The sequence below is a fragment of the Luteimicrobium subarcticum genome (genome assembly GCF_002798015.1).
Taxonomy (GTDB): Bacteria; Actinomycetota; Actinomycetes; order Actinomycetales; family Cellulomonadaceae; genus Luteimicrobium; species Luteimicrobium subarcticum.
The window spans coordinates 911,800-1,004,268 of sequence record NZ_PGTZ01000006.1; the positions used below are offsets into that span (position 1 = coordinate 911,800).

The window sequence follows — 92,469 nt, forward strand, 5'->3', positions numbered from 1 at the left end:
GTGAGGTCCAGCACCGGCGCGGGCTCCGCGACGGGGCGCGGGCGCGCCCGGTGGCGCAGGAAGGCCAGGTCGGGGCGCGGCGGCGCCGTCGTCGGGTCGAGGACGGTCGCGGGCGCGCTCACAGCGGCAGCCCGTACTGCTCGGCGACGCCCACGATGCCGGACGAGTACCCCTGCCCGACGACCTTGAACTTCCAGTCGTCGCGGTGCCGGTAGACCTCGCCGAGCACCACGGCCGTCTCGTGCTGGAACGCCGGCGCGAGGTTCTCGGACGCGACGACCTGCGTGCTGCTCGACGCGTCGAGCAGGCGCACCCGGCACTCGCGGAGCTGCCCGAGGGTGCGCCGGCGCGGGCTGCCCTCGTTGACGTAGAGGACGACGACGACGCGCGCCACCGCGGCGGGCACGGCCGCGAGGTCGACCTCGATCTGCTCGGCGTCGTCGCCCAGCGCGGACTCGACCTCGGCGACCGACAGGTCGGTCGACACGGCCTGGTTGAAGAAGACGAAGTCGTCGGGCGACGTGGCCCGACCGTCGGCGTCGCACAGGATCGCGGCGAGCACGAGGTTCTCGACGAGCGCGTCGTCCGCCCCGGCGTCCCAGGACACGCCGAGGGCGAGCCGTGCGAGGTCGGGGAGCTCCTTCGTGAGCGCGATGTTCGCGCCACGCACCATGCCGGTCACAGGTCGCTCCCGGTGAACTTCGTCCGGAGGAACGCGCCCTGGATCTCAAGGGCGCGCAGGTCGTCGTCGCGCAGCGCGGCGAGCGTCTCGGTGAGGCTGACGCGCAGCGCCGCGACCTGCTCGTGGATCTGGCGGACGAGGGCCGCGGCGTCGTGGCCCCCGGTGGCGGCGTCCGCCCGACGCGCCGCCAGGTAGGTCCGGAACGTCGTCGGCAGGTAGTCGCGCAGGATGGCGTCGAGCGCGACCCGCCCGTGGATGTCGATGCCGCCGCCCACCGGGTCCGACTCGACGTCCGCGTGCCGCAGCACGTCGTCCGCCATGTCGAGGATCTGGCGTGCGACGACGACGACTTCACCGGGCGCCTCGCCCGCCGCGGCGTTCACCTCGCGCACGTCCGCGTCGAGGCGTCGGCGCAGGCCGGCGACGCTGTCGGGCGCGATCGTGGCGATCCCGAGACCTGTGCCGGGCGTCCCGTCGGAGGCAGTGTCGTCCCCGGCGAGGATGCGGGACAGCCAACGGGGCATTGCGGCTCAGGCTTCGTTCGGGGGGAGCTCAGGCGTCGAGCGAGCGCTGCGCCCGCTCGACGTACGGCTTGGCGCGCTCGATCTGCTGCTCGAGCTGGCCGATGGTCGCGGCCATCGAGTCGGTCGCCTGGGCGCGGAACGTGTCGATCGCGTCCATCGTGGCGAACACGTTCTCGAACGCGGCCTGCAGCTTGCCGAGCTCGATGGTCGACTCGGCGGCCTGCTGCTGGATCGCGGCGCCCTGCTGGCGCAGCTGCAGCGACGTCGACTCGATGAGGCTGCTCGTGGTCGAGTTGAGCGCGTTGACCTGGTCGAGCACGAGCTTCTGCTGGCCGAGCGCCTGCGACACGATGACCGCGGTGCGCAGGGCGGCGATCGTCGTGGTCTGGGCGCGGTCGACACCGCGGATCAGCTCGAGGTTGTTCTTGCGGACGAGGTCCATCGCGAGGTAGCCCTGCACCGACACGGCCGCCTGCGTCATGACGTCCTGGTGGCGCTGGCGCACGGCGAACAGGACGTCGGACTTGAGCGCGTCGGCGCCCTCCTGGTCGCCCGCGGCCTCGGTCTGCGCAATCTTGTCGACCACGGCGGCGTCGAGCGCCTCGAGGTCGACCTTGACCTCGCCGAGCCGGTTCATGGTCTCCCACATCCGGTTGCGCTCGACCTCGATGGCCGCGTTGTCCTTGCGGAGCTCGTCCTGGCCGGACGCCAGCGCGCGGATGATCGCGTCGATGTGCGACTGCGCCGACTTGTACTTCGCGAAGTACTTGTCGATCGCCTTGCCGCCCGGGAGGAACTTGAGGATCTTCTTCGCGCCCGTGAGGTCGGCCCGGTTCGGGTCGAGGTCCGTGACGGTGAGGCGCAGGTCGACGAGCGTCTTGCCGACCTTGCCCTGCGGGCTCGCGTCGGACCCCTGCGCGGCCGGCCGGTCGAGCATGCGGCTCGAGCCCTGCGCCGACTGGCGGATCTCCTTGTCGCCCATCGCCCCGATGGACGTGACCTTCTGCGAGAACGCCGGCGACTTCGGGTCGAGGGCGGAGAGCTCGGAGACGAACGTCGAGGCCTTCTTCTCGGCCTCGGTCTGCTGCTGGGCCGCGACCGCGGTGTTGGCTGCCGCGATGGTCGCGACGGCCTGCTCCGGGGTGACCAGCGGGGTGGCCGTCGGCGGCTCGAGCAGGAGGGCCGGGGCGGCGTCGCTCGTCTGAGTCATGCGGAAGGTCCCCCTGGGTTCGGCAGGTCGTCCGGCGGGTCGTCGACCCGCCGCTGCGAAGGATTGGACGAAGGAAATGCGACCGCAACGTATCAGTCGCGATCAGGGAATAACAACGGTGCAGTTCATGACCGTCGCCCGGCCGCCGCGGCGCCCCTGCGCGGGCGGCGGCGGGGCGGCGGCCGGGCGTGGCCCGAGCGTCAGGACAGGGTGGCGAGAGCGAGCGCGACGAGCTCGTGCGCGGTCCTCCCGCGCCCCGGCGCGCCGATCGCGGTGAACGCCCAGCCGGCCGCGGTGCGCGACACGCGCGCCATGACGAGCGCGGTGTGCGGGCCGGAGCCCGTGAGCGTGTAGCGGGCCAGCTCGGCGTCGCGCGCCGCGCTGTCCACGACGCGCACGTACGCGTTGTCGATCTCGGCGAACGACTCCCCGCTGTACGAGTTCACGGTGAACACGATGTGCTCGACCGACGCGTGGACGGCACCGAGGTCGACGAGGATCGACTCGTCGTCCCCGTCGCCGGCGCCCGTGAGGTTGTCGCCCGTGTGCTGCAGCGAGCCGTCCTTCGAGCGGAGCTGGCCGAAGTACACGATGTCGACGACCTTGCCGGCGCTGACGAGCAGCGCCGACGCGTCGAGGTCGATGTCCCGCTCCGTGCGACGGACGCGACCGAACAGGCCACGCGTCTCGACGACCTTCGCGTCCCACCCGAGCGCCATGCGCACCCGCGTGAGGTCGGTGCCGCGGTCCGGCTTGGACAGGTCGATGGTCTGGCCCTTGGCCAGCGTGACAGGCATGTCGTCGCTGCTCAGGCGGCCTGGAGGCCGTACTCGGCGATGACGCCCGCGAGGCCCGACGTGAAGCCCTGGCCGATGGCCCGGAACTTCCACTCGCCGCCGTGGCGGTACACCTCTCCGAACACGAGCGCGGTCTCGGTCGAGGCGTCCTCACCGAGGTCGAACGTCACGACCTTCTCGCGGTTGTCGGCGTCGTCGCCGTCGTACACGCGGATGTACGCGTCCGACACCTGGCCGAACGACTGCCGGCGCCGGTCGGCGTCGTAGATGCTGGCCACGATGACCACGCGGGAGACGCGCGGGTCGAGCGCCGACAGGTCGACCGTGATCGTCTCGTCGTCGTCGTTGCCCGTGCCGCCGGAGCGCTCGTCACCCTGGTGCACGACCGCGCCCGTCGGGTCCTGCAGGTTGCCGTAGAAGACGAAGTGCTCGTCCGACAGCGCCCGGCCGCGCTCGTCGACGAGGATCGCCGACGCGTCGAGGTCGAACTCGGCGCCGTCCGTGACCCGCGGCTTCCACCCCAGGCCCACGACCGCGTGGGTCATCCCCGGCGCGACCTTCTCGAGCGAGATGTTGCCGCCCTTGGCGAGCGCGATGGCCATGTGAGTCCTCCGGTGGTGCGTGCGCGAGGGCGTCCTGGGTGCGGGCGCCCGAGGCAACCTAGCAAGCCGGGACATGACCCGACAACGACCGTTCCCTGGGGAGGGGGTGATTTCTCAGCAGGCGGCCAGCCGTTCCCACGCCCCCCATCCCGACGCACCCGGCACCTCGCCCTGCGTCCACCAGCGTGCCCGGTACAGCGCGCCGCCGGACGAGACCGTCGCGCCGCCCGTGTACACCGCGGTGGCTGACCACGCGGCCGCGGTGCAGGCCGTGGACGACGGGGTGGACGTCGGCGTCGGGGTGGCAGTCGGCGTCGACCCGGCGACCGGCAGCACCGGGACGCCGGGCGTCACGAGCCCGTCTCCTCCGACGACGGTGTTGTCGGCGTAGACCGTCGTCGGACAGGTCGCGGCGTCGTCGCCGGACACGTCGATCGCGTAGCGACCCGTGCCCTGCGCCCCGGTCAGGTCGGCGCTGTTGCCCTGGAACACCGTGCCGCAGCCCCACCCGGCGACCTGCGTGTGTGTCTGGAACCCGGCATGGGTGGTGCGGGACCCCCGGTTCCCGACGACGAGCGTCCCGTTGCCCTTCACGTCGACCCACGAGTCGTCGTAGTTGGCGCCCGTGAGCCCGGTGCCGTCGAACGTGTTGCCCGCGATCACCGCCCCGGTCGTGCCTTCCTTGATGTCGACACCCTCGGCGCGCACGAGCGGCCCGATCACGTTGTCGCGGATCGTGGCACGGTCCGAACGGTCCGTGAGGGTGTTCGCCGTCCCGACGTACACGCCCTCGCCCATGCCGCGGCCGTCCTGGCCGGTGTCTGTGATCGTGGAGCGCTGCACCGTGCCGTCGCTGCTCGACGTGCGGAAGTGGATGCCCTCCATCGTGAGGTCGTGGACGAGGACGTCATCGACCGTCACATGGTCGGACGAGTCGATCATCACGCCCTTCTGCCCGTGCTCGACCGTGATGCCGCGCACCGTCCACCAGTCCGCGTCGGTGAGCTGGAGGACGTTCCCGCCGCCGCTGCTCGTCCGCAGCACGGCGCCCCGTCCGCCGACGAGGACGACGGGGGCGGCCGCGGTGCCCGGCCGTCCGCTGACCTTCCAGCTCCCGACGTACGTGCCGTCGGCGAGCCGGATCGTCCGGCCGGGCGTCGCGGCTGCCAACGCCGTCCTGAGCTGGGCGGCGGTCGCGACGTCGACCGTGTCGCCGGGCGGGGTGACAGCGGGCGGGCTGGTCGCCGCGGTCGCGGGGACGGTGTGGCTCCACGGCACGACGGTCCGCGAGGGCGGCGGCGTGGTCAACGCCCGTACGGGGTCACCGCACCGTCGGGCTCCGTGTGGACGGTCCGTGCGCCGCGTCGCAGGCTTCTGGTATCCCTGGGGTTCCGCGGGAGCAGCGGCTCGACGAGAGCGTCCTGGCCACTCCCGCACGCACAGACGACGCAGGGAGACCCGTGAGCCAGCCGCCGACCCCACCGACGCCGCCCGACCCCACCGAGCCGGCCGACGGCGCCCACCCCCCCGCCGACGAGATCGACGAGGACACCACGCCGCGCCACCGGATCCCCCAGCCCCCGACCGCGGGTGCCTCGGCGCCGGAACCTGCAGCGGCGCCCGGTGCGGCCGCCGCGGAGCCGCGGTGGGCCCCTGCTCCCGCGCCCGGCTTCGTCCACCCGGTCCCGCCGGGCCCGGCCCCCGTGCCGGCCCAGGCCCAGGCCCCCGCCCCGGCGCCCGCCGGCGCGCCCGCCGGGGCGCCGACCGTGCTCACCGGTGGGCAGGTCGGGAGAGCTGCCGCCCGCGCCGGCGTGGGCTACGGCGTGCTGATCGTCGCGTCGTTCCTGCTGTGCCTGCTGACCCTGCTGGTCTCGGCACTGAGCGGGCACGACTCGTCGTCGTCCGCCACGACGTGGTCGTCGACGGCGGAGGACGCCTCAGGCGGCCTGTCGATCCTCACCCTGCCGTTCGTGCTCGCGGGCGCGGCGCTGCTCGGCCCCCTGCACCTCTCCGGTGGGAGCGACCTGGCGGGGACGGATGTGACCCTCTTCCTCGTACCCCTCGGGCTGACGGCGGCCCTGGTCGTCGCGATCTTGGCCTGCTCGCTGCTGCTGCCCACGCGGCCGACGTCGGTCCGCGCCGCGTGGCTGGCCGCGCTCGCGACGGGCGCCACGCTCGCGGTGGGAGCCGGCGTGCTGACCGCGATCTTCCACGTCTCCGTCTCGGACTCCGACGGCTTCGGGCGGCTCGCCGCCGACCCGCTGCTCGCGGGACTCGGCGCCCTGCTCCTGGGGACCGTCGCAGCAGCTCTCGGCGAGGCGGTCGTCCGGGAGGGACGCGGTGTGCGCGTCGACCTGCGTCGCCTCGGCATCCCGCTGCCCGCGGCGCTCTCGCGGGCCGTGGTCGCAGCGGTGGTCGGGTACGGCGTCGCCCTGGTCCTGGTCGTGCTCGGCTTCTTCGTGTGGTTGGCCGTCAGTGACGACGGCGGCCTCGGTGCCGCCGTCCTCGCGACGGCCTACCTCGGGCTCAGCATCGGCGCGCTCGGGCTCGGCGTCGGAGGGTTCGGCGGGGTGACCGCGGGCGGCGAGGCGTCGATCGGGGCGTCGGGTGGCGACACGACCCTCACGCTGTTCACGAGCGGCTCGCCGGCCGCGCTGTGGCTGCTCCTGCTCGCCGTGGTGATCGGGACCTTCCTCACCGCAGCAGCTCTCGCGCGCGGCGGTGCGTCGCAGCGCCGCTGGCAGGACGCGTGGGCGACTCCGACCGTCCTGGCGGTCGCGACGCTCGCCGCCCTCCTGCTCACCGGCGTCACCTTCTCGGCGCACGTGTCCGCCGGCGACCTGGGCCAAGCGTCCGGGTCGGGGCACGCGCGGCTCGCGGCCTGGACCTTCCTGGTCGCGGCGCTGTGGGGCGGCCTCGCCGAGGTCCTGGCACGCACGGTCGTGGGCGCGCTCGTGCCGGCGTCCACGGCAGCGGCGCGCACGACGACGCCCACCGGCCCGGTCCACGCCGGCGCGGGTGTCCCCGTCACCGGGGCGGCGGCGGAGTGGACGGCCGGCTCCGTCCCGCCCGGTCCCGGCCAGGCTGGACCGGGCGGGCCGGTCCCGGGGGCGGGGAACCCGCGCGGCGGGATGTCGCGCGGCGCAGCGCTCGCCGTGCTCGGCGGCCTCGGTGGGCTCGTCGTGCTGGTCGTCGTCGCCGCGGTCGGCTGGCACGTCCTCAACGCGTCGCACGGGCCGGAGAAGCAGGTCGAGGCGTACCTCGGCGCCCTGTCGGACGGCAAGCCGTCGAAGGCCTTCGAGATCGCCGACCCGGCCGTTCCCGATGCTCAGCGGGCGCTGCTCACCGACGACGTCTACGGCGACGTGGCAGGCCGTCCGAGCGACGTGAAGGTCACCGAGGTCGAGGTCGACGGTGACCGCGCGGTCGTGACCGCGCGGTACGACCTCGCGGGCGACAAGGCCACGGACACCTACACGCTCCACAAGGACGGGCACGAGGACGGGGTGTTCGACCACTGGGTCATGGACCCGCCGGAGCTTCCCGAGGTCCCCCTGGGGTCGCTGCCCGAGGGGACGACGTCGCTCGTGGTCACGGGCCACGAGGTCGAGGTGGACGCCTCGACGGACGAGCTCGCCGCGCTCCCCGGCACCTGGACCGTCGCCCTGCCCGACCAGGGTCCCTACCTCGAGTCGAGCACGGCGACGTACCGGGTCGGGGGCGAGTCGCAGTGGACGTCGTCGACCTACCAGCCGCTCGAGTACAAGGTCACGGACGCGGCGCTCCAGGAGGCGACCAAGCAGTCGAAGGACGCCCTCACGGCGTGCCTGGCGACGAAGGACCCCGAGCCGGACGACTGCGCGATCAAGGACTACTACCTGTGGGACGACGACGCCGTCGACATGCGCTGGACGCTCGACACGGCGCCCACGTTCACGGCGAAGGACGAGGGGTACGACGACATGATCCGCGTGGAGGTCTCGGACGGGAAGGCGACGTTCTCCTACACCCTGCCGAAGAGCGCGTCGCACTACCGCGACAAGACCGAGCACCACGCCGACGACGTCGAGGTCGACTACGCCGAGTACTACCAGGTCAAGGACGGCAAGGTCGTCCTGGACGACAGGTACTGACCCGCTCCTGACGGCGGGAAGGTCTCACCCGCCAGATCGGTTGTCCCGGGCGACGGCGCCGCGGCCCGGGACAACCGACCGCGGCACGACCGTCCCGGAAGGAGCAGCACGATGACCACACTCGACCTGGGACCGCTCGTCCTCGGTGGCAACGCGTTCGGCTGGACGGCCGACCGTGACGCGAGCTTCCGCGTGCTCGACGCGTTCGTCGACGCGGGCGGCCGCTCGATCGACACCGCGGACGTCTACCCGGCGTGGGTGCCCGGGAACTCGGGGGGTGAGTCGGAGACGATCATCGGCGAGTGGTTCACGTCCCGCGGCCGCCGCGACGACGTCGTGGTCGCCACGAAGGTGTTCTCGCTCGCGACGCGTCCCGGACTGTCGCCCGCCAACGTCCGCGCCGCGGCCGACGACTCGCTCCGCCGCCTGCAGACCGACCGGATCGACCTGTACTACGCGCACCGCGACGACCCGGACGTCTCCCAGGAGGACTACCTGGCGGCGTTCGACGCGCTGGTCCGCGAGGGCAAGGTCCGCGAGGTCGGGGCGTCGAACTTCACGGCCGACCGGCTGCGTTCCGCCGCCGCGGTCGCGGCCTCCGCAGGCCTCACCCCGATCACCGTCGCCCAGGACCGCTGGTCGCTCGTCGAGCGCGACATCGAGGACGACCTCGTGCCGACCCTGCGCGACCTCAGGATCGTCGAGGTGCCGTACACGCCGCTCGCGAGCGGGTTCCTCACCGGCAAGTACCGGCCGGGCGGCGACGCGGTCGAGTCGGAGCGCGCGGGCCGCGCGTCGTCGTACCTCGAGCGTCCTGACGCGGTCGCCCTGCTGGGCGTGCTCGACGACGTCGCCGCCGCGCACGGCGTGTCCGTGCCGGCCGTGGCGCTCGCGTGGGTGCGGCAGCAGGACGTCGTCGCCGCGCCGACCGCGAGCGCCCGGAACCCGGAGCAGCTCGAGGCGCTCGTCGAGTCGTTCACGCTCGAGCTGTCCGACGAGGACGTGGCGCGACTGTCCTCGACGACCGCGGGCTGACGGTCAGGCGACGCCGAAGTCGTGCCGCGGCGCCCGGCGCAGGGAGAACCACATCCGGGCCTTGAGCTTGTTGGCGCGCGTGAGCGTGCTGAACGGGACGGGCGTGCGTCCGGCGTCGCGGACGGCCTGGTCCAGGTAGTCGCGCAGGAGCCACACGTCGGACGGGTCGGACGCGGGCGTGACGTCGAGGGTCGCGGCGACCTGCGCGGGGGCCAGGTGCAGGTCGGTCGCGACCTCGTCGAGCGTGAGCCCGGTGAGGTCGTAGCTCGCGCGCAGCTCGGTGGCGGTGCGCGCGGTCTCGGTACTGGTGAGCATGTCTCGCTCCTCGAGGGTCGGGGTGTGCTCAGGCCGGGGTGCCGGTCGAGCGGCTCGGGACGGCGTCGAGCGCTGCGAGCGCGGCGTCGTCCAGGTGGACGTCCCCGACGGCCGTGTTCGCCTCGAGATGGTCGAGCGACGCGGTGCCGGGGATGAGCAGGGTGCGGGGGTCGTGGTGGAGGAGCCACGCGAGCGCGACCTGCGAGGGCGACGCCCCGACGCGCTGGGCGACGTCGTGGACCACGGGCTCGTCCGTGACCTTCGGCAGCCCGGGGAAGGCGCCACCGATCGGGAAGAACGTTCCCGGCCAGACCGGGCGCCTGCTCGACATCGTCCTCGACGGGCTGCGGCGACGCTGAACCGGACGGCGGCGTCAGGCGGCGTGCGCGAGCACCGCTCCGACGGCCTGCGCGACCGCGGGCTGCACGATCTGCCCGTCGACCACGTTCAGCCCCTTCGCGAGCGCGGGGTCGGCCGCGGTGGCGTCCCGCCACCCGGACCCGGCGAGCGCGAGCGCGTACGGGAGGGTCGCGTTCGTCAGCGCCGGGGTCGCGGTCGCCGCAGCGGCGCCCGGCATGTTGGCGACGCAGTAGAAGAGCGACCGTTCGACGACGAAGGTCGGGTCGGCGTGGGTCGTCGGGCGCGTGTCCTCGAAGCAGCCGCCCTGGTCGACGGCGATGTCGACGAGCACGCTGCCCGGCCTCATGCGGGCGACGAGGTCGTGGGTCACGAGGCGCGGCGCCCGGGCGCCGGGCACGAGGACGGCGCCCACCACGAGGTCGGCCCCGAGCACCGCCCGCTCGATCTCGTAGGCGCTCGACGCCACCGTCGTCACCGCGCCCCGGAACATCGCGTCGATCTCGCGCAGGCGCGGCAGCGACAGGTCCAGCACCGTCGTCCGGGCGCCCAGCGCGACGGCCTGCCGCGCGGCCTCGAGCCCGGCCGTCCCGCCCCCGATCACCACGACGTCCGCGGGCCGCACGCCGGGGACGCCCCCCAGCAGCGTCCCCGAGCCTCCCTGGGACCCCAGCAGGTGGTAGGCGCCGGCGACGACGGACATGCGGCCGGCGACCTCGCTCATGGGCGCGAGCAGCGGGAGCGACCCGTCGGCGAGCTGGACGGTCTCGTAGGCGATCGCGGTGGTCCCCGCGTCGACGAGCGCCTGGGTGAGGGCCGGGTCGGCGGCGAGGTGCAGGTAGGTGAACAGGGTGAGGTCGCGGCGCAGGCGCCCGTACTCGGACGCGACGGGCTCCTTGACCTTGAGGACCAGCTCGGCGGCCCAGGCGTCGTCGACCGTCCCGGTCCGGGCGCCGACCGCGGTGTAGGCGTCGTCGGGCAGGCCGCTGCCCTCACCGGCACCGCTCTGGACGGTCACGGTGTGCCCGGCGCGTACCAGCTCGAGCGCACCCGCCGGCGTGAGGGCGACGCGGGACTCGTTGTTCTTGACCTCTGCGGGGACACCGACGTGCATGGCCTGCTCCACTTCGTGCGTGGTGTTCGCGGTCGCGGCTCGGCCTCGTGAGCGTCTGCCGCGCGTCTCGCAGCATCGCGTGACGCAGACCACACTACGAAGAAGGTTGTTTCAGGACGGTTACGCCACGCACAATCTTCGGCAACACTTCGAAGGGACGCAGAAGATGCCGCAGCCGGAGCTCACGGGCGCGCCAGACACGAGGAAGATTCGCCTGGACGAGCTCGACGAGAAGATCCTCTGGGAGCTCGCGCGCGACGCCGACACGACCAACGCGGCGCTCGCCGAACGCCTGCACGTCTCTCCCTCGACGACCCACGCCCGCGTCCGGGCGCTGCGCGCTGCCGGCGTCCTGGGCACCGCGCACGCCGACGTCGACTACCGGGCCGTCGGGCTGCCGCTCCAGGCGATCGTCGCGGTCCGGCTGCGCGCCCAGGCGCGCACGGTCATCAAGTCATTCGCCGCCAAGATGGCGCGCCACCCGAACGTGCTCGACGTCTTCTTCGTCGGCGGGCAGGACGACTTCCTCGTGCGTGTGGTCACGACGTCACCCGAGCAGCTGCGCGACTTCGTCGCCGGGCCGCTGTCGAGCGACCCCGTCGTCGCGTCGACCGAGACGCAGATCGTGTTCGACCACCTGCGGGGCCTGGCCCACTGGGGTGGCGACGACGGCGCGGCCGACGGGTTCGACGAGCTGCGCGGCCCGATCGCCTGAGCCGCCCTCAGGCCCCCTCAGCCATCGCCGCGACCAGGGCGTCGGCTGCCTGCTGCGCCGAGAGCTCGTCCCGCTGCTCCGCGTCGAGCGAGTTGATCTCGAGGGTCACGACGGCCCCGCCCGACGCGTCGTAGTACTGCGCGATGTATTCGCCGTTGTCCGGGTTGGTCGGGTAGGTGCGAGCGAGCACCGACACGGAGACCTGGCCCGACGTCTCGTGCGTGACCGTGTTGTCCTGCTGGGACGTGGAGGTCTGCGCGTCGAACGTCGCCATGAGCTGCCGGCCGGTCGCGTCGTCGGCAACCCTCATGAGCTGGAGGCTCCCGGCGTACTCGTCCTCGTCCCACAGCTCGCACAGGTACCGGTACTGGTCGGTCGCCGAGCGGTCCGCCCCGAACCCGCCGAAGCCCTGGTCCGTGAACCTGCCCCGCTCGCCGAGGATCTCCGGGGGCTCGTCGCCGAGCAGGCACGTCCCCGAGCCCAGCACCGGGATCGCACCGCCGAACCCCGCGGACTCGGGCCACCCGGCGCCTGTGTCCGCGATCCACGCCGCGGGCACGCCGGTGACGGCGGCCAGGTCCGGCGCCGCGTCGTCGTCGCCCGAGCACCCGCCGAGGGTTGCGGCGAGCGACACGACACAGGGAACGAGGAACAGCAGGCGGCGGCGCATGCCGGCGACCCTAGACGAGACCGTCGATCCCGGCCGGGACGTCCACCGCCGGCCCCGGGCGCTCGCCGGACGCTGACGTCAGAACAGGGGCCACGGAACGGCGGGCATGTCGCCCTCGGGGCCGGGGAACCGGCCCGCGCGCAGCAGGCGGTCGCAGCGGACCGCGAGCGCCGCACGCTCGTCCGGGGCCAGCAGCCCGGTCAGCCGCTCGCCGAGCCCGTCCGCCCCCGCCGAGGCGAGACCGGCACGGACTCGCTCGACGCCCGCAGCCTCGTCGTCCGTGAGCGGCTCGCCGAGCCAGCCCCACAGGACGGTCCGCAGCTTCGCCTCGACGTGGAACGTCACGCCGTGGTCGACGCCGAACCGGTGGCCGTCCGGCATCGGCAGGACGTGCCCGCCCTTGCGGTCGGCGTTGTTGAGGACGACGTCGAGGACCGCCATGCGGCGCAGCGCGGCGGTGTCCTCGTGGACGACGGCGACAGGCGCGTCGTCGGCGTCCGTGCCCTCGAGCACCACGCGCCACCCCGGGCGCCCGGCGTCGGCGGACGGGACCACGTCGACCGGGTCCTGGGCGGGGTCGGGCTCCTGCCAGAGCTGCACCATCCCCGGACCGTGCGGGCCGTCGCGGAGCCAGGTGCGCGGCACGATCCCCCAGCCCGTCGCCTCGGACACCGCGAACGCGGCGACCTCGCGCTGCGCGAGCGTGCCGTCGGGGAAGTCCCACAGCGGCCTCTCGCCGCGCACGGGCTTGTAGACGACCCGGACACCGTCGATCTCGCCGAGGAACGTCGCGTTCGACGCGACGCGCAGACGGCCCAGCAGCGTCAGGTCGCCGTCCGGAAGCGAGTCAGGTGCGTCGTCGGGCGCTGCGCCAGGCAGGGCGTCGGTCACGCGTCGCCGTCGGGCACGTCGGCGGGCAGGTCGCACACGTGGCCTTCGGGGTCGACGGGCCGCCCGCACGTCGGGCACGTCGGACGCCCCGACTGCACGACGCGGCGGGTGCGCTGCGCGAACGCGCGCGCCGTCCCGACCGGCATCCGCACCTGCAGCATCTCGGACGGCTCGGGCTCGTCCGGGTCGGACGGGTCTTCCCCCACGGGGAACGCCTCGACGACGACCTGCGACGTGCGGGGGTCCCAGCCGAGCCGGATCGCGCCCGTGCGGAAGTCCTCCTCGACGGGCTGGTCCAGCGGGTCGTCGTCGACGAGCTCCGGCGGGACCTCCGTCGGGATGGCCGGGCCGTCCTCCTGCGACATGAGCTCGTCGAGGAGCTGGTCGATCGTGTCCGCGAGCACCGCCGACTGCTCCTTCTCGAGCCCGACGCTCGCCGTGCGGGTGCCCTCACGGACCTGCAGGTAGAAGGTGCGCTCGCCCGGGCGGCCCACCGTCCCCACCACGAAGCGGTCCGGCCAGGAGAACTCGTGCGCGAGCGTCGGCATGGTCACCAGTCTAAGGATCGGGGTGGCACGTCGGCAGGGGTCGGGTGACTCTCAGGCGTGTCCCGCGCCGCCGCCGACCGGCGCGTCGCCCGCGGGGACATCGTCCGACGTCGGACCGGGCGCGGCCGGCGCAGCCAACCAGGACAGGTCGCCGCCGTCGGTGCTCGTCGCGACCACCTCCGGGCGGTGCGGCCCGTACCGGACGATCGACACCGACGCCGGGCCGACCGCGATGCGCTGGAACAGGTCGAGGTGCATGCCCAGGGCGTCCGCGAGCACCGCCTTGATGATGTCGCCGTGCGCGACGGCCACCCACACCGCCGCGTGGCCGTGCTGCTCCCGGACGGTCGCGTCGTGCGCCCGCACCGCCATGACCGACCGCGCCTGCATCGCCGCCATCGACTCCCCGTCCGGGAACGTCACGGCCGACGGCTGCGCCTGCACCGTCGACCACAGCGGCTCGCCTGCGAGGTCCTTCAGCGGCCGGCCCTGCCAGGCGCCGTAGTCGCACTCCGTGATCCCGGGCTCGACGAGCATCTCCAGGGGCGGCTCGCCCGGGCTCCCCAGCTGCCGGTCGAGGATCGCGCGCGCCGTCTCCTCGCACCGCTGCAGGGGGCTCGTCACGACCGCCGCGAGCGGCACGGCCGCCAACCGTTCGGCCGTCCGCGCGGCCTGGTCGCGGCCGACGTCGTCGAGCCCGACCCCCGGGGTGCGGCCGGCGAGGACACCCGTCGCGTTCGCAGTCGTGCGGCCGTGGCGGACGAGCAGGACGGTGGGCATGCCCCGAGCCTGCCACGCGCGACCCGTGGCGCGCGCACGGACATGTCACCGCGTCCCGGTAGCCTCCGCCTGTCGCCGCGACGAACGAGATGAGGACGCATGGCACCGGTGCCTGACACGACCGCGACGCTCGAGGACGAGCAGCGGTTCTTCGACCACGCGCGCGAGGTCCGCGAGAAGGCGCGCGCCCAGCTCGCACAGGCCGTCTCTGCCGCAGCCGACAACAAGGCGCGCGCGAGCCTCAAGAAGGCCGCCGCGTCGGACGAGACGCACGGCTCGCCGCAGGACCCTGCCGCGTTCCTGCGCATCGACACGAAGGACGGCGAGTGCTTCTACGTCGGCAACGCCGGCGTCCGCGACGAGACGAGCACCCCGCTCGTGTACTCCTGGAAGGCCCGGTACATCGCGCAGCTGCGCGCCGCGACGCACACCGCACCCGGTGACGTCGTCCGCAACCGGACCTACACGACCGAGCCGGTGAACCGGGTGCTGCGGTTCGACGACGTCGTGCTCGCCGACCTGGCCGAGCGGGTCGCCGCGCTCGACGACCCGCAGCTCGCCGTCATCGAGGACGACGCGCTCCTGCTCGACGCGCTCGACCGTGAGCGCTCGCCCGACATGCGGCAGATCGTCCAGACGATCCAGGCGGCGCAGAGCGAGATCGTGGGCGCCGAGGCCGCACAGCTCCTCGTCGTCCAGGGTGGCCCCGGGACGGGCAAGACGGCCGTGGCGCTGCACCGCGCGTCGTCGCTGCTGTTCAACGAGCAGATCGACGCCGACCAGCTGCTCGTCGTCGGCCCGAACCCGACGTTCACCCGGTACATCGCGAGCGTGCTGCCCGAGCTGGGCGACCGGCATGTCCGGCAGACCGACGTCACCCGGATGCTCGACGTGACCGTCACCGCGACCGCGCACGACGACCCCGCTGCCGCGCGCCTCAAGGGCGACGCCCGCATGGTCGGACTGCTCGCCAAGGGGCTGCGCGACCGCGTCCGCACGCTCGACGACGCCCTCTCGTTCTCGGTCCGCACCATGCCGTGGCGGGTGCGCATCGCGCCCGACGACGTCGCCGAGATCGCCGCCCGGTACGTCGGCTCGCCCTACGCGATCGGGCGCGTGCGGTTCCGTGAGGCGCTCACGGCCGCCCTCGCGTCCGCGGTGAAGAAGCAGGCGCAGGACGACGGCGACCGCGTCCCCGGGGACACCGCGACCCTCCTGCACCCGTCCGAGCTCGAGAACGCCGTCGAGCGTGTCTGGCCGCAGCTCTCGTCGCAGGCGTACCTGCGCGACCTGTTCGGCTCGCTCGAACGCCTCGTCGCGGCCGCCGAGGGCGCGTCGATCAGCGCCGACGAGCTCCAGCTGCTGCGCCGGCCCGCCGCTGCCCGGCTCGCCGACCAGTCCTGGTCGCGCGAGGACCTGGTGCTGCTCGACCATGTCAACGCCGCGATCAACGGCGACCTGCCCGGGTACCAGCACGTCGTCGTCGACGAGGCGCAGGACCTCTCCCCCATGCAGCTGCTGTCGATCCGGCGCCGGTCGGTCGACGGCGCCATGACCGTGGTCGGCGACATCGCGCAGTCCACCGGGCTGTGGGCGCGCGACACGTGGGACGACGTCGTCGACGTGCTGCGGTCCGCCCTGCCCGTGCGGCTCGTCGAGCTCGAGTACGGGTACCGGGTGCCGCGGTCCGTCATGGCGCTCGCCGCCCGCCTGCTGCCGGTGGCCGCGCCCGGTCTGCACGTGCCCACCGTGGTGCGCGACGTCGAGCCCGGGCCGCAGCTCGTCCCGGTGCCGACCGGTGCGGCGTCTCTCGCCGCGACCGTACGGACGGCGGTGACGCACCACTCGGCACGCGGACGGTTCGTCGGTCTCGTGTGCCCCGACGGCCGCCGGGCCGAGGTCGTCGCGGCGCTCGACGCCGACGACATCCAGTGGCACGACGCCGACTCCGGCAGCCTCGACAAGGCCATCAACGTCGTCAGCCCGGTCGGTGCGAAGGGGCTGGAGTTCGACGCCGTCGTGGTCGTGGACCCGCAGGCGATCGTCGACGCCGGGCCGCGCGGCGAGCGGATGCTGTACATCGCGCTGACCCGGACCACGAAATTCCTCGACGTCGTGCATCCCGAGGGCGCGCTGCCCACACTGCTCGGCGGGACGCGGGCGCCGGTCGACCCGCCGGCGCCCGTCGCGCCGGTCGCGCCGGTCGTCGAGCCCGTCCGGCCCGTGCCGGACCCGGCGGTCGTGGCACCGGACTCGGCGGTCGTCTCACCGGACCCTGCCGTGGCTCCGGGCCCCGCAGGTCTGGCTCTCACCGCGATGCAGCGCAAGATGATCGACCTCGTGGTCGACGAGCTCGAGGCGCCGACGCTGGAGGTCCTCTCGTCCAGCTTCCTGCCGCGGGAGCTGTGGCCGGTGGTGCTGGAGGGCGTGGCCGAGCGCCTGCGGGAGTTGTAGCGCGACCCCGTCACGCCCGCCTGGTCACACGCGCTCGGCTGCGAACGCCAGGTCGACCATGGTGCGGATCTGCTCGATGCTCCGCGACGCATCACCGAGCGCGCGCTTGAGGTCGGCGTGGACGCGCTCCGCGCGCGCCACCTCGTGGTGGTCGTCCAGGGCGGTCGCCCACGCCGGCACGTCGTCCAGCGCCGCCGCGCGCACGGGCGCGGTCTCCGGGCCGAGCACGGCGAGCCAGTCCGCGAACCGGCGGACCCTCGACGCCCAGTCGGCGGCGACATACACGTCGTACACCGCACGCGGCAGCACCCGTCCGTCGCCCCGGTCGGGCACGGGACCCGGCTCGTCTGCCTGCGCGCCGGCCGGGAGCAGGATGCCCTCGGCGGACGCCCGGTCGAACGCCTCGCGCAACCGCCGGCTGCGGTGCGCCACGGACCGGTCACGGGCGTCGTCGTGCGAGCGCCCGAGGACGTCCGGCGCCCCCGTGTCCCGCAGCAGGCGCGCGTACAGCCACCGGCAGTCGTCGCAGAGGAAGACCACGCGCGGAACGTGGACGCGCCACGTCTCGGTCAGGCAGGCGGAGCACAGGTCGCCGGACAGGTGGACACCGGCGCGCATCCCGGCGATACCCCGCCGCGGGGACGGACCGGGCGTGCTGTACCAGGTGCCGGACTCGGTGATGAAGATGCTGGGCATAGCAGTGCTCCCTTCGCTCTTCCCGCCACCGGTCGGTGGCGGGCCGGTCTTCCTCCTGGGGCACCGTGCGCGAGGGGCGCGGTTGCCGGACCAGCACGCGGAGGGCGTGTCGCTGATCGCTCGTGACCTGGGGAGATGTCTACCAGACACCGCCGACACGCGCGCGCCGCCCGGGTTCACGCGCTCCCTCGGCGGCGGCGCGCTCCCCCTGGGTGAAGGTCACGACCTCGTCCCGGGCCGCCGCAGGGGCGGCGCCGGCAGCCACGGCACCGCGCAGATCGTGCAGCGCACGGGACGTCGCGGCGTACGCCACGTCGACGTTCGCGGTGTCGTACGTCAGCGACCGCTCCGCCGCCACGCCCAGCGACGCGCCGACCTCGATCGCGTCCTGGTTGGCCCCCATGTAGAGGAACGTCCACCCGAACGTCGTCTCGCGCTCAGCGACGAGGCCCTTGATCGCCGGGTGTGTGAACTCCTTCGACGCGTTCTCCAGGCCGTCCGTCATGATGCCGACGACGACCGTCGCCGGCCGCTGCTCCTCCGGCAGCTGGGCGATCCGCAGGGCCGTCGTCTGCACGAGACGGCCGATCGAGTCGAGCAGAGCCGTCATGCCGCGGGGCTGGAGGTCGAGCGGCGGCACCTCGCGCAGGTCGAGGTCCGTGTAGATCTCCTCGTAGGTGTCGTCGAACTGCGCGAGCGTCACCGTGCAGCGCCCGGGCGTCTCGCGCTGCTCCGCGAGGAAGAGGTCGAAGCCCTTCTCGGTCGCGGCCTTAATCGCCTGCATCGAGCCGGAGCGGTCGAGCAGCATCGCGAGGTGGGTGAGGTTCGTGTCGGCCATGGTGATGCCTCTCAGGTCGTCGGTGGTCGTGGTGTGCTGGCGGGTGTCCCGTACGGCGGTGATCCGCGCGCCAGGTGCGTCGCGTTCGCTGCCGGGCTCAGCCCTGACGGCGTCGGAAGCGGAGCGGCACGACGTCCGGGCCGGTGCCGGGAGCCGGGTCGGGCGGCGGGGTGCCGCGCTCTCGGTCGTAGCGCGCCCGGGTCACGCCCTCTGCGGAGACGCGACCGTCGGGGCCGGAGTACGCGGCGAGGGCGGCCGTCCGTGCCAGACGCGGGGGCACCGTGTTCGGCGCCACCCCGGCGTCCAGGGCCACGGACCGCATCGACGCACCGTCGAGCAAGGACTCCGCCATCGCCTCGTCGAGTGCCGCGTCGACGAGTCCACGGGCCTCGGCGAGCTGCTCGACCGCTTCGCCGCGGGGAGCCGCCGCGGCCGCCTCGAGTGCGTCACGTGCCGCACGGAGCCGGGGGCGGTCGAAGGAGGGGCTCATGGGCCGAGTCTATGTGCCGTAATTGCACATACGCAAGAGATGCACGGAGATCGACGTGCCCGGGCCCACCCGTTCGGACCGAGCGAGAGCGGACCTGTGGACAGCGGCGATCGGCCGTATCCGCGGCGCTAGCGTGCGTGGCCGGGGGTGGTGACATGAGGGCAGAGCAGCCCGCACAGAGAGAGACGCGCAGGGCCTTGGACCCGGCGACCGCGGCCGGTGATGTGCGGTGAGTCGTCCGTCTGACTGGTCGCCGGTGGGTCTGGACATCGATCCGACGCCGGGTGATCCGGTGCTGGTGCTGGCGGGTGGGCGGGACTACCTGGATGTCGCGTCGGCTATTGATGATGCTGCGTCGGCGTTGGACCGGTTGTCGATGGACGGGACGGTGTCGGCGGCCGTGGATGCGGTGATGGACCGCAAGGACGACGTCATCTCCGACATCCGCAAGGCCCACGGCCGCTACGAGGCCGCAGGGAACGCCTTGGTCACGTATGCGGGGGTGCTCGACCGGGTCCAAGCGGACACCCTTGCGGCACTGAACAAGGCCATCGACGCGTTGGACGAGTCGGCGGACGCGACCGGGACGAAGTCACGCTGGCAGCAGTTCGCGGACGACGCGACCGATCCGCACGAGAAGACCGTCTACCAGCACAAGGCTGATGCGGCGGGTGACCAGGTCACTGCGGCCCATGGTGTGGTGAACGCCGCGAAGGGTGACATCGACACCGCGGTGTCGGACCGGGACCGGGCTGCGGACAACGCCATCTCCCAGATCACCGACATCGCGGCACACGATGACCTGAACGACTCGTGGTGGGACGACTGGGGGTCGAAGGTCGTCGCCGCGATCGCGGACATCGCCGACGTCATCTCGACGATCGCGGGGATCCTGGCGATCGTGGTCGCGTTCATCCCCGTCGTGGGCACCGCCCTCGCCGGGGTCTTGCTCGTGGTCGCGGCGGTCGCGGCGATAGTCAGCGCTCTAGCGAACATCGCCCTCGCGGCGACCGGGGAACGGTCCTGGCTCGATGCCGGGATCGCGATCGCCGGCGCCGCCCTGTCCGTCATCGGGCTGGGTGCCGCAGCGAAGGCCGCGACCGGGATCTCCAAGGTCGCCCTGAAGACCGGGGCACGGGAATCACTCGCCGGGTTGAAGGGACTGGGCAAGGGCGGGATCAAGAACTCCCTCGATGGCTTCGGGAGGAAGGCCGCGTGCAAGATCGGGTTCGGGACCTGCTTCACCGCCGGCACCCTCGTCCGCACCCCCGACGGCGACAAACCGATCGAGACCCTGCGCCCCGGAGACAAGGTCTACACCCACGACCCCGCAGCCGGCGTCGACGTCATCGAGACCATCGAAGAGACCTTCGTCCGCACCACCACGACGCTCTACCACCTCACCATCGTCGGGCACCGCGTCACGACCACCGACGAACACCCCTTCATGGTCGCCGGCCTCGGCTGGATCCACGCCCGAGACCTCGCCGCCGGCGACCTTCTCGTCACCGCCGACGACTCAGAGGCGGACACGGTCCGCCTTGACGCTGTTGAGATCGAGCACGTCGACGACGAGCCCGGCGTCACGGTCTACAACATCCACGTCCGCACTCACCACACTTACTATGTGAGCGCGGGCGACCACTGCGTGCTCGTGCACAACAGCACCTGCGGACCGTTCGCCAACTCGATGCCCCACAGCCTGGAGCGCGAGCTCGCCCTCGCGGACCGGCTCGGAGTTGTCCCGATCGCTCCGGGCAGCGGTGCATTCGACGACGCCATCAGCGAAGGCACCGTCAAGTGGGCAGTCAGGGAGGACAAGAGCCTGGTGATCATTCCCAAGCACGTCCATGGCCAAGAGATCTCCCACTCGACCCTCACCCGGGGTGGACCGGTCCTCGCCGCAGGCGAGGCGGACATCGCAGGCACGGCGGCCGACGGCTACCTCGGCCTGGAGATCAACTACCACAGCGGGCACTTCCTGCCGTCGGAGACGAGCCTCGATCTCGGCAGGTCCGCATTCTCAGCCGCGGGGGTCTCCTTCTCGTGACCGACATCCGCACGCTGGAGGCGCTCGGCCTCACCGACCTCGTCACGGCACTCTCGACGGACGCGCTGGCGGCGGCCGTGCCCCGCCCGGAGGAGTGGTGGAGCGTGGTCGAGCTGGTCACGGCGCGCATGGAGGACGAGTTCCCAGGTCTGCCGACAGGCTCCCGTGCCGCGGCAGCCCAGGCGTTCGACAGCGTCCTCGATGCGGCGGTCGCGGGCGGCGCGATCGACGGACAGGAACGGTTGGTCCGACGCCTCAACCTGACGCTCGCGCTCCTGCGCCGGATCCCGCCCGAGCCCGGATCAGCGCTCGTCGACCCTGACGAGGCCGTCCGGACCGTCCTCGACGCGCTCCCGATGCGTGCCGAGGAGGCCTCGGACCTCGCGTCCCGGTGGCGCACGCTCGACGTCCAGCAGATCCGGGCGTTGCGCCGCCTGAAGAACGTCCTCTCCCCCGGGCTGGCGATCGCCGGCCTGGCGTCGGCGAACGAGGCGCGTCGCCGCCTGGAGGCGTGGGCCGACGTCCTGCCGGCCCTGCCGTGAGACCGGACGCCACGCGAGGGGACATCACCGCCGACGAGACGGGCACGCGGAGCGCGTGTCGCTGGTCGCCCGTGACCTGGGCAGATGTCGGCCAGGGCGCCGACACGCGCGACGCGGCGACGCTCGCCTCCGGTGTCACGCGGCAAGGGCGAGCTCGTGGCGCGGGTTGACGAGGACGCGGTGGACGAGGTGGTCGTTCCAGTACAGGCCCGAGAGCTCGACGTACTGGCTGCGTCCGCGGAGGGTCACGCCCGCCCCGGCGGGTGCGAAGCCACCCGTCGGGACCTGGTCGGCGCGCGGAGTCTGAGCGCTGCCCCACTGACGACGCTTGTACTCCTCGAGAAAGCTCTCGACCATCGACACAGATGACTCCCAGGAGTGGGCGCTGCGTGGCAGCACCAGGATGAGCAGAACCGTGGACCATACGACGGCATCGGCCCGAGCGCAAACCAGGACTGTGGCGTGCCCCGAGGCCCCCCGTTCCTACAGCGACGAGTAGTACTCGCGCATGATGCCCGCCATGAGCCGCCTGCGCGCAGCAAGGAAAGAGTGGTAGTCGGCTGCCGAGGCTGTCCGGATCAAGGCAGGCACCGCGTTCTGCACCAGGCTCACGGTGACGCTGTCCTCGTCGACGATCTCGCCGAGCACGCGCACGCCCGAAGTTACCTGCTCGTCGACGATCGCCATGTAGTCCGCCGGCGCCTTGTTGCCGATCCCGATGTTGATCGCGGTCTCGGCGAGCACGTAGTTCGCCACCTGGTTCTGCTCCGAGCGGTCCGTCACGCCGTTCTTCGAGAGGTAGTCCTTCGGGAAGACGTGGTGGATGTCGCCCTGCCCGTCGAGCATGTGGCTCACCGTGATGTGCTCGGAGAGGAAACCCTTGGCGTTCGCCATGACCTGAGCCGCAAGGAACGTCCTGAAGAAGGGGCTTCGCGTGCTCGACGTCTGGAGAGCGTCGGGGAGCCCAACCTCCCAAAACGCGGACGACAGCTGGCTCTCCTCGAGGACTCGGAGGTAGTCGACAGCCCCCGTCTCCCGGATCCGCCGCATGTCCTGCTCGAAGGTCGTCTCGAAGCTCCCCGAGTGCCGCCCCGTCAGCATCGACATGACGAACCACCGGCGGACCACCCGCTGGATCTCCCCGAACGTGAGCTCCTTCTCCCGTCTCAGCCTGAGGAAGAGCGCGTAGGTGAAGTTCAACGCGTTCTTCGACGTGATCAGCGAACGGGTCCGGAAGCCCGCGGACTGGATGATCATCAGGAACTGCGTGAAGTTGTACTCGTTCGTGAAGTCGTCGAGCCCCTTCTCCAGACGCTCGAACGACCTCACCGCGAGCGACTCGTCGAACTTGCGGGTCTCGAAGTCTCGGCCCGACAGATAACTGACGACCGCGTCAATGCGACCGCGCCCGAACTCATGCAGCCCGACCACCCGGATGACGTCTCGATAATCCGGGTCGTAGAGGTCGCTGGTATCATTCTTGAGCCAAGATATCTGCTTGAAGTATGGCGTCTCCGCAAAGGCGGGGTCGTTGTCGCGGATGGTCTCGTAGAAGTGCGGCGCGACGGCCAGGTGGCAGAAGTAGTCGATGTACTTGCGCAGGTCGGCGCCAAAGTCCCCGAACGAGGCGATCTTGCTCATCGCGAAGTCCGCCGAGTTCAGCACGACGCCCTTCGAGTTGATCCGGATGAAGATCTCCGTGACGGTCTCGATGTCGAGCGCGGCGTCGAGGTTGATGATCCCGACCTGCTTGTTCTGGACGTCGGCGAGCCGCGACAGGGCCGTGATGACCTGATCGCGATCCGCACCCGGGTTCGCGTCGACATATGCGGCCGGGACGCTGAAAGCAGCAGTGGGTTCCATCATCACTGAGATGTCGTGGATCCATGCGGGGTCGTTCTTCATCACCGGGGTGAAGGTCTCGAACCGCTCTTCCTGGGGGTTGAAGGCGATCCGGATCCGGACCTTCTTGTAGTCCTTGTTCACGACCTCGTGTCCGGCGAGCGCCGCGGTCAGGGCCGTGACCCGCTGCTGTCCGTCGATCAGGATCTGCTTGTTCCCGGAGCTCGTCCCGTCTTTCAGCCGTACGTCGCTGGTCTGCCACGTGATGAGGTACCCCACCGGGTAGCCACGGTAGAGCGAGTCGACGAGATCACGGACCTTCGTGGTGTTCCACACGAACGGCCTTTGAATCTCGGGGATCGCGACTTGTCCGCTACGGACCCAACTCAGGATCGTGCCGACTGCCTGCTGGTGAACGGTGTACTTTTCCACGTCGTCCTTGCCCCTCACGGCTCACCCTGCGACCGCCACGGTCACCCACGCACAGCGGGCCGCCCCTGAGCATGCCCAAGGCACCAATATCGGGTCAAGTTTCGTAAACAATTTCACCCGCTGGGTGGACGATGCGAACTTGTGCGGTCCTGCTGGCACCTGTTGAGCTCCTCCCGTGGACTCTGCACTCGAAGCCGCCCTGCGTCGCCGCATCATCGACTGGGTCATGGATCGCGCGGACGCCAACGGGGGCTTCCTGCGTCGCGAGGAGCTGCTGAGCTTCCGTATCGACGGCGAGAAGCTGCCGATCATCGACTACTCGCGGGGCATCCGGAACCCGGCGTCGTTCGGCTCGACCCTGTCGATCGTCTCGACGCCACACGGCCCGTACGACGACGCTGAGTCCGAGGACGGTCTCCTCCACTACTCGTACCGCGACGGCGATCCGTGGTCCGGCGACAACAGGAAGCTCCGCAATGCCCTGACGACGCGCATGCCGCTCATCCTGTTCCGCAAGGAGGTCGCGAACATCTACACACCGGTCGCCCCGGTCTACGTCGTCGACGACTACCCGGAGGTCAGGCAGTTCGTCATCGCACTCGACGAGTCGTTCACCTTCATCCCGGAGCCCGGTCACCTCACCGTGCCGCAGAAGGAGTACGCCCTGCGGCTCAGCAAGCAGCGCCTCCACCAGCCGATCTTCCGCACCCGCGTCCTGCGCGCCTACGCGATCCAGTGCGCGGTCTGCCAGCTCAAGCACGGCTCGCTGCTCGACGCGGCGCACATCCTGCCCGACTCCGACGAGCGCGGGATCCCCGCCGTCACCAACGGGCTCGCCCTCTGCAAGATCCACCACGCCGCCTACGACCAGAACATGATGGGCATTACCCCCGACCACCGCGTCGAGATCGCCCTCGATCTTCTCGCCGAGATCGACGGGCCCATGCTCAAGCACGGCCTCCAGGAGATGCACGGTCGGACGATCAATGTCCCGCGCCGTCGTGACGACCAGCCCAGCGCCGACCACCTCGCCGAGCGCTACGCCCAGTTCGCCGCCGCCCGAGGCTGACCACACGTATGGGAAATGGGCGCTCACCACCCCTCGGAGCGCACGCCCTCGGCAACGGATTTCACCCACCCGGCACCTCGGCCGTGTGGAAGCCTTCTGGGGACCGCCAAGGAGGCACTGTGACCGTCTCGCCTGCACTTCTCGACGCCACCCGCATGCTCCAGATGGAGCCACGCGGACCGCGTTGGCGGAGCATCACGTACTGCGTCGTCGACGCCGTCTGGTCGATCGGCATCAACTACGACCGCCATGTCGTTCCGGCCGTGCGCCGGGTCGCCTCGAATGCAGGCGACAGCGACCCACTCGTCCTGCCGGGCGTCGCGGCGCCGGACCCGTTCCCTCTCGACGCCTTCCTGGCCGCGTACCCCACCACGGATGCACTCGTCTCTCAGACCACGCGTCATCGAACGTCGTCGCGCGGCGGCATTCTCAAGGCCGACGCAGCGCTGCGGTTCGCTGGCGTACTCGTTGACAGCGGAATCACCACCCTGAAAGACACAGTCCCGGCACTCGACGACCCCGAACGCGTCGACGCGATCTCCGCGCGCCTGCGGGCCATCCCCGGAGACGGCGTCCGCACGGGCTACTTCTGGATGACCGCGGGCGACGACCAGACGGTCAAGCCCGACCGCATGATCCTGAGCTTCCTCTCCCGCTACGGCGGGCCAGACGATGTCGCCGGCGCCCGCGTCGCGCTCGCCGAGCTCGCGACCGCACTCAGCACCCCGGAGCACCCCGTCACGCCGTGGATGGTCGACCACGCGATCTGGAACGCCGAGCGCAGGCGCCGTCGATGACCCAAGGGCACGTCTTCGTCGTCCGCGGCCGCCTGGAAGCGATGGACTGCGAAGCGGTCGTCATCCCCACGGACCGCGGGTTCTCCGTCCGCGACTCGTGGCGGGCCGCCGCCGGCCTCGCCGCCCCCGCCGACTGGCCGCCGCAGCGTCCGGAGCACTGGGGATCGGATGACGTCGCGCTCCCCGCACGCGGCACGACGCCGGGTGGTGGCAGGGGTCGTCCGCGTCCGGACGTGTGGTTCGCCGACGTCGTCGTCGCGAACCCCGCCGATCTCGAGCAGCGCACCCGGACGATCCTCGCGCAGGTGTTCGCGGCCTACGCGGACTGGGGCCACGTCCGGGCGGCGACGGACCGCCACGTCCCCCTCGTCGCCCTGCCGGTGATCGGTGTCGACGGCGGAGGGCACGACACGCGTCGCGGCGAGGCGGTGGCCGCGGTCGTCCGCGGTGCGACGCGCGCCGCCGCGGACCACGGCCAGGACGTGGTGCTCGTCGCCGCGTCGCCCGCGGACTACTCCGCGCTGCAGCGCGCCCGCGAGGTCCTGGGCGTCCCGACCCACCTCACCGTCGGCGACCAGCACGAGGGCGACCACCACCATGACCCGCTCGTCGCCGCGAAGGAGCTGGGCGCCCTGGCCGCCGCCGGCGAGCTCGCGCTGTTCCTCGGCGCGGGCGCGTCCGTCGGCGCCGGTCTGCCCACCTGGGACGGGCTGCTCGCCGCCCTCGCCGCCAGCCCGGCAGCGCGCGCGCAGCTGCGAGACGTCCCCCCGGAGAGCATGGCGAACCTCGGTCCGCTCGAGCGGGCGGAGCTGCTCCAGGTCGCACTCGGAAGTTCGGACCCGGAGGTCGACAGCCAGACGGTCCTCGGGCACGAGGTCGCGGCGATCATCGCGGCAGCACGCGCGCGGCCGAGCCTGACGCACGCGCTCCTCGCGTCGCTGGGAGTCCGGGAGGCCGCCACCACGAACTACGACCGCCTCTACGAAGAGGCGGTCACGGCGGCGGACGGCGGCGCGAGCAAGGACGTCCACGACCACGTCTCCGTCCTGCCGTGGGACCGCGTCGTCGGTGGCCGGCCGTGGGTCGTCAAGATGCACGGCGACGTCGAGCACGCCGGCTCGATCGTCCTGTCGCGCAGCGCGTTCGTGCACTACGACTCCCGCTGGCGCCCCATCGGCGGCCTCGTGCAGGGCCTCATGCTGACGCGGCACCTGCTCGTCGTCGGCGCCTCGCTCACCGACGACAACCTGCTCCGCCTCGCCCACGAGGTCACGCACCTCACGACGAGCCTGCAGCCCGGCGTCGACCCGGCGCGTCACCACCGCGAGGTCGGGACCGTCCTGACGTTGCAGCCGGACGCCGCGTTCGAGCGCGTCTGGAGGGACCGGTTCGAGGTCCTCGCCATGGGCGACGACCCGCGGACCCCGATCAGCGACGCCGCCCGGAGCCTCGCGATCTTCCTCGACGCGGTGGCCCGGTTCGCGGCACCCACGCCCGCGCACCTGCTCGACCCCCGGTACACGGCCGACCACCAGGACGAGCGCGACGCCGCCCGCACCCTGCGCCGGGGTGCCGGACGCGCCAGGCGCCTCGCCGACCGTCACGCACCCGGCTGGGGGCACGTCGCCGACGCGCTCGAGGACCTGGGGGCGACCGGCGACCACGCGACGCACAGCGACCCGGTGACGACGCCACCCCCACCGTCGGCCCGCTGAGCGCCGACCTCACGGACCCCCGAGCACCACCCGCTCGATCCGGTCGAGGGCGAACATGCGTTCCGCCTCACGCAGGTGACACCAGCCGACGAGGAGGTGCTCGACCTGCGTCACCTCCGACACGACCCGCTCGGTCACCCGACCCGACTGCCCGCGGTACCGGATCCGCACCGCGCCGCCCTTCGCGACGGCCTGCGCGAGCTCGCGGACCTCGGGGTCTGTCAGACGCTTCGCGTGCCGCGCGAGCCGGGCCACGATCTCGTCGTCCGTCAGCTCTCCCGCCGGCGGGAGACCCGCCACGAGCCGCGCCGCGAGCGCCGTCGGCGACTCGGGCGGCGCCGCCCGCCACTCCGGCCGACCGTCCGGCATCTCGATCCCCGCCTGCTCGGCCCACTCCCGGAGGGCGGCCAACCGGTCCTCCGCTGCGGTGTCACCGACCGCCTCGCCGACGGGCTCGCCGCCCGGAGCCGCCACCACCGCATCCGACCCCGGGCCCGACCCCAGGCCAGACACCCCCGGCCGCGCCGGCACCCGCACGACCCCGTCGGCGTCGACCTCGGCGGGCAGGTGCCCGACGGCCCGGAGCCGTTCGAGCACCCGGCCCACGTCGGCCTGCGCGACGGCGACGGTCGGCGCGACGAGCCGCAGCCCGAGCGTCCGCGTCCCGACCTCGGCGACGACCTCGGCGAGCAGCGCCTCGTCCTCGCAGACGACGACGGCCTGGGCGGGACGCACCCGCAGGTGCCCGTGGCGGCGGGCCACGTCGTCCACGAGGTAGCGGACGGGCTGCGGCAGGTCCTTGCCGGCGAGGTCCCGGAGACGCTCGGTGACCTCCGCCCCCGTGTACCCGGCGTCGAGCGCGTCCCGGACCGTGACCGCGGACAGGCGCCACACCGACGCCGCCCCGTGCGTCTCGCGGCGGCCGACCGCATCGAGGAAGTCGGTGACCCCGGCGCTGGGCGAGCCCGCGACGACGACGGTGAGGTCCGACCCGACGGCGACGGTGTCCGTGCGCGCAGGCAGCATGTCGACGAGCGGGTCGGCGAGGTCCTCGACGCGGACGAGCGCCCGGCCCAGCCGGGTGACCCGTCCGAGCGCGACGGCACCCCAGCGCTCGGCCTCGTCCCACGACGCGCGCGCGGCCTCGCCGTTGACGCCGAGCGGGAACCACCACCGCAGGTTGCGGACGAGCTCGTCCGCGTCGACCACGCCGTGACCGTCGGGCAGGTCGGCTCCCCGCCCGAGGACGAGGTCGCGCGCGACGAGCACCGAGGGGTCGTAGCCCACGCCGACCGCGACGGCCTTGCCGTGCTCGTCCCGCTCGTCGCTCAGGACGGCCGGGGTCCTCGTCCACGCGTCCAGGAGCTCGGCGACGCGGTCCACAGGGTCGCCGGCGCGCCACCGGTCGAGGTCGGCGGTCGGGGTCACGATCCCGCCGTCGTCCGCCTCGAAGAACCCGCACGCCAGGCCGATGCCGAGCCCGAACCGCACGTCGGACGCCGCGATCCCGGTCGACTTCGCGAGCCGCGCGACCTCCCGGGCCCCGACGCCCCCGGACTTCAGGAGCTTGAGCCGGTGCCGCCCGACGGCCTCGAGGGTCGCGGTCACCGCGGACACGGTGCTCGTCAGCGCCGCAGCGGCTGCGGACTCCGACTGGCGGACGTCCACGGGCGCCGCCGCCAGGTACGGCTCGTCGGCCGGGAACGCGGCCCTCGCGTCGTGCGGGAGCAGCGCGTACCGGACCTCGGCGGGCATCACGGCCGTCGCCATCGTGGTCCGGAACGCGATCCCCGCCTCGAGGGCCCACTGCGCGGCGCGGTAGTGCGCCCCGAGCGGCGGCCCGGTGAGCTCGTCGGCGAGCATCCCCGCCTCCCACGAGCCCCGGACGACCCGCGCGGCGAGGGGCACGCGCGCCGTGACCGTCCGGTCGGTCGCGACGATCTTCTCGAGCGTGGCGATGACGTCCGTCGGGGCGTCCGCGAGCGCCCGCCGCACGTTCTCGGGCTGGGCGAGATGGTCGACCACGACCTCCACGAGGTCGTCCTTGCGGGTGGGCACCTCGCCCCCGTACCGCCGGACGACCTTGCTCAGCTCGCGCGCCGGCACGTCGCCGAGGGCCTCCCGGGCCGACGCCCCGAGCCCGAGGGGCGAGACGAGCACCGCCCGGACACCCGGGTTGGCGGCGATCCCGCCCTCACGGGGCGTGGGGACCACGAGCACCGCCCCGGTCGCGACCGCGAGAGCGCGTTGGAAGCCCGGCGCGTCGAGCGACGTCCCGAGGAGGTCGGTCACCCGGTCGAGGTCCGCGGCGGCGCCGAGCGCGGCGACGGTCTCGACGAGGGCGAGGGTCGCCGCGTCGGACTCCACGAGCGCGCCGGTCACGACGTCCGGGTGCTGGAGGCGGGCCGCGAGGTCCGCGAGGTCCCGGACCGGCGGGGACGTGAGGCACGAGCGGCTCCGAGCGAGGACGCGGGCGAGGTCGGCGGCGTCGAGGCCGGCCAGGAACGCGAGGACGTCGTCGGTCATGCGCCCATCATCCCGGCCGTCTCACCCCTGAGCGTCCGCCCCCGCCGCAGACCGGGTCACGTGGTCCCACAGCAGACCCCGCCCCCGGGTGCTCGGCAGGGCGGCGCGGACGGCGCGGGCCGCGTCTCCCCGCGGCACCCCGAGCCGCGCCGCATATGCGATCGCGACCACCGGCGTCCGCTGCTCCGCGGCGACGCAGTGCAGCATCACCCGGCGTCCCTCCGCCCGCAGCGCGGCGACGACGTCCGCGGTGTCGTGCAGCACGAAGTCCAGGTTCGGGTTGTCGCCGGGCCGCTCGGAGTCCATGAGCCAGACCTCGACGTGGTCCTCGGGGCGCACGCCGGCGGCGGGGACCTGCGCCGTCCCCCGCCGGCACAGCGTCACGACGGCGTCGCAGCCGTGGTCGACGGTCGCGACCGTGCCGAGCACGACGCCCTCGTCCGCGGGGTGCGGCACCCCGCGCCGGACGGGCACCCACGGGTAGTCGACGCGCTCCCCCGCGGGCCACCCGACGCTGTCCGGCACGCCGCCGCGCGCCGTGAGGATCCCGAGCCCGACGAGGTCGCGGGCGCGCATCCCCGGCCACCCGTGCACGACGCGTCGCCACGCCGCAGGGACCGCGCTGGCACCCCAGTACGCCCCGAGCAGCCCGCCCGCGATGGCGGCGACGGTGTCGGTGTCCCCGCCGATCCGGACGGCGGCGTGCAGCGCGTCCTGCAGGTGCCGGCAGGCGAAGCTGCCGGACGCGGGGTCGTCCTGCGGGACGGGTGTCGTCGCGATGGCGTGCCACGCGGCCTGCAGCGCGGTGACGGTGAAGCCGTTGCCGCGCAGGTCGGGGGCGGTGTCGGGACGCTCCGCGTCGTCGATCCAGGCCGCCCAGCGCTCGCGTCGCTCGGCGGGGAGCAGGTCGAGGCCCGCCCGGACGTCGAGGCGACGCGCGGTGACAGCGACCCGGACGGCCTCCGACCACAGGACGCACGAGTCGCCCGCCAGTGGGTCAGCGTGGGTCAGCTCCGCGACGGCTCGGGCCGCCTCGACGGTCGCCACCCGGTCGTCGAGCGCGGTGAGCCCGACGACGGACGTCCGCATGAGCGCACCGTTGCCCGCGGTGCGACCGGTCCGTGCGTGGTGCGCCGCGGACGCGGTGGCCAGGCGCTGCGACGGCGTCCCGTCCAGGCGGGCGGCCGCCCGCAGGACGGCGCTGGTCTGGATGCCGACGTCCGACGCGCCGCCTCGCAGCCAGCCCTCGAACGCCGCCGCGACCTCGTCGAGCGCGTCCGGGGTGCGCAGGTCGGCGCCCGTCGCTGCGACGCGGGCGATGCAGAGGGCCATCTGCGTGTCGTCCGACCACTCGCCCGGGGCGTAGGGGCCGAGGCCGCCGCCGCGCATCTCGGCCTCGACGCTCGGGGCGGGCGGGGTGCCGAACTCGTACGGGACGCCCAGGGCGTCGCCGCACGCCTGGCCGAGCAGGACGCCAGCGGCGCGGTCGGTGGTGGCTGGGTTCATGCGGACCTCCGGAACTCGGAACCGTTTTGATGTCGAGTTGACGATAACCGATGTCGTCAGGATGACGCAAACTGCGGATCTCTCGTGCCGGGCCAGCCGACGACCTGCCACACTGACGCGATGTCCGCCCGCGAGCTCGTCGTCCTCGGAACCGCCAGCATGGTTCCCACCCGGGACCGCAACCACAACGGGTACCTCCTGCGCTGGGACGACGCCGGGATCCTGTTCGACCCCGGCGAGGGAACCCAGCGGCAGATGACCCGCGCGGGTGTCGCCGCGTCGTCGATCACCCGCATCGCCCTCACCCACCTCCACGGCGACCACTCCCTCGGGCTGCCCGGCGTGGTGCAGCGCCTCAGTCTCGACCAGGTGCCGCACGTCGTGCCCGTGAGCTTCCCCGCGTCCGGTGAACCGTGGATCGAACGCCTGGTCGACGCGACGGTGTACCACCGTGCGGTCAGCCTCGACCTGCAACCCCTCACCAGCGACGGACCCGTGCCCGGCGGGCCTGGCCCCGGCGCGAGGACCTCGCTGACGCTCACCGCCCGGCGGCTCGACCACACCGTCGACGCCTACGGGTACCGCGTCGACGAGCCCGACGGGCGACGCGTCCTGCCCGAGCGGCTCGCGGCGTTCGGCGTCGCCGGCCCGCGCGTGGGGCGGCTCGTCGCCGACGGGTCGCTCGTCCTGGACGACGGGCGGACCGTGCGCGCCGACGACGTCGCCGCACCCCGCCGCGGACAGTCGATGGCGTTCGTCATGGACACCCGCGTCTGCGACGCCGCGTACGCGCTCGCAGACGGCGTGGACCTCCTCGTCATCGAGTCCACGTTCCTCGAGCGGGACGCCGACGCGGCCGAGCACTACGGGCACCTCACCGCCCGGCGGGCCGCGACCATCGCCGCAGAGTCAGGGGTGCGCAGCCTCGTCCTGACGCACTTCTCGCAGCGGTACCCCGACGCGGAGGAATACGAACGCGAGGCCCGCGAGGTGTTCGACGGCACGCTGACCGTCGCGAGCGACCTCGACCGGGTGCCGGTGCCGCCGCGGGCGTGAGGCGCCGGTGCCCCCGGGGTCCTGGCATCCGGGCATCGGGGCGATAGGACCGTTTGTCCACAGATTGAGTCACAGGGTGTGGACGATGTGTCGGTTTCGGTAGGTTTCCCTCACGACATCGACGTCAGGGGGACCGATGACCGCACCCACCGCGCCCGCGCGTGACTCACGACGACCGACGACCGTCCGCGCGACGAGATCCGGCGCAGCGCTCGTCGCCGCGGCGGCCCTGCTGCTCGGCGGGTGCACAACGGGCGACGACGCCCACGCCGAGAAACCGTGGCCCACCGTCGCGGGCGAGACCCACGCAGCACCGCCGGAGACACCGACCCCGACCAGCCGACCGACGTCGGGCGCCACCCCGAAAGCCGCGCCCGCGCCGCGCTCGACCGGGTCGATCGACGACGTCGTGCCGAAGCCCGCACGTCCGGTGGCGATGGACCGCACCGACGCGGCAGGCGCACGCGCGGCGGCGGTCTACTTCACCGAGCTCTACCCCTACACGATGGGAACTCTCGACCTCACCGAGTTCGATCGCATGTGCAACTACGAGATGAGCAACTTCTGTCGGGACGTGCGCGATGAAGCGAAGCGGTTCAGCGCGGAGGAAACCATCTACCGCGGAGGTGCGATATCCGTCCGCGTTGTGGCGGTCCATCCGCGCGACGAACTCACACACGCGTTTGCCGTCGACATCGTGACGTCGCAGGCGCCCGCCCGGGTCACGAAGCGCACAGGTCGCAGCCAAGTCGTCAATGCCGAGCCGAAGGTCAACGCACGAGTTGTCCTCCTCCATGAACGCGGGGGGTGGACGGTCGTGGGACTAGGCACGCCGAGCGGAAAGTCATGACACCCACGTTCTCGCCACGGCTCAGGAGCATTGCGGTCATTGCCGGGCTGACCCTTGCCGTGTCGACGCTTCCAACCGACGGAACCCCGACGAGCTTTGGTGGACATGCGGACGGTAATGACGTCGATGTCGTCGGGACGTCCGGCAGCGACTCGTCCGACTCCGTCGCCGATCCTCACGACACCAAGAAGCCCGCTCTCCCCGCGACCACCGAATACCGACGCCTCTCGTCGTCGTGGTGCGCCAGCAGCACCAATCCCGCCGTCGTCGCCGTCTGCAAAGTCTGGTTCCTCGTCGCCACCGAGACCACCGACTGCGCCGCCGCCACACTGCTCTTCGTCCGCCACCGCGAGATCGACCCCGACGGCACCCCCGGACCCTGGTCCGAGTACGAACCCGCCGAGACCCAACCCACCTGCACGGTCACCATCGACGACATCGACCACGCCCTCACCCGCGACTTCGCCACCGTCCACCTCGCCCCCCCCCCCCTGACCGTCCAACCCGCCACCCCCGACGTCCTGATCAACGTCCCCGTCATCGTCCACACCACCGCCACCCCACAGACCCTCACCACCACCGTCCTCGACACCCCCGTCGACATCGAAGCCACCCCCACCCGCTACACCTGGAACTTCCACGACGGCCCCACCCGCACCACCACCACCCCCGGCCACCCCTACCCCACCAGCGACATCCAGCACACCTACGCGAGCCCCGGACCCACCACCATCACCCTGACCACCACCTGGACCGTCCGCTTCCGCGTCCACGGCCAGACCACCTGGCACGACGCCACGGGCACCGCCACCACCACCAGCCCCACCCACCACCTCACCGTCGTCACCCGCACCACCCACCTCGTCGAAGACCCCCTCGACCCCTGAGCGCGCGCGTCCGCGACGGCCGCCCACGTGACGGACGCCGCTGACCTGCGGTGTCGTGAGGCGCGACCGGGACGGATCGTGGCTTCCGCGGTGGGCGACGGGTACTGTCGCGACCTCAGGGAACACCGAGGGAGGCCACGGGTGACCGTCACGGAAGGTGCCACGGACGAGGTCGTGCTGCCCCCCGGTGCGACGCAACCGGACCTGTTCGACGTCCTCGCGGAGGACGGCGTGGACCCCGGGTCGCTGGCTGCGGTGTATCCGGCCGTCCCGCCACCCCCGCCCCCCGCGGACGGTGAGACGGAGTCCCGTGGTGGCGACGTCGACCACCACGGGATCGCACGGTTCCTCGGCAGCGAGGCGTTCGCGACGCTGTCGAGCCGGGACCGGTCGTCCATACCGTTGTCCGACCCGACGCTCCTGCTCGAGGTCCGGCTGCCTGAGGCAGGCCATGTGTTCACGGTGGCGTCCGTGGTCGAGCGGGAGATCCGGCGGCTGGCGGCGGCGGTCGCGGAGTGCCGCCGACCGACCGACGACATGCTGGCGGAGGCGCTCGCGGACGGCCGCCCGGTCCCGCCCGGTCCGGGGGGCATGCGGATCGTGCGTGCGACGGGGTCGGACGCGGCGCTGACCGTGGTCCTGGAGCCGTTCGACCCCGCGCAGAGCCCGCTGTCCCGGTGGCCGCGACTCGGTCTGGCGCTCGCTGCGGCCGCTGTCGCGGACCTCGGTTTCGCCGTCGCGGACAGCGCGGGCACCGTGTTCTCGGTGGACCTCGCGCGCGCCCGGTCCCGGGTCGTCGCGGGCGGGCTGCCCGACCGGGCCGTCACCATGGTCCTCACGGGCCGCCAGGGCACCAGGACGCGCCAGGTCACGGTCGTCACGACGGGCGAGCCCCGCCCGCGCGTCACCGCCGCGTGAGCATCGCAGCACCGCGCTGAGCAGCACCGCCGTCTGAGCATCACCGCCCCCCCCCGCCGACCGGACGCTGATCCACCGCGGCGACGGGGCGGGCGCGGCGGCGGGGCAGGGTGGCGGGTTTTCACCCGCTCCTCCCTGTGAGCGGCCGTTGACGCGACTGTGATGCCTCGGGACGATGGGTGACGGTCCGATGTGACGTACGTCACGGATCATGCTGACGCGACCCAAGGCCGCCAGGGGCCCTGCTCGTCGCCGCCGCGCGTCACGACGGACGCGCCACCCGCACCGCTCCACCCCGGAGACCGCTCCCCTCGGAGACCCCATGCGTACGTCACGAAAGCTCGCGGCGCTCGGCGCCCTCGGCCTGCTCCTCACCTCCGCCCCCGCCGTCGCCGACGCCCACGGCAGCCACACCCCCACCCCCGACCCCGTCGTCCGGTCCGACCAGCTCGCCGCGCCGTTCAACCTCGACCTGTCGTTCGGCAAGGTCTGGTTCGCCGACGGCGGCATGAACATGGTCGGGAGCCTCGGTGCCGGGGGCGCCCCGGTGCCGCTCGCGACCGACCAGCCCGGCGCGTCCGGCATCGCCCTCTCCCCCGACGGCCGGTACCTCGCGTTCACCACGACGGTCTCGAACGAGGAGACGTTCGAGAACACGGAGTCGGGCCTCAACATCTGGGGTCCGCTCGGGTCACGCGTGTACGCGGACACCCACGCGTACGAGGCCGCGAACAACCCCGACCAGGTCAACGACTACGGCGTGGACAACCCCAGCCCGTGCGTGTCCGACGCGCTCGCGGCCCTCGGCGGCCCGGCGTCGTACACGGGCCAGGTCGACTCCCACTCCTACTCCGTCGCGGCCTACGGTCGCAGCTGGGTCGTCGCGGACGCCGGCGCGAACACCCTGTGGAAGGTCACGTCGTCGGGCGACATCAGCACGCTGGCCGTCCTGCCGCCGCAGCCGACGACGATCACCGCCGACCAGGCCGCCGCGCTCGGGCTGCCCGACTGCGTCGTCGGCGTCACCTACGCGTTCGAGCCCGTCCCCACGGACGTCGAGGTCGGGCGCGACGGGATGCTCTACGTGACCACGCTCCCGGGCGGCCCCGAGGGACCGGAGCTCGGTGCGCGCGGCGCGGTGTGGAAGGTCGACCCGCGCTCCGGCCACGCCACGCGGATCGCGTCCGGGTTCCTCGGCGCGACCAACCTGGCGATCGGCAGCCGCGGCGAGATCTACGTCGCCGAGCTGTTCGGCGGCAAGGTCTCCGTGGTGCAGCACGGCAAGGTCTCGACGTACGTCGACCTGCCGGGCGTCGTCGCGATCGAGACCCGCTCCGACGGGTCCGTCTGGGCCGCCACGCTGGCGAACGACGACCCGGCCGCCCCGGGCACGATCGTCCAGCTCAGCAAGGGCCACGCGTCCTGGCGAGGGTGGTTCCACCACCGTCGCTGACCGTCACAGGGCGTCGGGGAGGACGTCCGCCCGCGCGAGCCGCCGGCGGACGGCCTCCCCGCCCACCTCCTCGACGAGCGCCCGCGGCCCCACGACGACGAGCAGCGACCGTGCCCGCGACATGCCCGTGTAGAGCATGCGGCGAGCCAGCGCCGTGTCGCGGAACCCGTTGACCGCCAGCACGACCGCCGGCCGCTCCAGGCCCTTGAACCCGAGGACGTGCCCGTAGAACACGTCCTCCTCGGCGAAGAACCGGTCCCAGTAGGCGGCGTGCCCCACCGCCGCGACGTCCGTGACCTGCGCCGGGTGCCGCGACCCCGTCGTCAGCAGCGCGACGCGGCCCGCGCCCCACCCCTCGTCGAGCAGCACCTCGACGACGTCGTCGGCCGCGCCGACCGCGTCCTGCGCCGGCACGTCGAGGACGCGTACCGGCGGCCCGTCGAGGCCGCGCGGGCGCAGGCGCTCGTCTGCGAGCGCCCCGAAGGTCTGCGCGATCTGCTTGGTGGAGCGCAGGTTCTCGTCCAGGACGAAGGGCGGCAGGTCGATGGGGACGACCCCGTCGCGCGGGAAGACCCGCTGCCCCTCGTCCATGAAGACGAAGAGGCCACCGTGGTCGGGGTCGCGCAGGCAGCGCAGCAGGCTGGGCCACCACAGGTCGCCGAAGTCCTGGGCCTCGTCGACCACGACGGTGTCGAACAGCTCGGCGTGGGGCTGCTCGGCGGCGAGCCGGCCGAGCTCTCGCGGGAGGGTCGTCTCCCAGTGGTCGGGGTCGTCGTCGGCGCCGGGTGCGGCGCCCCACCGGACGGGCAGGTCGTGGAACAGACCGACGTAGGCGGGCCGGTCCCGGGCGGGCCAGGTCGCGGTGACGCGCTCGAGGTAGCGCCCGAGGCCGCGGGAGTAGCAGAGCAGGGCGACGCGTTCGCCCGCGCGGGCACGGCGTCGTGCCTGCTCCAGCGCGACCCATGTCTTGCCGCTGCCGGCACCGCCGACGACGCGGAACCTCGGGAAGTTCCGCAGGACGTCGACGAGGCGCGCCTGGTCACGCGTCAGCTGGTCGACGCGGGACTCGTGCCGGGCTGCGGCGAGGAGGGACTCGACCTGGCTGGGCAGCTCGCACTCGAGCGTGGCGACGATCGCGTCGACGGCGGCGGCGTCCAGGTCGCCCCACCCGGACCCGTGGGCGGTGAGCGCCGTGCGGACACGGTGCGCGACCCCGAGCCCCGTCTCGAGGTCGGCACGGTCGACGAGGAGGCCACGGGGCAGGTCCACCGCGTCCCAGGCAGCCGGCGCGAAGACGTGCGGCAGCGCGACGAGGTGGGCGAAGCGGGCGCCCGACCCGGGTGCGCCGCGTCGGGCCAGGAGCGTCTGGAGGGCGTGGCGGGCGCCCTGGACCTGCCCGACGGGGTCGATCCGGTGCCGGGTCTCGCCGCTGCCCTGCCACCAGGCCCCACCGGACCGGGTGACGTGACCGCCCTTGACCTCGACGGCCGCGACACCGAAGCCGGGCCACAGCACGAGCCCGTCGATCTCGTGCTCGTGCGCGTCCAGCACGAGCCGCAGCCCCCAGAACAGGACGGCGTCGTCGGGGAGCTGGTCGGCGAGCGCGCGCCATACGGCGTGCTCGGCGCCGCCGTCGTCCGGGAAGTGCGGCGACGGCGGGTAGAGGCGAGGCATGTGCCCGGTGTACACGGTTCGTCGGGTGAACGGAACAGTCTCCGGGTGGACGACCGGCGACTTCACCCGCGGGCCGCGTCGGGCGGCGTCGTGGCCGCCCCGCGATGCCGACGGTTGTCCACACGCCCGGGCACAGGTGTGCACATCCACAGGCGTCGTCGGGCGAGCCGGACCGACCGGCACGTGTCGGTCCGCGCTGCTACGTTGCCGACGACCGATCGACCGAGCGATCCGGTTGACGACCTGCGAGGACGAGGGGGCGGCATGGCATCCGGCGCGGCATCCGACGCGGCATCCGGCGGGCGCGGCCTGCGAGCCCACACCTCCGAGCGCGCGGACGTGCTCGTCGACACGCTCGCGGAGCTCCTCGCCACCGACCCGCCGGCCGACCCCTTCGCACCCGAGGTCGTGGCCGTCCCCACGCGAGGCGTCGAACGGTGGGTCGCGCAACGGCTGTCGCACCGGCTGGGCGCCCTGGGCGCCCCCTCCGCCGCCGGGGACGGCAACGGGGACGGCGCCCCGGACGGCACGGTCGCCGAGTCCGGGGTGTGCGCCAACGTGGCGTTCGCGTCGCCCGCGCGCCTGGTGCACCGCGCGGTCGCGGCCGCGTCGGGCATCGACCCGGACGACGACCCCTGGCAGCCCGAACGCTTGGCGTGGCACGTCCTCGACGTGGTCGACCGGGCGGTCGGCGAGCGGGAACCGTGGGCGGCGCCCCTCACCCGGTACCTCGTGGACCCGCCGGGGAGCGGGCCCGACGACGGGGTGCGCGCCGGACGGCGCATGCGGCTCGCACAGGCGGTCGCCGGCCGCTTCTCCTCCTACGCGTCGCAGCGACCCTCCCTGACGGTCGGATGGGCCGCCGGGCGCGACGACGACGGGTGCGGCGTGCCGCTGCCCGACGACCTCGTCTGGCAGGCGCACCTGTGGCGCGCGGTCCGCGCCCGCCTCGACGTCCCCGACCCGGCCGGACGTCTCGCCGTGGCGACCCGCGCACTGCGGGACGACCCGGCGCTCGCCGACCTCCCGCAGCGGCTCTCCGTGTTCGGCCCGACGCGCCTGCCGGAGGCCCACCTCGACGTGCTCGACGCTCTGGCCGCGCACCGCGACGTGCACCTGTGGCTACCGCACCCGTCGGACGCCCTGTGGCAGCGCACGTCCCGCTGGGCGACCACGGCCCCGGCCGGCGCGGCGCACGCCCCGCGGCGCGCCGACGTCCCCGACCTCGCGTCGGCACCCCTCCTGGGCTCCCTCGCGCAGGACGCGACCGAGCTCGGCCTGCGGCTCGCGGCTCGCGGCGCCGAGGTGCTCCACCACCCGGCACCCCCGCCGCCCCCCACTGTGCTCGGGCTGCTCCAGTCGGCCCTGCGCGCCGACTCCCGGGGCGCCGTCGGCTCCACGGGCGACCGCGCAGCCGGCGCCGCGGCGGACCGGTCCGTCCAGGTGCACGCGTGCCACGGCCGGTCCCGCCAGGTCGAGGTGCTGCGGGAGGCCGTCGTCGGGCTGCTGGCCGACGACCCGAGCCTCGAGCCGCGCGACGTCGTCGTGCTGTGCCCCGACGTCGAGGCGTTCGCCCCGCTCGTCGTCGCGACGTTCGGCGCCCCGGGGGACGTGGACGGGGTCGACGGCCCCGCGTCCGGCAGCGGTGGGCGCGGCGGTGGAGGGCGTCCCCCGCACCCCGGTCGCACGCTGCGCGTCCGGGTGGCCGACCGGTCCCCCGCGCGCACCAACCCGCTGCTGCGGGTCGTCGCCGACGTGCTCGAGCTCGCCGGCTCGCGCGTCACGGCGTCGGCGGTCGTCGACCTCGCCGGGCTCGAGGCGGTGCGCCGCCGGTTCGGCTTCGACGACACCGACCTCGAACGCCTGCGTGCGTGGGCGCTGCGGTCCGGCGTCCGGTGGGGCGAGGACGCGACCCGGCGCGCACGGTTCGGGCTCGGTGCCGTGGGCCAGGGCACGTGGGAGGCCGCGATCGACCGTCTGCTCCTCGGTGTCGCGATGGCCGACGAGGACGACCGGTTCCTCGGGGCGACCCTCCCGCTCGACGACGTCGGCAGCACCGACGTCGAGCTCGCGGGTCGGTTCGCGGAGCTCGTCGACCGGTTGACCGGTGTCCTGGACGCGCTGCGCGGCGAGCACCCCGCGCACGCCTGGTTCGACACGCTCGACACGCTCCTCACCCTGCTCGGCGACGTCGCCGCGCCGGCCCAGTGGCAGCGCGTCGAAGCGCGCGCGGTGCTCGCGGACGCGCGCGCGTCCGCCACCGGTGCGTCGGGCGCTTCAGGGGCGCCGGGGACCGACGATGGCGCCGCAGGATCCCGGCTGCGGCTGCCCGACGTGGTGGCGCTGCTCGCCCCCCGGCTCGCCGGCCGGCCCACCCGCGCCGGATTCCGCACGGGCGCCGTGACGGTGTGCTCGCTCGAGCCCATGCGGGCCGTGCCGCACCGCGTCGTGTGCCTGCTCGGCATGGATGACGCCGCCTTCCCGCGGGTCACCACGACCCACGGCGACGACGTGCTGGCCCGCGACCCCCTCGTCGGCGAGCGCGACCGCAGGGCCGAGGACCGCCAGCTCTTCCTCGACGCGGTCATGAGCGCGTCCGACCACCTCGTGGTGGTCCACTCGGGTGCGGACGAACGGACCGGGCGACCGATGCCCCCCGCGGTACCTGTCGGCGAGCTGCTCGACGCGATCGACGAGGCGGTCGACCTGCACGGTCCGGACGGCACCCCGACCACGGCCCGCGCGTCGCTCGTCGTGCACCACCCGCTCCAGGCCGTCGACGAGCGCAACTTCACGCGCGACGCCCTCGGACGCCCCGGCCCGTTCAGCTTCGACGTCGTCGAACGGGACGCGGCGCTCGTCGCGCGGCGTCCGCGGGCGGGCCACGCCGTGCTCCTCGACGCCCCGCTGCCCGACCCGGTGACCGGGGACGAGCGAACCACCGTCGAGCTCGACACCCTCGTGGCCGTGCTCGAGCACCCGACGCGCACGTTCGTCCGGCGGCGGCTCGGTGCGACGCTGCCGCGCGACGCCGAGGACCTCGACGACCGCATCCCGCTGGTCCTCGCCCCGCTCGACGCCTGGGCGTCGGGCGAGCGCCTGCTCGCGGCCGCGCTCGGCAGGTCGGACCTGCAGCGCGCGTTCGCGGCCGAGCGGCGCCGCGGCACCATGCCGCCAGGGCGGCTCGGCGGCGCCGCCCTCGACGAGGTCGCCGCGCGCGCCGACGCCGTCGCCACGGCGGCGCGCCCGTCCCTGGACGGTGACGCGTCGGCCGTCGACGTGACCGTCACCCTGCCGGCGGGTCGCGTCCTGGCCGGGACGGTGCCCGGGGTGCGCGGACGCACCGTGACGCGCGCGACCTACTCCCGCCTCGCCCCCAAGCACCGGCTGCGCGCCTGGGTCCACGTGCTCGCCCTCGCCGCGTCCGAGCGCGACGCTCCGGCCGGCGCGTGGCGTGCCGTGACGGTCGGCCGCGGGCCCGGTCGACGTCCGACGGCCTCGGTGCGCACCCTCGCCGCACCCGAGCACGGCCAGGCGGAGCGCCTGCTCGCCGCGCTCGTCGCCGTCCACGACGCCGCGCTGCGCGAACCGCTCCCGCTCCCGGTCGACCCCGCGGAGACGTACGCACGGGAGCGGGCCGGGCACGCCGCTCCCGAGATCGCGCTCGACGCCGCGCAGCGCACCCTCGCGGACGCGTTCGACGAGGACGAGTACGACGCGCTCGCCTGGGGCGCCGGCTTCGACCTCGCCCGGATCGCCGGCGTCCCGACGGATCTCGAACGCGCAGCATGCCCCGGCGAGCCGACCCGGTTCGGCACGCTCGCACGGCTCGTCTGGGACCCGCTGCTCGCCCACGAGGACGGAGGCGCCGCATGACGGCACCCGCCGGCACCACGGCCGTGTTCGACGTCTGCGGGCCGCTGCCCACCGGGACCACGGTCCTCGAGGCGAGCGCCGGCACGGGCAAGACGTTCACCATCGCGGCGCTCGTGACGCGGTACGTCGCCGAGGGCGTGGCACGCCTGCCGCAGCTCCTCGTGGTGACGTTCGGGCGCAACGCCACGAGCGAGCTGCGGGACCGGGTGCGCGAGCGCCTCGTGACCACCGAGCGCGCCCTGCGCGACCCGGCGGCTGCGAGCCACCCGGACGAGCTCGTCCGGCACCTCGCCGCGACCGACGCGACCGACCTCGCCGCCCGCCGGTCACGCCTGACGCGCGCGCTCGCCGAGGTCGACGCCGCGACGATCACGACGACGCACGGGTTCTGCCAGCAGATGCTGTCGGCCCTCGGCACGGCGACGTCGGGCGGCGTCGCCGAACCCGGCACGCCGCTCCTGCCGGACGTCGCCGACCTCGAGGCGGAGGTCGTCGACGACCTCTACCTCGCGAAGTACGCGCCCAGCACCGCCGCGACGCTCGACGTGAGCACCGCGCGGACGGTCGCCCGTCAGGCCGTGAGCGACCACGCCGCGCGGCTCGCGCCCGAGGACGCGGAGCCCGGCACACCGGCCGCGGACCGGTTCGGGCTGGCCCGTGCGGTGCGCCGCGAGCTGGACCGGCGCAAGCGCCTCGCCCACGTCGTCGACTACGACGACCTCCTCGTCCTGCTGCGCGACGCGCTCGCCCACCCGGAGTCGGGCGACGCGGCCGCGGCCCGCGTGCGGGAGCGGTTCGACGTCGTGCTCGTCGACGAGTTCCAGGACACCGACCCGGTGCAGTGGGAGGTGCTCGAGCGGGCGTTCCACGGGCACCGCACGCTCGTGCTCGTCGGCGACCCGAAGCAGGCCATCTACGCGTTCCGCGGCGCGGACGTGCACACGTACCTGCGCGCCACGCGCGTCGCGACGCACGCCACGCTGGGCACGAGCTGGCGGACCGACGAGCCCGTCCTCGCGGGCCTGGGTCACCTGTTCGGCGGGGCGGCGCTCGGCGACCCGGCGATCGTCGTGCACCCGGTCGCCGCAGCGCACCACGAGCGGCGGCTCGAGGGCGGGCCACCCGTGGTGGTCCGCCGTGTCACGCGTGCCGCGGCGGGCGCGACCGGATCGAGGGCGCCCATCGTCGGTCGCGTCCGCGCGCTCGTCGTCGACGACGTGGTGACACAGGTGGTGCGGTCGCTGACGGGCTCCCGGCTGCGGCACGGCGACGGCACGAGACCGGTCGAGCCCGGGGACGTCGCGGTGCTCGTGCGCAGCAACAAGCAGGCCGTCGACGTCCAGGGCGCGCTCACGACGGCGGGCGTGCCGGCGGTCGTCTCGGGACTGTCGAGCGTGTTCGGGTCGCCCGCCGCGCGCGACTGGCTCGCCCTGCTGGGCGCGCTGGCGAGCACCGGCGAGCCCGGCAAGGCGGGCGCCGCGGCGCTCACCCCGTTCGTCGGATGGGACGCCCGCCGGCTCGCCCTGGCCGACGACCCCGAGCGCGAGGACCTGGCCGACACCCTGCGCGCCTGGTCGCGCGTCCTTGCCGACCGGGGAGTGGCGGCGCTCCTCGACGCGACGACGTCCGCCGGGCTGCACGAGCGGCTGCTGCGCCGCACCGACGGCGAGCGCCTGCTCACCGACGTCCGCCACGTCGGCGAGGTCCTCCACGCGACCGCACGCGACGAAGGCATCGGCGGTGCCGCGCTCGTCGAGTGGCTGCGCGCCCGCATCGACGACGCCGAGACCGACTACACGGACGAGCGCTCGCGCCGCCTCGAGACGGACGCGGCCGCGGTGCAGGTCGTCACGGTGCACGCGGCGAAGGGGCTCGAGTACCCCGTCGTGATGGTCCCGTTCCAGTGGGACCGGTGGCTGCCGCGCTCCCCCGAGGTGCTGCACCACCACGACGCGTCGGGCGAGCGGCGTCTCCACGTCGGCGGCCCGGGCAGCCCCGGCTACGACGACGCCCTGGCCCGGCACCGCGCGGAGGAGCTCGGCGAGGACCTCCGCCTCGCCTACGTCGCCCTGACCCGGGCCAGCAGCCAGGTGTTCGTCTGGTGGGCGCCGAGCACCGTGACCGGCGCGGGAGCCGTCGGACGCCTGGTGCTGGGCGAGCGGGACGTCGACGGCCGACCCGCGCCGAACGCGCCCGTGCCGTCCGACGACGTCGCCGGGGACCGTTTCGACGCCTTCGCCGCGACGAGCGGCGGCACCGTCGCGCACGAGCCGGTCTCCGCGTGGCCGGTGCCCGCGACCTGGGTCCGTCCGCCGGGTGCGCACGCCGAGCTCGCCGTCGCGCGGTTCGGGCGCACCGTCGACACCACCTGGCGGCGCACCTCCTACTCGGGACTCACGGCGCACGCGCACGACGCAGGACCAGCCGGCCCCGCCTCACCGCTGCGCGCCGGCGTCGCCGACGAGCCCGAGACGCCGGGCGTCCAGGACGAGCCCGACGGGCCGCTCGACGCGGTCGCGGCGGGGTCCGTCGTCGCGTCCTCGCCCGACCACGACCAGGACCACGACCACGACCACGACCACGACCACGACGGGCTCCGCAGCGTGCCGTCGCCGCTCGACGACCTCCCGGGCGGCACCGCGTTCGGCACGCTCGTGCACGCCGTCCTCGAGCACACCGACACGCACTCGGACGACCTCGAGGCGGAGGTCCGGGCCCGGTGCGAGGCCACCGGCCTGGCCCCCGCGCTCGGCATCCAGCCGGCACGCCTCGCGTCCGCGCTCCTGCCGTCGCTGCACACGCCGTGCGGACCGCTGCTGGGTGGCCGCACGCTCGCCCAGCTGCCCGCCGCGGACCGGCTCGCCGAGCTCGAGTTCGAGCTGCCGCTCGCGGGCGGCGACCGGCACGACGCGGCACGACGCGACCCCACGCTGCGCGCGATCGCCGACCTCCTGCGCGTGCACCTCGCGCCCGACGACCCGTTCGCGTCCTACGCCGACCAGCTCACCGAGCTCGGCGATGACGCCTTCCGCGGCTACCTCACCGGGAGCATCGACGCCGTCCTGCGGGTACCCGGTCCGGCCGGTCACCGGTACGTCGTCGTGGACTACAAGACGAACAGGCTCGCGCCACCCGGCGAACCGCTCACCGCCTGGCACTACCGCCCCGACGCGCTCGTGCGCGCCATGGGCGACTCGCACTACCCGCTCCAGCTCCTCCTGTATACGGTGGCGCTGCACCGCTACCTGCGCTGGCGCCTCGCCGGGTACGACCCCGACGGGCACCTCGGTGGCGGCGCGTACCTGTTCGTCCGTGGCATGTGCGGGCCCGACACCCCGGTCGTCCCCGCGCCCGGGCGCGCCCACGGCAGCCCGGACCCGTGGCCCTGCGGCGTGCTGTCCTGGCGGCCGCCGACCTCGCTCGTCGTCGCGCTGTCCGCGCTGCTCGACGGCGCGCCACCCGAAGGGACCGTGCCCCGATGACCGAGACGCTCCCCCGCGCCGCAGCGAGCACTCCCCCGCTGGACGCCGTGCCCGACGGCGACCCGACCGTCCCGTGGCGCGCCGGGCCGCTGCTGGGTGCGTTCGCCCGCGCGGGCGTGCTCACGGCCGCGGACGTGCGGACCGCCGAACGTCTCGGCCGTCTGACCGGCGAGCCCGACGAGACCGTCCACCTGGCTGCGGCGCTCGCCGTGCGCGCCCTGCGGGCCGGATCGGTGTGCTTCGACCTGCGGACCGCGCCGGACCTCGTCGCGGAGGACATCGCGGGTGAAGACGTCGCGGTCGAGACCGAGGCCGCCGCACCGTCGGACCGCCCGAGCGTGGCGGCTCTCCCGTGGCCCGAGCCCGCAGCCTGGCACCGTGCGCTCGCCGCCAGCCCGGCGGTGTCGCTCGGGGCGGAAGGCCCAACGGACCGTCCCGTCCGGCTCGTCGACGGCCTCGTCTACCTCGACCGGTACTGGCGGGACGAGCAGGCGGTGCGCAGCGCCGTCACCGCGCGGCTCGCGTCCGCGCTGCCCGTCGACGAGCCCTCTCTCGCGGACGCCCTCGCGCGCTGCTTCCCGCCGACGGCCGACGGCGCGCAGGTCGACGCCGCGGCGACCGCGGCGCGGTCCCGGCTCACCGTGCTCACCGGTGGACCCGGGACGGGCAAGACGACGACCGTCGCGCGGCTCGTGGCCACGCTCCAGCAGCTCGCGGCCACCTCTCGTCCACCGGTCGAACCCGGCGCGTCCGACCCGGCCGTTCCGCTCCGGGTCGCGTTCTGCGCCCCCACGGGCAAGGCAGCGTCCCGGCTCCAGGAGTCCGTCGACACGCAGCTGCAGGAGCTCGGCGACAACCTTCCCCTCGGACCGGTGCACGCCACGACGATCCACGCGCTGCTCCGGACCGTCCCCGGCAGCACCACGCGGTTCCGGCACGACCGGGCCAACCGGCTCCCCCACGACGTGGTGGTCGTCGACGAGGCGTCGATGGTGTCGCTCCCGCTGCTGGCACGCGTCCTGGACGCGCTGCGCCCCGACGCCCGGCTGGTGCTCGTCGGCGACCGGCACCAGCTCGCGTCCGTCGAGGTCGGGGCGGTCCTCGGCGACCTCGTCGCGTGGCTCGGACCGCGGGCCGGCTGCGTCGTCGAGCTGACCGTGCGGCACCGGTTCGGCGAAGAGCTCGGCGCGCTCGCCGACGCGATCAACGCGGGTGACGGCCCGGCCGCCCTCGCGCTGCTGCGCGCCGGGGGTGAGCACGTCGAGCTCCTCGAGTCGGACGACGACCTGGTGGACGTCGACGCGCTCGGTCCGGTGCGTGCCGACGTCGAACGCGCGGGCGCGGCCACGGTGTCCGCGGCGCGCGCCGGCGACGCCGAGGGAGCGTTGCGTGCCCTCGGCGCGCACCGCCTGCTCGTCGCGCACCGGCGCGGTCCGGCGGGGGTCGCGCGCTGGGCGGCGCTGGCCGAGGGCTGGGTCGCAGAGGCGACGGGACCGCACGACCGCTCCGCCTGGCCCGTCGGTCGACCCCTGCTCGTCACGACGAACGACCGCACCACCCGTCTCTCCAACGGCGACACCGGCGTGGTGGTCGCGCAGGGCGACGGGGTGACGGTCGCGTTCGGCGACCCGCAGTCCGTGCACCTCGTGCCGCCGCACCGGCTCCCGGTGACGGACCCCGTGTACGCGATGACGGTCCACCGCGCGCAGGGCAGCCAGTTCGACCACGTGACCGTGGTGCTGCCGCCCGCGACGTCCCCCCTGCTGACCCGCGAGCTCCTCTACACCGCGGTCACGCGCGCGAAGGACCTCGTCCGCGTCGTCGGGACCGCCGAGGCGGTGCTCGCCGCCGTGGCACGACCGGTCCGGCGCGCGAGCGGCCTGGCAGGGTCGAGACGACCGGGCGGCGCGTGACGGTGTCGCCAGTGCCCCCCGGTGCCGCCCGACGACAGGGGTATCGTGCGTCCCGCCGTCGCACCGACGGCGCGCCCGCAGGACGGAACCGATGACCAGCACCCCCGAGCCGCCCCTCCCGACCCCACCCTTCGGGCCGCCCGCGGCGCCACTCCCGGCGGCACCGTCAGCCCCCTCGGCGCACGCGCCCGGCTGGTTCCCCGACCCAGCCGTCCCCGGCCAGGTCCGGTGGTTCGACGGGGCACGGTGGACACCGCACACCGCGCCGGCGCGCACCGCGCCGTCACCGCGCGCGACGGTGCGGCGGTCGACGACGGTCGCGTGGGTGCTGGGTGCCGCCGTCGTCGCGTTCCTGGTCGGCGGCGGTCTCGGTGCGCTGGTCGTCCTCGCCGCCACGAGCGACGACGCCGGCGCCGTGTCCGCGGGAGCGGGCACGAACCCGTCGCCGGACACGTCGCCGGACGACGGCTGGGTGACGTCGGGGCCCGACGGCGACTCGACATGCGCCGACCTGCGCCACGAGGCGCTCACGAACCCGTCGTACTACTGGCAGTCGACCTCGGACCGTCCGTCGGACATCACGCGCACCACGAAGCTCCTGGACCGGCAGGACACCGCCGACACCCCGGCGTCGGGCAAGACGCTCGTGCTCGTGTGCCGGTTCGAGGCGACGTACACGAACGGGCGCCACGGCGACCTGTTCGGCGTGGTCGACCTCGAGCCGGACGACTACGTGTACCTGACCTTCTCGGACAGGTCTCCGCTGAGGTCGACCTGAGCGGTCTACCCGGACGTCCCCGCCGACGGGCAGAGCGCGGCGACGGCGCAGCGGCCGCACGCGGGCTTGCGCGCCGCGCACACGCGGCGGCCCTCGAAGATCAGGCGGTGCGACATCATCGTCCAGTCCTTGCGCGGGATGAGGGCGGCGATGTCGGCCTCGATCTTCACGGGGTCGTCCTGGGTGGTCCACCCGAGGCGTGTCGAGACCCGCTTGACGTGCGTGTCGACGGTGATGCCGGGGACGCCGAACGCGTTCCCGAGGACGACGTTCGCCGTCTTGCGACCGACCCCGGGCAGCGTGACGAGGTCGGCGAGCCGCCCCGGCACGTCGCCGTCGAAGCGCTCCACGAGCGCCTGCCCGAGCCCGAGCAGGGACGTCGCCTTGGCCCGGAAGAACCCGAGCGGACGCAGGAGGGTCTCGAGCTCGTCGCGGTCGGCGGCGGCGTACCCGGCCGCGTCGGGGTAGCGCGAGAACAGGGTCGGGGTGACCTGGTTGACGCGCACGTCCGTCGTCTGGGCCGAGAGCACCGTGGCGACGAGCAGCTCGAGCGGGTTCGTGAAGTCGAGCTCGCAGCGGGCGTCGGGGAAGGCCTCGGCGAGCAGCCGGTCGACCTTGCGCGCCCGGCGCACGAGCGCGGTGTGCGAGACCGCCGGCGCGGCGGGACGGAGGGCGGGGGCTTGCGCGGTGGACCGTGGCACGTCGCCAGCCTAGGGAGGGCCACCGACGTGTGTCCGTCGGTTGCCCCTGGCAAGCCGTTTCAGCAATTTCCTGTACTATCCCGCTGCCGACGCGGCGACCCACAGGGGGTCATGCGTCAGAATCGAGTCACCAGCATGGTCCGCACGTCGCTCACCGTCACCGCCCTCACCGGGGCCCTCGTCCTCGCGGGCGCAGCAGCTCCCGCCCTCGCCGCAGGCACGACCGACCCCTCGGGTCCGTCCACCGCGCGCATCGCGGCGCTCGCCGCGACGGCCGGCGACGCCTCGACCACCGCCTCCACGGTCAAGGCCACGGTCACGGCCCTCCCCGACGTCACCGTCGTGCGCGACGGCAGCGTCCGCGTCAACGTGACCATCACGCTCTCGCGTGCGCTCCAGACCGGCGAGGTCGCCGCGCTCGCCTACGGCCCCGCGTCGGCGGAGGAGCCGAACATCCTCGCGGTCAGCGGCACCGGCACCACCCTGAAGGCGGCCTTCCTCGTCCGTGACACCGCGGCGAGTGGCACCTGGGTCGTCGACGCGATGGGCGTCGGCGGCGCCCCGAACTACCCCACGCTCTTCGAGAGCTACCGCACGTTCCACGTCAAGCGCCCCACCGTCATCAGCCTGCACTCGAACCACGGCACCGCCCACGTCGGCGGCAGCGTCGCCTTCACGGGCCAGCTCAACCGCCTCCTGCCGACGGGCAGCAGCACGGCGTACAGCGGCTTCGCGGGTCAGATCGTGCGGATCTACGCCGACCCGGTCGGCTCCGCGCCCAAGAAGGTCGTCGCGACGGCTCGCACCACCTCGACGGGCGCGTTCTCGCGCACCCTGACGCTCGACGCGACCGCGACCTACACCGCGACCTACGGCGGCGTCGTCGGACCGGCTGCGGCGTACGCGCCGAAGACGAGCTCGTCGCTCGTCGTGCACGTGGTGCGCTGACCCCGCGCCACCCGCTCTGCAGCACCCGCAGCAGACCGCTCGCCGCTACCGCTCCCGTCGCGGCGTGGCGGCCACGAGCAGCAGCCCGCCGAGGATCGACGCGTTCTTCGCGAGCTGCAGCTTCTGCATCTGGCGCACCGACTCGTCCTCGTGCTCCCAGTAGCGGTGCCCGGCGAGCGTCGTCGGCACGAGGCTCGCCGCGAGGGCGAGCGCCGAGAGGCGCGGGAAGATGCCGAGGCCCATGGTGACGCCGGCGACGACCTTGAGCGCCCCGTCGGCCTTGACGACCTGCACGGGCTCGACCTCCGCGGGGATCTGGTCGAGGACGGGGTCGAGCACCGACCCGGCGGCCGGCGCCTTGCCGGCGGGGTTCTGGAACGCGTCCAACCCGCCGACCACGAAGATCGAGGCGAGCAGGGGACGGGCGACGACGGGGACGAGGGACCTGAGGCTCATCGGGCTTCTCCGCGGTGATCGGTGGGTCGGGACCGGTGCAGCCTCTCGCGCCACGCGAGCCCCCGCACCCGGACGCACGGGCGGACGCCGCGGACGCGTCGCGCGGACGTCCGGCCCCGGTTGCGGCGCGTGCTCGCGGCGGCGACGTCGGGAATGCGGCAGACTGTGACCTGCGGCACGGCTGCGCCCACGGGCCCGCACGCCGCACGCCGGCGTCTCGACCCCCTGCCGCCGGCCCGACGACGAAGGACTGGACGGCGTGGACGACGAGGTTGTTCTCAAGGCACCGCTCTTCGCGACCATGGAGCCTGACGAGACCCGCAAGCTCTTCGAGTCGATGGCCAAGGTGTCGCTGACGCGCGGCGAGGTGCTCTTCCACGAGGGAGAGCCGGGCGACCGCTTGTACGTGATCGCGCGCGGCAAGATCAAGCTCGGCCGGCGTGCCCCCGACGGCCGGGAGAACCTGCTCTCCGTCCTCGGCCCGGGCGAGATGTTCGGCGAGCTGTCGCTGTTCGACCCGGGGCCGCGCACGGCCACGGCGAGCGCCGTGTCGGACGCCCTGCTGTTCGAGCTGCACAACAAGCAGCTCGTCGAGTGGGTGGGCGAGCACCCCGTCGTCTCGACGCACCTGCTCCGCGCGCTCGCGCAGCGCCTGCGCCGCACCAACGACACCCTCGCCGACCTCGTCTTCTCGGACGTCCCAGGGCGTGTCGCCAAGGCCCTGCTCGACCTCGCGCACCGCTTCGGCGAGCAGACGGCGGACGGCGTGCGGGTCGCTCACGACCTCACGCAGGAGGAGCTCGCGCAGCTCGTCGGCGCGTCCCGCGAGACGGTGAACAAGGCGCTCGCCGACTTCACGTCGCGCGGGTGGGTGCGCCGCGAGGGTCGCGCGGTCGTCCTGCTGGACATGGACCGCCTGGAGCGCCGCGCCCGCTGAACCCGTCCGGGCCCCGCTGGGCCGGTAGTCCCGCCGGGCCGGTACGGGCGTCGGGCCGCTGCGGCGAGGACGTCAGCCCTCGGCGACCTCGGCGAGCATCTCGACCTCGACGGGGGCGTCGAGCGGCAGCGACGCGACGCCGACGGCGCTGCGCGCGTGGATCCCGGCCTCGTCGAAGATCGCGCCGATGGCGAGGCTCGCACCGTTCAGCACGAGCGGCTGCCCGGTGAACGACGGGTCTGACGCGACGTAGCCGCCGATGCGCACGATCCGCACGCCGTCGAGCGTCCCGACGACCTGACGCACCGCGGCGAGCGCGTTGAGCACGCACACGCGCGCGAGCTCGGCCGCGTCGGCGGGGGCGACCAGCCCAGGCCCCTCGCCGACCTTGCCGGTCACGGCGAGCTTCCCGTCGACGAACGGCAGCTGCCCCGACACGTGCACGAGGTTTCCGCTGCGGACCGCGGGCACGTACGCCGCGACGGGCGCCGCGACCTCCGGGAGCGTGACGCCGAGCTCGGCGAGCCGCGCCTCGACGCCCACGGTCACTCCCCCGTCGGGCGCTTGAGGTAGGCGACGAGGCCGTTGCCGTCGGGCCCGGTCACGACCTGGACGAGCTCCCAGCCGTCCGCGCCCCACTGGTCGAGGACCGCCTTGGTGTTGTGGATGATCAGGGGGATGGTCGCGTACTCCCACGTGGTTGCCATGGGGTGAGCGTAGCGTCGCGGGACGCACACACAATTCGCACACGCGCGTCGCGCTCCCGCCCAGGGTTCGGACAGGCTGCTCCCGTAGCCTGGGACCATGCCCCACCCTGCTTCTGCGCGCCCCCGTTCCCGAGGACACCAGGTCAACGGTTTCCAGCTGATCGCACTCCTCCTGGCGTTCGTCCTCGTGGCGGCGGTCGGCGGTGTGCTCGCAGCGGGCCTGTTCATCCCCGCGGCCGGCGCGGCGAAGGCGGTGACGGACACGAGCGCGAGGGTGTTCGACGACCTGCCGACCGAGCTCCGGGTCGGCACGCTGCCGCAGGCCTCGGTCGTGTACGCGAACGACGGCAAGACCGTCATCGCCCGGTTCTACGACGAGAACCGCACGGTCGTCCCTCTGAGCAAGGTCTCGAAGGCGATGCAGGAGGCGATGGTCGCCGTCGAGGACAAGCGCTTCTACGAGCACGGCGGCATCGACATCACCGGCACGGTCCGCGCGCTCGTGAACAACGCGAGCGGCAAGGAGACGCAGGGTGCGTCGACGCTGACGCAGCAGTACGTCAAGAACATCCTCATCGAGAACGCGCTCGCGAAGGGCGACCCGGAGGCCGTCCAGGCCGCCCGGGCGCAGACGGCGGAGCGCAAGCTGCGTGAGGCGAAGCTCGCGATCTCGCTCGAGCAGAAGATGACGAAGAACCAGATCCTTGCGGGCTACCTCAACATCGCGCAGTTCGGCTCGCGCGTCTACGGGGTCGAGTCGGCCGCGCAGTACTACTTCTCGACGTCGGCGGCGAAGCTGACGCCGCTCCAGGCGGCGACCATCGCGGGCATCACGCAGGCGCCGAACCAGTTCGACCCGACGCTGAACCCGCAGGACTCGCAGCGCAAGCGCAACGTGGTGCTCAACGACCTGTACTCCCAGAACATCATCACGAAGGCGCAGTACGACAAGTACCGGACCACCCCGATCCAGAAGACCCTCAAGGTGAACAAGGCCGCAGTGGCCAACGGGTGCGGCGCCGGCAAGGACACCTCGCTGTTCTGCGACTACATCACCACCGTCATCAAGAACAACGACGACGAGGCCTTCTCGTCGTGGGGCAAGACGGCGACCGACCGCATGGTCTCCTTCATGCGCGGCGGCTACAAGGTCGTGACGACCCTCGACCTGAGCGATCAGCACGAGGCGCAGAAGCAGATCTCGCGCGGTGTGCCCGTCAACGGCAAGAAGACGCTGTCGCACACGACCACGAAGCAGGGTGCCCGCGTGGCCGTCCAGCTCGAGGCGGCGATCACCTCGGTGGAGCCCGGCACGGGCGAGATCCGCGCGATGGCGCAGAACGCGCCGTTCGACGGCGCAGAGACGTCGTCGATCAAGGGCGCGACGTCGATCAACTACACGGCCGACTACGCCCACGGCGGGTCCAACGGGTTCCAGGCGGGCTCGAGCTTCAAGCCGTACGTCCTCGCGGACTGGCTCAAGACCGGCCACTCGCTGTACCAGGAGGTGAACGGCAACCGGTCCAACTTCACCTTCAACGACTTCCACTCGACCTGCGCCAACTCGTTCACGCGGTCCAACAACCCGTGGCCCGTGGGCAACTCCGAGGGCGCGGCGCCCGGGATGGTCAGGGTCGACCACGCGACGGCCGACTCGATCAACCGTGCCTACGCGTCGATGGCCACGCAGCTCGACCTCTGCGACGTGGGCAAGACGGCCGTGTCGGTCGGGTGGCGGGCGTCCTCGGGCAGCACCGACGCCACGGACATCCAGATCACCCCCGCGATGATCCTCGGGACGCAGCAGACGTCCCCGCTCAGCCAGGCGGCCGCCTACGCGACCTTCGCCTCGGGCGGGACGCACTGCGACCCCGTCGCGATCACGTCGATCACGGACCCCAAGGGCAAGGACGTCGCCGTCCCCAGCGCGAACTGCGACTCGAGCGCCCTCGACTCGGGCGTCGCCCAGACCGTGAACTACGCGCTCGAGAAGGTGCTCCAGCCCGGCGGGACCGCCCCGGGCCACGGGCTATCCGGCCGTGTCTCCGCCGGCAAGACGGGTACGACCAACGGCTCGGCCCAGACGTGGTTCATCGGCTACACCCCCCAGCTGTCGACCGCCGTGTGGGTCGGGAACGCGCAGAACGACGTCTACCTGCAGCACATCGAGGTCGCCGGTTCGAAGGTGCTCGAGGGCGAGCAGGAGTGGCTCTACGGCGGCACCCTGGCCGCGCCGATCTGGCAGACCTACATGGACAAGGCCCTGTCGGGCCAGCCCGCCGAGGCGTTCGGCGCCCCGGACTACTCCCAGGTCAACGCGCCCGTGGCGCCCAAGCCGTCGACCTCCGACAACGGCACCGCGCAGGGCGGCGGCGACCAGGGTTCCACCGGTAACGGCGGCGGCACCGACAACAGCGGCGGCGGCAAGGGCAACGGCGGCGGGGACAGCTCCGGTGGCGGCAAGGGCAACGACGGCGGACGCGGCAACGGCGGCAACAACGACAACTCCGGCGGCGACAACTGAGCGCGGGGCGCGCCCTCGCCGCGACGTTCGCGGCGGGGGTCGCGGTCGGGGCTGCCGGTCTCGCGTACGCGCACTGGGAGGCGTCGCAGTACCGTCTGCGGCGTGAGACCGTCCCCGTGCTCGCCCCCGGGCAGCCGGACCTCACGATCCTGCACCTGTCGGACCTGCACCTGACGCCCGCCCAGCGCGACAAGGTCGAGTGGGTCCGGTCGCTGGCGGACCTGGAGCCCGACCTCGTCGTCGACACGGGCGACAACATGGCGCACCTGCGTGCCCTGCCGCCCCTGCTGGAGGCGCTCGGCCCGCTGACCCGGTTCCCGGGCGCGTTCGTCATGGGCTCGAACGACTACTTCTCGCCGCGGATGAAGAACCCCGCGCGCTACCTGACGAAGGACTCGCGCGGCCCGGACGGCCCGCGCATCGGACGTCCGCGCGACCTCCCCGCCGACGACCTCGCCCGCGAGCTGACGCGGGCCGGCTGGGTCGACCTCGACAACCGCCGCGACACGATCACGCTGCCGGACGGACGTCTCGTGGAGCTGGTCGGCGTGGACGACCCGCATCTCGAGCTGGACCGCTTCCCGGAGCGGGTCACGGAACCCGACCCGACGAGCGTCCTGCGCCTGGGGGTCGCGCACGCGCCCTACCGTCGCGTCCTGGACGACATGTACGACGACGGGGCCGAGCTGATCCTGGCCGGGCACACGCACGGCGGCCAGCTCTGCGTCCCGGGTCTCGGCGCGCTCGTCACGAACTGCGACCTCGACCGCGCCCGCGCGAAGGGCGTGCACGGCTGGCCCGGCGCGCGCCCGGACACCCCGGAGGGTGCGGGGTCGACGTGGCTCGAGGTGTGCGGCGGCCTGGGGACGAACCCGTACACGCCGTTCCGGTTCGCGTGCCGTCCGGAGGCGGTCCTCCTCACCCTCACCGCCCGCTGACCCGCGTCCGCCGTCAGGTGCGGGCGGGCAGGACGTCCGTCACGTGCGCGGCGAGGTGCGCACCGACGTCGAGCGACCGGTCGTACATCCACCGGATCTGCAGCCCGTCCCACAGCGCGACGAGCCAGGCGGCCTCGTCCGCGGGGTCGCGGTGCGGCGGCAGGTCGCCGTCGGCGCGCGCCGCCTCGAACACGGCGGTGAACGACGCGACGGTGCGGCGGTACCGGCGCTCGAAGTAGGCGTGCGCGGGGTGGTCGGGCGTCACGGCCTCGCACGACAGCACGGCGTACACCTCGACGAGCCCGGGCTCGTCGAGGGCGTTGGCCCGCGCCCCGTCGGGGAGCGACTCGAGCAGCTCGCGCGCGCCGCTCGCGGCTGCCAGCCCGACCCGGTCGACGATCTGCGCGTCGCGCGCCACGAGGACCGCCCGCAGCAGGTCCTCCTTGGTCGCGTAGTGGTGGAACAGGGTCGACTTGGACACGCCGACGCGCTCGGCGACGTCCCGCATGCTCGTGTCCCCGTACCCCTCGGCCGCGAACAGCCGCGTCGCGTCGGCGAGGATCTGCGCCCGCCGTTCGCGGCCCTTCGCGTACCCCTCGACGGGCACGTCGTCGTCCGCGGCGAGCTCGAGTGCGGGGAACGGCGCGTGGCCCGCGAGCCCAGAGGGCGTGGAACCTCCGGCTGAGGACGGACCCGCACCCGTCCCCGGCAGCGCGCCCGCGCCGACGGGGTCGGCGAGCAGGCGCTCGTGCCGCGCGAGGGCCGGCACGACCTGCACCCGGTCGGGCAGGTAGAGCTCGAGCACCTGCAGGCCGTCCCACGCGGCGGCGACGCGCAGCGCCTCGTCGGACGCGTCGCGGCCGGCGTCGACGGTGCCGCGCGCCTGCGCGGCGCGGATCAGCGGGACGGACAGCGTCGCGAGGTCGTCGTAACGCTGCTTCATGCGCTCGTGCGCGGGGTGCGACCGCGCGGCCGCCTCACCCGCGAGCGCCGAGAACAGTGCGAGGTAGCCGGGTGTCTCGGCGTTGTGGCGCGCGATGTCGGCGAACCACAGGCCGTCCGTCGGACGCCCGTGCGTGGTGCGGTTCTCGTCCTCGAAGCGCCCGACGACGGCGAGCAGGATCTCGTCCTTGGACGCGAAGTGGCGGCGGAGGGCGGGGTGCGTGAGCCCGGCGGCGGACGCGATGTCGCGCAGGGAGGTGGCGCGGTAGCCGGGGTCGACGAAGAGCTGCTGGGCGGCGTCGAGGATCTCGCCCCGGGTGCGCGCACCTCGCGCGCTGCGGGGTGCTGCCGTCGTCGTCGCCGTCATGCTGTGATGTTACCAAGAGGTCGGGTTATAGTTTCCAGTCGGTCGGCTTTCTGTTGTACGGTCGCTCCACGACGCCGCGTCGACGACGACGAGCCCGGCGATCAGGACGAAGGAACGACCCCATGACGACGTTGTCTCCCGACACCCGGCCGAACCCGCCGGAGGTCATCTCGAACCCGGCCGCAGCCAGCCCGACCGGCACGGCGCTGCCGGACGGCCAGGCCCCCCGCCGCGCGCCGCGCGGCTACGCCCCGTCGCTCGCGGGCGCCAACTTCGGCGTCTACCTCGCCCTGCTCACACCCGTGCTCGTGTCGATGGCGTTCAAGGTCCAGCACCTCACCTCGACCGACTCCGAGGCGACGAGCTCGCTCGGGATCGTGCTGGGCGTCGGCGCGCTCTTCGCGCTCGTCGCCAACCCGCTCGTCGGACGCCTCTCCGACCGCACGACGTCCCGCTGGGGCATGCGCCGCCCCTGGATCCTCGGCGGCGCGCTCGTCGGGCTCGGGGCGTTCGCCCTCATCGGCGCCGCGAGCTCGGTGTGGATCGTGCTCGTCGGGTGGTGCCTCGCGCAGACGGCCATGAACGCCCTGCTCGCCGCCGCCAACGCGACGCTGCCCGACCAGGTCCCGGCCGCCTCGCGCGGCAAGGTGTCCGGGATCATCGGCATCACCACGCCCGTCGGCATCCTCGCCGGCAGCTTCCTCATGAACTTCGTCTCGGGCGACTTCCTGCGGTTCGTCGTGCCGTCCCTCATCGCGACCGTCCTCGCCGTGGTGTTCGCGCTGCGCCTCAAGGACCGGGTGCTCACCGAGAAGCCCGCCCAGCGGTTCACCGTCGGCCAGTTCTTCGGCTCGTTCGTGTTCGACCCGCGCAAGCACCCCGACTTCGGCTGGACCTGGCTGACGAAGTTCCTCATCTTCTTCGGGTACGCCGGCGTCGCGACCTACCTGCCGTACTACCTCCAGGACGACTTCGGGCTCAGCGAGGACAAGGCGATCTCGACGATCCTCGTCGCGAACGTCGCGTCCATGGCCGGGATGATGATCTCGAGCCCGCTCGGCGGCATCCTGTCCGACCGGATCGGCAAGCGCCGCCCGTTCGTCGCCGCCGCGGGCGTCGTCATGGTGGTCGGGCTCGTGATCCTCGCGTTCGCGCCCAACATCGGGACGCTCGTGCTCGCCGAGGCGGTCATCGGGTTCGGCGCCGGGTCGTTCCTGTCGGTCGACCTCGCGCTCGCCACCGAGGTGCTGCCCAACCCGGACGACACCGCCAAGGACCTCGGCGTCCTCAACATCGCGAACGCCCTGCCCCAGTCGATCGCACCGGCGATCGCGCCCGCCCTGCTCGCCGTCGGCAACGCGATCGGGCTCGGCGGCTACACCTTCTGGTACCTCACGGGCGCGGTCGTCGCGCTCGCCGGTGCCGTGCTCGTCTACCGCATCAAGGGAGTGCAGTGATCATGACCGACACGATCGACACGCAGACCGACACCACGGCCGGGTCCCCCGCAGGGACCCCGGCAGCGAGCCCCGAGGAGCGACCCTGGCTCGACCCCAGGCTGCCCGTCGCCGAGCGCGTCGAGCTCCTGCTCGGCGAGATGACGCTCGAGGAGAAGGCCGGACTGTTCTTCCACACGATGATGACGATGAGCCCCGACGGCGAGCTCGCGGACGCGAACCCGCAGTTCGGTCTCCCGTCGACGCACGAGTACGTCGTCGAGAAGCACATGAACCACTTCAACCTGCTGAGCGTCGCCCCCGACGGGCGCACCATGGCGCAGTGGCACAACCGGATCCAGGAGCTCGCGGCGTCGACCCGCCTCGGCATCCCGGTGACGATCTCGACGGACCCCCGCCACTCGTTCACCGACAACCCGGGTGCGGCGCTGATGGCCGGCCCGTTCTCGAAGTGGCCCGAGCCCCTCGGTCTCGCCGCGACGCGTGACGCCGCGATCGTGGAGCAGTTCGGCGACGTGGCCCGCCGTGAGTACACCGCCGTCGGCATCCGCGTGGCGCTGCACCCGCAGGTCGACCTGGCGACCGAGCCGCGCTGGTCGCGCGCGCTCCAGACGTTCGGCGAGGACGCGGACCTGACGGGCGAGCTCGGCGCCGCGTACGTGCGCGGCTTCCAGGGCACGACCGACGGCGGGACGTTCGGCCCCGGCTCGGTGTCGACCATGGTCAAGCACTTCCCCGGCGGCGGCCCCCAGAAGGACGGCGAGGACCCCCACTTCGCGTACGGCCGCGAACAGGTCTACCCGGGCGGGAGGTTCGACCTGCACCTCGAGCCGTTCAAGGCCGTGTTCGCGGCCGGCGCCCGCCAGGTGATGCCGTACTACGGCATGCCCGTGGGCACCGAGCATGAGGAGGTCGGCTTCGGCTTCAACCGGTCCGTCCTGACCGGCATCCTGCGCGAGCAGCTCGGCTTCGACGGGATCGTCTGCACCGACTGGGGTCTCGTGTCGGACGCCGAGATCTTCGGCACGCCGTTCCCTGCACGCGCATGGGGCGTCGAGCACCTCACCCCCGAGGAGCGGGTCGTGAAGATCCTCGACGCGGGCGCCGACCAGCTCGGCGGCGAGTCGTGCGTGGACCTGCTGATCGGGCTCGTGCGCGACGGACGCGTCACCGAGGACCGTCTCGACGTGTCCGCCCGCCGCCTGCTCCGCGAGAAGTTCGAGCTCGGCCTCTTCGAAGACCCGTACGTCGACGTCGAGGCGGCGGCCGCCGTCGTCGGGGCGCCCGAGCTCGTCGCCGCGGGCGAGGCGGCACAGCGCGCGTCGCTCACCCTGCTCACGCACGCGGGCGGCGTCCTGCCGTTCGCACCCACGACGAAGCTGTACGTCGAGGGGGTCGACGCCGAGGTCGCCGGACGCTACGGCACCGTCGTCGCGACGCCCGCGGAGGCCGACCTCGCCGTCCTGCGGCTCCACGCACCCTACGAGGACCGCGGCTCCGTGTTCGAGAACTTCTTCCACGCGGGCTCGCTCGAGTTCCCGGACGACGTCCTCGACCACGTCCGCGAGGTCGCCGCGGCCGTACCGACCGTCGCCGACGTGTTCCTCGACCGTCCGGCGATCCTCGCGCCGCTCGCCGAGACCGCCGCTGCGGTCGTGGCGAACTGGGGTGCGAGCTCGGGCGCGCTGCTCGACGTCCTGAGCGGCGCCGTCCCCGTGCAGGGCAGGCTGCCCTTCGACGTGCCGCGCTCGACCGCCGCCGTCGAGGCGTCGCGCCCCGACGTGCCCTTCGACACCGAGGACCCGCTGTTCCGGTTCGGGCACGGCCTGTCGCTCTGACGTCCCGCTCGTGCGGGACGACCGCCGGCCGGTCGTCCCGCACCGCGCGAGGGCAGCGCGGCGGGCCTACCCTGCGAGGCACGTCACGCGACCCGCGTGACCACGCACGACGTGTGCGACCTCGACACGAAGGAGTCGCCGTGGGGCCGTCCCCGGCACGACGCGTCCTCGTGACCGGCGCCGCGGGCGTCGTCGGTCGCGGGGTGCTGCGACGTCTGGCTCACCTCGGGGTGCCCGTGACGGCGCTGGTCCGGGACGACCCCGGAGACCTCGCGACCGGTCATGGTCCCGGTGCCGAGCGGACAACGGTCGACCGTGTCGTCGTCGGGCTGGCGCACGACCCTGCATCTGTGCGCAGCGCCCTCCACGGTGTCGACGCCGTCGTCCATCTCGCGGCGCTCGCTTCCCCTGAGGAGGGCACGCCGCACGACGTGTTCACGAACAACACCGCGGCGACCTTCACCGTGCTGGAGGAGTCCGGTGCCGCCGGGGTGAGCACGGTCGCCGTGGCCGGCAGCATCAACGCGCTCGGGCTGCGCTTCGCGCCCGGCCCGGTGGCACCGCCGTACCTCCCGGTCGACGCGGAGAGCCCTACGCTGGCCGCTGACCCGTACGCGATGTCGAAGTGGTCCGACGAGGCGACCGCCCGCGCGATGCACCGACGGCACGGGACGACCGTCACGGTGGTGCGCCTGCCGATGGTCGGTGGCCTCGGCGACGTCGCCGGTCTCGACGACCGGCTCGCGGTCTTCCTGCGCGAGCCGGCGCACGACCCGGGTGCGGTGGCTCGCGACCTGTGGTCCTACCTCGAGACCCGCGACGCCGCACGCGCCCTCGTCCTCGCCCTCACGCCGCGCGAGCCCGGCGCCCACGTGCTGTTCGCCGCTGCACCGACGACGTCCGTGCCGTACCGGACTGCGGACCTCGTCGCGCGGTGGTGGGCAGGGGTCGAGGTCCGTCGCCCGCTCCCCGGGCGGACGGTACCGATCGACCTCGGCCCGGCACGCACGGTGCTCGGCTTCGCAGCGCGTCACGTCGTCGACCTGCCGGAGCTCCCGCTGCCGCAGACGGACGCTCGTCGGTCCTGACCCGCGCGACCAGGCGGTTGCCCCGCGCCCAGCAGATGTCCGCGCACGTTCTGACGTCGTTTCGGGGCGATAACCCCCTGTTCGGCACGAGGGCGGGGAACGGATTTCGTCGCACGGCCCTGTGTCGGCTATTCTGATCAGGCTCCTCGGGGTGTGGCGCAGCTTGGTAGCGCGCCTCGTTCGGGACGAGGAGGTCGCAGGTTCAAATCCTGTCACCCCGACCAGTCGAAGGCCCGGAACCGTCACGGTTCCGGGCCTTCGTCATTCCCCCGGCCCTCCCGCCGCCCTCCCGCACGCCCGGCCTGGTGACGGGACGCGTCGGACGCCACCGGACAAGCCGGGCACGGCGTCCGACCCCGTCTGTTGAACGTGAGTCAACAGTGGTGCGGACCACACATCAACGCGTTCTATCCTGGCGCGCAGCACCACCCGGACTGGACGATCAAGGGAGATCCGATCCATGACCACCGTCGACCGCTCGACCACCGTCGAGCCCGCCACCGAGACCGCCGCGCCCGTGTCGTCGTACCCCCACCTGGACCGCGCGATCACCGAGCTCGCCGCCGGCGTCGCGGCCTGGGCCGACCGCCCCCTCGCGTCACGCGCCGAGCTGCTCCGCGCGACGCACGAGACGATGCGCGCCCAGGCGACGCGCTGGGCCACCACGGCCCGCGACATCAAGGGGCTCGACGCGTCGTCCCCGCTCGTCGGCGAGGAGTGGATCTCGGGCCCGTACGCCGCGCTCGCCGGGCTCGGCGCGACCGCGAAGACGGTCGCCGCGCTCGCCGAGGGGCGCTCGCCGCTCGACGGCGTCCGGACGGGCACCGCGCCCGGCGGTCGGGTCACCGTCCCCGTGCTGCCGCGGGACGCGCACGAGGCGCTGCTGCTCCACGGCTTCCGCGCCGAGGTCTGGCTGCGTCCCGGCGTGAGCGTCGCCGACGCGACGCGCACGGCCGGCCTCGGTCAGCTCACGCCGCGCGAGACGGGCGGCGTCGGGCTCGTGCTCGGCGCCGGCAACATCACCTCGATCCCGCCGCTCGACGTGCTCTACGAGGTCGTCGCCCACAACCGGTCCGTCCTGCTCAAGCTCAACCCGGTCATGGCGCCCATGCTCAGCGTGTACCTCGCGGCGCTCGAGCCGCTCGTGTCGGCCGGCATGCTGCGGGTCGTCCAGGGCGGGGCCGCCGAGGGCGCGTACCTCACGCAGCACCCCGGCATCAGCCACGTGCACATCACGGGCAGCGTCCGCACGCACGACGCGATCGTGTGGGGCACCGGCCCGGACGCCGACGCCCGCCGCGCCGCAGGGACGCCGCTGCTCGACAAGCCCATCACGAGCGAGCTCGGCGGCGTCTCGCCGATCATCGTCGTGCCCGGGCGGTGGACGTCGCACGACCTGCGCTTCCAGGCCGAGCACGTCGCGACGCAGCGCCTCCACAACGGCGGCTACAACTGCATCGCGGGCCAGCTCGTCGTCCTGAGCAGCGACTGGGAGCAGAAGGACGACTTCCTGCGCGAGCTGCGCAGCGCCCTCGAGCGCGCGCCGCGCCGCGCCGCCTGGTACCCGGGCAGCGACGACCGCGTCGCGAGCGCGCAGGACGCCTACCCCGGCTGCGAGCGCCTCGCCGACGGCACCCGCCTGCTCGTCCCGGTCACCCCGGACGACGCGTCCACGCTCGAGACCACGGAGTACTTCTCCCCCGTGCTCGGGGTGCTCGAGCTGCCCGGCACCGGGCAGGCGTTCCTCGACGCCGCCGTCGAGACCGCCAACCGTGACCTGCTCGGCACGCTGGGCGCGAACGTCCTCGTCGACCCGGCCGAGAAGAAGCGGCTCGGCGACGGGTTCCGGGACGCGGTCGCGCGGCTCGAGTACGGCACCGTCGCGATCAACGCGTGGACCGGCGTCGGATTCCTCACGGCCTCGGCGACCTGGGGCGCGTTCCCCGGCCACACGCTGGACGACGTCCAGTCGGGCATCGGCGTCGTGCACAACGCGATGCTGCTCGACGGTGCGGAGCGGACCGTCGTGACCGGGCCGTTCCGGCCCTTCCCCCGCTCCGTGCGACACGGCGAGGTGGCCCTGTTCCCGAAGCCGCCGTGGTTCGTCACCGCGCGGTCGGCGCAGACCACCGGGCGGCGCCTCACCGCGTTCGCGGGCGACCCGTCGTGGGCGAAGATGCCCGCGATCTTCGCGTCCGCGTTCCGCGCCTGACCCTTCGCACCCCCGCAGCAGCAAGGAGACACCATGAGCACCATGCAGCACGGGCAGCACGGGCAGCACGGCCCGTCACGTGACGCCGGCACCTTCGACGTCGTCGTGGTCGGCGGCGGCTCGGCCGGGGCGGTCGTCGCCGCCCGGCTCAGCGAGGACCCGGGCCGGCGCGTCCTGCTCCTCGAGGCCGGAGGGGACGACAAGGCCCAGGAGATCCACATCCCGGCCGCATTCTCGAAGCTGTTCAAGAGCGGGCTCGACTGGAACTACGAGACGACGCCCCAGCCCGAGCTCGCTGGGCGGACCGTGTACTGGCCGCGGGGCAAGGTGCTCGGCGGGTCGTCGTCGATCAACGCGATGATGTGGGTGCGCGGGTTCGCGGCCGACTACGACCGCTGGGCCGAGCTCGCCGGGCCCGACTGGTCCTACGAGGCGCTGCTGCCCACGTTCCGCCAGGTCGAGGACGTCCAGGACGCCACCGACCCGGAGCACGGCACGGGCGGCGCGATCCGCGTCGAGGCGCAGCGCGACCCGCGCCCGCAGACGGCGGCGTTCCTCGAGGCCGCGACCCAGGCCGGGTACGACGTCGTGCCCGCGAACTCGCGGCAGCCCGACGGCTTCAGCCAGACGATGGTGAGCGAGACCCGCGGTGCCCGGCACTCGACCGTCGACGGGTACCTGCGGCCCGCGAAGGACCGACCGAACCTCACCGTCCGGACGGGCAGCCACGCGACCCGCGTCCTGTTCGACGGCACGCGGGCCACGGGCGTCGAGTACGTGCGCGGCGGCGAGACGCAGCACGTCACCGCCCGGCACGAGGTCGTCCTGAGCGGTGGCGCGGTCAACACGCCGCAGCTGCTCATGCTGTCCGGCATCGGGCCGGCCGCGCACCTGCGCGAGCACGGCATCGACGTCCTGGTCGACGCCCCCGAGGTCGGCGCGAACCTGCGCGACCACCTCATGTCGCTGTTCGTCGTCGAGTCCGGCGCCGGCACCCTCAAGACCGCCGAGACGATCCCCCAGCTCGCGAGGTACCTGCTGCAGCGGCGCGGGATGCTCACCTCGAACGTCGGCGAGGCGTACGGGTTCGTGCGGTCGCGCGACGACCTCGCCCTGCCCGACGTCGAGATCATCTTCGCGCCCGTCGCGTACGTCGACGAGGGCCTGTCAGGGATCCCGTCGCACGCCGTGAGCCTCGGCCCGATCCTCGTGCAGCCGCGGAGCACCGGGACGGTCCGGCTCGCGTCGTCCGACCCGCTGGCCAAGCCAGTCGTCGACCCTCGGTACCTGTCCGACCCGGACGGCGTCGACCGGGCCGCGCTGCTCTCCGGCCTCGCGATCACCGAGCGGATCCTGCGCTCCCCCGCGCTCGCCGCGATCACGCACGACCGCTACCTGCGGCCCGCGCGCGGTGAGGACATGACGCCTGAGCAGCGCGCGGGGGCCTCGCTCGCGACGACCTCGCACACGCTGTACCACCCGACGAGCACGGTCCGCATGGGCCTCGACCCTGCCGCGCCCGTCGACCCCGAGCTGCGGGTCCGCGGGGTCCGAGGGCTGCGCGTCGCCGACGCGTCCGTCATGCCCGAGATCATCCGCGGGCACACGAACGCGCCGTCCATCGTCATCGGGGAGCGAGCCGCCGCGCTGGTCGCCGCGTCCGCGCGAGCCGGGGCCGCCGTCGCGGACGTCTGACACGGAGGCATCCGAATGACGGCAGACGGCAGACGGCCAGCGTCCGCGCCCCCGGATCATCGGTGTCCGTTCTGCGGACATCGGTGATCTTGGCGCGATATGGAACCTACGGTGACTTGCGTCCGAAATGTTACTTCTCTGGAGGAAGAGTGAACCTCTCCATCTGCCGTGGTCGCGACCTGACGCGTCGCACCAGCCTCATGCTTGCAGTCCTCATGCTGCTGACCCTCGCGGTGACCGTGCTGCCGCAGGGCTCCGCGCAGGCCGCCGGGTGGCCGAAGTGCAACACCGAACGCGGGGTCTCCGGCGGAAGCTATTGGTACTGGTACTACCCCATCACGACGACCACGAGCAACGAGCTCTGCAGCATGGCCCAGGGCCAGGCCGACAACTTCGGCTCCGGGAACAGCCCGGTCTACTCGCTGCAGCTCGCGCTCAAGCGCTGCTACCACCAGTCGATCGACGCCGACGGGGTCTTCGGCCCCGCCACGCGGAACGCACTCATCGCGGCGCAGGGCGTGGCCAAGGTGACCCAGGACGGCGTCTGGGGACCCAACACGCGCAACGCCATGAAGTGGCCCGAGTACTGGGGCGACACCTACGACCACTGCATCAAGTGGAATAACTGACAACGTCGGCGTCGGGCGGCGCGTCGCTGCGCCAACCGACGCCGGCCGCTCTCCGGAGGCTCCGGCGCTTACGCGTCGTCGGCCGTCCGGTGACGGTGGTCGACCCGGCCGCCGTGCTGCTCGTCGTAGTCGTCGACGCGCGAGTGCCGGCGCCCGTACAGGAAGTAGATGGCGAACCCGATCACCATCCACACGAGGAACCGCAGCCACGTCTCGACCGGCAGGTTGAGCATCAGGTAGAGGCACGCGAGGACGGACAGGATCGGCAGCACCGGCACCCACGGCACCCGGAACGGGCGCTCGAGGTCGGGGCGCGTGCGCCGCAGGACGATCACGCCGATCGACACGACGACGAACGCGAACAGCGTCCCGATGTTCACCAGCTCGGCGAGCGCGTCGAGCGGGATGAACGCGGCGAGGATCGCGACGACGACGCCGACGGTGATGGTGATCCGGTACGGCGTCTTGAAGGTCGGGTGGACCTTGGCGAAGCCCTTCGGCAGCAGGTTGTCGCGCGACATCGCGAACAGCACGCGCGACTGCCCCAGCATGAGGATCATGACGACGGTCGTCAGGCCTGCGAGGGCGCCGATCGTGATGATCGTGGCCGCCCAGTTCGCGCCGACGGACTTGAACGCCTCGGCGAGCGGCGCGTCGGGGTCGAGGTCGCTGTACTTCTGCATGCCGGTCACGACGAGCGAGACCGCCACGTAGAGGACGGTGCAGATGATCAGCGAGCCGATGATGCCGCGCGGGACGTCCCGCTGCGGCTTCTTGGTCTCCTCGGCGGCGGTCGCGACGACGTCGAACCCGATGAACGCGAAGAAGACGATCGCGGCCGCGGTGAAGATCCCCAGGATCCCGAAGTTGGACGGCTCGTGCCCCGTGAGCACCGCGAGCAGGGTCTGCTGCAACCCGCTCGTCTCGGGGGCGGGCTGCGACGGCGGCACGAACGGGTGGTAGTTGGCCGCCTTGATGAAGAACAGGCCCGCCGCGATGACGAACAGCACGACAGCCACCTTGATGGTGACGATGACCGAGTTCACGCGCGCCGACAGCTTGATCCCGACCGCGAGGACGACCGTGAGGATCACGACGATGAGCAGGGCCGGCAGGTTCATGAACGCGTCGTCCCCGCCGTCGATCGACGTCGGCAGGTGCCACCCGATCGTGTCGAGCAGGCTCGCGAAGTACTGCGACCAGCCGACCGACACCACCGCCCCGCCGAGCGCCAGCTCCAGCAGGAGGTCCCAGCCGATGATCCACGCGACGATCTCGCCCAGGGTGGCGTACGCGAACGTGTAGGCACTGCCTGCCACGGGCACGGTCGACGCGAGCTCGGCGTAGCAGAGCGCCGCGAGACCGCACACGACGCCGGCGAACACGAACGAGATCGCGACGGCCGGGCCGGCGTGCTCCTTGGCCGCGAGGCCCGTGAGCACGAAGATTCCGGTGCCGATGATGACGCCGACGCCGAAGATCGTGAGGTCCCACGCCGACAGGCTGCGGGAGAGGCGGTGCTCCGAGCTCTCGGAGTCGTCGATGGACTGCTCGACGGACTTGGTGCGGAAGATGTCCACGGTGCTGCTCCCCTCGTCGGGTGAGGTGCTCGTCTCACCATCACCCCAGGTGAGAGCACCGGCAACCGGTCGCACCCCCTCCCGCCGCGGGCCCGTCCGTTGCTAGCGTGTGCCCGGCGGTGCGACGACACCGAGATCTCGCCCCAGGAGGAACGGTGGACCGCACGCAGCGGCGCCTGACGGTCGCGCTGAGCGCCGGGGCGCTCGTGATCGCCGTCGTCGGCTGGCAGTGGGTGGGCCGCACGCCCGCCGTGGCCGCCGGGACGTGGAGCTGGGCGCGCCAGGACGCCCCCGCGTCCTGCAGCGGGTCCGGTGTCGGGGCCACCGGCGCTTCCCTGATCGCCGTCGAGCCGCTCACGCCGTCGTCGGGCGCGGTCGCCGAGGTCCCCGTGGTGAACCACGACCGGTTCCCCGTCACGGTCGGGGTCGCTCCCGTCGACCACGTGTTCCGCCTCGCGCTCGCCGAGTCCCTGGTGCCAGAAGGACCCGGGCTCGACTTCACCGCGGGCTCGCCCTGGCTCACGCGGTCCGCGGACGAGGTCACGGTGCCCCCGGGGCGCGCGGCCGTCGTGCAGGTGTGGGTCGACCCGCAGGGCGACGTGACCCTCGACCCCGGCACCTCGCAGGTGCTGCGGGCCGTGACCGTCACGACACGGCTGCTGGGGGTCCGGACGACGCACGAGGTGCCGCTCGGCTCGGTCGTGGTCGTCCACGGCGCCGACGACACGCTGTCCGACGCCGCGGTGTGCGCGGCCGCGTCCTGACCGCGCGCTGGCCGGGCGGGAAGCACGGGCGGGAAGCACGGGCGCGGTGTGCGAACCGGCCTGGGCGCCGCACCGCTAGGGTGTCGCCGTGAAGATCCTGTTCGCCGTGATCCCGGCGGTCATCGCGCTGTTCCTCCTGTGGTCGATCGTCGGTGCCGTCCGCGAGATCTCAGGGATCCGTTCGTTGGAGCGGTCCGGGCAGCGGACCCCCGGCCGCGTCGTCGCGAGCCACTCCCAGACCACGACGAGCGGCACCGGCGACGACCGCCGCGTGTCCACGCGGCTGGTCGAGACGATCGAGTTCCCCACGGTCGACGGCCGCCGGATCCGCGGCGTCCCCACGTGGTCGGACGTCGGCATGCTCGACCGGTCCGACCAGGACGTCCAGGTCAGCTACGACCCCGAGCGACCGGACCGGTTCATCGCGCCGAAGGGCGCCCGGATGGGCACGGGCTCCGCGGTGACCCGCATCGTCGTCTGCGTGCTGTTCCTCGTGTTCGTCGCGATCTTCTTCCGCGTGGCGCAGGGCATGCTGTCCGACCCGCTCTTCGGCGGCTCGCCGTTCGACAGCTCGTCCTTCTGACGACGCGTCCGACCCCTGCCCGGGTGCGCTAGGCCCGCGCGGGGACGTCCCGGCGCGCCGGCCCGTCGTACGCGGACAGCGGCCGGATGAGCGCGTTGGCCGCGTGCTGCTCCATGACGTGCGCCGTCCAGCCGACGACACGCGACGCCACGAACAGCGGCGTGAACGTCGGGGTGTCGAACCCCATGACGTGGTACGCAGGCCCGGTCGGGTAGTCGAGGTTCGGCAGGATGCCCTTGCGCTCGGTCATGGCGTCCTCGAGCGCGGCGTAGAGCGCCGCGAGGTCGTCGCGTCCGGTGTGCGCGAGCAGCTCGTCCAGCGCGGACTTCATCGTGGGGACGCGCGAGTCGCCGTGCTTGTACACGCGGTGCCCGAAGCCCATGATCTTGCGCTTCGTGGCGAGGGCGTCGTCGAGCCACACCGCGGCCCGGTCGGCCGCCCCGATCTCGTCGAACGTCGCCATGACGGCCTCGTTCGCGCCGCCGTGCAGCGGGCCCTTGAGCGCGCCGACCGCGGCGGTCACCGCGGAGTGCAGGTCGGACAGGGTCGAGGCGACCACCCGGGCGGTGAACGTCGACGCGTTGAACGAGTGCTCCGCGTACAGGACCATCGACACCTCGAACGCCCGCAGCACGACGGGGTCGGGCAGCTCGCCGAACGTCAGCCAGAGGAAGTGCTCCGCATACCCGAGGTCGTCGCGAGGAGCGACCTCGTCCTGGCCGCGCCGGCGCCGCTGGTCGAGCGCCACGACCGCGGGCAGCACGGCCCAGAGCCGGACGGCCTTCGCCTGCTCGGCCTGGGGCGAGAGGTCCTCCGCGTGCGCGTCGTGCGCGCCCAGCACCGACACGGCGGTGCGCACGACGTCCATCGGGTGACACGTCGTCGGGAGCGCGAGGACGGCGTCGCGCACCGCCTCCGGGAGCGCCCGCGCCGACCGCTCGGCCCGCGTCTGCTCCGCGAGCTCGTCGGGCGCCGGGAGCTCGCCGTGCCAGAGCAGGAACGCGACCTCCTCGAACGAGCAGCGGGCCGCGAGGTCCTGCACCGGGTACCCCCGGTACAGCAGCGAGTTGCTGTCCGCGTCGACCTTCGAGACGGCGGTCGTGTCCGCGACGACCCCGACGAGCCCCTTGCGGACGTCCGGCTCGGCGGCGTGATCGGACGGTGTGCTGCGGTCGGGCGGCGTGGCGCTACCGGACGGGGTGGCGCTACCGGACGGGGTGGTGCTGCCGGACGGGGTGATGCTGCTCATGCGTGCTCCTTCGCTCGCGAACCGTGCTCTGGCGCTCCCGTGGCCCCGTGTCCCCGGTCTCCCGCCGAGCCGCACGTTGCGCACGCTGTCCGCGCTCGATGAGGTGCGGAACGTGCGCCTCGGCGGTCAGGGGAAGGTGCGGAACGTGCGCCTCGGCGGACGGGGCGTGGGGTCGGTCAGGGGTGGTAGGTGAAGATGTCGTCGTCGAAGCGGTTGTAGCCCGCGTAGTCGATGACCTCGTAGAGCCGCGCACGCGTCTGCATGTCGCCGACGAGCGCCCGCTGCGTCCCGGCGGACGCGATCTCGTCGAGCGCCCGCTCGACCGCCCCCATCGCGACCCGCAGCAACGTGACCGGGTAGATGACCATCCGCACACCCGCGTCCTGCAGCTGCGCGGCGGTGAACAGCTCGGACTTGCCGAACTCGGTCATGTTCGCGAGCACGGGCACGTCGACGGCTGACGCGACCGCCTCGAACTCGGACAGGTCCCGCATCGCCTCCGGGAAGATCGCGTCCGCGCCCGCGTCGACGAGCGCCTTGGCGCGGTCGATCGCGACGGCGAGGCCGTCCGCACCGGGCAGCGACGCACGCACGTCGGTGCGCGCCATGACGACGAACGCCGGGTCGCGGCGCGCGTCCGCGGCGGCCCGCACCCGCTGGACGGCCGTGCCGAGGTCGACGGTCGCCTTCCCGTCGAGGTGCCCGCACCGCTTCGGGTTCACCTGGTCCTCGATGTGGCACCCGGCGACGCCGGCGTCCTCGAGCTCCTGGATCGTCCGGGCGACGTTCATGGGCTCGCCGAAGCCGGTGTCCGCGTCGACGAGGGTCGGCAGGTCGGTCATGCGGGCGATCTGGCGGGACCGTCCGGCGACCTCGGTGAGCGTCGTGAGGCCGATGTCGGGCAGGCCGAGCTCGGCGGACAGCACGGCCCCGGAGACGTAGACCCCGTCGAAGCCCTTCTCCTGGATGAGCCGCACCGACTGCGGCGTGAACGCACCGGGGAACCGCAGCAGGGTGTCGCCCGCGAGACCCTCGCGGAACCGGACGCGCTTGTCGTGCGCGGTGACGTCGGAGTACAGCATCACTCCCCCTCGGGGACGGTCGGACGGCCGAGCTCGAACAGGCCGCTCGGCTCGGATCGGTCGGATCCCCCGCGCAGGACGCCCGGCGCCGCCACGAGCGACAGCTCGCGCAGCTCGCCGGCGGAGAGGGACGGAAGCCGCTCGGCGAGGTCGAGGAACCGTTCGATCTCCTCGGGCTCGACGACGCCGTCGGCGAGCGTGCGCAGCTTGCGGACGTAGTCGGGCCGCGTGAACGGGCGCGCGCCCAGCGGGTGCGCGTCGGCGACGGCCAGCTCACGCACGACGCGGTCACCCGGCTGCCCGCCCGTCCGGTCGCCGCGGCCCGCCGCCGCCGCGCTCAGCTCGATCTCGACGCGCGCCCCGAACGCCTTCTCCGTGGGGTCGGTCGCGTGGTACCGGCGCGTCCACTCCGGGTCCTCGGCGGTGGTGACGCGCTGCCACAGGGCCACCGTGTCCGGACGGGCGGCCCGGGCGGGCGTGTACGAGTCGACGTGGTGCCAGCCGCCGTCCTGCAGCGCGACCGTGAAGATGTACGGGACGGAGTGGTCGAGCGTCTCGCGCGACGCCGTCGGGTCGTACTTCTGCGGGTCGTTCGCCCCCGAGCCGATGACGAAGTGCGTGTGGTGGCTCGTGTGGATGACGACGCGCTCGATCGCGCCCGGGTCGGCCAGCCACGGCATGTCGTGGTGCAGCGAGCGCGCGAGGTCGATGAGCGCCTGCGCCTGGTACTCCGCGGAGTGCTCCTTCGTGTACGTGTCGAGGATCCCGGTGCGCGCCTCGCCCGTCCCCGGAAGCACCACGTCGTACGACGCGTCCGGGCCGTCGAGCAGCCACGCGACGACGCCGTCCTCGCCCTCGTAGATCGGCTCGGGGCTCGTCTGGCCGCGCATCGCCCGGTCGACGGCCTCGACCGCCATCTTCCCGGCGAAGGCCGGCGCGTACGCCTTCCACGTCGAGATCTGTCCCTTGCGGGACTGCCGGGTCGCCGTCGTGGTGTGCAGGGCCTGCCCGATCGCCTGGAACACCGTCTCGGTGGGCAGGCCGAGCAGGGTGCCGATCCCCGCGGCCGCGGACGGCCCGAGGTGCGCGACGTGGTCGATCTTGTGGGCGTGCAGGCTGATCGCGCGGACCAGGTCGACCTGGACCTCGTACCCGGTCACCACGCCCCGGACGAACGCCGCACCGTCCGCACCGGCGTGCTGCGCGACCGCCAGGATCGGCGGGATGTTGTCACCCGGGTGGGAGTACTCGGCCGCGAGGAACGTGTCGTGGAAGTCGAGCTCGCGGACCGCGACCCCGTTCGCCCACGCGGCCCACTCGGGGCTCACGCGCGTCGCGAGGGACGGGCCGAAGACCGCAGCGCCAGGCACGTACGGGTGGGCGAGCGCCTGGCCGCGCGCCGCGGCGACCGGCGCGCGCGTCAGGCTGGCCGCCGCGACGGCCGCGTTGTCGATGACGCGGTTGACCACCATGTCGACGACCTCGGGCGTCGGCTCGGCCGCCGCCCCGGACCGGTCGGTCGCGAGCTCCGCGAGCTTCCAGGCGAGCTGGTCCTCGCGCGCCAGGTGGTCGGCGCTGGGGTGGACGCGCAGGTGGTGCGTGAACGGCATCGGAAGACGTCTCCTCGTGCTGTGGTCCTCGGGACGGGCCGGCGGACAGGGTGTGGTGGTCAGGCGTGGTCCGGCCCGCCGCGGACGACGGGCACGCCCTCGCGCAGCAGCGCCTCGGCCGCGAGCGCCGTGGCGGCGGTCTCGGCGCCGCGCTCGACGTGGCGGCGCATGGTGTCCTCGGCGAGCCCGCGGTCGCCGCCGAGGATCGCGAGGTAGATCTCGCGGTGCTCCGCGACGGCCTGGTCGGGTCGTCCGGCCGTCCGGGTCGACAGGGCGCGGTACCGGTCGACGTGCCCGCGGATCTGCCGGAGCAGCGCCCCGCCCCACGGGTTGTCGGCCATCTCCTCGACCAGCTCGTGGAACGTCGCGCCGAGACGCAGCACCTCGTCGTGGTGCTCGCGGACGGTGTCCATGACGTCGACGACGCGTTCCAGCCGGGCGAGCTGCCCGGGCTCGGCGCGCTCGGCGGCGTCCCCGGCGAGCAGGGCCTCGAGGCGGGCGCGGACGTCGTAGACACGGCGCAGGTCGTGCGCGTCGAGGGGTGCGACGCGCACGCCGCCGGTGGGCAGCTCGACGACGAGGGCCTCCGCGTAGAGCAGACGCAGCGCCTCGCGCACGGGGGTGCGGCTCACGCCGAGCTGCTGCGCGAGGACGGGTTCGGTCAGCCGCTCCCCCGGCTCGAGCTCGCCGCTGATGATGCGCGTGCGGAGCAGCTCGTAGACGGCGCGCGCACCGGAGTGGCGGCGCGCGGACGCGAGACCGTCGGCCGGGTTCGTGGCGCTGCCGGACGTCGTCGTCGCGGCGCGGGGGGTCGTGGGGACCATCTCGGCAGTGTCGCACTCTTGTATACAGAGTTCGAGGTATCCGCCGAGAGCCTTCGTGACGCCACCCACCACAGCCTCGCGCTCCCGACCCGCTCACGCCCAGCGAGTCGCCCGCGAACCCCGGCGTCACAACGGTCCACGCCTCCACCGGCCGCGCCACGACAGGAGACCCGCCGGAGCCGAGTCGGCTGTGGTGCTCCGCGTCACGATGGAGCGGCGAGTCCCGACGGCTGCCCCCCTCGGGAAGTGGGCGGCGACTCACCCGAAGGTGAACGTGTAGACCGTCACGCCCGGCGGGACGTGCAGGTCGACGGTCCCCTGCGTCGGCCCGGACCCTTCGAGCACGGGGTGCAGCGTGGGAGACCCGGAGACGTCGATGCTGCGGGTGGTCGTCCTGCCGCCGCTGGTCACGTCGGCGGTCACGTTCCCGGAGCCGCCGAGCACCGCGTAGACGTTCGTGCCGCGGTAGGCGAGGTGCACGGTGCTCCCACCGCCCGCGCTCCCGGCTCCGGACGCCTTCGCCGGCGTCGCGCCCTGGTGGTCGAGGGTCCAGCGCCCGTCGAGGGAGAAGGTGTCCTGCGGCTGGTCGGCCGTGGCCGTGAACGCGTGCGTGCCGGACGCGTAGTCCTGGGCGCCGCGGTACTGCTTCGCCTTGCCGAGCGCGAAGTAGGTCTCGGGGGTCGTGCCGTCGTGCGGGGTGGTGTCCTTCACCTCGGTCGCCGCGGGCAGCGTGACGCCGGGGTCAGCCTGTTGGAGCAGCTGGCGCACGAGCTTCTCGGTGTCCCCGTACCCGCCCTCTCCGAACCGGATGTGCCGGACGGTCCCTGTCGCGTCGACGAGGTACTCGGCCGGCCAGTAGCGGTTCCGGTAGGTGGTCCAGGTGGAGTAGGCGTTGTCCTGCGCGACCGGGTAGGTCACTCCGAGGGACTTCGCGCCGGCGACGACGTTGCGGGTCTCGCGCTCGAACGCGAACTCGGGCGTGTGGACGCCGACGACCTCGAAGCCCTTCCCGACGTCCTTGTACTGGTCGTACCAGGCCCGGACGTGCGGGATCGCGCGCTGGCAGTTGATGCAGGAGTAGGTCCAGAAGTCGATCAGCACGACCTTGCCCTTGAGATCGTCGAGCGCGATGGGCTTGTCGCCGGCGGTGTTGAGCCACTTCGTGATGCCGGTCAGCGGCGGCGCCTGGCCGCACGACTGGAGCGTCGGGGACCCGTTGCTGCACTTCGACAGGTCCTTGTTCTGGTCGGTGACGATGCCACCGAGGTCGAGCGCCTGCTGCACCTGCTGCGACGAGCCGACCTTGTCCTGCAGCGCGGACGTGTAGTCGGGCAGTGCCCGCTGCAGCGCGGACGTGAGGTTGAGGGCGAGCGCGACGGCGAGGACGATCACGAGCGCTCCCCCGGTGATCCGGATCGCCCGCAGGTGCGTGCGGAACGCCGAGACCCGCTCGGCGACCCGTCGGCCCGCGAGGGCGAACACGAGGAGCGGGATCGCGGCGCCGACGGCGAACGACACCGTGAGGACGACCGTGTCGACGCCGATGTGCCCGGTCGCCCCCGCCACGGTGATCGCCGCGAGCACGGGACCGGCGCACGGCGCGTAGAGCACGCCGAGGCCCAGCCCGAGGACGAACGCGCCCCGGTCCTGGCGCGCCGCGCCGCCGCGGGCACCGACCGCCGCGAGGCGCGTGAACGGTCGCTCGAGGACCTGCTCGAACCGCGGCACGATCATCCCGACGCCCAGCAGGACGAGCAGCACGACGCCCGCCCAGCGCAGCAGGTCCTGCGGGAGCCCGAGCGCAGACAGGACGATCGAGCCGAGCAGGGTCACGAGCGAGAAGCTCACGACGAGCCCGGCGATCACGAGGAACGGTCGACCCGCGTGCACGCGCCCGGCGCCCGGGTTCCGGCGCGGCGGCGACGCAGACACGCCGGCCGGTCGCGCGGGCGCCACGTCGACGGTGGCGGTCCCGCCGCGCCGGGGTGAGGCGGAGCGGCCGATCCGGACGGCGTCGGGGGCGCCGTCGAACAGGCCGGCCGTCCCGGACGACACGGTCGCACCGGGAGCGCCGGCACGCGCGGCGCCGCGAGCCTGGTCGCCGGACGGCCCTGCGACAGTCGCTCCCTCGCGCGTCCCGGGGCGTGCTCCCTGGACGCCGCCGGCGAAGAACACGACGGGCAGCATCGGCAGGATGCACGGCGAGATCCCGGTGACGAGTCCACCGAGGAGTCCGATCAGCGCGAGGGTCAGCATGACCCTGGTTCGACGCCGACGCGCCGCCGGACGGGTAGCGATCCACTCCACTCGTGCATATAGAGCGTCTAGTTGCTAGCCGATCTAGCGTTCTTGTGTCAGCACGCGTCGTCGAAGGAGATGTCATGACCCGCAGCACCACGACCAGGATCTGCGCCACGCTCGGCGCACTCGGCCTCGCCGCCACAGCCGCCGTCGGCGCGGCCACCACAGCGTCCGCCTCCACCGGGACGGCCGCCGCCGCTCCCGCGCAGGCCGCGGTCGCCGCAGCGACGTCGGGCGACGTCGTCGGGATCCCTTCCCTCGACGTGTCCCGCTACCTCGGCTCCTGGTACCAGTACGCCGCGGTGCCCGCGGTCTACGAGCTGCAGTGCGCCAAGGACGCGAAGGCCCAGTACAGCCTCACCAGCCCGACGACGGTCAAGGTCGTCAACACCTGCAGCACCTGGCTCGGGCGCACCAGCTCGGTGACCGGCGAGGCGAAGGTGCTCAACGCGCCGGCGAGCTCCGAGCTCAACGTGTCGTTCCTCAAGATCGGCGGCTCATGGCTCCACTTCGGCGGAGCGAACTACGTCGTCGTCGGCGTCGGCTCGAGCTACGACTGGGCGGTCGTCGGCGACCCCTCGCACGCGTCCGGCTTCGTCCTGTCCCGGACCCCGAACCTCACCGCCGACCAGCTCACCCAGGTGCGCGCCACGGTCGTGGGGGCCGGGTACGACCTGTCGTCGTTCCGCCTCACCCCGCAGACGGGTGGCCAGTCGTCGCGCGGCACGCTCGGCTGACACCCACCCATCCAGCCCGGCGGCGGCTCCGAACCCCGTGCAGCACCCCGCGACCGGCGGGGGACGAACTGGAGGAAGAGACCATGAACGTCCGCACCCGAACGTCCTTCGCCGTCGCCGGGCTGGCGACCGTGGCCGTCCTCGGCCTGACCGCGTGCAGCTCCGACGACGACTCGGGCTCGAGCGGCGCCCAGGGCGCCGCGACCTCGATGCCCTCCGACATGTCGACGCCGATGTCCACCATGGGTGGGGACATGACGTCCGGCAGCATGTCCGGCAGTGCGGACGCGGCCGCCGACCTCGTCGGCCCCGGCTGTGCCGCCTACGCCAAGGCGGTTCCCACGGGCGCCGGCTCGGTCGAGGGCATGTCGACGGATCCGGTCGCCGTGGCCGCGTCCAACAACCCGATGCTGAAGACCCTCACCGCCGCCGTGAGCGGCAAGCTCAACCCCAAGGTGAACCTGGTCGACACGCTCGACAGCAGCGAGTACACCGTGTTCGCGCCGGTCGACGACGCGTTCGCCAAGATCGACACCAAGACCATCGACGGCCTCAAGACCGACGACGCGACCCTCACCAAGATCCTCACCTACCACGTCGTGCCCGGGCAGCTCAGCCCGTCCGACGTCGACGGCAGCCACAAGACCGTCGAGGGCGGGGCCGTGAAGGTCACCGGCTCGGGCGACGACCTCATGGTGAACGGCGCCAAGGTGATCTGCGGCGGCGTCCACACCCAGAACGCGACCGTCTACCTCATCGACTCGGTGCTCATGCCGCAGGGCTGATCACCCGCCGCGCCGATCCGGCGCAGCACGCAGTCGTCCCGGGCCGGTGTCTCCGGTGGTCCGGGACGGGCCGCCCCGTCCGAGAGCCCGGACGGGGCGGTCTCGTGCGTCCGGGACCTTCAGGCAGGGGACTGGTGAGGGCGTCGAGCAGGGGACGGGGTGGGGCGTCAGGCAGGGACGGTGAGCGCGACGACCGGTGCGGTCGTGGGCTGCTGCGACCCGCCCTCGGGCTCCACCGTCATCGCGAACACGGCGTCGTCGGCAGCGTCGACGAGCGTCGACGTCTTCCCGCCGCGCACGGTGAGCACGCCCGCGGACACCATGTGGTCCGGGTCCGGGCCACGCCAGAGCTGGTAGACGTGGTCGCCCGTGTCGGACAGGTCGGACGCCGTGAACAGCGCCTGGCCGTCCGCGACGAGGACGCTCGCCCGACCGCCCGTCGAGACGTCGCTCGTGGCGAGGTGAGCGTCGGGGTCGGCGAGGATCGCCGCGACGGCGCGGCGCTCGTCCTCGAGCTGCGAGCGCTGCTGAGCCTGCTGGACCGCGATCCCCGTCGGGACGGCCAGGGCGAGCACACCGGCCGCGGCGATCCCGGCGACGCCCCATCGACGACGACGCCGGCGACGGGCGGCGTCGAGCGACACGACGGTGCCGTCGGCGGACTCCGCCGCACCGGTCGTCCCGGCGTCCGGGAAGACCGAAGCGTCCGCGGCGTCGCGACGTGCGCCGTCCGCATCGCCGTCCGCGTCGAGGGCCGCGAGGCGCGCCAGGACGTCCGCGCGCAGGTGCGCTGGCGGCTCGATGTCGGGGACGAGCGCGGCGGTGGTCGCCTGCAGGCTCGCGAGCTCGTGCCGTGCGGACTCCTCGGCCGCGAGCAGCCGCTCGACCGCGCGACGGTCCAGGTCGTCGACGGCGTCCAGCGCGTACGCCGGGAGCAGCTCCCACGCGGGGTCGCGGGGAGCGTTCGTCGTGTCGCTCACGCCGTCACCCCCAGGCAGTCACGGAGCCGGATCAGTCCGTCGCGGATGCGCGACTTCACGGTCGGGAGGGCCGCGCCGACGTCCTCGGCGACCTCCCGGTAGGTGCGCCCGCCGTAGTAGGCGCGCACGACGGCGTCGCGCTGCGTGTCGGTGAGCGTCCCGAGGCAGTCACGCACGGCCGCCTGCTCGAACAAGGTCTCGACGTGCTCGCTCACGACGTCCCGCTCGGCCGCAGCGGTCGACCGGTCCACGTCGTGCTGGTCGCGCACCCGCCGCGACTGCTCGGACCGGACACGGTCCACCGCGCGGCGGTGCGCGAGGGTCACGACCCACGTCCGGGCGGACCCGCGGGACGCGTCGAAGCGCGCTGCCTGCTGCCACACCTCGACCATCACCTCCTGGGTCACCTCGGCCGCGTGGTCGCGGTCGCGCAGGACGCCGACCGCGGTCCCGAAGACCGCCGGGGACAACCCGTCGTACACGGCCTCGAACGCGTCCCGGTCGCCGCGCGCGCACGCCTCCAGCGCGGCGGCGAGGTCCGCGGGCTCGGTCGTCCTGGCGATGGGCACCCGGACAGTCTGACTCACCGTGCGCGACCCGCCTCCCGACACGGCGACCACTGCCGACATCTCTCGTCGGGAAGGGTTCGACGCCGCAGCCGGGACGGATGGGTGGCGGCGCGCGGCGAGGCGGTGGCGGGCGTCACGGAAGGCTCGACGACCCGCTTCACCGGGCCGCGGCGCCGTAGCGACGTGCCAGGACGCGCACGTGCTCGACCAGCGCGGGCGGGGAGTCCACCCGGAAGTCCAGCCCGAGCATCCCCAGATAGACGGCCAGCACCTCGACGCTGTCCGAGCCGGTCACCAGGACGGACGTCATCTCGTCGACCGGCTCGACGACCCCGACGGCGTCGTTGATCCGCGATCGCACCTCGTCGGCCGAGGCGAGGACGGTGACGCGCGCGTGCACCGCCCAGCCGGCCGAGGCGACCTCGTGCACCACGAACCGCGTGTACTCGTCGTCCGTCATGGGCCGGGGCGTGAACCGCGGCTGCGGCATCGCGCTCAGGTCGAGCCAGTCGACGCGCAGCGCCCGCCACGCCCCGGACGGCACCTCGCGCGCCACCAGGTACCAGCGGCGCTGCCAGGCCACGAGCCGGTACGGCTCCAGGTCGGCGCGCCGCACCACGTCGTCGGACGCGTCCGGAACGGCCGACCCGTCGGCGCAGGGTCGCGCCACCCTGGCGCGCAGGCGCTCGTGGTCGCGCACGGCGTCGGCGATCCGGGTGAGCACGGTGTGGTCGACCACGGGGTCGGCGACGTTCGAGTCGGTGTTCTGGGGACCAGACTCCGTCGTCCGGGTCAGCGCGTCCACGCGGCGCTGGAGCGGGTGCGGCAGGACCTGCGCCAGCTTGGTGCGAGCGCTCGCGGCGGCGTCCTCGACACCTGCGACGCCCCGGACGGCCCGCAGCCCGAGCGCGACGGCGACGGCCTCCGCGTCGTCCAGGAGCAGCGGGGGCATCCGGCCGCCGGGGCCGAGGCGATAGCCACCGCCGCGACCCGGCGTGGAGTCGATCGGGTAGCCGAGCTCGCGGAGGCGGTCGACGTCGAGCCGGACGGTGCGGGTCGTGACGTCGAGACGCTCGGCGAGGGCGGCCCCGGGCCAGACCGGCCGGGACTGCAGGAGCGCGAGCAGCGAGAGCAGGCGTGAGGACGTCCGCAACATCCTTCGATGATGTCAGGAATCTGCGAAATCGAGGAAAGAAGTATTCCGCAATGGTTCATACCGTGAGGTCATGACGACGAACCAGAGCACCCCGTCCACCGTCCGCCCCTTCCGCGTCGAGGTCCCCCAGGCGGAGCTCGACGACCTCGCCGACCGCCTCGCGCGCACCCGCCTCCCCCGTCCGGCGCCCGGGGACGACTGGACGTACGGCACCCCGAACGCCTACCTGCGCGACATGGTCGAGCGGTGGCGCACGTCGTACGACTGGCGCGAGACCGAGGCCCGCCTCAACGCCTTGGACCAGTTCGTCACCGACGTCGACGGCCAGGAGATCCACTTCCTGCACGTCCGCTCCGCCGAGGCGGGCGCGACGCCCCTCCTGCTCGCCCACTCGTACCCGGGCTCGGTGCTCGACTTCGTCGACGTGATCGGCCCGCTCGTCGACCCGGTCGCGCACGGCGGCCGCGCCGAGGACGCGTTCGACGTCGTCGTCCCGTCGATGCCGGGCACCGGGTTCAGCTCCGGGCTCGCCGAGGGCGGCTGGACCATGGCCCGCGTCGCGCGGGCCTACGACGTCCTCATGCGGCGTCTCGGCTACGACGCGTACGGGGTCCACGGCAGCGACGGCGGCGCGATGATCGCGCGCGAGCTCGGCCTGCTCGAGCCCGAGGGCTTCCTCGGCCTGCACGTGCTGCAGCTCTTCTCGTTCCCGTCCGGCGACCCCGCGGAGATGGCCGACTTCGGGCCGAAGGAGTATGCCGCCCTCGGGCACATGCAGTGGTTCCAGTCCGTCGGCGGGTACAACGCGATCAACTCCTCGCGCCCGCAGACCGTCGCCGTCGGCCTCGCCGACTCCCCCGTCGGGCAGCTTGCGTGGAGCGAGCTGTTCGAGTCGTTCGGCAACGGCACGAGCCTCGTCACGCCCGACCAGGTGCTCGCGCAGGTCACGCTCGAGTGGCTCACCAACACCGCCGCTGCGTTCGGCCGGTACCACTACGAGGAGGCGCACGCGGGCGCCGAACCGCAGGTCAACCACGCCCGGACCGGCGTCTCGGTCTTCGCGGACGACTTCCAGACGATCCGGTCGCTCGCCGCCCGCGACAACGACCGCATCGAGCAGTTCGTCGAGCACCCGGACGGTGGGCACTACGCCGCGCTCGAGCGTCCCGCCGAGATCGTCGCGGACCTCCGGGAGTTCTTCGCCTGACCTCCACCGTCGTGGGCGCCGGGGCGGAGCGGACGACGTGCTGGTGTGGGTGCCCAGGGCTCTCGCAGGCGACGGTCACCTCCGGACCGAGGTCCCGAGCGACGTCCACAACCACGAGCGGGACGACGAGCGGCGCGACCGACGATCCGACCGAGCGCGTCACGCTCACCGTCCGGACCGGCGCGGACCTCGCGCCCGCCGCGCTCGTCGTGCAGGCGTGGCAGCTGCCCGCGACCCGGGTGACGTCCGACGACGGCGGCACCCTGACCGTGGCAGCGCCCCCGGGCGGGCCGACCGCGAGGTCGCGCGACGCCCACCCTGCCGACCGTCGCACCCCGCTCTGCTCCGGCGACCAGCTCGACGTCCGGCTCCTCGGGTCCGACGCGGCCGTCGGTCACCGCGGCCTGTACGTCGCGGCGCGCAACACGTCCGACGCGCCGTGCCTCGTGGACGGCTACCCCACCTACGGGTTCACGACGCTCGACGGAGCGCGGCTCGACGTCACTGCGAGCCACGGCACCGCGTACATGGCGTCCGACCCGGGCTCACGACCCGTCGTCGTCCCGCCCGGCGGGGTGGTGCGCGCGGCCGTCACGTGGGACGCCCTGTCGACCGGGGACGACCCGCCCGCGACGACCAGGCGCCGTCCGTCTGACGGCGTGGGCGCCGGAGAGCACGCCGTCCTGACGCGCTCTCAGGCCGAGCGGCGGGTCGCGACGGCCCCCGCGAGCTCGCGGAGCAGGTCGGCCGTCGTGTCCCAGTCGATGCACTTGTCGGTGACGGACTGCCCGTAGACGAGACCGCTCGGAGCGGGCGCCTGCGCCCCCGCCACGAGGAAGCTCTCCATCATGAGGCCCGTGATGCCGGCCTCGCCGTCGGCGAGACGCGCCGCGAGCTCGCGCACGACCTCGGCCTGCCGGACGTGGCTCTTGCCCGAGTTCCCGTGGCTCGCGTCCACGACCACACCCGCCTCGACCGTCCCGCCGAGGCCCGACGCCCGCGCGACCGCCACGGCGTCGGCGACGTCCTGCGCACCGTAGTTCGGGCCGCCGCGGCCGCCGCGCAGGATGACGTGGCAGTCCGGGTTGCCGGTCGTGGCGACCGTCGCGGCCCGGCCGTCCGCCGCCATCCCGAAGAACGTGTGCTCGCTCGCCGCCGTGATGCAGCCGTCGACCGCGATCTGGATGTCGCCGTCCGTCGCGTTCTTGAAGCCCACCGGCATCGACAGGCCCGATGCGAGCTGGCGGTGCACCTGGCTCTCGACGTTGCGCGCACCGATCGCGCCCCACGACACGGCGTCGGCGATGTACTGCGGGCTGGTCGGCTCGAGGAACTCCGTCGCCGCCGGGACGCCCGCGTCCAGCACCCCGAGCAGCACCTCGCGAGCGAGCCGCAGCCCGAGGTTCACGTCGTGGCTGCCGTCGAGGCGCGGGTCGTTGATGAGGCCCTTCCACCCGACGGTCGTGCGCGGCTTCTCGAAGTACACGCGCATCACGACGAGCAGGTCGTCCGCGAGCTCACGGGCCAGCGGCGCGAGCCGGTTCGCGTAGTCGAGCGCGGCCTTCGGGTCGTGGATCGAGCACGGGCCCACGATGACGAGCAGGCGGTCGTCCTCGCCGGCGAGGACGTCACGGATCTCCCGGCGCGACTGCGTCACCAGGTCGGAGCGCGGGGTGCCGAGCGGCATCTCGTCGAGCATGCGGCTCGGGACGGGCAGCGCGTCGAGGGCGCGGATGCGCAGGTCGCTCGTCGCGGCCTGGATCTCGGGGCGGGTCGGGTCGGCGCTCATGTCGTCGACGGTATCCGCTGCGGCAGCGGTGGCGCTGGTCGTGGTCATCGGAGGTCTCCTGCGGTTCGGCGGGTCGGTTCGGCGGGGTGCGGGGGTCGTGGGCGCGTCGCACGCCCGACGATCCCCGGGCCGAACGACGCAGGGCCCGGACGCGGTCGCGTCCTAGGCCCTGTGCTGGCTCCGGGAGAAGGTTGGTCAGGCAGTCGCCCGCCAGGCTCCACCCGGAGCCGGCGTAAAGCGCCAATACCAACGGTTCGTCACACGGGGACCGTAGCACGGCGCTCGTGGTGGCCGTCCAGCCCGTCTCTCCCCGCGAGATGCGGTGGCGGGCCCCGCGCCGCTGCCGCCGAGGCGCACCTTCCGCACCCCTCGCCCGCCAGGGACGGTGCGGAACGTGCGCCTCGGGGGAGGGCTGGCGGGCTAGCGTGGGCGCATGCCGATCCCCCCGTTCGTCCTCGACCTGCGCTCCCACGTCGGGCACGCACCGCTCTGGCTCCCGGGGGTGAGCGCGGTCGTCCGCGACGACGCCGGCCGGCTCCTGCTCGGCCGCCGCGCCGACACCGGACGGTGGGCCGTCGTCTCCGGCATCCTCGACCCGGGCGAGGAGCCCGCCGTCGGGGCGGCGCGCGAGGTGCTCGAGGAGACGGGGCTGCGGGTCGTCGTCGACGGGCTCGCCGCCCTCAGCGTCACCGGGCCCGTGCACTACCCGAACGGCGACGTCACCGACTACCTGGACCTGCTGTTCGTGTGCCGGCTCGCGGACGGGGTCGCCCCGGAGGACGCGCACGTCGGCGACGACGAGTCGCTCGACGTCGCCTGGTTCCCGCCCGACGCGCTGCCCGACGACCTCACCGAGAGCTCGGTGGAGCGACTCGCCTGGGCGACGACGTTCCTCGCCGACCCGGCGGCCGAGCCGCGGTTCGTCCGCCCCTGACGACCCCTCGGGGAGGCGGGCCGCGCCCCGGGACCTCGGGTCACAGGCGACAGGTCACAGGCGCCAGGTCAGCGCGAGCAGGCAGGTGTCGTCGCTCTCGGCGTGCGCGTCGACCAGCCCGAGGACGAACTCCTCGTCGAACGGCGCCCCCGCCGCGCACTGCTCCCCCGACGCGCGGCGCAGCGCCTCGAGCCCCACCCGCAGGTGCCGGTCCCGACGCTCCACGACGCCGTCCGTGTAGAGCACGAGGGTGTCCCCGGGCGCCATGGCGACGGTCCCGCCGGGCCGGTCCCGGTCGAGTCCGAGCGGGGTCGCCCGTCCCTTCCACAGCAGCTCGGCCGCCCCGGACCGGTGGGCGACCACGGGCGGCGGGTGCCCCGCGCAGGCGTACCGCACGGAACCGGTCGCGAGGTCGACCACCCCGTACACGACCGTCGCGCCGAGGCCCGACCCGGTCGCCTGCACGAAGCCGTGGAGCCGTTCGAGCACCACCTCCGGGGCGGCGCCGTCCAGCGCGAGGGCGCGCAACGCCGTCCGCAGACGACCCATGGTGGTCGCCGCCGCCAGCCCGCGTCCCACCACGTCCCCCACGACGACCCCGACCCTGTCGTCGTCCAGGCGGAACGCGTCGTACCAGTCGCCGCCCACCTCGAGGGTCCGCACCCCCGGGCGGTACACGGTCGACAGGTCGAGCCGCGGGTCGTCGGGGGGCTCACCGCTCAGCATGGCGTGCTGGAGCTCGTGCGCGACCGACACGTTCTGCTCCGCGAGCGCCGCGCGGCCGAGCGCGACCGAGGCCTGCCGGGCGATCGCGACGACGGTGTCCACGTCGAGCGGGTCGTGCGCCGGGCCCGCCTCGGGAGTAAGGACCAGCGCCCCGCGCGACCCGGCGTCGGGTCGCAGCGCGAGCACGACCGTCCCGTCGGGCTCGACGAGGACCTTGTCGTCCCCGGACGGGGGCGCAAGGTGCGGGCCGCGCGGCGGGACGTCCGGGCGCGCGGTCCGCGTGGCGTGGACGCGGACCCGGCGGTCGTGCGCGTCGATGAGCCAGGCGGTCGCCGCAGCGAGGTCCAGCCGGCTCACGACGGTGTCCAGCAGCGCGTCGACCACCTGCGCGACGCCCGAGCGCGCGGCGAGGGCGCGGCTCACGGCCTGCAGCACGTCGAGCCGGTCGGCGGACCGCTCGGCGACCGTGCGGGCCGACACGAGCTCGCGCTCGAACCGCGACCGCTCGCGCGCGGCGAACATCGCGACGTCGACCGTGCCGCGCGCCGCGACCGCGGACATCAGCACCGGAGAACGACCGCCCGGGACCCGGAGCTCGACGGCCACCTCGTCGACCCGGCCGTTGAGGCGGAGCAGCGGCGCGACGTGCGTCTCCCAGTAGATGCGGCCGCCGACGCTCAGGAGTCCGCCGATCCGGACCCGGCCGGCCACCTCGTCACGCGCCTGGCCCAGCCAGCCCAGCAGCGCGTCGTTCGCGTCCAGCACCAGACCGTCCGGGTCGAGCCGCAGGAGCGCGACGGGCGCGTGCTGCCAGGCCGCGACCGCACCGGTCGTGCCGCTCAGCCCGACCGCACCGGTCGGGCCGCCCGCCGAGGCAGGCGCCGCCGCTCCGCCCGCCGGGGCGGCCGCTGTCGTCCCGCCCGCGGGTGCGGGTGCGGGATGCGACGACGGCTCCGGCGTCACCACCCCAGGTACTCCCGGACAGCCACGACCACCTGGTCGGGTGCACTGAGGTTCGGGCAGTGGCCCACGGCGTCCAGGTAGGTCAGGTGGGCGTCGGGTAGATGCTCGGCGACGTAGCGGCCGACCACGGCGGGCGCGATCGCGTCCTCGCGGCACTGCAGGACGAGCGCCGGCGTGCGCACCCGCGGGAGGTCGGCGCGGTTGTCGGAGAGGAAGGTCGCGCGGGCGAAGCGGCGGCTCATCGCGGGGTCGGTGCGGCAGAACAGCTCGGTGAGCTCTTCTCCGAGCTCGGGGCGGTCCGGGTTGCCCATGATGGCCGGGGCCATGGCCTGCGACCAGCCCAGGTAGTTGCCGTCCATGGTCTCGAGGAGCTCGTCGATCTCGTCGGCGGTGAAACCGCCGTGGTAGCCGTCGTCGTCGATGTAGCGGGGGCTCGGCCCCACGAGGACGAGCCGGTCGAAAAGGTCCGGGCGGTCGATCGCGGCGAGCACCCCGATCATCGCGCTCACGGAGTGGCCGACGAAGACGACCGGCCCGAGGTCCAGCTCGTCGAGGATCTCGACGACGTCGCGCGCGTAGCCGTCGAGGGTGCCGTAGCGGCGCGGGTCGTACGTGGTGACGTCGGACGCGCCGTTGCCGACGTGGTCGAACAGGACGACGGGGTGGTCGTCCTCGAACGCCGGCGCCACGAACCGCCACATCGACTGGTCGCACCCGAAGCCGTGCGAGAACACGATCGCGGGCGCGCCGTCGCGTCCCGAGACGGTCACGTTGTTGCGCGCGCGGACATCCACGCGACCAGGGTATTCGTCGTCACGGTGCCTGCCTGAACGTTCGCGCCGACGAATCTCGCGTCCCGCGGGTCAATTCTTGCGGGCGCGGGACTCCACGAACCGGACCGCCACCCCGTGGGACGGGGTGGCGGTCCGGTACGGTGCGGTCCCGGTCGCGAGATCAGTCGCTCGTGATGCGGTAGGCACCGACCAGGCTCGCGGAGCGGAACGACACCTTCGAGACGTCGGTGCCGGGCTTGGGCGCCTCGATCATCTGACCGCTGCCCGCGTAGATGGCGACGTGGCTGACGGGGTCGCCGCCGGACGTGTAGTCGTAGAAGAGGACGTCACCGGGCTGGAGGTCGCTCGTCGCGATCTTGCTGCCGTGGCTCTTCGCCCAGAGGTACTGCTGGTACGACTGGTGCGGCATGTCGCCCTGGGCGAAGCCGTCGACGTGCTGGAAGCTGTACTGGATCAGGCCGGAGCAGTCGAAGCCGGAGCGCGACGCGCCGCCGTAGACGTACGGGATGCCGATCTGGTCGTTCGCGACCCGGAGAGCCAGACGCCCGTAGTTGTACATGCGGACCGTCTTGGTCTCGCACTGGTGGCCCTGTGCGTCGGTGCCGTTGCGGAGCTGGATCTCGAGGTTGTTGAAGTCGCCGAAGCCGTCCGGGTTCCACGAGTCGGTGCCGCCGGAGATGGCGCCGCCGTCGGCGCCCTCGGTGTTCACGCGGTAGGTGTCGCCGGTGGCGAACCCGTACCAGACGTCGTCCTCGGCCGGGTTGGAGGCCTGCATGCGCAGGATCGGGCTGTAGCCGTCCGCGCTGATGTCGTCGAGCGACCAGCGGACCGCGGCGCTCGTCGTCCCGAGCCACTGGACCGACACGGTGGCCTTCGCGCCACCGCAGGTGAACGACACCGTCTGGCTGGCGTCGAAGCTGTCGGCCGCGAACGCCCCGCCGGCCGGCACGACGACCGCGCCGAGACCGACGACCGCGCCCACGAGGCCCGCGACCGTCCCGCGGCGACCGATGATGTTTCCGATTCGCATTTCTGTCTGCCTTTCTCTCCCCCCGTCTCTCGGGTGGACTGCGAGAAAGGTAAAAGGCGTAGAAGTGCACTGAAAATGGGGAGGGCGACCCATTGACCGTGCCTCTGACCTGCACTAATGCTGTTACCCGGTGGTACGCAAAATCGCTCTTCGCCGACGCGTCAACGCCGGGTGGCGAGCTCCACGAAACGCGCGAGCATCTGCTGCGGGACGGTGACGGTCAGCTCGCGCGCGGACGCGACGACGTCGTCGACCTCGTCCGCTGGGAAGTAGCCGTCGTGGCGGTACGCCTTGATGCGCCCGACCAGCCCGGGGACGTCGAGCTCGGGGTGGAACTGCGTCGCGTAGACCGACCGCCCGAGGCGGAACATCTGCACGGGCGCGAGCTCGCCCGTCGCGAGCAGCACCGCGCCGGGCGGCAGCTTCCGGCACGCCTCCTTGTGCCCGACGATCGCGTCGAACGTGCGCGGCAGCCCGGCGAGCAGCGGGTCGGCCTCGCCCTCCGGGGTCAGGGTCACTCGGGCAGCGTGGATGTCCTCGCCGAAGGTCTTGTCGACGACGCCCCCGAACCGCGTCCCGAGGATCCCGACCCCGTAGCAGGCACCGAGGACGGGCACGTCGCGGGCGAGCGCGGCGTCGAGGACCGCACCGATCTCCGCCTCCGCGCGGCGCTGGACGTCCGACTTCTCGTCCTCCGGGTCGCTCGCGTTGAAGGGGCCGCCGCCGATGATGACCCCGGACCAGTCGTCGAGATCGAGGACGGGGACGGTGTCCGAGAGCGGCCCGGCCTCGAGCCGCGCGCGAACGAGGTCGGACGGGGCGAGCCCGCCGTACTGACAGAACGCGACGTACTCCGCGTCGGCGACGACGTCGTCGGTCCGCGTGGCGAGCAGGAGGAACGGCTTCACCTTCGCGAGGCTAGAGCGGGCCGTGCGGTCACGCCCGCCAGTCGACGACCCGGAGCCCGTCGACGCGCGAGAGCTCGCGCGTGTTGCCCGTGACCAGGACGGCTCCCAGGGCGCGAGCGTGACCGGCGATCAGGACGTCGTAGGCGCCGATCGGCGTACCGGCGGACGCGAGGGCGGCCCGGATGTCGCCCGCATGGGCCGCCGCCGCGGCGTCGAAGGGAGCCACCCGCAGGAACGACGCGAACTCGTCGACCGCCGCCCGGTTCACGTCGGGCGACTGCGACCTGGCGGCCCCGTAGCGGAGCTCGGCATAGGACACCGACGAGATCGCGAGCGAGCCCGCGTGCTCGCGGAAGCGGGTGAGCATCTGCGGCGACCGCGCACGGACGACATCGATCACGACGTCGGTGTCGAGCACGAACAGGTCGGGCGCGACAGCCGTCACCAGCCTCGCTCCTGCGGCTCCGGCTGGTCACGGTCCATGAAGTCGGCGGTGACCTCGACGCCGTGCGCGAACCAGTAGTCCCAGCCGCGCCCCGCGGGGACGATCACCCGCGCCTCGCCGACCGCGACGATCTCGACCTCGCGGACGTCGTCGGGCAGTGCGACGTCCTTGGGCAGCCGCACCGCCTGCGTGCGGTTGCTGCGGAACACGGTGGTCGTGACCATGGGGCCTCCTCGCGCGACGTCCGGAGCACTCAGCGCCGGGATATACGTCGAGGATATACGGACCTGCCGAGGCTCTCAAGGTCTCGGGACGACTACGACACGACCCGGAGGTGGTGGTCGGTCGTGTTGAAGCGTCGGGCACCGTCGTCGGTCGCCGTGACGATGTCCTCGATCCGCACCCCGAACTCGCCCGCGAGGTAGATGCCGGGCTCGACCGAGAAGCACATGCCCGGCACGATCTCCTGCTCCTCCCCCTCGACCATGTACGGCGGCTCGTGAGTCGTCACGCCGATGCCGTGACCCACGCGGTGCAGGAACTGCGGCCCGTACCCCGCGTCCGTGATGACGGCCCGCGCCGCGCGGTCGATCTCCTGGCACGCGACGCCCGGCCGCACCGCGTCGACCCCCGCCTGCTGGGCCGCGCGCACCACGTCGTGCACCTCCTGCTGCTTCGCCGTCGGCTCGCCGACGCACACCGTCCGCGTCGTGTCCGACCCGTACCCGTCGCGCAGGCCGCCGAAGTCGAGGACGACCATGTCGCCCTCCTCGATGACACGCTCCCCCGCCTCGTGGTGCGGGTTCGCGCCGTTCGGCCCCGACCCCACGACCGTGAAGTCGACCTGCTCGTGCCCGAACCGGCGCAGCAGGTCCGCGAGGTCGGCCGCGACGTCGAGCTCGCGGCGCCCCGCGAACCGCACGTCGACGATCTCCCCGTACGCCTGGTCGGCCGCGGCCCCCGCACCCGCGAGACGCGCGAGCTCGGCGTCGTCCTTGACGGCCCGCAGCATCGGGAGCGCGTGCGTGAGCGACCGGTACGACGACGCCGGCAGCGCGTCCTGCAGCCCCAGCAGGTGCAGCGCCCACGCGGAGTCCGAGATCCCGTAGGACGCGTCAGGCCGCAGCAGCGGCGCGGCCGCGGCGTACGGGTCGTCGCCGTCCGACCAGTCCGCGAACGTCAGGGCCGGCGCACCTGCCGACGCCTCCGCGTCACCCCGCTCCAGGCGCGGGACGAGCAGGGTCGCCGGGGCGTCCGGGGTCAGGACGAGCAGCGTCAGACGCTCCGTGATCGCCGTCGGCTGGTAGCCGGTGAGCCAGACGAGGTCCGGGCCGGGCGTCACGAGGACGCCGCCCAGCCCGGCGTCCGCGGCGGCGGCGACCGCGCGGCGCTGGCGGGCGGCGAAGTCGTCGGCGGTGAACGGTGCGACGGACGTGGTCATCGTGGCCTCCGAAGTGGGCCCGGGCAGCGGCGTCTGCGGTGGCGACGGCTCGTCCGGGGTGCACCGTCCACGATGCCGCGGGGTGGGGTGGTGCGCACGTCGTCGTGGTCCCGGGGGGTCAGGGTCAGATGTCCGTCGCGAGCTCGTCGAGCAGATCGGCGCGAGCCACCACGTCGACGCCAGCCTCCCTGTCGTCGAACGATCCGAAGCCCCGAGCGACGAGGGTCACGTCCTCACCGAGCCGCGCGCAAGCACCCTCGAACAGCGGTACGGCGTGCGATACGGCGACGACACTCAGCACGACCCTCAGGTCGGGTGCTTGCGCCAGGCCTACGACGGCGGCATCCAGCCCACGACCTGCGACGAGGGCTGCAGGAAGGTCCTCCCTGGGGACCCGGACAGCGCCATACACCGGCGCCTCGCCCGTCACTCCACACGAAGGAATCCAGAAGTCGCGCTCTCCTGTGAGACCCCGCAAACGCTCCGCTCCCGGCAGCGACCACGGGCCGCTCTTCTCGATGCGGTATCGCGCCAGGCGGCTTGATGCGTCGACAGAACCGAGGCGTGCGACGAGGACCAAGGCGCCGGGCCCGACGTTCCTCACCCACTTCCCGACAGTTTGTGTGCAGACGTCGACCGCGACATCGTGATCCATCCCCGAGACGGTCGCACTGAGGATCCCGTACTCCTCACCGACTCCCGCCGCGCGGAGAGCGGGCCAGTCGGACATGCTCTCGCGCAGCACTCCAACGGCGTCAGTCGTCATGGTGGCCCCCATCCTCGGCATTCACCTTCGTTCGCCCGCTCCGCACAAGCCTTGGCATCGACCGGGGTGGTTGCGCGAAGGGCGGCGATCGGCGTCAGGAAGCCGGACGGGCGTGCGCAACGAACTCACGCACCGCGTCGACCGTGGTCCGCCGTTCGGAGCTCGTGTTGCCGTCCTCGTCAACGGTCGCCCTCACGTCGACCGACAGCCACGGGCAAAACGGATCGAAGGACGTCGTCAGCTGGTCAAGGAACACCACCGCATTCTGGATCATGACCGCGTCGCCGCGACGGCAGACCGGCCGGGTTAAGACGAAGCTGCCCGGCACTACACCCTCAACTGCGATAAGCCATCGCTTTATCCTGGCGACCTCACCTGTCGACCGGCGGGACGCGACCAGCCGTGATCGACCCAGAAAAAGTGACTTCGATGACCATCTGGGTCGCCGGTACGTAGACCCAAAACTCCGGGATGGAATCCGCAACTCTTGAGGCAAGTGGAATAAAAGCGTCTCGAGATATGGCGACACTGGGTATCGCAAGGCTGTCCCAGAAGAGAATGACCGTCGTCCCCTCCGGAATGAGATCTTGGATCATCACGCCCAATCCGCCGAGATCCGACGTGGTTGCCGTGACGAGATCCTCAGGGACTTGACTCCAGGCGATCGTTCCGTCACTCAGGCGCGGAAAACGATCAAGACTCTCACGCTCTTGCTCGGAGTGCTGGGCGAAATCCAGTAAACGAACACCATCCTGACCGGCCCACATCAGGAGCCTGTCGGAGCTGTCTCGTGCCCGCACTACGCCGACCATGGGTCGAGGTAGAAGGTCTGGCCTCGTACCGTAGATGTCCCTAGCACTCACGTGTTACCACCAAGGATCCTGGCAAAATCGGACTCGCTTCCCTTCCACGGCACCGCCCACTTCTTGGCACCCGCTCCACGACCGATCTCAACGTTGATGTGCGGACCCTTCACGGGATCATAGTCAAGCCGGAAACGCTTGAAAGTTTCACCGACACGCGTCTCGAAGCCCACTAGTTTTCCATAGGTCGTGTCTGCGGAGCTGAGGCGGCCATAGTAAGGCCTTCGAGTCGCCGGGTTGATTTCACCGAGCAATTCGAGTGCGCGATTTCGCGCCTGCGGGAAATCATCAAATGCGCCCAACACCTCCTCTTTGCAGTACCCGCCAGAATTGTGGACGAGGATCCAGGAACCGCCCGCTACAACGTAGTACGTGTGGTGTCGGTACACCGTGAAGTTGTAGACAACGTGGGCCGCTCCTAGACGCTCAACGTCGATGGCTTCGAGGCGGGTCGTGCCAGCCGGTGAGTCATCGTCTGCGGCGGTGACGAGCTGGTCGCCGGCGGTGAGGTCGCGGGCGTGGATCCAGCCGAGGCCGGCGACCATGAAGGGGTGTTCGTCGGTCGTGGTGACCCGCTCACCGTTGATGGCCAGGTGATAGAGCGTGCTGGTCTGGCGGACGAAGGGGCCCTACCCCGGTTTGTGGACACGGGGTGTGATTACGCGGCGGTCGCCAGCGTAGCGGTCGAGGCGGCTTGCTCGTAGACGTTCGGGGCCTGGTAGCCGCA

General features: G+C 73.2%; 82 protein-coding genes, 1 tRNA gene, 1 pseudogene and 1 riboswitch (1 of these 85 only partly in view). Of the genes and pseudogenes, 36 read left to right on the forward strand and 48 right to left on the reverse strand.

Annotated elements, in window-relative coordinates; translation table 11 throughout:
* The 7 genes from CLV34_RS04755 to CLV34_RS17170 all read right to left on the reverse strand — a co-directional run.
* Positions 1-122, reverse strand: partial view of a hypothetical protein gene (locus CLV34_RS04755; protein ID WP_100349023.1) — the start only. 688 nt of this gene lie to the left of the window's left edge; the window shows 122 of its 810 coding nt (coding positions 1-122); it begins with the start codon at positions 120-122; its stop codon lies off the left edge, out of view.
* The gene (locus CLV34_RS04760) at positions 119-673 is read right to left on the reverse strand and encodes a TerD family protein (RefSeq protein WP_100349230.1); all 555 of its coding nucleotides are present in this window, start codon (positions 671-673) and stop codon (positions 119-121) included. The genes CLV34_RS04755 and CLV34_RS04760 overlap by 4 nt, the downstream gene beginning before the upstream one ends.
* Positions 674-678: 5 nt before the next feature.
* A complete protein-coding gene (locus tag CLV34_RS04765; protein ID WP_100349024.1) occupies positions 679-1,206 on the reverse strand; it encodes a hypothetical protein in 528 nt (175 codons plus the stop codon).
* A 28-nt stretch (positions 1,207-1,234) separates the two neighbouring features.
* A complete protein-coding gene (locus CLV34_RS04770; protein ID WP_100349025.1) occupies positions 1,235-2,416 on the reverse strand; it encodes a toxic anion resistance protein in 1,182 nt (393 codons plus the stop codon).
* 200 nt (positions 2,417-2,616) lie between these two features.
* The gene (locus CLV34_RS04775; RefSeq protein WP_100349026.1) at positions 2,617-3,213 is read right to left on the reverse strand and encodes a TerD family protein; all 597 of its coding nucleotides are present in this window, start codon (positions 3,211-3,213) and stop codon (positions 2,617-2,619) included.
* Positions 3,214-3,224: 11 nt separating this feature from the next.
* Positions 3,225-3,815, reverse strand: coding sequence for a TerD family protein (locus CLV34_RS04780; protein ID WP_100349027.1), 591 nt, complete (start codon positions 3,813-3,815; stop codon positions 3,225-3,227).
* 114 nt (positions 3,816-3,929) lie between these two features.
* Positions 3,930-5,123 (reverse strand): right-handed parallel beta-helix repeat-containing protein, encoded by a 1,194-nt coding sequence (locus tag CLV34_RS17170; protein WP_100349028.1) that lies wholly within the window; start codon positions 5,121-5,123, stop codon positions 3,930-3,932.
* Positions 5,124-5,275: 152 nt separating this feature from the next.
* Here CLV34_RS17170 and CLV34_RS04790 point away from each other — a divergent pair, with 152 nt between their 5' ends.
* The gene (locus CLV34_RS04790) at positions 5,276-7,948 is read left to right on the forward strand and encodes a hypothetical protein (RefSeq protein WP_100349029.1); all 2,673 of its coding nucleotides are present in this window, start codon (positions 5,276-5,278) and stop codon (positions 7,946-7,948) included.
* A 111-nt stretch (positions 7,949-8,059) separates the two neighbouring features.
* The gene (locus tag CLV34_RS04795; RefSeq protein WP_100349030.1) at positions 8,060-8,983 is read left to right on the forward strand and encodes an aldo/keto reductase; all 924 of its coding nucleotides are present in this window, start codon (positions 8,060-8,062) and stop codon (positions 8,981-8,983) included.
* A 3-nt stretch (positions 8,984-8,986) separates the two neighbouring features.
* Here the strand turns inward: CLV34_RS04795 and CLV34_RS04800 are convergent, their stop codons facing one another.
* From CLV34_RS04800 to ald, 3 genes are read right to left on the reverse strand one after another with little or no spacing between them, the layout of a single operon-like run.
* Entirely contained in the window at positions 8,987-9,298 is a 312-nt protein-coding gene (locus CLV34_RS04800; protein WP_100349031.1) for a DUF2316 family protein, read from the reverse strand.
* 28 nt (positions 9,299-9,326) lie between these two features.
* Complete coding sequence (locus tag CLV34_RS04805; RefSeq protein WP_100349032.1) at positions 9,327-9,629, reverse strand: aldo/keto reductase; 303 nt, start codon at positions 9,627-9,629, stop codon at positions 9,327-9,329.
* A 42-nt stretch (positions 9,630-9,671) separates the two neighbouring features.
* On the reverse strand, positions 9,672-10,769 hold the full coding sequence (gene ald, locus CLV34_RS04810) for an alanine dehydrogenase (RefSeq protein ID WP_100349231.1): 1,098 nt from the start codon (positions 10,767-10,769) through the stop codon (positions 9,672-9,674).
* A gap of 166 nt (positions 10,770-10,935) precedes the next feature.
* Between ald and CLV34_RS04815 the strand changes: the two genes are divergently transcribed.
* Entirely contained in the window at positions 10,936-11,484 is a 549-nt protein-coding gene (locus CLV34_RS04815) for an Lrp/AsnC family transcriptional regulator (RefSeq protein WP_100349033.1), read from the forward strand.
* Positions 11,485-11,491: 7 nt separating this feature from the next.
* On the opposite strand, the gene CLV34_RS04820 is transcribed toward CLV34_RS04815, so the two are convergent.
* The 4 genes from CLV34_RS04820 to CLV34_RS04835 all read right to left on the reverse strand — a co-directional run bounded on the left by CLV34_RS04820 (position 11,492) and on the right by CLV34_RS04835 (position 14,373).
* Positions 11,492-12,154 carry a hypothetical protein gene (locus CLV34_RS04820; protein ID WP_100349034.1) on the reverse strand — a complete coding sequence of 221 codons (663 nt, stop codon included), beginning with the start codon at positions 12,152-12,154 and terminating at the stop codon, positions 11,492-11,494.
* Positions 12,155-12,232: 78 nt separating this feature from the next.
* The gene (locus CLV34_RS04825; protein ID WP_245858973.1) at positions 12,233-13,045 is read right to left on the reverse strand and encodes an SCO1664 family protein; all 813 of its coding nucleotides are present in this window, start codon (positions 13,043-13,045) and stop codon (positions 12,233-12,235) included.
* The gene (locus CLV34_RS04830) at positions 13,042-13,593 is read right to left on the reverse strand and encodes a DUF3090 domain-containing protein (protein ID WP_100349035.1); all 552 of its coding nucleotides are present in this window, start codon (positions 13,591-13,593) and stop codon (positions 13,042-13,044) included. The genes CLV34_RS04825 and CLV34_RS04830 overlap by 4 nt, the downstream gene beginning before the upstream one ends.
* A gap of 51 nt (positions 13,594-13,644) precedes the next feature.
* Positions 13,645-14,373, reverse strand: coding sequence for a histidine phosphatase family protein (locus tag CLV34_RS04835; RefSeq protein ID WP_100349036.1), 729 nt, complete (start codon positions 14,371-14,373; stop codon positions 13,645-13,647).
* 99 nt (positions 14,374-14,472) lie between these two features.
* Between CLV34_RS04835 and CLV34_RS04840 the strand changes: the two genes are divergently transcribed.
* On the forward strand, positions 14,473-16,827 hold the full coding sequence (locus CLV34_RS04840) for a HelD family protein (RefSeq protein WP_100349037.1): 2,355 nt from the start codon (positions 14,473-14,475) through the stop codon (positions 16,825-16,827).
* A gap of 24 nt (positions 16,828-16,851) precedes the next feature.
* On the opposite strand, the gene CLV34_RS04845 is transcribed toward CLV34_RS04840, so the two are convergent.
* The 3 genes from CLV34_RS04845 to CLV34_RS04855 form a co-directional block, all read right to left on the reverse strand.
* Positions 16,852-17,523 (reverse strand): hypothetical protein, encoded by a 672-nt coding sequence (locus CLV34_RS04845; RefSeq protein ID WP_100349038.1) that lies wholly within the window; start codon positions 17,521-17,523, stop codon positions 16,852-16,854.
* Positions 17,524-17,533: 10 nt separating this feature from the next.
* A riboswitch (SAM riboswitch) is annotated at positions 17,534-17,651 on the reverse strand.
* Between the two features lie 11 nt (positions 17,652-17,662).
* On the reverse strand, positions 17,663-18,361 hold the full coding sequence (locus CLV34_RS04850; protein ID WP_100349039.1) for a VWA domain-containing protein: 699 nt from the start codon (positions 18,359-18,361) through the stop codon (positions 17,663-17,665).
* Positions 18,362-18,458: 97 nt separating this feature from the next.
* The gene (locus tag CLV34_RS04855) at positions 18,459-18,851 is read right to left on the reverse strand and encodes a hypothetical protein (RefSeq protein ID WP_100349040.1); all 393 of its coding nucleotides are present in this window, start codon (positions 18,849-18,851) and stop codon (positions 18,459-18,461) included.
* Between the two features lie 229 nt (positions 18,852-19,080).
* Between CLV34_RS04855 and CLV34_RS04860 the strand changes: the two genes are divergently transcribed.
* Positions 19,081-20,901 carry a polymorphic toxin-type HINT domain-containing protein gene (locus tag CLV34_RS04860; RefSeq protein ID WP_157803698.1) on the forward strand — a complete coding sequence of 607 codons (1,821 nt, stop codon included), beginning with the start codon at positions 19,081-19,083 and terminating at the stop codon, positions 20,899-20,901.
* A complete protein-coding gene (locus CLV34_RS04865) occupies positions 20,898-21,443 on the forward strand; it encodes a hypothetical protein (protein WP_100349042.1) in 546 nt (181 codons plus the stop codon). Before CLV34_RS04860 ends, CLV34_RS04865 begins: the two co-directional genes overlap by 4 nt.
* Positions 21,444-21,578: 135 nt before the next feature.
* Here the strand turns inward: CLV34_RS04865 and CLV34_RS04870 are convergent, their stop codons facing one another.
* Both CLV34_RS04870 and CLV34_RS04875 read right to left on the reverse strand, forming a co-directional pair.
* The gene (locus CLV34_RS04870; protein WP_100349043.1) at positions 21,579-21,806 is read right to left on the reverse strand and encodes a hypothetical protein; all 228 of its coding nucleotides are present in this window, start codon (positions 21,804-21,806) and stop codon (positions 21,579-21,581) included.
* A gap of 120 nt (positions 21,807-21,926) precedes the next feature.
* Positions 21,927-23,717: a DUF262 domain-containing protein gene (locus CLV34_RS04875; protein WP_100349233.1), complete on the reverse strand. Its 1,791-nt coding sequence runs from the start codon at positions 23,715-23,717 to the stop codon at positions 21,927-21,929.
* Positions 23,718-23,892: 175 nt separating this feature from the next.
* On the opposite strand from CLV34_RS04875, the gene CLV34_RS04880 reads away from it, so the two are divergent.
* The 3 genes from CLV34_RS04880 (at position 23,893) to CLV34_RS04890 (ending at position 27,298) form a co-directional block, all read left to right on the forward strand.
* A complete protein-coding gene (locus CLV34_RS04880) occupies positions 23,893-24,786 on the forward strand; it encodes an HNH endonuclease (RefSeq protein ID WP_100349044.1) in 894 nt (297 codons plus the stop codon).
* A 119-nt stretch (positions 24,787-24,905) separates the two neighbouring features.
* On the forward strand, positions 24,906-25,583 hold the full coding sequence (locus CLV34_RS04885; protein WP_211289342.1) for a hypothetical protein: 678 nt from the start codon (positions 24,906-24,908) through the stop codon (positions 25,581-25,583).
* A complete protein-coding gene (locus CLV34_RS04890) occupies positions 25,580-27,298 on the forward strand; it encodes an SIR2 family NAD-dependent protein deacylase (protein WP_100349046.1) in 1,719 nt (572 codons plus the stop codon). Before CLV34_RS04885 ends, CLV34_RS04890 begins: the two co-directional genes overlap by 4 nt.
* A 9-nt stretch (positions 27,299-27,307) precedes the next feature.
* On the opposite strand, the gene CLV34_RS04895 is transcribed toward CLV34_RS04890, so the two are convergent.
* Together CLV34_RS04895 and CLV34_RS04900 are read right to left on the reverse strand one after the other, a co-directional pair.
* Positions 27,308-29,824 carry a helicase-associated domain-containing protein gene (locus CLV34_RS04895; protein WP_100349047.1) on the reverse strand — a complete coding sequence of 839 codons (2,517 nt, stop codon included), beginning with the start codon at positions 29,822-29,824 and terminating at the stop codon, positions 27,308-27,310.
* Positions 29,825-29,845: 21 nt separating this feature from the next.
* Complete coding sequence (locus tag CLV34_RS04900) at positions 29,846-31,330, reverse strand: ADP-ribosylglycohydrolase family protein (protein WP_100349048.1); 1,485 nt, start codon at positions 31,328-31,330, stop codon at positions 29,846-29,848.
* A 120-nt stretch (positions 31,331-31,450) separates the two neighbouring features.
* Between CLV34_RS04900 and CLV34_RS04905 the strand changes: the two genes are divergently transcribed.
* The 5 genes from CLV34_RS04905 to CLV34_RS04930 all read left to right on the forward strand — a co-directional run bounded on the left by CLV34_RS04905 (position 31,451) and on the right by CLV34_RS04930 (position 36,494).
* Entirely contained in the window at positions 31,451-32,386 is a 936-nt protein-coding gene (locus tag CLV34_RS04905; RefSeq protein WP_100349049.1) for a ribonuclease Z, read from the forward strand.
* Positions 32,387-32,522: 136 nt separating this feature from the next.
* Positions 32,523-33,236 carry a DUF6318 family protein gene (locus CLV34_RS16295; RefSeq protein ID WP_157803699.1) on the forward strand — a complete coding sequence of 238 codons (714 nt, stop codon included), beginning with the start codon at positions 32,523-32,525 and terminating at the stop codon, positions 33,234-33,236.
* Positions 33,237-33,295: 59 nt separating this feature from the next.
* Positions 33,296-34,123 (forward strand): PKD domain-containing protein, encoded by an 828-nt coding sequence (locus CLV34_RS04920; protein ID WP_100349052.1) that lies wholly within the window; start codon positions 33,296-33,298, stop codon positions 34,121-34,123.
* Positions 34,124-34,264: 141 nt separating this feature from the next.
* Positions 34,265-35,041: a hypothetical protein gene (locus tag CLV34_RS04925; protein WP_100349053.1), complete on the forward strand. Its 777-nt coding sequence runs from the start codon at positions 34,265-34,267 to the stop codon at positions 35,039-35,041.
* Between the two features lie 322 nt (positions 35,042-35,363).
* Positions 35,364-36,494, forward strand: coding sequence for a ScyD/ScyE family protein (locus CLV34_RS04930; RefSeq protein WP_100349054.1), 1,131 nt, complete (start codon positions 35,364-35,366; stop codon positions 36,492-36,494).
* A 3-nt stretch (positions 36,495-36,497) separates the two neighbouring features.
* Here the strand turns inward: CLV34_RS04930 and CLV34_RS04935 are convergent, their stop codons facing one another.
* Positions 36,498-38,168: a nuclease-related domain-containing DEAD/DEAH box helicase gene (locus CLV34_RS04935; protein ID WP_100349234.1), complete on the reverse strand. Its 1,671-nt coding sequence runs from the start codon at positions 38,166-38,168 to the stop codon at positions 36,498-36,500.
* Positions 38,169-38,432: 264 nt separating this feature from the next.
* On the opposite strand from CLV34_RS04935, the gene recC reads away from it, so the two are divergent.
* The 4 genes from recC (at position 38,433) to CLV34_RS04955 (ending at position 48,217) form a co-directional block, all read left to right on the forward strand.
* Entirely contained in the window at positions 38,433-42,044 is a 3,612-nt protein-coding gene (recC, locus tag CLV34_RS04940) for an exodeoxyribonuclease V subunit gamma (protein WP_100349055.1), read from the forward strand.
* Complete coding sequence (locus tag CLV34_RS04945; protein WP_100349056.1) at positions 42,041-45,526, forward strand: UvrD-helicase domain-containing protein; 3,486 nt, start codon at positions 42,041-42,043, stop codon at positions 45,524-45,526. Before recC ends, CLV34_RS04945 begins: the two co-directional genes overlap by 4 nt.
* On the forward strand, positions 45,523-47,439 hold the full coding sequence (recD, locus tag CLV34_RS04950) for an exodeoxyribonuclease V subunit alpha (RefSeq protein WP_100349057.1): 1,917 nt from the start codon (positions 45,523-45,525) through the stop codon (positions 47,437-47,439). The genes CLV34_RS04945 and recD overlap by 4 nt, the downstream gene beginning before the upstream one ends.
* A 91-nt stretch (positions 47,440-47,530) precedes the next feature.
* The gene (locus CLV34_RS04955; RefSeq protein WP_100349058.1) at positions 47,531-48,217 is read left to right on the forward strand and encodes a DUF2510 domain-containing protein; all 687 of its coding nucleotides are present in this window, start codon (positions 47,531-47,533) and stop codon (positions 48,215-48,217) included.
* Positions 48,218-48,222: 5 nt separating this feature from the next.
* On the opposite strand, the gene nth is transcribed toward CLV34_RS04955, so the two are convergent.
* Complete coding sequence (gene nth / locus CLV34_RS04960) at positions 48,223-48,918, reverse strand: endonuclease III (RefSeq protein WP_100349059.1); 696 nt, start codon at positions 48,916-48,918, stop codon at positions 48,223-48,225.
* Between the two features lie 135 nt (positions 48,919-49,053).
* Between nth and CLV34_RS04965 the strand changes: the two genes are divergently transcribed.
* Positions 49,054-49,866 (forward strand): hypothetical protein, encoded by an 813-nt coding sequence (locus CLV34_RS04965; RefSeq protein WP_100349060.1) that lies wholly within the window; start codon positions 49,054-49,056, stop codon positions 49,864-49,866.
* A gap of 45 nt (positions 49,867-49,911) precedes the next feature.
* Here CLV34_RS04965 and CLV34_RS16300 read toward each other — a convergent pair whose 3' ends face one another.
* Positions 49,912-50,322 carry a DoxX family membrane protein gene (locus tag CLV34_RS16300; RefSeq protein WP_157803700.1) on the reverse strand — a complete coding sequence of 137 codons (411 nt, stop codon included), beginning with the start codon at positions 50,320-50,322 and terminating at the stop codon, positions 49,912-49,914.
* 259 nt (positions 50,323-50,581) lie between these two features.
* On the opposite strand from CLV34_RS16300, the gene CLV34_RS04975 reads away from it, so the two are divergent.
* Complete coding sequence (locus CLV34_RS04975) at positions 50,582-51,259, forward strand: Crp/Fnr family transcriptional regulator (RefSeq protein WP_100349061.1); 678 nt, start codon at positions 50,582-50,584, stop codon at positions 51,257-51,259.
* A 72-nt stretch (positions 51,260-51,331) separates the two neighbouring features.
* Here CLV34_RS04975 and CLV34_RS04980 read toward each other — a convergent pair whose 3' ends face one another.
* Both CLV34_RS04980 and sp36 read right to left on the reverse strand, forming a co-directional pair.
* The gene (locus tag CLV34_RS04980; protein WP_100349236.1) at positions 51,332-51,802 is read right to left on the reverse strand and encodes a RidA family protein; all 471 of its coding nucleotides are present in this window, start codon (positions 51,800-51,802) and stop codon (positions 51,332-51,334) included.
* Positions 51,803-51,804: 2 nt separating this feature from the next.
* Positions 51,805-51,966: a Sp36 family protein gene (gene sp36, locus CLV34_RS16305; protein WP_157803701.1), complete on the reverse strand. Its 162-nt coding sequence runs from the start codon at positions 51,964-51,966 to the stop codon at positions 51,805-51,807.
* A 97-nt stretch (positions 51,967-52,063) separates the two neighbouring features.
* Between sp36 and CLV34_RS04985 the strand changes: the two genes are divergently transcribed.
* Positions 52,064-54,490, forward strand: a complete 2,427-nt coding sequence (locus CLV34_RS04985; protein ID WP_100349062.1) for a transglycosylase domain-containing protein — start codon at positions 52,064-52,066, stop codon at positions 54,488-54,490.
* A complete protein-coding gene (locus CLV34_RS04990; RefSeq protein WP_100349063.1) occupies positions 54,487-55,428 on the forward strand; it encodes a metallophosphoesterase in 942 nt (313 codons plus the stop codon). The genes CLV34_RS04985 and CLV34_RS04990 overlap by 4 nt, the downstream gene beginning before the upstream one ends.
* A 13-nt stretch (positions 55,429-55,441) precedes the next feature.
* Here the strand turns inward: CLV34_RS04990 and CLV34_RS04995 are convergent, their stop codons facing one another.
* Positions 55,442-56,737: a TetR/AcrR family transcriptional regulator gene (locus CLV34_RS04995; RefSeq protein WP_100349064.1), complete on the reverse strand. Its 1,296-nt coding sequence runs from the start codon at positions 56,735-56,737 to the stop codon at positions 55,442-55,444.
* Between the two features lie 122 nt (positions 56,738-56,859).
* Between CLV34_RS04995 and CLV34_RS05000 the strand changes: the two genes are divergently transcribed.
* The 7 genes from CLV34_RS05000 to CLV34_RS05030 all read left to right on the forward strand — a co-directional run bounded on the left by CLV34_RS05000 (position 56,860) and on the right by CLV34_RS05030 (position 65,656).
* On the forward strand, positions 56,860-58,194 hold the full coding sequence (locus tag CLV34_RS05000; protein ID WP_100349065.1) for an MFS transporter: 1,335 nt from the start codon (positions 56,860-56,862) through the stop codon (positions 58,192-58,194).
* Between the two features lie 2 nt (positions 58,195-58,196).
* Positions 58,197-60,032: a glycoside hydrolase family 3 protein gene (locus CLV34_RS05005; RefSeq protein ID WP_100349066.1), complete on the forward strand. Its 1,836-nt coding sequence runs from the start codon at positions 58,197-58,199 to the stop codon at positions 60,030-60,032.
* 140 nt (positions 60,033-60,172) lie between these two features.
* Positions 60,173-61,120 (forward strand): NAD-dependent epimerase/dehydratase family protein, encoded by a 948-nt coding sequence (locus CLV34_RS05010; RefSeq protein WP_100349067.1) that lies wholly within the window; start codon positions 60,173-60,175, stop codon positions 61,118-61,120.
* A gap of 147 nt (positions 61,121-61,267) precedes the next feature.
* A tRNA-Pro gene (locus tag CLV34_RS05015) sits at positions 61,268-61,344 on the forward strand.
* A gap of 236 nt (positions 61,345-61,580) precedes the next feature.
* Positions 61,581-63,332, forward strand: coding sequence for an aldehyde dehydrogenase family protein (locus tag CLV34_RS05020; protein WP_100349068.1), 1,752 nt, complete (start codon positions 61,581-61,583; stop codon positions 63,330-63,332).
* 33 nt (positions 63,333-63,365) lie between these two features.
* Complete coding sequence (locus CLV34_RS05025) at positions 63,366-65,027, forward strand: GMC family oxidoreductase (RefSeq protein WP_245858974.1); 1,662 nt, start codon at positions 63,366-63,368, stop codon at positions 65,025-65,027.
* Positions 65,028-65,176: 149 nt separating this feature from the next.
* Positions 65,177-65,656, forward strand: coding sequence for a peptidoglycan-binding domain-containing protein (locus tag CLV34_RS05030; protein WP_100349069.1), 480 nt, complete (start codon positions 65,177-65,179; stop codon positions 65,654-65,656).
* Positions 65,657-65,724: 68 nt separating this feature from the next.
* On the opposite strand, the gene CLV34_RS05035 is transcribed toward CLV34_RS05030, so the two are convergent.
* Positions 65,725-67,236, reverse strand: a complete 1,512-nt coding sequence (locus CLV34_RS05035) for an amino acid permease (protein WP_100349070.1) — start codon at positions 67,234-67,236, stop codon at positions 65,725-65,727.
* Between the two features lie 155 nt (positions 67,237-67,391).
* Here CLV34_RS05035 and CLV34_RS05040 point away from each other — a divergent pair, with 155 nt between their 5' ends.
* Entirely contained in the window at positions 67,392-68,000 is a 609-nt protein-coding gene (locus tag CLV34_RS05040; protein ID WP_100349071.1) for a hypothetical protein, read from the forward strand.
* Between the two features lie 88 nt (positions 68,001-68,088).
* The gene (locus tag CLV34_RS05045; protein WP_100349072.1) at positions 68,089-68,583 is read left to right on the forward strand and encodes a DUF3592 domain-containing protein; all 495 of its coding nucleotides are present in this window, start codon (positions 68,089-68,091) and stop codon (positions 68,581-68,583) included.
* 28 nt (positions 68,584-68,611) lie between these two features.
* Here CLV34_RS05045 and CLV34_RS05050 read toward each other — a convergent pair whose 3' ends face one another.
* The 5 genes from CLV34_RS05050 to CLV34_RS05070 all read right to left on the reverse strand — a co-directional run bounded on the left by CLV34_RS05050 (position 68,612) and on the right by CLV34_RS05070 (position 75,604).
* On the reverse strand, positions 68,612-69,832 hold the full coding sequence (locus CLV34_RS05050; protein ID WP_100349073.1) for a bifunctional 2-methylcitrate synthase/citrate synthase: 1,221 nt from the start codon (positions 69,830-69,832) through the stop codon (positions 68,612-68,614).
* 176 nt (positions 69,833-70,008) lie between these two features.
* Positions 70,009-70,914, reverse strand: coding sequence for a methylisocitrate lyase (prpB, locus tag CLV34_RS05055; protein WP_100349238.1), 906 nt, complete (start codon positions 70,912-70,914; stop codon positions 70,009-70,011).
* Positions 70,914-72,524, reverse strand: a complete 1,611-nt coding sequence (locus CLV34_RS05060; RefSeq protein WP_100349074.1) for an MmgE/PrpD family protein — start codon at positions 72,522-72,524, stop codon at positions 70,914-70,916. The genes prpB and CLV34_RS05060 overlap by 1 nt, the downstream gene beginning before the upstream one ends.
* Positions 72,525-72,583: 59 nt before the next feature.
* On the reverse strand, positions 72,584-73,348 hold the full coding sequence (locus CLV34_RS05065; protein ID WP_100349075.1) for a GntR family transcriptional regulator: 765 nt from the start codon (positions 73,346-73,348) through the stop codon (positions 72,584-72,586).
* Between the two features lie 258 nt (positions 73,349-73,606).
* Complete coding sequence (locus CLV34_RS05070; protein WP_100349076.1) at positions 73,607-75,604, reverse strand: cytochrome c biogenesis protein DipZ; 1,998 nt, start codon at positions 75,602-75,604, stop codon at positions 73,607-73,609.
* Positions 75,605-75,729: 125 nt separating this feature from the next.
* On the opposite strand from CLV34_RS05070, the gene CLV34_RS05075 reads away from it, so the two are divergent.
* A complete protein-coding gene (locus CLV34_RS05075; protein WP_100349077.1) occupies positions 75,730-76,386 on the forward strand; it encodes a lipocalin family protein in 657 nt (218 codons plus the stop codon).
* Positions 76,387-76,469: 83 nt separating this feature from the next.
* Positions 76,470-77,171 carry a fasciclin domain-containing protein gene (locus tag CLV34_RS05080; RefSeq protein ID WP_100349078.1) on the forward strand — a complete coding sequence of 234 codons (702 nt, stop codon included), beginning with the start codon at positions 76,470-76,472 and terminating at the stop codon, positions 77,169-77,171.
* Between the two features lie 167 nt (positions 77,172-77,338).
* Here CLV34_RS05080 and CLV34_RS05085 read toward each other — a convergent pair whose 3' ends face one another.
* The 3 genes from CLV34_RS05085 to CLV34_RS05095 all read right to left on the reverse strand — a co-directional run bounded on the left by CLV34_RS05085 (position 77,339) and on the right by CLV34_RS05095 (position 79,876).
* Positions 77,339-78,151 (reverse strand): anti-sigma factor, encoded by an 813-nt coding sequence (locus CLV34_RS05085; protein ID WP_157803702.1) that lies wholly within the window; start codon positions 78,149-78,151, stop codon positions 77,339-77,341.
* On the reverse strand, positions 78,148-78,720 hold the full coding sequence (gene sigK, locus CLV34_RS05090; RefSeq protein ID WP_100349239.1) for an ECF RNA polymerase sigma factor SigK: 573 nt from the start codon (positions 78,718-78,720) through the stop codon (positions 78,148-78,150). The genes CLV34_RS05085 and sigK overlap by 4 nt, the downstream gene beginning before the upstream one ends.
* A gap of 157 nt (positions 78,721-78,877) precedes the next feature.
* Positions 78,878-79,876 carry a helix-turn-helix transcriptional regulator gene (locus CLV34_RS05095; protein ID WP_100349080.1) on the reverse strand — a complete coding sequence of 333 codons (999 nt, stop codon included), beginning with the start codon at positions 79,874-79,876 and terminating at the stop codon, positions 78,878-78,880.
* Positions 79,877-79,946: 70 nt separating this feature from the next.
* On the opposite strand from CLV34_RS05095, the gene CLV34_RS05100 reads away from it, so the two are divergent.
* Both CLV34_RS05100 and CLV34_RS05105 read left to right on the forward strand, forming a co-directional pair.
* Entirely contained in the window at positions 79,947-81,083 is a 1,137-nt protein-coding gene (locus CLV34_RS05100) for an epoxide hydrolase family protein (RefSeq protein WP_100349081.1), read from the forward strand.
* A 209-nt stretch (positions 81,084-81,292) separates the two neighbouring features.
* Positions 81,293-81,877 carry a DUF4232 domain-containing protein gene (locus CLV34_RS05105; protein ID WP_157803703.1) on the forward strand — a complete coding sequence of 195 codons (585 nt, stop codon included), beginning with the start codon at positions 81,293-81,295 and terminating at the stop codon, positions 81,875-81,877.
* Here CLV34_RS05105 and CLV34_RS05110 read toward each other — a convergent pair.
* Complete coding sequence (locus tag CLV34_RS05110) at positions 81,778-82,872, reverse strand: 3-deoxy-7-phosphoheptulonate synthase (protein ID WP_100349240.1); 1,095 nt, start codon at positions 82,870-82,872, stop codon at positions 81,778-81,780. The two genes, CLV34_RS05105 and CLV34_RS05110, sit on opposite strands and share 100 nt — an antisense overlap.
* 433 nt (positions 82,873-83,305) lie before the next feature.
* Between CLV34_RS05110 and CLV34_RS05115 the strand changes: the two genes are divergently transcribed.
* Complete coding sequence (locus CLV34_RS05115; protein WP_100349083.1) at positions 83,306-83,806, forward strand: NUDIX hydrolase; 501 nt, start codon at positions 83,306-83,308, stop codon at positions 83,804-83,806.
* 54 nt (positions 83,807-83,860) lie between these two features.
* Here CLV34_RS05115 and CLV34_RS05120 read toward each other — a convergent pair whose 3' ends face one another.
* From CLV34_RS05120 to CLV34_RS05170, 11 genes and pseudogenes are all read right to left on the reverse strand, one after another.
* Entirely contained in the window at positions 83,861-85,498 is a 1,638-nt protein-coding gene (locus CLV34_RS05120; protein WP_100349084.1) for a SpoIIE family protein phosphatase, read from the reverse strand.
* Positions 85,492-86,289: an alpha/beta fold hydrolase gene (locus CLV34_RS05125; RefSeq protein ID WP_170044569.1), complete on the reverse strand. Its 798-nt coding sequence runs from the start codon at positions 86,287-86,289 to the stop codon at positions 85,492-85,494. The genes CLV34_RS05120 and CLV34_RS05125 overlap by 7 nt, the downstream gene beginning before the upstream one ends.
* A gap of 160 nt (positions 86,290-86,449) precedes the next feature.
* Positions 86,450-87,319 carry a C40 family peptidase gene (locus CLV34_RS05130; protein ID WP_157803704.1) on the reverse strand — a complete coding sequence of 290 codons (870 nt, stop codon included), beginning with the start codon at positions 87,317-87,319 and terminating at the stop codon, positions 86,450-86,452.
* 161 nt (positions 87,320-87,480) lie between these two features.
* Positions 87,481-88,227, reverse strand: a complete 747-nt coding sequence (locus tag CLV34_RS05135; protein ID WP_100349086.1) for a glutamine amidotransferase — start codon at positions 88,225-88,227, stop codon at positions 87,481-87,483.
* Between the two features lie 28 nt (positions 88,228-88,255).
* Positions 88,256-88,672 (reverse strand): type II toxin-antitoxin system VapC family toxin, encoded by a 417-nt coding sequence (locus CLV34_RS05140; protein ID WP_245858975.1) that lies wholly within the window; start codon positions 88,670-88,672, stop codon positions 88,256-88,258.
* The gene (gene vapB, locus CLV34_RS05145) at positions 88,669-88,896 is read right to left on the reverse strand and encodes a type II toxin-antitoxin system VapB family antitoxin (protein WP_100349087.1); all 228 of its coding nucleotides are present in this window, start codon (positions 88,894-88,896) and stop codon (positions 88,669-88,671) included. The genes CLV34_RS05140 and vapB overlap by 4 nt, the downstream gene beginning before the upstream one ends.
* Positions 88,897-88,988: 92 nt before the next feature.
* Entirely contained in the window at positions 88,989-90,113 is a 1,125-nt protein-coding gene (locus tag CLV34_RS05150; protein WP_100349088.1) for an aminopeptidase P family protein, read from the reverse strand.
* Positions 90,114-90,237: 124 nt separating this feature from the next.
* Positions 90,238-90,879, reverse strand: a complete 642-nt coding sequence (locus CLV34_RS05155) for a hypothetical protein (RefSeq protein ID WP_157803705.1) — start codon at positions 90,877-90,879, stop codon at positions 90,238-90,240.
* Positions 90,880-90,973: 94 nt separating this feature from the next.
* A complete protein-coding gene (locus CLV34_RS05160) occupies positions 90,974-91,207 on the reverse strand; it encodes a hypothetical protein (RefSeq protein ID WP_100349090.1) in 234 nt (77 codons plus the stop codon).
* Between the two features lie 43 nt (positions 91,208-91,250).
* A complete protein-coding gene (locus CLV34_RS05165; protein WP_157803706.1) occupies positions 91,251-91,646 on the reverse strand; it encodes a hypothetical protein in 396 nt (131 codons plus the stop codon).
* A gap of 92 nt (positions 91,647-91,738) precedes the next feature.
* A pseudogene (locus CLV34_RS05170) lies at positions 91,739-92,353 on the reverse strand (polymorphic toxin-type HINT domain-containing protein); the annotation flags it as partial.
* Positions 92,354-92,469: the final 116 nt, after the last annotated feature.

Bases quoted from the DNA above. Each gene is read 5' to 3' on its own strand.
- CLV34_RS04760 (WP_100349230.1), bottom strand. From the start codon at position 673: ATGGTGCGTGGCGCGAACATCGCGCTCACGAAGGAGCTCCCCGACCTC.
- CLV34_RS04765 (WP_100349024.1), bottom strand. From the start codon at position 1,206: ATGCCCCGTTGGCTGTCCCGCATCCTCGCCGGGGACGACACTGCCTCC.
- CLV34_RS04770 (WP_100349025.1), bottom strand. From the start codon at position 2,416: ATGACTCAGACGAGCGACGCCGCCCCGGCCCTCCTGCTCGAGCCGCCG.
- CLV34_RS04775 (WP_100349026.1), bottom strand. From the start codon at position 3,213: ATGCCTGTCACGCTGGCCAAGGGCCAGACCATCGACCTGTCCAAGCCG.
- CLV34_RS04780 (WP_100349027.1), bottom strand. From the start codon at position 3,815: ATGGCCATCGCGCTCGCCAAGGGCGGCAACATCTCGCTCGAGAAGGTC.
- CLV34_RS04795 (WP_100349030.1), top strand. From the start codon at position 8,060: ATGACCACACTCGACCTGGGACCGCTCGTCCTCGGTGGCAACGCGTTC.
- CLV34_RS04800 (WP_100349031.1), bottom strand. From the start codon at position 9,298: ATGCTCACCAGTACCGAGACCGCGCGCACCGCCACCGAGCTGCGCGCG.
- CLV34_RS04805 (WP_100349032.1), bottom strand. From the start codon at position 9,629: ATGTCGAGCAGGCGCCCGGTCTGGCCGGGAACGTTCTTCCCGATCGGT.
- ald (WP_100349231.1), bottom strand. From the start codon at position 10,769: ATGCACGTCGGTGTCCCCGCAGAGGTCAAGAACAACGAGTCCCGCGTC.
- CLV34_RS04815 (WP_100349033.1), top strand. From the start codon at position 10,936: ATGCCGCAGCCGGAGCTCACGGGCGCGCCAGACACGAGGAAGATTCGC.
- CLV34_RS04820 (WP_100349034.1), bottom strand. From the start codon at position 12,154: ATGCGCCGCCGCCTGCTGTTCCTCGTTCCCTGTGTCGTGTCGCTCGCC.
- CLV34_RS04830 (WP_100349035.1), bottom strand. From the start codon at position 13,593: ATGCCGACGCTCGCGCACGAGTTCTCCTGGCCGGACCGCTTCGTGGTG.
- CLV34_RS04835 (WP_100349036.1), bottom strand. From the start codon at position 14,373: ATGCCCACCGTCCTGCTCGTCCGCCACGGCCGCACGACTGCGAACGCG.
- CLV34_RS04840 (WP_100349037.1), top strand. From the start codon at position 14,473: ATGGCACCGGTGCCTGACACGACCGCGACGCTCGAGGACGAGCAGCGG.
- CLV34_RS04845 (WP_100349038.1), bottom strand. From the start codon at position 17,523: ATGCCCAGCATCTTCATCACCGAGTCCGGCACCTGGTACAGCACGCCC.
- CLV34_RS04850 (WP_100349039.1), bottom strand. From the start codon at position 18,361: ATGGCCGACACGAACCTCACCCACCTCGCGATGCTGCTCGACCGCTCC.
- CLV34_RS04855 (WP_100349040.1), bottom strand. From the start codon at position 18,851: ATGAGCCCCTCCTTCGACCGCCCCCGGCTCCGTGCGGCACGTGACGCA.
- CLV34_RS04890 (WP_100349046.1), top strand. From the start codon at position 25,580: ATGACCCAAGGGCACGTCTTCGTCGTCCGCGGCCGCCTGGAAGCGATG.
- CLV34_RS04895 (WP_100349047.1), bottom strand. From the start codon at position 29,824: ATGACCGACGACGTCCTCGCGTTCCTGGCCGGCCTCGACGCCGCCGAC.
- CLV34_RS04900 (WP_100349048.1), bottom strand. From the start codon at position 31,330: ATGAACCCAGCCACCACCGACCGCGCCGCTGGCGTCCTGCTCGGCCAG.
- CLV34_RS04905 (WP_100349049.1), top strand. From the start codon at position 31,451: ATGTCCGCCCGCGAGCTCGTCGTCCTCGGAACCGCCAGCATGGTTCCC.
- CLV34_RS16295 (WP_157803699.1), top strand. From the start codon at position 32,523: ATGACCGCACCCACCGCGCCCGCGCGTGACTCACGACGACCGACGACC.
- CLV34_RS04930 (WP_100349054.1), top strand. From the start codon at position 35,364: ATGCGTACGTCACGAAAGCTCGCGGCGCTCGGCGCCCTCGGCCTGCTC.
- CLV34_RS04935 (WP_100349234.1), bottom strand. From the start codon at position 38,168: ATGCCTCGCCTCTACCCGCCGTCGCCGCACTTCCCGGACGACGGCGGC.
- recC (WP_100349055.1), top strand. From the start codon at position 38,433: ATGGCATCCGGCGCGGCATCCGACGCGGCATCCGGCGGGCGCGGCCTG.
- CLV34_RS04945 (WP_100349056.1), top strand. From the start codon at position 42,041: ATGACGGCACCCGCCGGCACCACGGCCGTGTTCGACGTCTGCGGGCCG.
- recD (WP_100349057.1), top strand. From the start codon at position 45,523: ATGACCGAGACGCTCCCCCGCGCCGCAGCGAGCACTCCCCCGCTGGAC.
- CLV34_RS04955 (WP_100349058.1), top strand. From the start codon at position 47,531: ATGACCAGCACCCCCGAGCCGCCCCTCCCGACCCCACCCTTCGGGCCG.
- CLV34_RS04965 (WP_100349060.1), top strand. From the start codon at position 49,054: ATGGTCCGCACGTCGCTCACCGTCACCGCCCTCACCGGGGCCCTCGTC.
- CLV34_RS16300 (WP_157803700.1), bottom strand. From the start codon at position 50,322: ATGAGCCTCAGGTCCCTCGTCCCCGTCGTCGCCCGTCCCCTGCTCGCC.
- sp36 (WP_157803701.1), bottom strand. From the start codon at position 51,966: ATGGCAACCACGTGGGAGTACGCGACCATCCCCCTGATCATCCACAAC.
- CLV34_RS04985 (WP_100349062.1), top strand. From the start codon at position 52,064: ATGCCCCACCCTGCTTCTGCGCGCCCCCGTTCCCGAGGACACCAGGTC.
- CLV34_RS04995 (WP_100349064.1), bottom strand. From the start codon at position 56,737: ATGACGGCGACGACGACGGCAGCACCCCGCAGCGCGCGAGGTGCGCGC.
- CLV34_RS05000 (WP_100349065.1), top strand. From the start codon at position 56,860: ATGACGACGTTGTCTCCCGACACCCGGCCGAACCCGCCGGAGGTCATC.
- CLV34_RS05005 (WP_100349066.1), top strand. From the start codon at position 58,197: ATGACCGACACGATCGACACGCAGACCGACACCACGGCCGGGTCCCCC.
- CLV34_RS05020 (WP_100349068.1), top strand. From the start codon at position 61,581: ATGACCACCGTCGACCGCTCGACCACCGTCGAGCCCGCCACCGAGACC.
- CLV34_RS05025 (WP_245858974.1), top strand. From the start codon at position 63,366: ATGAGCACCATGCAGCACGGGCAGCACGGGCAGCACGGCCCGTCACGT.
- CLV34_RS05050 (WP_100349073.1), bottom strand. From the start codon at position 69,832: ATGAGCAGCATCACCCCGTCCGGCAGCACCACCCCGTCCGGTAGCGCC.
- prpB (WP_100349238.1), bottom strand. From the start codon at position 70,914: ATGCTGTACTCCGACGTCACCGCGCACGACAAGCGCGTCCGGTTCCGC.
- CLV34_RS05060 (WP_100349074.1), bottom strand. From the start codon at position 72,524: ATGCCGTTCACGCACCACCTGCGCGTCCACCCCAGCGCCGACCACCTG.
- CLV34_RS05065 (WP_100349075.1), bottom strand. From the start codon at position 73,348: ATGGTCCCCACGACCCCCCGCGCCGCGACGACGACGTCCGGCAGCGCC.
- CLV34_RS05070 (WP_100349076.1), bottom strand. From the start codon at position 75,604: ATGCTGACCCTCGCGCTGATCGGACTCCTCGGTGGACTCGTCACCGGG.
- CLV34_RS05075 (WP_100349077.1), top strand. From the start codon at position 75,730: ATGACCCGCAGCACCACGACCAGGATCTGCGCCACGCTCGGCGCACTC.
- CLV34_RS05080 (WP_100349078.1), top strand. From the start codon at position 76,470: ATGAACGTCCGCACCCGAACGTCCTTCGCCGTCGCCGGGCTGGCGACC.
- CLV34_RS05095 (WP_100349080.1), bottom strand. From the start codon at position 79,876: ATGTTGCGGACGTCCTCACGCCTGCTCTCGCTGCTCGCGCTCCTGCAG.
- CLV34_RS05100 (WP_100349081.1), top strand. From the start codon at position 79,947: ATGACGACGAACCAGAGCACCCCGTCCACCGTCCGCCCCTTCCGCGTC.
- CLV34_RS05110 (WP_100349240.1), bottom strand. From the start codon at position 82,872: ATGAGCGCCGACCCGACCCGCCCCGAGATCCAGGCCGCGACGAGCGAC.
- CLV34_RS05115 (WP_100349083.1), top strand. From the start codon at position 83,306: ATGCCGATCCCCCCGTTCGTCCTCGACCTGCGCTCCCACGTCGGGCAC.
- CLV34_RS05130 (WP_157803704.1), bottom strand. From the start codon at position 87,319: ATGCGAATCGGAAACATCATCGGTCGCCGCGGGACGGTCGCGGGCCTC.
- vapB (WP_100349087.1), bottom strand. From the start codon at position 88,896: ATGGTCACGACCACCGTGTTCCGCAGCAACCGCACGCAGGCGGTGCGG.
- CLV34_RS05150 (WP_100349088.1), bottom strand. From the start codon at position 90,113: ATGACCACGTCCGTCGCACCGTTCACCGCCGACGACTTCGCCGCCCGC.
- CLV34_RS05155 (WP_157803705.1), bottom strand. From the start codon at position 90,879: ATGACGACTGACGCCGTTGGAGTGCTGCGCGAGAGCATGTCCGACTGG.
- CLV34_RS05165 (WP_157803706.1), bottom strand. From the start codon at position 91,646: ATGTGGGCCGGTCAGGATGGTGTTCGTTTACTGGATTTCGCCCAGCAC.